This is a genomic window from Halomonas sp. YLGW01, from assembly GCF_014840935.1.
In the GTDB taxonomy this organism is placed as follows: domain Bacteria; phylum Pseudomonadota; class Gammaproteobacteria; order Pseudomonadales; family Halomonadaceae; genus Onishia.
Window position 1 is genome coordinate 1,692,728 of record NZ_CP062005.1, and the last position, 112,356, is coordinate 1,805,083.

Sequence of the window (112,356 nt, forward strand, 5' to 3'; positions counted from 1 at the left end):
AACGCGACAGTTAGAGGGTGAGGAAGGCGTCACGATTCCGCCAGTCGGCGCCTTCCACCTCGACATGGGTGACCCGTGCATTCGGTGGACCTTTCCACAGCCACAGGGTCACCGCATTGACATCGGCGGCCTCTCCGCACAGCAACACTTCCACACGCCCATCCGGCAGGTTGCGGGCATGTCCCGTCACACCCGCCCTTAACGCCTGTTCCTGCGTCGCTCTTCGATACCAGACGCCCTGCACCTTGCCGGTGACCAGCGCCTTCACGCAGCACTTGCCCATTACATCCTTCCTGAGCAGTTGAAACAGCTCGATAATCTAGCCTCGGCGTTGTACACAAAGAAATGTTGTACAAGTTTTATGTACAAACTCCACGTGCCTGGCTATGGTACTAAGAGATTGTCCAGCAAATCGCCGTTATAACGAACGAGAGAGGGTCGTCATGATAGTACTGTCGCTACTTGTCCTGGTGAGTACCTTCCTTGCTCTACTGGCACTTGGCTATTCGATTCAAGCGCATGCACTGGAGAAGCAATTTCTCCTGGTGCCCGCGCGCGAGCCCAAGCCTCGCCGCCCACCCCTCCACGCTAAGGCCGAAAGAGCGACTTTTCGCCGCTGAGTCGGCCCGCCGAGGATAGCCCCCCGATCACGGAGTCAGCTGCGAGCCCCAAGCAATGCGGTATGGCGCTGTCGTCCGACCATCAGTCCGTGACAATTTCCTGCGTCACCAGCACAGCGGAATTGCGGGGCACAATGGGTTTACCCTGAGCCAGCAGGTGGCATTTGGTAAAAGCGGCACCGAATAGCAGGATCAACGACGAGTAATAGACCCAGAGCAGGATCAATACCACCGACCCCGCCGCGCCATAGGTCGACGCCGTGGCCGTGTAGGTCAGGTATACAGCGATACCGTAGCGCCCGAGGGAAAACAGCACCGCCGTCACACAGGCTCCCACCACCACCTCTTTCCAGGCCAGCACCACATCGGGCAATACCTTGAAGATGGTGGCGAATAGCAATGCGATTATGGCCAGCGAAATCAATATTTCGAGCCCTCCGACCATGAAGCCGATACCGGGCCATAGGCCATTGGCGGCATTCAGCACCGCACGAACCACAACACCAAGGATCAACGACACCAACAGCAGAAAACCGATCGACAGCACCACGGCAAGCGACAAGACGCGGCTCTTGATGAATTTGAGGATACTGTTACCGCTCGGGTGAGGTGTCACGCCCCAGATGGTGTTCAAGGAAAACTGCATCTGCGCGAACACCGTAGTGGCACCCGCCAACAGCGCCCCGAAGCCCAGCACGCTGGGTAGCAGGCCGGACTCCTGGATCCGCGACTGGGCCACTGCATGCTCGATGGCTTGAGCGGCCCCTAATCCCATGGTGTCCTGCAGCTGTGCCACGATCTGGCCCTGTGCGGCCTCCTCGCCCAGCACCAGACCAATCACCATGACCGCGATGATCACGGTCGGTGCCAGCGAGAACAAGGTGTAGAACGCCAGTGAGCCGGCATAGCTGAACGCGTTGCGTTCAAGCCAAAGCTTTATGGCACGCCGGCTAATGCTCCACCAGAAGCGAATCCCGTTTCGTAACATTTAGGGTCCCTGCAACAGTGTCTTCGAATACACTTAGCATACCCGAGTCAGCCACGTCCTGCGTTGTCGCCCACCAGCAGCCGATTGCAGCCAGCATGGCGAGCATCGATAATGCCCTCCCTAGCGCATCCCGGTCATCAGCCACGGAGCCCGCATGGCGCAGCTACAGCCACCCGAAAAATCTCACAAGGATTTCGATTGCCTGGTCTTCATCGGCCGTTTCCAGCCTCCGCATCTTGGGCATCGGGCAGTCATTCACGAGGCCTTGAAGCGTGCTCATCAGGTGATCGTGCTGGTCGGTTCGGCCTGGCAGGCGCGGTCGTTACGTAACCCCTGGCGTTTCGAAGAGCGCCGCGACATGCTGAGACGCTGCTTCGATGACACCGACAATGCTCGCCTGGAGATCGAACCCTTGCTCGATGCCCTCTATAACGATGATGTCTGGGTGCGGGATGTGCAGCGCAAGGTTCGCGATATCGCCTCACCCAGTCAGGGGCGCCTGCCCCGCATCGGACTGATCGGTGCGAGCCGCGGGCAATCAAGCTACTACCTGACCCTGTTCCCACAATGGGAGTCCGTGAGTGTGCCCCTGGTCGAGGGCATTTCCGCCAGTGGCATCCGGGAGCGTTTGTTTCGCTCGCCGGCGGCCGCCAGTGACTATGTCTCCACCGGTGCGGCTCATGACCTTCCCCCGGCCGTACTCGACAAGCTTCAGCCTTTTACCAAGAGCCGTCATTATCAGCACCTGCTCGAGGAACAGCAGCTGCTGCAACAGTACCGACAGGCGTGGGCCGATGCGCCCTACCCGCCCATCTTCGTCACGGTCAACGCGGTAGTGGTCCAGTCGGGTCATGTGCTGATGGTCAAGCGCAGCGCGGCCCCAGGCAAGGGATTGCTGGCGCTCCCCGGGGGCTTCATCAATCCTCACGAGCGACTATTGGATGCCTGCCTGAGAGAGTTACGCGAACGCGTGCGTCTGAAGGTGCCGGCACCGGTCCTCAAGGGCTCGTTGCGTGGACAGCGCCTCTTCGATGAGCCTCACCGCAGTTGGCGCGGTCGTACCCTGGCAGAAGCCTTCTACTTCGCGTTGCGGCCAGAGCAACAGTTGCCCGAACTGAAGCCTGCCAAGGGAGGAGAACGCGCGCGTTGGGTGGCACTGGCGGACCTCGAGCCCGAGGAGCTGTTCGAGGATCACTTCTTTATTATCCAGACATTCCTGGGGTTGCCGGCCAGCCTTGGCACACCCTGATGTGCCCGTGTGCCTGGCTCTCGGGGCCAGGGGCCAGGGGCCAGGGATCAGGCTTCCAGGAAGTCCCGCGGCAGCTTGATCATCTGGCGCCACAGCTTCTCGACGCCCGGCTTGTGCACCAGGGAGCAGCGATACAGCCGAATCTCCAGCGGAACATCCCACTCATCCGGTGCGGCGCGTACCAGGCGCCCACTGGAGAGCTCTTCGCGAATGCAGAAGTCGGGAATCCAGGCCATGCCGACCCCCTGCATCACCATGCCCTTGAGGCCTTCCGCCATCGCCGTCTCATAGACGGTACGTAACCTCAGGCGCACGGGGTCATTCTTGAGCAGCATGCGTACGCTGCGGCCAAGAAACGCCCCCTGGGTGTAGGACAGGAAGGGAATCTGCCCTTCACCGGCTAACGGGTAGCGTGGCGCGCCGTCAGCATCGGGCAGGCAAACGGGAATCATCTTGACCTGACCGACCGAGAAGGAGGGGAAGACCTCGGCGTCAAGCTGCATGGTGGCATAGGGGTCGTAGTAACCCAGCATCAGGTCACAATTGCCCTCGCGAAGCACGTGAATGGCCTCACCGACATTCATCGCGACCAGTCGGGTCGGAAGCTCGCCCAGCCCCTGCTGCAGTCGCGAGATCCATTGCGGGTAGAAGGCCAGGGCCAGCGAATGGGCCGCGACGATATCCAGCGCCTCGGTATCCATGGCCACGCCGCGCAGGTGCCCCAGGCATTCGTTCAACTGCTCGACAAGATTGCGCGCAGTGACCAGGAACAGCTGCCCCTCAGGCGTCAGCCCCACGGGGGTGGTGGAGCGATCCACCAGGGTCACACCCACCGCCTGCTCAAGCGAGCGGATGCGGCGGCTGAAGGCCGGCTGCGTGACGTGGCGCTGTCGAGCAGAAGCCGAAAAACTGCGGGTATTGGACAGGGCGACGAAGTCTTCCAGCCACTTGGTCTCGAGGTTCACCGCGACTCCGTTGGAATGTCATGTTTGTGCAATGGCCCGGCTGGCCGGGCCCGCGAAGCCTGCTACTCTAGCCGCTCCCCCGCCGACTTCCAATCGCGATGTCGGCCTTACGAAAATGGCCACGCCTTTCGGCGAGTCAGTGAAGCGATCACTGGATGGGAGACAACAGGTAGGCCGCCCGGGAGACCAGCTTGCGCCACAGGGCACGCTGCTGGAGTTCTTCGTACTCCACCTCACGACAGCCTCTGAAGTCTTCCTCCAGCATGGCCTCCACCTCACCGGCGAAACGGGCATCCGGCACGAAGGCGGTAATCTCGAAATTGAGGCGAAACGAGCGATTGTCGAGATTGACGGTGCCCACACTGGCGGCGCGATCGTCGATCAGCATGACCTTCTGGTGCATGAACCCCGGCTGATAGCGATACACCTTGATGCCGGCCCTCAGCATATCGGGCAGGAAGGCGAATGCCGACAGGAACACCAGCAGGTGGTCCGGACGTTCGGGCATCATGATCCGTACGTCCACCCCCCGCATGGCGGCCAGCCGCAGCGCATCCAGGACACTGTGATCCGGCACGAAATAGGGGCTGGTCACCCACAGGCGGTGCTCGGCACTGTGGATGGCATGCTGGACCAGCAGGCTAGCCGTTTCCTGCTGATCCGCCGGCCCGGAAGGCACCACCACCACATTCTGTCCTTCTACACAGGCTCCCTGCGGCTCCCAGCAGAGGTTCAGCACCTGGCCGGTGGCCCAATGCCAATCCTCCCAGAAGGCCTCCTGCAAGCCCAACACACTAGGGCCGGTCAGCTTGAGGTGCGTATCGCGCCAGTGCCCATGCTTGGGATGCTGGCCGAGATATTCGACTCCCACGTTGAAGCCCCCCAGCCACCCTTCTCGACCATCCACCACCAGGATCTTGCGATGGTTGCGGAAGTTAAGCTGGAAGCGATGCCTAAGCCCCCTAGACGAGTGGAAAGCCGTGACCTCGACGCCGGCCTCGCAGAGGTCACTGATATAGCCTTCCTTGAGCTTGCGGCTGCCGATCTCGTCATACAGGAAGTAGACCCGCACCCCCCTTTCGGCGGCCTTCAGCAGGTGCTGCTTGAGCCGCACGCCCAGGGGGTCATGGCGCACGATGAAGAACTGGATCAGCACATAGTCCTCGGCGGCATCGATGCCGGCGAAGAGGCTCTCGAAGGTGGCCTCCCCGTCGATCAGCAATTCTGCCGTGTTCCCTCCCGTCATGGGCATCATGGCCAGCTGTTCGACGGCGCGCAGATCCCCATGGCTGTTACCGGCCAGATAGGGATCGACCAGGGAGCGGTAGCGTGCGAGGACACGACGCAAGACGGTGTCTCGTTCCCCACGGGCCGATACATAGCCGTAGAACCGTGGACGACCGAAGATCCAGTAGGCAGGCAACGCCAGATAGGGAAAGGTGGTCAGGGAAATGATCCAGGCGATAGCCCCCTGAGAGGTCCGACTGGACATGAGGGCCAACACGGCCGACAGCAGGCCCGAGACATGGATAAGGAAGATGGCTGTCGCCAGCAACCAGGAGGTCATGGTCGCATCCTTTCGCCTAGAAGCATCAAGAACCGGTCCCCTCGACGAGGTCGAGGGGACCGGTCAGCGGCTATGCCGGTATGGTCGGAAGTCACGCCCGTTTGGCGATAATCTCCTTCCACTTGGCAGGACCGGTCTGGTGAACCGACTCCCCCTGGCTGTCCACCGCCACCGTTACCGGCATGTCCTCGACCTCGAACTCATAGATGGCCTCCATGCCCAGGTCCTCGAAGCCGACCACGCGAGACTTCTTGATTGCCTGGGCCACCAGGTATGCGGCCCCCCCTACTGCCATCAGGTAGGTAGCCTGGTTGTCGCGGATCGCCTCGATGGCCACAGGGCCACGTTCGGCCTTGCCGACCATGCCCAGCAGACCGGTTTCCTCGAGCATGGTGCGGGTGAACTTGTCCATTCGGGTGGCGGTGGTCGGCCCGGCCGGCCCGACGACCTCATCCCGGACCGGATCGACCGGACCCACGTAGTAGATGAAGCGCCCCTTCATGTCGACCGGCAGCGGTTCGCCCTTGGCCAGCATCTCGGTCATGCGCTTATGGGCGGCATCGCGACCGGTCAGCAGCTTGCCGTTGAGCAGGAGGGTATCGCCCGGCTGCCAGCTCTGCACTTCCTCCGGTGTCACGGTGTCGAGATTGACACGCTTGACGTTCTCGCCCACCTCACGGGTGATTTCCGGCCAGTCCTCCAGCTTCGGCGCCGGCAGCTCGGCGGCTCCGCTGCCGTCGAGGCTGAAGTGTACGTGACGAGTGGCCGCGCAGTTGGGGATGATCGCCACCGGCTTGTTGGCGGCGTGAGTCGGGTAATCCTTGACCTTGATGTCGAGCACCGTGGTCAGGCCACCGAGCCCCTGGGCACCGATTCCGCTCTGGTTGACTTTGTCGTAGAGCTCCAGACGCAGCTCCTCGGCGCGATTGCTCGCCCCTCGTGCCTGGAGGTCCTGGATGTCGATGGGATCGAGCAGGGCTTCCTTGGCGATTTCCATGGCCTTTTCGGCGGTACCGCCGATACCGATGCCGAGCATGCCCGGCGGGCACCAGCCGGCGCCCATCTTGGGCAGCTGCTCGAGCACCCAGTCCACCACGGAATCGGACGGGTTCAGCATGGCGAACTTGGACTTGGCCTCGCTGCCCCCACCCTTCGCGGCTACATGAACCTCGACCGTATCGCCAGGCACCAGTTTGTGGTGGATGATCGCCGGGGTGTTGTCCTTGGTGTTTTGACGCTTGCCGTCCGGGTCGGCTAGCACCGAGGCCCGCAGGACGTTGTCCGGCAGCTTGTACGCGCGGCGGACGCCTTCATTGATCATGTCATCGAGGCTCATCTCGGCATCCCACTGCACGTTCATGCCGACGTGCACGAACACAGTGACGATGCCGGTGTCCTGACAGATCGGACGATGGCCCAGCGCGCACATACGCGAATTGATCAGGATCTGGGCGATGGCGTCCTTGGCGGCGGGGTTTTCCTCCCGCTCGTAGGCGCCATGCATAGCGTCGATGAAATCCTTGGGATGATAGTAGGAGATGTACTGCAGCGCGTCGGCTACGCTCTGGATCAGATCATCCTGGCGGATCACGGTCATATGAAAGCAACTCCCTGGCGTTGTCGTCAGGCTCACCGTGGTCAGGTCACGGCGAACGAAGTGCGCGCATTATACCGTATCGCCAGCCGGTGCTGAATTATCGCTCTCTTCGTTTGGCAATTTGATCATGAAGCAACGAAAGATAACGGTATAAGATAGAGTGTCATCACATGGCGCTCTATTAGACCCCCAGTAACAACAGGTCAGACGGCATCTCGGCCGCAGTCGGCCTCGCGACAACGCCCAAGAGCTTCAGCTTCATTACCCTAGCGCCAATTGCCGTTCCTTGAGGGTATGCAGTCGGTCCCGGAGGCGAGCCGCTTCTTCGAACTCGAGGTTCTGGGCCGCTTCGTGCATGGCATCCTCCAGTTTCGAGACTTCCCGGCGCACCTCATCGGGGCCAAGGGTTGCCAACTGCTCGACGCTGTACTCGCCCCCCGGCTCGGCAACCTTGCGCTCCCCTCGCTTGCGGCTGCGCTTGCTGCCCGGTGCTTGGGCGCCCTCCATGATGTCCTCGACCGACTTGGTGATGGTCACCGGCGAGATACCATGCGCCTCGTTGAAGGCCAGCTGCTTCTCGCGGCGCCGCTCGGTCTCCTCCATGGCCTTGCGCATCGAATCGGTCACCCGGTCGCCATAGAGGATCGCCTTGCCGTGAGCATTACGCGCGGCCCTGCCGATGGTCTGGATCAGGGAGCGTTCATTACGCAGGAACCCTTCCTTGTCGGCGTCGAGGATCGACACCAGGGAGACCTCGGGAATATCCAGGCCCTCACGCAGCAGGTTGATCCCCACCAGCACATCGAACTTGCCTAGCCGCAGGTCGCGGATGATCTCGACGCGCTCCACGGTATCGATATCCGAATGCAGGTAGCGGACCCGAACATCGTGCTCGTCGAGGTATTCCGTCAGATCCTCGGCCATCCGCTTGGTCAGGGTGGTCACCAGCACACGCTCGCCCACAGCGGTGCGCAGCTTGATTTCGGAAAGCAGGTCATCGACCTGGGTCGACGCCGGACGCACCTCGATCTCCGGGTCCACCAGACCGGTGGGACGTACCACCTGCTCGACCACCTGGCCGGCATGCTCGGCCTCATAGGGCCCTGGGGTCGCCGAGACGAATATTGCCTGGGGGGCAATACGCTCCCACTCCTCGAACTTCATGGGACGGTTGTCCAGTGCGGACGGCAGGCGGAAGCCGTACTCGACCAGGGTCTCCTTGCGCGAACGGTCCCCTTTGTACATGCCTCCGACCTGGGGCACGCTGACATGGGACTCATCGATCACCAGCAGCGCATCGGCCGGGAGATAATCGAAGAAGGTGGGCGGCGGCTCGCCCGGGGCGCGTCCCGAGAGATAGCGGGAGTAGTTCTCGATCCCGTTGCAGTAGCCAAGCTCGTGCATCATCTCGATGTCATAAAGCGTCCGCTGCTCGAGACGCTGCGCCTCGACCAGCTTATCGTGCTTGCGCAGAAAATCGAGACGTTCGGTCATCTCGCCCTTGATCCGGTCGGCGGCCTCGAGAATGGTGTCGCGTGGCGTGACATAGTGACTCTTCGGATAGATCGTCATGCGCGGCACCTTGCCGCGAATCTCGCCGGTCAGCGGATCGAACAGGCTGATGCCATCGATCTCGTCATCGAACAGCTCGACCCGCACCGCTTCGTCCTCGGCATCGGCGGGAAAGATGTCGATGACATCGCCGCGCACCCGATAGGTACCACGGCGGAAGTCCATATCATTCCGCGTGTACTGCAGCTCCGCCAGGCGGCGCAGGAACTTGCGCTGATCGATCAATTCGCCACGGGTGAAGTGCAGGCGCATCTTCAGGTACTGATCCGGATCGCCGAGGCCGTAGATGGCGGAGACCGACACCACGATCAGGGCATCACGCCGCTCGAGCAGCGCCTTGGTGGCCGACAGGCGCATCTGCTCGATGTGATCGTTTACCGAGGCATCCTTCTCGATGAAGGTGTCGGAGGACGGCACGTAGGCCTCGGGCTGATAGTAGTCGTAGTAGGAGACGAAATACTCGACGGCATTGTCGGGAAAGAAGGCCTTGAACTCCCCGTAGAGCTGCGCGGCCAGGGTCTTGTTGGGCGCCATGACGATGGTCGGTCGCTGCACTCGCTCGACCACGTTGGCCACGGTGAAGGTCTTGCCCGAGCCGGTCACCCCCAACAGGGTCTGATGGGCCAAGCCAGCGTCCAGGCCCTTGATCAAGCCATCGATGGCCGCCGGCTGATCCCCCGCGGGCTTGAATTTGGACTGAAGACGGAAGGCTTTGCTCATGTCATTTCCCGGCGATGGATGTATGCTGACTTGCCCGAAGAGTTAACGGTATAAACATCATTCCTCGTCGTCTGACGCCTGCCGAGTCGTGATTTCTACCGTCGAGGACGTCATCAGGCGATGGATCGGACACCGATCGGAGATTTCCGTGAGCCTGGCCAGCTGAGTGGCATCCTCGATGCCCTCGAAGCGCAGGCTGACGTCCAGGCGATAGACACCATGGCGTTCATCCCGTTCATCACGCACCACCCACACCGTGACGCCCTCGAGCGGCCAGCCCTTGCGATAGGCATACATCTGTGCCGTGATCGCCTTACAAGCAGCCAGGGAAAGATCGAAATAGTCATGGGGATCCGGTGCGCTCTCGTCGCCGCCGGCCACGCGGGGGGCATCGACATAGAGATCCTCGAACCCTTCCAGCTCGACTTTTTGCCGCAGTCGCCCGTCACGTTGACTGATCACGGTGATCGTCATATCAATGCACCTTGACGTTGAGTTTCTGGACGGCTTTTATCAGGGCGTCGCGACGCACACGACCTTCGACCTCGGCGCCATGGCGCCCCACTTCGACGCTCTCGACGCCATCTAGCATCATCAAAGTAGTGGTGATGCGATTGACCAGTTCGGTGCTTTCGACCCCTTTGAAGGTCAGCGAGATGGTCGCCATGGATATTCCCCTGAACAGTGCGTGATTTAGCGAGGAGTTTAGCACGGCCGCTTGCCCCCCCGGCCAGCCTTGAAACCGTGACAACTGCCCCCATTCCCCACACACAGATCATGGCGACGCATCCTCCGGATGCCGCGTCCAACAGGGAGATTCGAATGACCGACTGGAGTGCGCAGCTTGGCGCCGTTGCCGAGGGCGAGGCGCGTGTCAGCTTTGACACCCCCACCCCCGCTCGCCAGGCACTGGATACTACCGTGGTCACCCCACTGGTACATCTGGGTATTCTCGAGGTGGCAGGCGAAGATGCCGAACGCTTCCTGCAGGGACAGACCAGTGCCCAGATGTCCCTCGCCGATGGCGATTTCGCCCCCCTGACCTGCTTCTGCGGCACCAAGGGACGCATGCTGGCCAACGCCCAGTTGCTGCGGGCAGGGCCTGACCGCTACTGGCTGCTGATGGCGCGCTCGTTGCTCGAGCCGCTCAAGGCACACCTGGACAAGTTCGCCGTCTTCTACAAGGCAGAGATGCGTGTTCGTGAGGACCTGGCGCCTATTGGGCTGATCGGCCAGAATGCCCCGGCCCTGCTGGAAGCCCGGTTCGACATCACGCCGCCGGCGACTTGGCACCAGTGCCAGCAGGACGAGCGGGTGGTGGTGCGCCATCCAGGTCCCCGCCCCCGGCTCATCGCCCTGCTGCCCGTCACTGCCCTCGAAGACGCCTGGCGAGTGCTCAAGGCGCAGGCCACCCCGGTCGGCAACGCCGTCTGGTGCCTGCAGGATATCCAGGCCGGCCTCGGCTGGCTGGGCGCCAGCCAGCAAGACAGCTACCTGCCACAGATGATCAACTGGGAGGCCCTGGGAGGCATCAGCTTCAAGAAGGGCTGCTATACCGGCCAGGAAGTGGTAGCACGGGCGCATTTCCGTGGGCAGGTGAAGAAACGGCTGGTGCGCCTGACTCTGGAGGGCAACGGCCTCCCCGAGGTCGGCAGCGAGCTGCTGGACGCCGATGGCAAGCGCCAGGGCGAGGTCTTCGCCGCCGAACGCGACGCCTATGACCAGATTGAACTGCTGGCGGTGATGACCACCAAGGAGGTGGCGGAGCCCCTCACGGTTAACGACGTACGCTGTCAGCGCCAGCGACTGCCCTACCCCCTCGAGCGCCTGGATCCGGAGGTCCTGGCCACCCACAAGGGTTAACCGCTGAACCGAGTCCAGCTCTCCTGAAGGGAAATTCAGCAAGGGAGCGGAGAGCCTCCAAGCGGCCAACCGAGGCTAGACATCTAGCCGAAACAGGCGGGCCGCATTGGCGGTGCTGGTGTTTGCCACCGTGGCGCGAGATTCATGACGCAGGCTGGCGACCTGATCGGCGATCAGCGCCAGCCGTGACGGCTCATTGCGCTGGCCCTTGAAGCCTGCGGGCGGCATGTCGGGGCTATCGGTTTCCAGCACGAAGCCATCGCCTGGCAGGGCAGCCACGCAGCGTCGCAGGCGCTGCGCCCGCGGATGGGTCAGCACGCCGCCGAGCCCGACCAGGAAGCCGAGAGCCAGGAAGCGCTGCGCCTGCTGCAGGCTTCCGGCAAAGGCATGAATCAATCCCCCCGCGGGCAGCCCGATCTCCTTGAGGCGCTTCGCCACCTGATCATTGGCCCGTACGCAGTGAATCACCACCGGAAGTTCACGCGCCTTGGCCAGGCGCAGCTGCGCCTCGAACAGCGCCCACTGGGCATCCAGCGAATCCTCGAAGCGGGCATCGATGCCGCACTCGCCCACCGCCACCACTTCGGAGTGCGCCTCCAGCGCCGCCTCCAGCGCGGCCACGTCGTTATCCGCCCCCTTGAGACGGTGCGCATCGAGAAAGTAGGGATGCAGTCCCAGACACACGCTGGTATCCGTTCGACTGCCGAGCGCCAGCACCCCTGGCCAGCGGGCGCGAGTCGTACCCGGGACAACGAAGTGACCGACGCCCGCTGCCCGAGCCCGCTCGAACATCGCCTCGCGATCTGCGTCGAATGCGGGAAAGTCCAAGTGGCAGTGGGCATCGATGAGCATACTGACGCTCGGCTCAGTGCTCGCGCGTCGCGCTGAAACGTACGTCTGGCCAGCGCTCCTGGGTCATCTGCAGATTGACGCGGGTCGGTGCGATATAGGTCAGGCACCCGCCGCCATCATAGGCCAGGTTGGTGCTTGCCTTGCGCTTGAACTCGTCGAGCATCTTGGGATCGTCGCAGTAGATCCAGCGGGCCGTCTGCACATTGACGCCCTCGTAGAGACAATCGACCTTGTACTCCTCCTTGAGACGATGGGCGACCACGTCGAACTGCAGCGAGCCGACGGCGCCGAGAATCAGGTCGTTGTTATCGAAGGGCATGAAGACCTGGGTCGCGCCCTCCTCAGACAGCTGCTGAAGTCCCTTCTGCAACGCCTTCATCTTCAGCGGATCCTTGAGCCGCACGCGCTTGAACAGCTCCGGGGCGAAGTGCGGAATGCCGGTGAAGCGCATGTCCTCGCCGACCGTGAAGGTGTCACCGATCTGGATCGTGCCGTGGTTGTGCAGGCCGATGATATCGCCGGGCCAGGCCTCTTCCACATGGGCACGATCCGACGCCATGAAGGTCAGGGCGTCGGGCACCTTGACGTCCTTGCCGATACGCACGTGGCGCATCTTCATGTTGCGGTCGTACTTGCCGGAGCAGACCCGTAGGAAGGCGACCCGGTCGCGGTGCTTGGGATCCATGTTGGCCTGGATCTTGAACACGAAGCCGGTGAAGCGCTCGTCCTTGGCGTCCACCTCACGGGTATTGGTCTCGCGGGGCTCCGGCGTCGGTGCGTATTCGACGAAGCCATCCAGCATCTCGCGCACGCCGAAGTTGCCCATGGCGGTCCCGAAGTACACCGGTGTCAGCTCACCACGACGGTAGGCCTCGAGATCGAACTCATGAGAGGCGCCGCGCACCAGTTCGACTTCCATGCGCAGTTCCTCGGCCTGGGACTCGCCCAGCACCTCGTCGACCTCGGGACTGTCGAGCCCCTCGATGCGCACGTCCTCGGGAATCCGATTGCCCTGTCCCTGCTTATAGAGGTGGATGACGTCGTTGTAGAGGTGATAGACCCCACGGAAATGCCGCCCCATGCCGATCGGCCAGGTCATCGGCGCACACTGGATATTGAGCACCGTCTCGACCTCATCCATCACCTCGATGGGATCACGGATGTCCCGATCCATCTTGTTGATGAAGGTCAGGATCGGTGTGGTCCGCAGACGACAGACGTCCATCAGCTTGATGGTGCGATCCTCGACGCCCTTGGCGCCGTCGATCACCATCAGCGCCGAGTCCACCGCGGTCAGGGTGCGGTAGGTATCCTCGGAGAAGTCCTCGTGGCCCGGGGTATCGAGCAGGTTGACGATGCGTCCGTTGTAGGGGAACTGCATCACCGAGGTGGTCACCGAGATGCCGCGCTCCTGCTCCATCTTCATCCAGTCGGAGGTGGCATGCCGGTCGTTGCGCTTGCTCTTCACGGAGCCCGCCATCTGGATGGCGTTTCCGAACAGCAGCATCTTCTCGGTGATGGTGGTCTTGCCCGCATCGGGGTGGGAGATGATCGCGAAGGTGCGTCGCAGATCGACTTGAGTCTCAAGCTCGCTCATGTAATCCGTCACTGCTACAGGTGGCTGGCCACAAGGCCAGAAGATGGCGCCCATCTTACCACTCCCGACGAGTTGGCCCAATTGGGCCCGCCCCGCCAGCCCGCTAACGCGCGCCAGCCGTCCTGCACCGCGGATATCGACCACGAGGTCAGTCACCCCCAGGTCAACTCGCCCCGATCTGATGCAGCCGTTCGGGTTTGCGGTATCATGCGGACATTCCCGAAACGGAGCCATCATGCAAGCCGCCCTGCCGCTACCCTTGTCGACCCCCAACCGTAACCTGGTACGCCTGACCATCGTGCGCGGCATCACCTGGACCGGGTTCCTCGGCGCCATCATCTTCGGCATCGAAATCCTGGATTTCCAGCTGCGGGTTCTACCGATCATCAGCGTGATCGTGGCCATGGGGTTGATGAATGTGGCGACCTGGTGGCGCCTGGGGCGTCCCCGCGCCGTCACCGATACCGAATACCTGCTGCACCTGATGGTCGACGTCAGCGGGCTCACCCTACTGTTCTACTTTACCGGCGGCTCCACCAACCCCTTCATCAGCTATTATCTGGTGCCCGTGACCATCGCCGCCGCCACCCTGCCCTGGCTGTATGCATGGATCATCGCCAGTGGCGCCATGGCCGGCTACACCTTCCTGATGCTGTTCTTCGATCCGGTGCCGCAGCTAAGCGACGGGGTCATCGGCAGCGCCATCAGCCTTCATGTCCTGGGCATGTGGATCAACTTCGGCCTCTCGGCGGGACTGGTAACCTTCTTCATCTTCAAGATGGCCCATGCGCTCAGGCGCCGTGAGAAGACCCTGTCGCGGACCCGAGAGGCCGCGCTGCGCAACGAACAGGTGCTGGCCGTGGCCACCCAGGCCGCCGGCACCGCTCACGAACTGGGCTCCCCGCTGTCCACCATGGCGGTACTGCTCAAGGAAATGCGCCAGGACTCAAGCGACAATCCTCAGCTCGTCGAGGACATCGACCTGCTGCGTGCACAGGTCGACACCTGCAAGACCCATCTCCAGCAACTGGTGGCGAATGCCGATCGGCGACGGCTGGGCGAGCCGGAAAACCGCAGAGCCGAGGAGTGGCTCTCCAGCGTGATCCAGCGCTGGCTGGTGGTTCGCCCGGACGTCAGCCATCGCCTGGAGATCGCCGAGCGCCGCGGCACCCCGGAACTCGCGGTAGACGCGACGCTCGAACAGGCATTGATGAACCTGCTCAACAACGCCGCCGATGCCAACCCGGACAACATCCTGATCAACCTGCACTGGGATCCTCATGAGGTCGTGATCGACATTCGCGATCACGGCCCCGGGGTCAGCCTGTCGATCGCCGACCAGCTGGGGGAGACCTTCGTGTCGACCAAGTCCAAGGGCATGGGGATCGGCCTAGTCCTGACTCACGCCACCATCAATCGCTTCGGCGGCAATGTCAGCCTGTACAATCACGAGGAAGGCGGCACCCTGACGGAGGTCAAGCTGCCTCGCCGGGATACCGGTCAGGGGTGATACGTCCCCATACGCCCTGCCTCTCCAATACCCCTATCATTCCGATCACGCCGCAAGGCACGACACGAGGACACCATGTCTGAGACGCCACAACGCCTGCTGATCATCGATGATGACGAGATGTTCTGCCATGTCATGCAGCGCGCGATGACTCGCCGCGGCTTCGAGGTCATGGTCGCTCACGATGCCGATCAGGCACTTTCGCATGCGCGACAGGCGCCCCCGCAGATTGCCACCCTGGATCTCAAGCTCGAGCACAGTTCCGGCCTGAAGCTGTTGCCCGACTTGCTTGCCATCGCCCCCGCCTGTCGCGTGGTGGTACTGACCGGATATTCGAGCATTGCCACGGCCGTCGAGGCGATCAAGCTCGGCGCGGCCAACTACCTCTGTAAACCCGCCGACGCCGACGAGATCCTGGCGGCCCTGGAGCAGCAGGACGGTAACCCGGACACCGAAGTCGCCGACAACCCGCCGTCGATCAATCGCGTCACCTGGGAGCACATCCAGAAGGTCTTGCAGGAGCACGACGGCAATATCTCGGCGACCGCACGTGCCCTGGGCATGCACCGTCGCACCCTGCAGCGCAAGCTGCAGAAGCGCCCGGTACGTCGCTGAGCCGGGGACGATGGGCAATAAAAAAGGGAAGCAGGAGCACCAGTGGCGTGCTCCTCTTCCCTTCTTACTGACTCATGACGTCGCACAGACGCCGCTCGTCTCTCGTTGAGCGGCTTAGTCGTTCCTACTGCGCCGTCCAGCCCAGGTCGATGTTCCAGCTCGCCCCGGTGACGGCACCCGCCACATCGGAGGCGAGATAGGCCACCAGCGAGGCGACCTCTCCCGGCTCTATCAGCCGCTTGACCGCCGCGTTCTTGAGCATGATCTGCTCGATGACCTGCTGCTCGTCCATGCCGTGCAGCTTGGCCTGATCGGCAATCTGATTGTCGACCAGCGGCGTCTTCACGTAGGCGGGACAGATTGCATTGGCGGTGATGCCCTGGCTACCGCCCTCGAGCGCAGCCGTCTTGGTCAGGCCGATCATGCCGTGCTTGGCGCTGATATAGGCAGACTTGCCCGGCGAGGCCACCTGGGCATGTACCGAGGCGATATTGATGATGCGGCCCCAGCCACCCTCGCGCATCGACGGCCATGCCGCCTGGGTCAGCAGGAAGGGCGCGGTCAGCATCAGGTCGATGATCTGGCGCCACTTGGCCTCCGGAAACTCCTCGATGCTGGCCACATGCTGGATACCGGCATTATTGACCAGGATATCCAGGCGCCCGAAGCGCCGCCGAGCCTCGTCGACCGCCGCACGACACGCCTGTGCATCGGTCAGGTCAGCCTGGAAGAAGACCGCGCCCGCCGCCTCGGCTACCGCCTGGCCCTCTGGATTGAAGTCGACCGCCAGCACCTGGTGGCCCTGCCGACAGAACTCCTCGACCACAGCGGCACCGATACCGCTGGTGGTGCCGGTGACCAATGCAACCCGTGGCGATGTCGCCTGTGACGTCGTACTCATCGCTAGCTCCCAGTGAAAGAAAGTTGCCACTCCGCCGAGCGGAGACTACCCGCAGGATACGATGGGGCCGGCGCCGAGCACCAGTGCGGCGCTGCAACATGCGCAAAAGTTCAGACCAAAGGTGGAGAGATAGGAGAAAGCCAGGCACCTCATGCCCAGGCAGGAGACCCGCCAAGCCTGACGCTATGCCTCTCACTCATCCGCCTGGGCGGCCATGACCTGCTCCATCAGACGCTGCGCCAGCCGGTTGGCCTCCTCGAGAGACGACAGGTCGCTCAAGTCGTCGAGCAATTCGCAACGCCAGAGCCAGCTGTCGTCATCGATCCACTCGGCGATGAAGGGATATCGGCCGCCTGGCAGGGCGACCGTGCACTGCGCCCCTGCCGCCTGTGCCGTTGCATCGCCAGGCGGCACCAGCGCCAGCGACAGGGTAAGAGGCGTGATCAAGGCGCCACACAGAGCCGCCCCCAGCGGCTGGAAGCACAGCATGTCGACACTCAGGCGTGGGTTGCCGCCTGCCGATACCTTGAAGGCGTGGGCATGAGCCGCGTGATAACGCTCACGCAGTCGTTGAAGGCGGGCATAGTCATCGGGGGTTAGGGCTTGCATGACGGGTCCAGTCGGGAGGTTCGAAGCACTTGAGCAGTATACGAAGGCGAGCGGCAGCGGCCGAGCCATCGGCCTGCTAGAATGCGGGCTTGTCCACACAGGATTCCTCTCACCGCCGCGGAGCCGCTATGCAGACAGCCCAACGCCTAGAGATCGCCGTCGACATCGCCAAACGGGCCGGCCAGGCCATCCTCGACGCCCGACAGTCACAGGATTTCTCCCGCCGCTACAAGGCCGGGAACGAACTGGTCACCGATACCGATGTCGCGGTCGACACCCTGATCGCGCACGCCCTGGAGGAGCACTTCCCCGGTGAGGCCCGCCTCACCGAGGAACTGTCACCGGATCGTGATGCCATCGAACAGAGCGGAGTCCTGTGGGTGGTCGACCCCATCGACGGCACAGTCAACTTCGCCCATGGCCTGCCCCACGTGGCGGTCTCGATCGCCTGGCTCAGGGATGGCCAGGCAGAACTCGGTGTCGTCCATGCGCCCTTCCTCGACGAGACCTATACCGCGGTGCGCGGTGAAGGCGCCTGGTGCAACGGCGAGCGTATTCGGGTCAGTCGTGCCTCGCGGCTCGCCGACAGCCTGGTGGCGACAGGGTTTCCCTACCGCCGGGACAGCCGCCCACCGCTGATCCGCCGGCTGGCGACCGTACTCGAACACTGTCAGGATGTGCGCCGTAACGGCGCTGCCGCCCTGGACCTGTGCAACGTGGCCTGCGGCCGGCTGGACGCCTACTACGAGAGTGTCTCGCCATGGGATTTTGCCGCCGGCGTGCTGATCGCCCGCGAGGCAGGCGCTCGTACCGGCCACCTCTACGACTGCCCGTCGGGCATTCCTGAGGATCTCTACGGCGAAAACCTGCTGGTGAGCACCCCGGATATACATGCCGACCTCGCGAAGCTGCTGATACGGGCCGATGAAGATCGCCACGAGACCGGCTGAGCCTGGATGCTGATGCCCCCGGTCATCATCTCTCTCGCCATAGCACCCTGTAATGGCTGGCGTAGCCAGTCTCTATTGGCATCCGCTCGGGCATTAGGGAACAATGGCGCCATCTTTTCATCGCACTTGCCATTCACCGCATTAATTCAAGGAGTGTCATATGTTTGTTGTTATCTTCGGTCGTCCCGGTTGCCCGTTCTGCGTTCGAGCCAAGGAGCTCGCCGACAAGCTCAGCGACACTGGTGCGATCAGCGGCTACCGCTATGTCGATATCCATGAAGAAGGCATCAGCAAGGCCGACATGGAAAAGACCATCGGCAAGCCGGTCGAAACCGTACCGCAGATCTTCGTTGACCAGACCCACGTCGGCGGCTTCACCGAGTTCAACCAGTACGTGAGCGACAACGCCCTGATCCCGGAAGGCGCGGCACAGTAAGCGAAACGCCCTGAGTCGAATGGCAGAAGGCCGTCCCCCTGGGGCGGCCTTCTGCATGTATGGCATGCCTTATTACTGGCGCGTCGCCGATACTCGGGATGCGCATCGTTTGCGTCCCCCTCGCGTTGAAAGCCTACCGATGCACTGGACCTATACTCAGCAAGACATTCTCAGGCTCGAGGTCAGGGAGATAGCGTCTGATGCAACGCCAGGAGTTTCTCCAGCAGCTGTGGCTGGACTACATTCATCTCCACCCGGAAATCGGGGGGCTACGCCTGTGGCCGGTCGGCAGCGAACCCGAGTTTCTGGCGTTGCTGACCCTGAACCACGGGCCCTTCGCCGCAGACAAGCTTACGCCCACCCTGAACCAGTTCGGCTATCGGGCCATCGAGCATCATGCCATGGCCGACCGCGGCCTGCTGGTGTCGCTCTTCGCCCCCCCCGATGATGGCCCCTGGCTGGTACTCGGCGAGCTTCAACTCGGCACCCTGACGCGTGAACCCCGGGAGATACTCCAGGCGCTCGTCGCGCAGGCACATCATGAGGATACCCGAGGCCAGAATCTGCTGGCCCGGGGGCGCCCCTGGCCGATGCCGGACTGGAACACCTTCTGTCTGCTGCAGCGGGCACATCCGCTAGCCGCCTGGCTGGCCGTCATGGGGCCCCGGCTGCATCACGCCGGCTTCGACTGCGAGCGCCTGGGCAGTGATCTCACCCGCCTGGATGCGCAACTCGAACAGACCGGCCTGGACGGCAGTGGTGACCGCCACCACGGCGTCTTCCCGATCTCGGCGCTGCTCAACTACCGGTTCTACCCGGCCTGCTCGAAGCGCCTCGCTTTCGCCGGCGGGGACGAGCACCGCGTTACCCTGGGCGGCCTGGCCTTGATCCAGGCCTGCCTGCCCGGCCAGCACGACCGCTCGGCCCAGCTGCTCCTTCCGCAACACACGCGCTGCGAAATAGCCTGAGGATCAGCGCTTGCCGAGTGCGCTTTTCAGCCTCCGACCCGTCTCAGAGGCGGATTCTGGGGGCAATGAAGTCCAGAAAGGCGCCGATCCGTGACGACAGCGCCGTGTTGCGGTAATACACCGCCTGCACCTCCTCGCGTCGGTTGGGGCTGATCACCCGATCCGCTAGCAGACTGACCAGGCGCCCCCGGGTCAGGTCGTCCTGGATCATGAAGCGTGACATGCAGGCGATGCCCTGCCCCGCCAGGCACAGCTGGCGCATCACCTCACCGCTCGAGGTGCTGAGCTGTGGCGCAATGTTCGGCCCATGGCTATCCAGGCCTTCCACCGGCCAGACGTTCAGGCTGTCCGCGTTGAGAAATCCCAGCAACTGGTGATCGCTCAGGGCCGCCGGGCTGGCCGGCATGCCGTGACGCTCCAGGTATTGGGGACTCGCCACCAGGTGCAAGGGTGAACGCCCCAGTCGCCGGGCGTGCAGAGTGGAATCCTCGAGGCTGCCGATGCGAATCGCCACATCGGTGCGTTGCTCGAGCAGGTTGATGATATCGTCCGAGGCCGACAGCTCGAGCTCGATGCCCGGATATTTCTCTCGGAAGTCCCCGATCAGGGGCACCAGCTGGTGCAGCACGAAGGGCGTGGCCGCATCCACGCGCAGTCGGCCGCTGGGCCGCTCACGGCTCAAGCGGGTCTGCTCCTCCGCATGTGCCAGCACCGCCAGCCCCTCCCGCACCCGCTCGACGAAGGCACGCCCTTCGCTGGTCAGTGTCACGCTACGCGTGGTGCGATTGAGCAAGGGTGTGTCGAGCTGTTGCTCCAGACGCTGCACGGCGCGCGATACCTTGGCGACCGGTACCTCCGCCAGCCGTGCCGCCGCACTGAAGCCCCCACTGTCGACCACCGCCACCAGCAGGCGAAGATCCTCGGTACGACTCTGCATGCTCTCTCCATTCGCTCGTGACCACCAGACTATTACGATTTTCGCAAAGGTGTTTTGGTTTTACCCCTATTTATTGCACAAGCTGGCGGGCGCAGACTCTGCGGCGTTCACATGCCTCGAACGCTCATCAAAGGAGCCCTGCCATGCCCATTGCATTGTACGCACTGATGCTCAGTGCCTTTGCCATCGGCACCACCGAATTCGTGATTGTCGGTCTGGTGCCCACCATCGCCCAGGATCTGGGCGTCTCGCTGCCCTCGGCCGGCCTGTTGGTCAGCCTCTACGCCGCCGGGGTCGCCATCGGCGCGCCGGTCCTTACCGCCCTCACGGGACGACTGAATCGCAAGCTGGTGCTGCTCGGCCTGATGGCCCTGTTCATTGCCGGCAACCTGCTGGCCTGGCAGGCGCCCGGTTACGGCTCCCTGATCACCGCCCGCATTCTCACCGGCCTGGCCCATGGGGTGTTCTTCTCCATCGGCTCAACCATCGCCACGAGCCTGGTCAGCAAGAACAAGGAAGCCAGCGCCATCGCGCTCATGTTCACCGGCTTGACCGTGGCCCTGGTAACGGGCGTGCCACTGGGCACCTGGATCGGACAGAACTTCGGCTGGCGCGCCACCTTCCTGGTGGTCTCTGCACTGGGTGCCGTGGCCCTGATCGGCAGCGCCCTGCTGGTCCCGAGCAACCTCAAGCAAGCCGTACCGGCGACCCTTGGCCAGCAACTCAAGGTACTGACCCATCCGCGTCTGCTGCTGGTCTATCTGATTACCATCCTAGGCTACGGTGGCACCTTCACCGCTTTCACCTACCTGGCACCGATCCTTCAGGACGTCAGTGGGTTCGGCAATAACGCCGTCAGCCTGATCATGCTGGTCTACGGTGCCTCGGTCGCTGTGGGCAATATCTATGGCGGCAAGCTGGCCGACCGGATGGGCCCCATCCACGCCCTGACCCTGATCTTTACTGGCCTTACCGCCATCCTGCTGGTACTGACTCTCTCGGCCAGCCACCCGGTCGCCGCCGTGCTGACGGTGCTGGTCTGGGGCGCCTTTGCCTTCGGTAACGTGCCGGGCCTGCAGGTCTACGTGGTGCAACAGGCCGAGCGCTTCGTCCCCGAAGCCGTCGATGTCGCCTCCGGCCTCAACATCGCGGCTTTCAATATCGGCATCGCCCTGGGCTCGGTGGTCGGCGGCTACGTCGTCGATGGCATGGCGCTCACCGATACCGCCTGGATCGGGGCCGGTATCGTCATCCTGGCCCTGGTCCTGACCCGGCTCTCCGGCAGCCTGGACCGTCGCGGCAACGCTGCCGTCGCCAGCGCGTAACCCCTCTCGTCGCGCCCGTCCTCCCTAACGATGCCGGGCGCGCCTTCCGTTTCCAGGAGATTCTTGCCATGTCATTGACACGACTCACTCAAGGCCCGCTGACCCTCGGGGTGGAGCTGCCGCTGGACCATGACTGGAGTGCCAGTGGTGATAACCTCCGCCGGCGGGACGGACGTCCCTTCGGCGTTCCCGATATGGACGCTCATGCCGAGCGCATTGCCCAGGTCGACCGCCTGGGTTTCCGCGCCGCTTGGCTGCGTGACGTACCGCTCTATGATCCCGCCTTCGGTGATGCCGGCCAGGTCTTCGAGCTGTTCACCTATCTCGGCTACCTGGCGCGTCACACCGATCAGCTGCTGCTGGGCACCGCCGCCGCAGTATTACCGTTGCGCCAGCCCTGGCTGGTCCGCAAGGCCGCGGCCACCGTACAGGCCCTTAGCGGCAACCGGCTGCTGCTGGGAGTCGCCAGTGGCGACCGTCCCGTGGAGTACCCCTTGTTCGGTGAGGACTTTGCCCAGCGCGGCGCCCAGTTCCGTGATGCGGTCGAGATCCTCAAGGGCCAGACCGACGCGCAGCTGTCATCAGGCCAGGCGCTATTGCCCCACGCGCCTCAACCGCCTCTTCTTGTGGCCGGTCTCGCCCAGCAGACGCCCCATTGGGTCGGTGAGCAGATGGACGGCTGGCTCGCTTACCCCGGCACGCCACAGGACCACGTCAAGCGCGTCGAGCTGTGGCGCCAAGTCGCCGGTGGCAAGCCCTATGTGAGCTTCATCCATCTGGATCTACTCGAGCGCCCCGATGCCCCCACGACCCGGCACCGCTTCGGCATCAGTGCCGGCCGTGAGGGCCTGATCCGCGAGCTCGAGGCGATGCAGGCGGCCGGCGTGAACCACATCGGCCTACATTTCCGCCGCAACCAGCGCCCCCTTGACGAGACCCTCGAGGAGATCGGCCATGAAGTGCTGCCGCATTTCCAGAGCCAGGCGTCCACTATCGACACTCACTATGAGGAAACCGCCGATGTCGACTGAACACCCTGCCCTTCCCGAGAGCTTCGAGGCCTGGACCTGGTCAGGACCCGGCGAACCCGAGGACCTTAAGCGAGCGCGTCTCGCCCTGGAGACGCCCGGCGATCAGGAGGTGATCGTCGCGACCCGCGCAATCGGGCTTAACCCGGTAGACTGGAAGTTCATCGCCATGGACAGCGCCCTGTGGCAGGCCGGCAGCGATGCCGACTGGGCCGAGCATACCACCTGACCGTTTGCCCCCTGATGTCAGCCCGGAAGACCAACATCGGGATCGATTGACCTCACGGCAGGAGTAGGTAGACTGGTCTACCTACTCCTGCCGTGAGGTCCTCATGCCACGCCCAACTTCTAACGCACCAACAAGCGCCCAGCAGCGCCTCATCGACGCGGCCGCCGAGCTGTTCTACAACGACGGCATCACCGCGACCGGCATCGATGCCATCGTCAAGCAAGCCGGTGTCGCCAAGAAGAGCCTGTACAACAACTTCGCCTCTAAGGCCGCCCTGGTGGCGACCTACCTGGAAGTGCGTCATGCGGAATGGCTCGATCTCTACGCGGCGCGGCTGCTCAAGGCCAACACCTCCAAAGACAGGGTCCTTGCTGTCTTCCTGGCCTATGAGGATCATGCCGAGCACGCCTACACACGTGGCTTTCGCGGCTGCGGGCTCCTGAATGCCGCGGCCGAACTCCCCGCGGATGACGCCGGCCGAGCGGTGGTGAGGCAACACAAGCAGCAGATCGAGGGCTTGCTGGCCGACCATCTCAATGAGCTGTTCCACGATCCGGAGCGGGCCAAGCAACTGGCACAGCACCTCGCCTTCCTGCTTGAGGGCGCCATGGCCAGGGCGGGCCTGGAAGGCCGTAGCGACTGCCTGCACCACGCCCGCGCCATGGCATCGGCCATGCTGGAGGCGTCATGACACGGGACGCAAAGGAACGACAACTGGGTATCTTCACCGTCCTGCTGGCCGCGGTGCTGTGGGGCACGACCGGTACCGCAGCGACCTTCGCTCCGGACGTCAGTGCCGTGGCCATCGGCGCGGTCGCCATGGGCGGCGGCGGATTGATGCAGGCCATGCTCTCGGCGGGCGGAATCCGACGTCACCTGACTCAGATCAAGGCACACTGGCACTGGCTCTTGGTAGGGGCGATCGCCGTGGCCATCTACCCGCTAGCCTTCTATGCCTCCATGCGCCTGGCCGGCGTGACCATCGGCACGGTGGTCTCCATCGGCTCGGCGCCGCTGCTCTCGGCGCTGATCGAGTACCGTCTGGACGGGTTACGCCTCGGTGCTCGCTGGATGATCGGTGCCGGGTTTGGGCTATCGGGCATGCTGCTGCTGTGTCTGGCCGAAGGCTCGGGCCACATGCCCAGTGGAACGGCAACGGCCGTGATCCCGGGCACCCTGCTGGGCTTGCTGGCCGGACTCAGCTATGCCCTGTATTCCTGGACCGCGCGCCGCCTGATGCAGCAGGGCATCGCCTCCCGTGCCGCCATGGGCGCCACCTTCGGCATCGGCGGCCTGATGCTGTTGCCGGTGTTATTGCTGACCGGGGCACCGCTATTGGCTTCCTGGGGCAACGCGGCTGTCGGTCTCTACATGGCGTTCGTCCCTATGCTGCTGGGATATCTCTGCTTCGGCCACGGCTTGGCGCGTATTCCGGCCAGCACCGCCACTACTATCACCCTGTTCGAACCCGTCGTGGCAGCCTGCCTGGCAGTGGCCATCGTTGGCGAGCGACTGCCGGCCATGGGCTGGGGCGGCATAGCGCTGATCCTAGCCTGCTTAGTGTGTATAAGCGCGCCTGTCGGCAGCACTCGCTCACCGGCGCAACAGCCAGGCCACCAGCCGTCTCACTGATGACGTCTGCAGACCTAAACCACAGGGAAGACGACAGCCAGGTGATAAAATGAGCTTGCTAACGAACACCCTGGCACGCTAGGGTGTGGCCATCGTCGTCATCCGACGCCTCCAACACACTCAGCAGCTACAGCCTGCTCAAGGAGAATGACATGGCCAACCTGAAAGCCGTGACCGATAGCAATTACACCCAAGACGTCATCGAGAGCAGTGCTCCCGTGCTGGTCAAGTTCTGGGCACCGTGGTGCGGTCCCTGCAAGATGCTGGATCCCGTCGTCGAGTCGATCGCCGAAGAACGAGGCGACGCCCTGAAGGTCGTCACCATCAACGTCGACGATGCACCGGATCTGGCCGCCAAGAATGGCGTGCGTGGTCTGCCGACCATTGCCTTGTTCAAGGGCGGTGAAAAGGTCGACGCCCTGACCGGCGTCCAGCCGAAGGAACAGTTCGATGCCATGCTGGCTCGTCACGCCTGACCCTTTCGGATCAAGCGGCTCCCGTTCCCCGGGTAGCCAATGACAAGCGCCCAGGCCCTGCTCTCGCAGGCCTGGGCGTTTTCGTGTCTGCCCCCTCTCCGGTGTTTTGACAGGCCAGTCGTGCCCCGTCCGCCTATCATGAAGGAATAAGCCACGCGGCCAGGATGCCGCGTTTCCTGAGGCCAGGCGCCTCATGATGGCCCAGCGCGTACCGGAGATCACAAGGGGCGGTGCTGGCCCGGGCGGCGGGCATCCTGCCATGAAGCACTGGTTCGGCCATCTCTCGAAACGCGCCCGCGAGGCGCGCCAGACGCCCGACGAGCGATTCCATGCCGCCGTCCGGCGTTATACGACGCAGGTCGCCGCCATCACCCGCGACGTCTTGCCAGCCCTGCGCCGCACCGTCGAGCTATCGGCAAGAGAGGAGTCGCCAGGCGTATTGATCGAGCGACTGGAACAGGTAGATCATCGTTTGATGGCCAAGCATTACCAGGTGTTGCACCTGGAACGCCGCGCCAAGCATTACCGGCATGCCGCCATGCGCGCCCTCAAGCGCCAACCCGAGGCCCACGAGAATGCCCTGCACCTCTCCGACATCGCCTTCGCCGACGCTCGTCGGCTCGCCGGCCAAGTACTGGACGAGATAGATCGCCTGCAGCGGGTCACGCGTGCCCTGACACGCGGCGGTCATCCAGATAAGGCCCTGTCCATGCTCGCCGATCATGACACTCGCCCTGCAATGACCCCATCGCCCGAACCGCCCGACGACAGACGGAGATCGCGAGCCCTAGCATCCGCCACTGCGGCATCCGTGCTGCACCCGGCAACCCCGAGCATGATCGTGAAGCCTCTCTCGGAGGAAGAGTGGCACGCGGCCCATCAGCCGCCGGACGAGGATCGTTCTTGAAGGACACTTCCTTCGCTTTTCTCTCGCCGCCCTTTCGTCAACCTCTCGCCGAGCCAGGAAGGCGAGCCAGAAAGACGAGCCCTGCCCCGTCCTCACGCCCCGCAAGACTGTCTCCAAAGGCTCAACGCTTACACGGCAGTGTGTCCAGTGCCTCAAAGGTCTCAACCAGGTGATCGGCGAGCGCCTTGACCCGATGGGGCTGCGTCCGCGCAGGCGGGAACAGCAGCTGTACCGGGGCCGGGGACGCCGCGTAATCGGCCAGCAGCTCGATCAGGCGGCCGCTGCGGATGTCGTCCACCACATCCAGTTCCGACTTGAGAACGATCCCCAGGCCTTCAAGCCCCCATTGACGGACCATCGCACCATCATTGGCGACGCGATTGCCACTGACCGTCACCACCTGAGGACCCGCCGACGTCTCGAATCGCCATTCATTATCGAGGTTCTGCCCGAAACGCATCATCAAACAATTATGCGACTTGAGGTCGGTGGGCTGACGGGGCTCGGCGTGAGCATCGAGATAAGCGGGTGACGCACATACCAGCCGCCTGGCACCCCCCAGCGAGCGTACCCTCAAGGTGCTGTCCATGATGGTCCCGAAGCGCAATGCCAGATCGATGCCCTCCCCCACGATATCGACATAGCCGTCCGACAGCAGCAGTTCGATCCTGATGCCCGGGTACCTGCCCTGGAACTCGGTCAGGGCACGCGAGATCAGATGGCGCCCGGTATCGCTCGGCGCGCTAACGCGGATAGGCCCGGTCAGAGACTCGGCACCGAAACGGATGCGGCTATCCAGATCGGCCACGCCGTTCAGCAGCTCCCGGGCGCCTTCGACCAGGGTGCGCCCCTCTTCGGTGAGGCTGATGGCGCGGGTGGTGCGGTTCAGCAACACCACCCCGTAGTGGGCTTCCAGCGCGGCCAGGCGTTCCGAGACGGACGTCGGCGACAGACCGACCTCGCGCCCCGCCGCCGTCAGGCTGCCTTTCTCCACGATGGTCAGGAACAGCGCAATGTTATCGAGCAGCATTCTACGGTTTCACCGAAATATATTTGCGTTCTCAGGCCGTTTATCCGCCTGCAGCACATGCCTAGCATACCTCACATAGCACGACGCCGCGGCCCGATACGGTTCACCTCTGCTTTTCCGTCGCGTTGCCATGTCCACAAAGAATACTGCGATCTCGCCTTGTCAGGCTCTGGAGTCCAACATGAACGTACCTCGAAGAAAGACCACTGCACTGCTCGCCGCCATGGCCGCCAGCGTTTTCAGCCTTCCCGGCATGGCCCAAGAACTGAAGACATATGCTTCCCTGAGCGATACGCGCCCGGGCAACATCACCGTGCTGGAGAACAATCGGGTCATCATCACCCAGCAGCCGCTGGATAACCCAACACTTCGCGTGGTGGAGGTTGCCCCGGATGGCACCAAGCGTCCCTTCCCGACCCAGGACTGGGCCGACGGGCCCGACATCGGAGAGGTAGGCATTGCCGCGACCATCGGTATCGACACCGATAGCAACGGTGTGGTCTGGATCCTGGACATGGGTGACCAGAACAATCCGGCCCAGTTGGTGGGATGGGACACCCGTGCCAACGAGTTGCACAAGGTGATTACGATTCCCGCAGATGCCACCCTACCGATCTCCTTCCTGCAGGATTTCGCCATCGACGAAAAGCGCGGCAAGATCTACATCGCCGACATGACCTTTACCGCACCGGCGACGGACATGCGCCCAGCCTTCGTGGTAGTGGATATCGAAACCGGGGAGGCGCGCCGGGTGTTACAGGCCGCCCCGCCCCTGATGCCGGTCTATCATGACGTCGTGATCGTTGGCCAGCCAATGGCGGCCCAGGGTACAGACGGCGGTGAGCCGACGCCCTGGCACCTGGCCATGAATGCCATCTCCATCGACCCTGCCTTCGAGCATGTCTATTTCGGCACCGTTAATGGCAGCACTATCTTCCGTCTTCCCGCCGCCGCCCTGGCCGACCCGACCCTTGAAGACGAGCAACGCATCGAGCACATCGAGCCGTATGCCGACAAGCGTCCCAACGACGGCTTCATCTACTCTGCTGGGCTGGATGGCGTGGTATCGGGGGACATCGAGCAGCACGCCGTGACCCTTTCCACACCGGATGCCATGACTACCCTGGCGCAGGACGAGGAGCACCTGCGTTGGCCGGACGGCTTCGCCTACGGCCCAGATGGCACGCTCTACATCACATCGAATCAACTCAACACCCATCCGGCGTTGAATGCCGGCGAAGATGGCAGCGACCGTCAGTACTACATCATGACGTTGTCGCCCTGACCCCGAGCACATCAGAGAAGCGGAAAGGTTCACCCCGTGATTATGCGGAAACTCCAAATTATCTCTTCGCTTTTCGCCTGTTTTTCCGGCATTTCGACATGATTATGATACCCGTCACCGATGACGACGGGCGCTGCTCCCTACTGCCGGGCACGGCATCCGCCCACGTCGCATAGCCCCATCCCCACTTCACAGAGAGTGACACCATGAAAGCCATTGGCTACTACCAAACCGGTTCTATCGACCGCGATGACGCCCTGGTCGATATCGAACTCGACGCCCCGACCGCCTCCGGCCATGACCTGCTGATCAGGGTCGAGGCCATTTCCGTCAACCCGGTGGACTACAAGATTCGTCAGAATCGAGCCCCGGCCGAAGGTCAGGTCGCCGTGCTCGGTTGGGACGCGGTCGGCGAAGTCGTTGCGGTGGGTAATCAAGCCACTCGCTTCTCGCCGGGCGACAAGGTCTGGTATGCCGGCGACATCAGCCGGGCCGGGACCAATAGCGAGTTTCACCTGGTCGATGAGCGCATCGTTGGACACGCCCCCAAGTCCGTGCCGGCCGCACAGGCGGCCGCCCTGCCGCTGACTACCCTGACCGCCTTCGAGATGCTGTTCGATCGCCTGCGTGTCACCGAGCCGGTAACGGGTGCGGCGCCGGCGGTGCTCATCATCGGCGGTGCGGGCGGTGTGGGCTCCATCACCATCCAGCTGCTGCGCGCCCTGACCGACCTGACCGTGATTGCCACGACGTCTCGTCCGGAAACTCGGGAGTGGGTCAAGACCCTGGGCGCCCACCACGTCATCGATCACCGACAGCCGCTGCCGGCGCAGATCGAGGCACTGGGCATCGGCCAGCCCGGCTTCGTGTTCTCCACCAATCATTCCGAGCAATACGCAGAGCAGGTGGCGGACCTGATCGCCCCACAGGGCCGCTTCGGCTTGATCGATGATCCTGAAACGCTGAACGTGCTGCCCTTCAAGACCAAGGCGGCGTCCATCCACTGGGAACTGATGTTCACGCGCGCGCTCTTCTCCACCGCCGACATCGACCGCCAGGGCAGGATTCTCGACAAGGTTGCGGCCCTGCTGGACAGCGCCTTGATCCAGTCCACCGCAACCGAAGCCTTCGGTCGCATCAATGCGGCGAACCTAAAGCGGGCGCATGCGCTGCTCGAGAGCGGCAAGGCGAAGGGCAAGATCGTGCTCGAGGGCTTCGACTGAGCGATTGAGCACTGTAACCAGATAGGTATCAAGGCGGCCGGCTCCCCGGCCGCCTTGCGTTATCTCCCGCGCCCCTTCGCGCTCGCCCCTACGTTTGGTGAGATCAGTCGTTTGGTGAGATCAGTCTGGAAGGATCAATCGGGTGCGCTCAGGCCGTCGAGGTCGCGTGTTCCGACCCGTCGGCGGGAGGTTCTTCTTCCCCTACCGCTTCTGCCTCCCGGGCATAATGATCCTCATGGTCCAGCGAATCGACCTGCAGGTCGAGCTCGAACTGAACGGGGTCATGGCGAGGATCGAGCTCGTTGAGATAATGCTGGGTCTCCATGACCGGCATGGCCACGAAAGGCTCCTGATCCACCTCTTCCTTGACCTGGCCACGACCCGCCAGCAGGCGAACGGCGATGAAACCAGCCAGCGTGAGTGCCACGGCACCCAGGAAGAACCATAGCCCATCGGGACCGACCACCTGCATGACCAGCGACGCCCCGAAGGGGCCAACGATCGAGCCGACGCCATAGGTCATCATCAGCTTGCCGTTGGCGGCCACGATCTCCTCCGGCTTCAGCCAATCATTGGTGTGCGCGAGGCTAAGGGAGTAGAGCGTATGCAGCATGGCCGTATGAAAGCTCGCCACCAGCAGCAACATGAGATAGTCGACCCGGGCGGCCACCGAGATAAAGGCGCCGGAAACGGCCATGATCGCCGCCATGGCCAGGATGACCTTACGCCGATCGATGCGATCCGAGAGCCGTCCCAGGCCCCACTGGGCGAACAGCGCCACCAGCGTGGTGATGGCCATGAACTGGGCGGTCTGTGCGGTGGAAAGGCCAATCTCCTGACCATAGTAAGGCGTCATGGCAAAGAAGGCCTGCACCATCAAACCGGCGGTGAAGGCGCCGACCAGGCCCACCGGCGCCAGCTTGAAGAGCGCCTTCAGCTTGATCTTCTGGGGCTGGAGTTCCTGTGCCGCTCGCGGACCATGGATACGATGAATCGACAGCGGCACCAGCGACAGCGCGAACAGCATGCCTGCCAGGGAGAACAGCACCATGGTAGCCGGGTCGGCACTGTTCAGCAGCCACTGGCCCCCGGCCAGGGAGAGGGTCGAGATGACCAGGTACCAGCCCAGCACCTTGCCGCGATTGTCATTGGAGGACTCCCCGGAGACCCAGGATTCCATCACCATCAGAAGGCCCGCGGTGGCGCCACCGCCGAAGACACGCCAGACCAGCCAGGCCCAGGGGTTGACCCAGAGCCCGTGCAGCATCGCGGTGACCGCCAGCGTCGCCGCACAGGCGGCAAAGACCCGGATATGCCCCACGGCCCGGATGCGCTTCTCCAGCCAGTAGCTGCCGATCACGAAGCCGAAGGAGAAACTCGACATCAGCAGACCCGCCATCTGCGAGGGGAAGCCCTCGAGTGACATGCGCACCCCGAGCAGGGTCATGATCAGACCATGCCCCAGCAGGAAGCTGATCTCGCAGACAAACAGAATCGGCAGAGTGGCCGGCAAGCTACGCACGAAACGCCCTCCATCAAGACGATGAGCGGCCGATGCAGTGGATCGGCAAAGAAAAAGACAATAGCCCGGCGCCAGACCGAGGCGGCCTGATTGCAGGGGGCAGGAAGGACCGGGCGCATTCTACCGGCTTCGAAAGAAGTTTCCAGCCCATCATCGACTTATGCACAGTTTCTGTGGATAACGTTGTGCAAAGCCAAGGGAGAGTCGGTCAGGCTGCCGACCACTGAGCCGGCACCGACAGGATGGTCAGATTTTCACCAAGATAGTGTTTCGGGGGCAAAAAAAGGCTCGACCACCCTGATCGGGATGGTCGGGCCTTGTTGCGGTGACCGCCCACAGCGGGAGGGACACCAGGATGGGGATAATCAAGCCTCGAAGGTCATCTCCGGCACGTGATCGGGCACCACCAGCTTGCCGGCGGTCTTCTCGACGATCTCTTCGACGGAAACGCCCGGCGCCCGCTCCACGAGGTGGAAGGCGCCATCCTTGATTTCCAGGTAGGCAAGATCGGTCAGCACCCGATTGATGCAGCCCGCGCCGGTCAGGGGCAGGTTGCAGGACTCGAGGAGCTTGGACTCGCCATGCTTGGAGGCATGGGTCATGGTGCAGATGATGTTCTCGGCGCCAGCTACCAGGTCCATGGCGCCGCCCATGCCCTTGATCAGCTTGCCCGGTATCATCCAGGACGCGATGTTGCCGTTCTGGTCCACCTCGAAGGCGCCCAGCACCGTGAGGTCTACATGGCCGCCACGGATCATGGCGAAGGATTCCGCCGAGGAGAAGATCGCCGCCCCCGGGCGGGCCGTCACGGTCTGCTTGCCCGCGTTGATCATGTCCGGATCGACTTCTTCTTCGGTGGGGAAGCGCCCCATGCCCAGCAGGCCGTTCTCGGACTGCAGCATCACGTCGATGCCGTCGGGCACGTAGTTCGCCACCAGGGTCGGGATGCCGATGCCCAGGTTGACGTAGAAACCGTCCTCGAGTTCGCGGGCCACGCGCTGTGCCATCTGTTCGCGGGTCAGTGCCATCTTGATTGCCTCTCTGCCGAATTCTTGTGTGGTGAGCCGTGGTCGCCTTCAGGCCTCGCGTACGGTGCGCTTTTCGATGCGCTTCTCGAAGCTGCCCTGAATGATGCGATCGACATAGATCCCCGGGGTATGGATCTGGTCGGGATGCAGCTCGCCGGGCTCGACGATCTCCTCGACTTCGACCACGGTGATCCGGCCGGCGGTGGCGGCCAGCGGGTTGAAGTTCTGAGCCGTGTCGCGATAGACGACGTTGCCATAGCGATCGGCCTTCCAGCCCTTGACGATGGCGAAGTCGCCGACCACGGATTCCTCGAGGATATAGGGGCGCCCGTTGAACTCACGCACCTCCTTGCCTTCGCCGATCGGCGTGCCGTAGCCCGTGGCGGTGTAAAACGCCGGGATACCCGCCCCACCGGCACGCATCTTCTCGGCCAGAGTGCCCTGCGGAGTCAGCACCACCTCGATCTGATTCTCGAGCATCTGTTGCTCGAAGAGGGCGTTCTCACCGACATAGGAGGCGTAGATGGTGCTGATCTGACGATCCTCCAGCAGCAGCCCCAGGCCGAAGCCATCGACGCCACAGTTGTTGGAATACACCGTCAGATCCTTGACGCCGCGACGCTTGATCTCACCGATCAGGTTCTCGGGAATACCGCAAAGCCCGAACCCGCCGGCGATCACGGTCATACCGCTCTCGATTCCGGCCATCGCTTCCTCGTAGGAACCCACTCGCTTGTCGAATCCGGCCATGTCACTGCCTCGTGGTTGTTGGAGGGTTGTTCTTGAGTCGTTTCCAGTGTCGTACCCAACACATCTATTTGTTAAGTTTGTTTTATTTATTGATTAATATCATTCCCCAATAAGTCCAACCTCCTGGGTCACGGGGGATCTCATGACCGTAAAACAGCTTCGCGCCTTTCTCGCCGTCGCCCAGACCCTGAGCTTCACCCGGGCGTGCGATCGCCTGCACCTGTCCCAGCCGGCCCTGAGCCTGGCCATCAAGGGCCTGGAAGACAGCCTCGGTGGCCCGCTGCTGATCCGCAGCACCCGACGCGTCAGCCTGACGCCCGAAGGCGAGGCGCTGGTGCCCCTGGCAAAGAGACTGCTGGCCGACTGGGACAACACCGAGGAGCGACTGCGCCAGCACTTCACCCTGGAGCTGGGTCGTGTGGCCATCGCCGCCATGCCGTCTTTTGCCTGCAACCTGTTGCCCGATGCCCTGATGGCCTTCCGGTCGCGCTTTCCGCGCATCCAGGTGACCGTCCATGACGTCATCAACGAACAGGTGATCGAGATGGTCCGCCACGAGCGGGTGGAGCTAGGGATCGCCTTCGCCCCCGAGGCCATGGAGGACCTGGCCTTCACGCCTCTGTTCAGCGACCGCTTCGTCGCAGTGCTGCCCCCCGACTCACCGCTCGCGGAGGCGACGTCGATATCCTGGCAGGCCCTCCTCGCGGAGGATCTGATCACCCTGCAGCGTCCTTCCATGGTCAGGCGGCTGCTGGATCAGGCCCTCGCGGATCAGGGCATCGAGCTACGGGTTGCCTTCGAGAGTCACCAACTGGCGACAGTGGGACGCATGGTGGCCTGTGGCCTCGGCGTCAGCGCCGTCCCCTCGCTGTGCCAACCTCACATGCAAGCACTGGGCGCGCGTTGCCTGCCCTTGCACGGCCCGATCATTTCCCACCGGATCGGGCTGCTGTCACCACGAGACCGAAAGCTGTCGGTGGCCGCCAAGGCCCTCGCCGAGGTCCTCGAGGAAAGCGTCCAGGCACCAATGCTACGCTCAAAGTAGCACTACTGCCGATATGGGAGGGGGCGATGTCGACACCCCTGTGGCAACCCGATCCCGCGGCCATGGCCGCCACCCGGATGAGTGCGCTGATGCGGCGCATCGAGGCCGAGTTTGACGTCGCCCTGGAGGATTATGCGGCGCTGCATGCCTTCAGCGTTCAGCACCTGGACGACTTCTGGGGCCTGTTATGGGAGGAGTTCGGCATCATCGCCGAGACGCGCGGCACCCGCGTGCTGGAAGCTCCCGAGGCGATGCCGGGGGCGCGCTGGTTTCCCGACGCCCGTCTCAACATGGCCGAGAACCTGCTGTGGCGCCGCGATGACCACCCCGCCCTGATCTGTTGCGATGAGCGGGGCCGGCGACGTGTGCTCAGCTATGCCGACCTCTACCTGTGTGTGGCTCGCCTGGCCAAGGCACTGAAGGCCCACGGCGTGACGGCAGGCGACCGGGTCGCGGGCATCGTGCCCAACAGCGAACAGGCCGTGATCGCCATGCTCGCCAGCGCCAGCCTCGGCGCGGTCTGGTCTTCCTGCTCGCCAGACTTCGGCCATCACGGGCTCCTCGACCGATTCGGCCAGATCGAGCCCAAGGTGCTGATCGCCGCCGACGGCTACGTCTGGAACGGACAGTCCATCGATATCCGCGAGCGGGTGGCCAGTGTCGCCGCGGTGCTCCCCTCGCTCGAGGTACTGCTGATCTTTCCCTTCCTCGACGACGCCCCCGACCTCTCCGCGATCGACGGCGCCATCCCCTGGGCGCAATTCGTCGACACCGATGCCCACGAGATCGCGTTCACGCCGCTGCCCTTCGCGCATCCGCTCTATATTCTCTATTCCTCGGGGACCACCGGCACGCCCAAATGCATCGTGCATGGCGCGGGCGGCACTCTGCTCCAGCACCTGAAGGAACATCGCCTGCACACGGACCTGACGGACGAGGACGTGCTGTTCTATTACACCACCTGCGGGTGGATGATGTGGAACTGGCTGGTCTCCGGTCTCGCCACCGGCGCCAGCCTGGTCCTCTACGACGGCTCGCCCTTCGCGCCAGCGCCCGACACCCTATGGGCGCTGGCCGAGCGTGAGCGCATCAGCGTCTTCGGGACCAGCGCCAAGTACCTCGCCGCCTGCGAGAAGCAGGGCCTGACACCGGGCCGTCGCTACGATCTGCAGGCGCTGCGTACGCTCCTTTCCACCGGCTCGCCCCTACTCCACGAGTCCTACGATTACGCCTACCGCGAGATCAAGGCAGACCTGCTTCTGGTGTCGATGTCCGGGGGCACCGACATCGTGTCCTGCTTTGCGCTGGGCTGCCCGATTCGCCCGGTCTACCGTGGCCAGCTTCAGTGCCGGGGGCTCGGCATGGCCGTCGATGTCGTCGATGATCAGGGCCGATCGCTAATCGGCGAGAAGGGTGAGCTGGTCTGTTCCCGCCCCTTCCCCTCCATGCCCATCGGCTTCTGGAACGATCCCGACGATACCCGCTATCGGGAGGCCTACTTCTCGACCTTCCCCGGCATCTGGGCCCATGGCGACTACGCCGAGATCACCCCCGAGGATGGCCTGATCATCCACGGGCGCTCGGACGCCGTGCTCAACCCGGGCGGGGTACGGATCGGCACCGCCGAGATCTACCGCCAGGTGGAGAAAATCGATGAGGTACTGGAATCCCTGTGCATCGGTCAGGAGTGGCAGGACGACGTGCGAGTGGTGCTGTTCGTGCGCCTGCGAGACGGCATCACGCTGGATGACTCGCTGCGCGAGCGCATTCGCCGGACGATCCGCGCCAACACGACGTCTCGCCATGTGCCGGCGAGAATCCTTGAGGTCTCCGATATTCCTCGCACCCTGTCGGGCAAGATCGTCGAGTTGGCGGTGCGCAACGTGGTGCATGGCCGCCCGGTCAACAATCAGGATGCACTGGCCAACCCCGAGGCCCTCAAACTCTTCGAGAACCGGCCCGAACTCAAGACCTGAGCTTCCCGGCCGTCGCCTGGCCGGGTGCGACCGACAGGCCAGCCGTGATCGACGGTCAGTCGGGGCCACGGCGTTGATCCCGCTGCTGGGCAGTTCCCGGGACATGCAGTAGCATTGGTCGCCTGCGCCAAGTCGTTGAAGGAGAACGCATGTCGACCCTCAAAGGGCTCGTCAGTCTGCTGCTGCTGGTGATCAACACCCTGTTCTGGGCGATTCCGCTGCTCATCCTGATCCTGCTCAAGCTGATCACCCCCGGCCGCCCCCTGCAGCGCCAGCTGCTCAAGGTGCTCAATGCGATCGCCGTGCAGTGGATCGGCTTCAACCTGTGGTGGATGCGCCACTGGCTCGAGCCCGACCTCGAGATCCGGGTGCCGGAAGAGCTCAGTCCCGACCGCTGGTGGCTAGTCATCGCCAACCACCAGAGCTGGACCGATATCTTCATGCTGCAGATGGCTCTGCATCGGCGCATCCCGATTCCGCGCTTCTTCATCAAGCGGGAACTGATCTGGATTCCGGTCATCGGGCTAGCCTGGTGGGCGCTGGAGTTTCCGTTCATGCGGCGCTACTCCCGCGAGGTCCTCGAGAAGAATCCCGACCTGGCCCGGCGTGACCGCGAGGCCACCCACCGCATGTGCGAACGGGCGCAGGACATGCCCACCGCGATCTACAACTTCGTCGAGGGCACCCGGCTCACGCCGGCCAAGCATGACGCCCAGCAAAGCCCCTATCGCCACCTGCTGCGACCCAAGGCCGGCGGCACTGCCCAGGTCATCGGCTTGATGGGCCACCGGCTCAGCGGCATTCTCGACGTGACCATCGACTATGCCGAACCAGAGCCCACCTTCTGGCGCTTTCTCTGCGGCCGCGAGGGCGCGATCCGGGTCTGCGTGAGACGGCTCGAGGTCCCGACCTGGATGCCGGGCGGCGACTATCATCAGGACCCGGATTACAAGGAACGCTTCCAGACATGGATCAACGCGCTGTGGCACGACAAGGATCGTATCCTCGACGCCAAGACCTGAGCCTCGCCGCCTTACTGGTACTAGTGCTTCTCGCCGGCTGTGCCAGTTCCGGGGGGTGGGGCCAGCCGGTCACACCCGGCAACTGGATCAGCGTGCAGCGCGGCGACACTCTCGGCGAACTGGCCCGGCAGGCCGATGTGCCCCTCAAGCGACTGCAACGCTTCAATCCGGGCGTCGAGGCCCGCTCGCTGGCCATCGGCCAGCGCCTGCTGATCCCGACCCAGCAGGAGCGCGCGCCCCATGGTGGCCCCTATCGCTATCAGGTGCGTCCCGGCGACACCTATTCGGCCATCGCCCGGCACTTTCGGACCCGGTCCAGTCGCCTGAGCGCGGCCAATCCCGGCGTCGATGCCTCGTCGCTGCGGGTCGGCCAGCTGATCCAGGTGCCCTTGAGGGATGTCAGCCCCACGCGTCGTGTCGCCTCCCGGCCATCCTCCTCGCCTGCCCAGACCTCGCCGCCCAGCACCCCGGCCCCCTTGCCGTCATCCTCCGGCAGCTGGCCCTGGCCCCTTGCGGATCACCGGGTCGCTCGGCCATTCGGCAAGGATGCACGCGGCACCCTGCAACCCATGTTGCTGGCCAGCGACACGTCGGACGAGGCCCTGGCCGTGGCCGATGGCGAGGTCCGTTTTGCCGGCAGCATGCGCCAGCTGGGACGGGTTGTGATCGTGCACCATGCCGATAATCTGCAGAGCGTCTATGCCCTGTGCCGATCGATTGCGGTTAGTGTCGGCGAACAAGTGAGTCGAGGCACGACGCTATGCCGGGCAAGCGACGGCGATGGGGGTCACCAGCTACTCTTCGATATGCGCCGCGCCGGCAAGCCCATCGACCCCCGCCGGATACTCCGCTAGGTGGGACACTTTGCCAAGGAGGGCAATATGCCCAGATCGATCCGCCTATTGGCCGTTGCCGGCTCCATCATGATGCTCGGTGGCTGCTTCGATGAAGAGTCAGGTCGCTCGTCTCACCAACTCGTGGCCGAACGCACAGCCCCGCCTCAGTTGAGTTCCATGCAGGCCAGCGCCCCCGCCGGCGCCAAGATGCAGGAAAGCGTGGCGGCAGATACCACCGGCGACGCACAGCGGCGCATCGAGGAACGTCGCAGCTACGACCTGCGCTACGGCGAGGCCACGCCTCTTCGGGAGGAATATCGCGCCATCCTGTCCATCTGCTCGGCTGATGACGCCTGTCAGGTCGAAAATTCGGCCGTACAGAATCCCCGCCAAGGCTTGGCCTCCGCCTCGCTCAACCTGCGGCTGGCGCGCGAGGCCATGGCCGGGAGTGGCGTGATCGCCTTGATCGAGGCTTCCCCTGCCCTGGAGTCCGCCCAGGTCCATCGTGATGATCGATCACGCCAGATGATCGATCTCCAGGCCCGCCTGGAGCAGCAGGAAGCACTGCGCGATCGCCTCATGGAGCTGGCACGCCAGGGCCGAGAGTTCGATCAGCGCTCCATCAATGATCTGCTGCAGGTCGAGCGTGAGCTGGCCCGGGTCCAGGGCCAGATCGAGTCGATGCGAGGGCAGATGAATCATCTTGCCCATGTGACCGACACCGTTCTCGTGCAGGTCCGTCAGCGTGAACAGCGGTGGGCCGAACGTCGCGACGACGGCCCGCTGGCGCCGCTGTGGCGGGCACTGGAGCGTAGCGTCTCGCTGTTCTTCGAGTCGCTGGGGCAGGTCGTGCTGGTGGTGGTCTTCCTGACGCCCTGGCTCGTGCTCGGCATCCCGCTGCTGTGGACGATGACCAAGGTCTGGAAGCGCGTCAGGCTCAGCTGGCGCCGCTTTAAGGCGAATCGGGTGAGTTCCCGAAAGACCTGAGCCCCTATTCACCCGACCGGTGAGGCCGTCATGCAGCCTTCACCATTTCGTCCCTGTCCTGTCATTGGCCTGCGTGATGCTGTCATCACGACTCATGGACAGGACACACGAGCCCTATGCGCATCTGCCTCGTCAGCGAAACCTGGTCGCCGGATATCAACGGCGTGGCGCATACGCTGAGCCACATCAGCCGCGAGCTGGCTGCACGCAACATCACGCTGCAGCTGGTACGGCCGCGGCCCGACGACGGCAGCCAGGCCGAAGAGATCACGGATGAGCTCCAGGTCAAGGGGGTTCACCTGCCCGGCTATCAGGTGGTCAAGCTCGGACTGCCTGCAGGCAGCACCCTGCGGCGCCTGTGGCAGACGCGGCGTCCTGATGTGGTCTACATCGCCACCGAAGGGCCGCTCGGGTGGTCGGCGCTCCGCCAGGCGCGACGACTGGGACTGCCGGTCGCGAGCGGCTTTCATACCAATTTCGATCATTATGTCGGGGATTACGGCCTCGGCTGGCTGAAAGGCACCGTCTCGGCGGTGTTGCGCCACTTCCATAATCGCACCGACGCCACCCTGGTGCCGACGGCGTCTCAGGCACGGATGCTCACGGCTCAGGGCTTCGCCAACGTCAAGGTCATGAGCCGAGGCATCGATGCACGCCATTTCTCGCCCGGCAAGCGCGACCCGGCGCTTCGCCGGTCCTGGGGCGCCGGTGAGCACCAGCCGGTGGCGCTGCATGTGGGACGCCTGGCCAGTGAAAAGAACCTCGACCTGCTGGTGGACAGCGTGCAGGCGATGCAGCGGGCGCAGCCGGACCTGATCACCGTACTGGTCGGTGACGGCCCCTTGCGGGAAAGCCTGCAGCGACGCCTGCCGGATGCCATCTTTACCGGTTTCGTCAACCGGGAGACACTGGCCCGCCACTACGCCAGCGCCGACCTGTTCGTCTTCCCTTCCTGCTCCGAGACCTACGGCAACGTGGTCGCCGAGGCGATGGCCAGCGGCCTGGGGGTGGTGGCCTTCGATCATGCCGCCGCCAGCGAGCTGATCGTATCGGGCCGGCAGGGGCTCACCGCCCCTGTCGGGGACAACGATACCTTCATCGAACACGCCACCACCCTCTGCCAGCACCCCGCCCGTTATGGCCAGCTGGGCCGGCAGGCCAGAGCGCGGGTGGCGGACCAGAGCTGGGACCGAATCGCCGATGACTTTCTGCACATCCTCCGCTCGCTTCAGGAGATTTCCGATGACGCCACGCACGCCTGCCGTCTTTGAACGACTCGACCTGCTCGAGTGGAAACTCTGCCACCGGCTGGCCAGTGCCAGTAATACCCGACTGCTGCCGCTAGCAACATTACGGCTCGCCAGCCGGCTCGGCGACTGGCCGGCCTGGGTGGCACTGATCCTGGCGCAGCCCCTGCTGGATGACACCCTGGGCTGGCAGCGTCTGGTGCAGTTCAGCCTGACGGCAGTCGTGGCTCTGCTGTTCTATCGCCTGGTCAAGACACGGCTGTGCCGCGAACGCCCCTCCATCACCTTCGCGTGTATTCCCTGTACCGAGCCGCCCCGCGATCGCTACAGTTTTCCCAGCGGGCATACCATGCATGCGGTGATGTTTACCCTGCTGACCGCCGCCTCCACGCCCTGGCTGCTGGTGATCGTGGCGCCGCTGGCCGCCCTGATCGCGGCATCGCGGGTGGGGCTTGGGTTGCATTACATCAGCGATGTGATCGGCGGCGGACTGATCGGCGTCATGTTTGCCCTGGCCAGCCTCACCTTGCTGACGCCGGCGGTCTGACCCGCCCCCGGGACAGCCGCGACCATGAATGGCATGCTAGCGGCATGAATGACCTGCTCTCTTCCCCACTGCGCTGGCACTGCCTGCTCGAGCATCCCCCTCTGATGCTCGGGCTTGGCCTGCTCGGCGCCGCACGCGCCGATGCGCTCTTTCAGCAAGTGGATCGCGAGCTCGCCTGGCAGCGGCCCAGCCTGACCCTGTATGGACGCGAGCATCCCATCCCACGCAGACAGGTTTGGATGGGTGATGAGGATGCCGCCTACCGCTACTCGGGTCGGGACTTCGTTCCCAGCGCGTGGCATCCAGGCGTCTGGGAGATCAAGGTCGCCATCGAGGAGGCGCTGGCAGCCGCCGGCTCGCCCCAGCGCTTCAATAGCGTCCTGCTCAATCGCTACCGCGATGGTGACGACCGCATGGGCTGGCACAGCGACGACGAACCCGAACTGGGACACGATCCCCTGATCGCCGCCGTAAGCCTCGGCACCGAGCGGCCACTGCGATTTCGCTGGCGAGATCGACGCGTGGACGCCTTCAATGTCTGGCTGCCTCATGACAGCCTGCTGGTCATGGGGCCCGGTACCCAGCGACAACTGCAGCACGCCCTGCTGCCCCGTAAGTTACCCGGCACGCGCATCAGCCTGACCTTTCGTCGGATTTACGGTCGGTGAACCACCTATCCAGGCTCGCTTCTCCTGGCCGTGTACGGATCAGGCCCTCCCCGCCTCGAGACGCCGCCGAATGCACTGGCGCAACCGCTTCTCGATCTCGAGGGCCGCAAACAGCACGATGCCGACCCCGACGATCACCATGCCGTCGCGTAACGGTATGGCCACGGTGGAAAACAGCGCCTGACATGGCGGAAGATAGGTAATCGCGAATTGGGCGACGGTCACGCCGGAGATGGTGGCCCAGACCACTCTCGTGCCCCGCAGGGATCGCCAGCCAAGAGCGCCGCCGTGTAGATTGCGAATGAAGAACAGATGGAAGATTTCCATCACCACCAGGGTATTGAGAGCGATGGTGCGTGCCAGGTCGACGGAGTAGCCCTTCTCGATGGCGAAGGAATACATGCCAAAGACGCCGCCCAGGAACAGGCCCGACACCAGCACGATATGCCAGGCCAGCTCCCGGGTCAGAAGCGGCTGATGCCTCGCCCGCGGTGGCCGATGCATCGCCGCCTCTTCGGTCGGCTCGAAGGCCAGGGCGAGGCCCAGCGTGATCGCCGTGATGAGGTTGACCCACAGAATCTGAATGGCCGTGATCGGCAGCGTCATGCCGAAGAGCAGGGCCACGGCAATGGTCATGGCCTCGCCTGCGTTGGTCGGCAGCGTCCAGCTGATGACCTTCTTGATGTTGTCGTAGACGGTGCGCCCTTCTCTCACCGCGGCCACGATCGAGGCAAAGTTGTCATCCGCCAGCACGAACTCGGCCGCTTCCTTAGCGACTTCGCTCCCCTTGCGGCCCATGGCGATGCCGACGTCGGCGCGCTTGAGCGCTGGCGCATCATTGACGCCGTCGCCGGTCATGGCCGTCGTCATGCCATGAGATTGCAGGGCCATGACGAGCCGGAGCTTGTGCTCCGGGCTCGTACGGGCAAAGACATCGGTTTCCAGCACAGCCGTTGCCAGGGCAGCCTCGTCCATGGCGTCGAGATCGGCCCCTGTCAGCACCTTGTCCGGGTGGCGCAGTCCAACCTGCCTGCCGATGGCGACGGCCGTGCCCTGGTGATCCCCCGTGATCATCTTCACGTCGATGCCCGCACCATGACACTCCGCGATGGCCGCGATCGTTTCGGGGCGCGGCGGATCGATCAGCCCCACCAGACCGGTCATGATCAAGCCATCCATGACGTCCACTCGTTCCAGCACGGTGTGTTCGGGAGCCACCGGCTTATGGGCAAAGGCCAACACACGCTGTCCCTGAGCTGCCGTTTCCTGTGCTTTGTGATACCAGTAGGTCGGCTCGATGGCGCCGATGCGATCGTCCCCCATGCACTGCCTGTCGCACATCGCGATGATCGTCTCCGGCGCACCCTTGATCAGGATGAAGGCATGCCCCTCGTGGTCGTGGTTGAGCGTCGCCATGAAACGATGCTGGGCATCGAAGGGGATGACGTCGGTGCGCCTCCAGCTAGCCATGATGTCTGCTCTATCGAGGCCGAGCTTACCGGATAGCGCCAGCAAGGCGCCTTCCATGGGATCGCCGGCCACGACCCAGCCTTCGTCGCGCTCATGGAGGGCCGCATCGTTGCATAGCAAGGCCGCCCGGCCGAGTTCTTCCAGGATCCGGTGCTCGGTTGGACTCACCTCGGCGTCGTGAAGCCTCAGCTTGCCGCTCGGCTCGTAGCCCATGCCCTCCAGGGAGAAGACATGGGCCTGGGTGATGACGGTTGCCGCCATCATCTCGTTGCGGGTGAGGGTACCGGTCTTGTCGGTGCAAATGACCGATATCGATCCCAGTGTCTCGATAGCGGGGAGCCGCCGGACGATGGCGTTGCGTTTTGCCATCGCCTGTACGCCCACCGCCAGCGTGATGGTAAGGACGGCGGGCAAGCCTTCGGGAATCGCGGCCACTGAGAGCGCCACCACGGCCATGAACATCTCGTCAAAGCCAAAGGGCCCGGTGAGATACCCGGCCCCCAGCAGCACCAGGGCGATGAGCAGGATCACGAGGGTCAACCAGCGGGCGAATACGTTCATCTGCGTGATCAGCGGTGTCGAGAGGGTCTCTAGCCTGGACAACATGCCGCTGATACGTCCGATCTCCGTCTCGCTCCCGGTGGCAACGACGAGCCCGCGCCCCATGCCGCTGGTCACGAGCGTGCCGCTATAGGCCATGCATGCCCTGTCGCCAAGGGGAGCGGTGACCGCCACCGGCACCTTCCCTTTATCGACAGGCAGTGATTCCCCCGTGAGGATGGCTTCCTGCACCTGAAGGCCATTGACCTCCATCAGTCGCACATCGGCCGGCACCCGGTCTCCCGCCTCCAGCATGACCAGGTCGCCTGGCACCAGCGTCTCGCCCTCGATGATCACCCGAGCGCCATCCCGCACGACAGAGGCCTTCAGTGCCAGCATGCCGCTGATGGCCTCCATGGCCCTTTCGGCCTTGCCTTCCTGGAAGAACCCGATCGCGGCATTGGCAATCACTACGACCAGGATCACCAGCGCATCGACCCAATGGCCCAGTGCCGCGGTGATGACGGCGGAGCCGATCAGGACATAGATGAGAATGTTGTGAAAATGGCGCAGAAATCGCACGAAGGCGCTGCGTTTCTGCGCAGCCGGCAGGCGATTCGTCCCGAAGCGACCAAGACGTGTCTCGGCCTCTTGAGAAGACAGACCATGCGGGGTGGCATCCAGGGCCTGCATGACGCTGTCGGAGGGCATGTCATGCCAGCTGGTGCCTGACCTTGCGCGTTCCTTGCTCATCGACCGTCCTCGAGCCGCCGACGCATGGCGCCAGTGTCATCACTTTTCTCGCCGCGATGACCACAGCATAGTGAGTTCCCCGGCGCCTGCGGCATGACCTTGTCGGCTATTTGACCATTTGTGGGCGTCGACCTGGCCGCGGTTCAGAGAAGAGATAGGGCAATAAACGAAAAAGCCGCCTCCCAAGGGAAGCGGCTGATTCGTATTGCTACACGCAAGATAACGGTATATCCAATAAAGGCCGTGCTCTAGTCGACCTCTACGGTACCGATCTCTCAGCCCCGGTAGTAACCCGGGGTCACAAACGGCGTCTTGGTAACGGTCATGGGCAGGCGCTTGCCGCGTACATCGGCAAAGACCTGCGTATCGATGGCCGCCTGATCGATGCTGACATAGCCCATGGCGACGGGCTTGCCGACCGTGGGACCAAAGCCGCCGGAGGTCACCACGCCGATCTTGCGATCCTCGGCATCATAGAGCTCAGCACCTTCACGGACCGGGGCCCGCCCTTCGGCGACCAGCCCTACCCGCTTGCGCTGGTGGTCCTTGGCCTCGACCTGATGCAGCACCATATCGGCGCCCGGGAAGCCCCCGGCGCGCTCGCCGCCACGACGACGCGGCTTGCTCACGGCCCAGATCAGCCCCCCTTCCACCGGCGTGGTGGTGGTGTCGATATCGTGGCCATAGAGACATAGCCCGGCCTCCAGGCGCAGCGAGTCGCGAGCGCCCAGGCCGATCGCCTCGACCTCGTCCTCGGCCAGCAGCCGGCGCGCCAATGCCTCGCTCTGCTCGGCCGGCACCGAGATCTCGAAGCCGTCCTCGCCGGTATAGCCCGCACGGCTGATCCACACCGGGATCCCGTCGATCTCGAAACGACCATGCTGCATGAAGACCATCTCGCAGGCTTCAGGGCACAGGCGCTGCATGACGCTGGCGGCCTTCGGCCCCTGCAGGGCCAGCAGCCCACGATCCAGCACCTCGACCTGGTGATCGCCACCGAGCCCGGTACGCAGATGCGCGATGTCCTGCTCCTTGCAGGCGGCATTGACCACTAGGTAGAGGTGATCCCCCGCATTCACCACCATGAGGTCATCGAGGATGCCGCCGCCGTTGTTGGTGAAAAGCGCATAGCGCTGCATGCCTGCCGGCAGGCCCAGGATGTCGGCCGGGACCAGCGTCTCCAGTGCCGTGGCGGGATCGCTGCCGGTCACCAGCACCTGCCCCATATGGGAGACATCGAAGAGGCCGCAGGCGGCACGCGTGTGTTCATGCTCCTTCTTCACGCCCAGCGGAAACTGCACCGGCATCGAGTAGCCCGCAAAGGGCACCATCTTGCCGCCGAGCTCGACATGCAGGTCATGAAGCGGAGTCTTGTGTAGTTCGTTCATCGGCTTGGTTCATCCCGTACATTGCTGATGGCAGGCGCCGCGACCGCCAGGGCGGTCGCGGCCTTGCTTTACTTGTTGAGCTCTTCGCCGGGCAGGACCGGCTTGCCGTCGAAGTAGTCCTTGGTCAGCTTGAAGACCACCGGCGACAGCAGCGCGAGAGCGATGAGGTTGGGGAACGCCATCATGGCGTTGAAGACGCTGGCCATCAGCCACACGAAGTCCAGGGGCGCCACGGCACCGGCCATGATCGCCACGATGTAGACGATGCGATACGGCTTGATGGCGCGCACACCGAACAGGAATTCGATGCACTTCTCGCCGTAGAAGGCCCAGCCCAGGATGGTGGTAAAGGCGAACACCGCAAGCGCAAAGGACACGATGTACTGTCCGACACCCGGCAGGGATTCATCGAAGGCCAGGGAGGTCAGTGCAGCACCGGTCTCGCCGCTGGTCCACTGGGTGGAGGTCAGGATGGCCAGCGCCGTGATCGAGCACACCACGATGGTGTCCAGGAAGGTCCCCAGCATGGCGATCAGGCCCTGACGCACCGGGTTCTTGGTCTGCGCCGCAGCGTGGGCGATAGGTGCGCTACCCAGGCCAGCCTCGTTGGAGAAGACCCCGCGAGCCACCCCGAACTGGATGGCCTTGGCCACGGCGGCCCCGGCGAAACCACCTGCCGCCGAGATCGGCGAGAAGGCGTGACCGAAGATCAGGCCCAGTGCGCTGCCGATGGCATCGGCGTTGATGATCAGCACCAGAATGCCCGCAAGGACGTAGGCAATGGCCATGATCGGCACCAGCTTACCGGCCACCTTGGCGATGCGACGGATACCACCGAGGATGACGGCGCCGGCCAGCACCATGATCACCACGCCGGTGACCCAGGCCGGAAGACCGATCGACTCTTTGAGGCCGGCGGCCACCGAGTTGGACTGCACGGTGTTGCCGATACCGAAGGCGGCCACGGCACCGAAGAAGGCGAAGGCGCCGCCCAGCCAGGCCCACTTCTTGCCCAGGCCATTGCGGATGTAATACATCGGGCCGCCAACGTGATCACCCGCCTCATCTACCTCGCGGTAGCGCACCGCCAGCACCGCTTCGGAGAACTTGGTGGCCATGCCGACCAGGGCCGTGATCCACATCCAGAAGACCGCGCCCGGTCCGCCGAGGAAGATCGCCGTGGCCACACCGGCGATATTACCGGTACCGATGGTGGCAGACAGCGAGGTCATCAGGGCGTTGAACGGCGAGACTTCACCCTCACCCTCGTCTCCCTTACTGGTTTCCCGTCCTTTCCAGAGCAGTGAGAAGCCGGTCCCCAGGCGACGAATCGGCACCAGCTTGAGGCCCGCCTGCAGATACAGGCCTACCCCCAGCAGCAGGACCAGCATCAGCGGCCCCCACACCACGCCTTCGATTGCTGAAAAGAAACTTGTGATTGCTTCCACGGTTATTCTCCCGTCGTTCATTGTTGTTATGCACCGAGGTGCATTGCCTCAGGCCTCATGATGGGCCGTCCGCGTGATGACGTAACAGCCGATGTACGAACCAGCATCACCATAGCGGAACCCCCCATCTTTGCTCCAGCCTCCCATGTGATTTTTTTGATAAACGCGCAAAAACCAGCACGAAGGTTTATCAATTTGTCTTATTTGCCATGGAAAAAGCCAGTAATTTGCCTCCACACGCGACTAAGGCACCCTTTCTAGCACCAGGGGAAATTGTTTCCTATCAGAAACAACTTTACCTTATAGCGACCCGCCACACCGAGCAAGCCCACTTTCGTTGGACCGGCTTGCCAGGGCGGCTACGCTGGAGGCCTCGTCCGTCTTAGCGTAGCGTTATATACCGCATCATGCCGATCCGTGCCATGCACAGCACGCTGTCGCTCCGGCGGAGATGAACCTCGCCGGAAATCGGCCTAAGATAAGACGAAAGCAGCAACCGCTGTGGTGGGAATCGACGTCACCGGGACTCGCCAAACGTCGCGAAGGACGTTACGATTCTCTTCCAGGTAAACCTTTTTCTTATAGGAAATCGCGATGAGCACTATCCCTGCCAACCTGCGCTACACCGAAAGCCACGAATGGATCCTGGACAACGGAGACGGCACCGTCACCATCGGCATTACCGACCATGCACAGGAAGCACTGGGCGATGTCGTCTTTGTCGATCTGCCGGAAACCGGCCGTGAGCTCGAATCCGGCGAAGAGTTCGGTGTCATCGAATCGGTCAAGGCCGCCTCCGATCTGTACGCACCGCTGGCGGGCGAAGTGCTGGAAGTCAACGAGTCGCTGGAAGATGCGCCGGAAACCGTCAACGAGGCGCCCTACGAGGGTGGCTGGATCGCCAAGCTCAAGCTCGCCGACGCAAGCGCACTGGACAAGCTGCTCGACGCCGACGCTTACACCAAGGTCGCCGAAGCCGACCAGGACTGAGTCCATCCCCGGCGCGGGTGCCCTCTCGCCCGCGCCATCAATCGCAACGGCCCGCTCGCTCTCCGGCCCGCTTGGCCACTTCGCTCGATCAACCGCACAGGTGTTTCATGGCACTCGATACTCGCCGCCTGGCCGACCTGGCCAGCCACGATGCATTCATCCAACGCCACAATGGCCCCAGCCAGGACGATATTGCCGGCATGCTCGCAGAACTGGGCACCGACAGTATCGCCGCACTGATCGAACAGACCGTGCCGAGTGCCATTCGCCTGGGCCGGGAGCTTGACCTCGACCCGCCGCGCAGCGAGGCCGAGGCCCTCGATTACCTCAAGCGCCTGGCGCGCCAGAATCGGGTCTTCAAGACCTACATCGGCCAGGGCTATCACAACACTCACCTGCCGGCGGTGATCCAGCGTAACGTGCTGGAAAACCCGGGCTGGTACACGGCTTATACCCCGTATCAGCCGGAAATCGCCCAGGGCCGCCTGGAAGGCCTGCTCAACTTCCAGCAGGTGGTCATGGACCTGACCGGCATGGAGCTGGCCAACGCCTCGCTGCTGGACGAGGCCACCGCCGCCGCCGAGGCCATGGCGCTGTGCAAGCGTGCCAACAAGAAGGCCAAGACTCTGGCCTTCTTCGTCGCCGACGACGTGCTGCCGCAGACCCTCGACGTGGTGCGCACCCGCGCCCACTATTTCGGTTTCGAGTTGATCACCGGCCCGGCCGAGGAGCTTGCCTCTCACGACGTCTTCGGCGCCCTGTTGCAGTACCCGGGACAGAGCGGTGAGGTTCGCGACCTGGCCCCGCTGCTGGAAAGCGCCAAGGACCGCGGCATCATGACCTGTGTGGCGGCCGACATCATGAGCCTGGTGCTGCTCAAGGAGCCGGGCAGCCTCGGCGCCGACATCGTCATCGGCTCGAGCCAGCGCTTCGGCGTGCCGATGGGCTTCGGCGGCCCGCATGCGGCCTTCTTCGCCACCACCGACAAGCTCAAGCGCTCGATCCCGGGCCGCATCATCGGCGTCTCCAAGGACAGCCGTGGCCATCAGGCCCTGCGCATGGCCATGCAGACCCGTGAGCAGCACATCCGCCGCGAGAAGGCCACCTCCAACATCTGTACCGCCCAGGCGCTGTTGGCCAATATCGCCGGCTTCTACGCCGTCTACCATGGCGCCGAAGGCCTGCGTACCATCGCCGGGCGCATTCACCGCCTGACCACCATCCTCGCTGAGGGCCTTACCCGCAAAGGCGTCCAGCTCGCACATGACAGCTGGTTCGACACCCTGCGCCTGACCGGCGTTGATGCCGGCAAGATCCACGGCCGGGCGATGACTCACGAGATCAACCTGCGCTACTTCGAGGGCGGCGACATCGGCGTCAGCCTCGACGAGACCACCACCGCCGCCGATCTTGGCGTGCTCTTCGACGTGCTGCTCGGCGAGGAACATGACCTCTCGGTGCCGGCGCTGGACGACGAGGTGGTGACCCAGGGCAAGAGCGGCATCCCCGCCGCCTGCCAGCGCGACAGCGATTTCCTGACGCACCCGACCTTCAGCCGTTACCGCAGCGAAACCGAGATGCTGCGCTACCTGAAGCGCCTGGAGAACAAGGACCTGTCGCTGACCCATGCGATGATTCCGCTGGGCTCCTGCACCATGAAGCTGAATGCCACCAGCGAGATGATCCCCGTCACCTGGCCGGAATTTGCCGACATTCATCCCTTTGCTCCGCATGATCAGGTGGTGGGCTACCACCAGATGATCGACGAGCTGGCCGCCTTCCTGGTCGAGATCACCGGCTACGATCATATCTCGATGCAGCCCAACTCCGGCGCCCAGGGCGAGTATGCCGGCCTGGTGGCGATTCGCCGCTACCAGGAGGCTCAAGGACAAGGCGCGCGTAATATCTGCCTGATCCCGAGCTCGGCCCACGGTACCAACCCGGCATCCGCCGCCATGGCTCAGATGAAGGTCGTGGTGGTGGAATGCGATGAGGACGGCAACATCGACCTTGCCGACCTGCGCGACAAGGCCGAGAAGCACAGCGACGCCCTGTCGGCGATCATGCTCACCTACCCCTCTACCCATGGCGTGTTCGAGGAAGGCGTACGCGAGGCCTGCCAGATCGTGCACGACCACGGTGGCCAGGTGTACATCGATGGCGCCAACATGAACGCCCAGGTAGGCATCGCCCGTCCCGGCGACTTCGGCGGCGACGTCAGTCACCTGAACCTGCACAAGACCTTCTGCATTCCGCACGGCGGCGGTGGCCCGGGCATGGGCCCGATCGGCGTCAAGTCACACCTGGCGCCCTACGTTTCCAACCACGTCGTCACGCCGATTCCTGGCGTGGAGAAGGACTGCGGTGCGGTCTCGGCGGCGGCCTTCGGCAGCGCGGCGATCCTGCCGATCTCCTGGGCCTATATCAAGATGATGGGCGCCCGAGGCCTGCGCGAGGCAACAGAGCTTGCCATCCTCAACGCCAACTACATCGCCTCTCGCCTCGGCGAACACTACCCGATCCTCTACAAGGGCCGTCACGACACCGTGGCCCATGAGTGCATCCTGGACCTGCGCCCGCTCAAGGCAGCGTCCGGCATTAGCGAGGAAGATATTGCCAAGCGCCTGATGGACTATGGTTTCCACGCGCCGACCATGTCCTTCCCGGTACCGGGCACGCTGATGGTCGAGCCCACCGAGTCGGAGTCACGGTATGAGATCGATCGCTTCTGTGACGCCATGATCAGCATCCGAAAGGAAGTGGCGCGGGTCGAAAGCGGCGAATGGCCGGCGACGGACAACCCGCTGGTGCATGCGCCGCACACCATGGCGGACCTGATGGATGCTTCCTGGGAGCGGCCGTACAGCCGTGAAGTCGGTGCCTTCCCCTCCCCGGCCGTCAAGGCCGCTAAGGTCTGGCCCTCGGTCAACCGCGTCGACAACGTGCAGGGCGATCGCCAGCTGATCTGCACCTGCCCGAGCATCGACGAATATCGCGACTGATTCAGGTCTCAGAAGGACAAAGGCCCCGGCAATCCAGATTGCCGGGGCCTATTCATAAATGGGGAAAAAACGCGTCAGACCGTCGACCCCGCCGACTGGCCCAGGTGGGCCACGCCCATGGCCTCAGCTGTGACTGTCGAAATGCGGCTCCTCGGGGAAGCCGTAGAGCGTATGTCGCCGCTGTTCCAGGAACTCATCCAGCAGGCGGGTATAGCGACGCGGCGTCTCGACGCCCGACGGTGTCACCAGGTGGAAGGATTCGTACACCGGCTGAGGCAACGACAGCTCCTTGACCTGACGCTGCCAGGGCGACGTCTCGAGCACCGGACGCGACACCACGCTGAATCCCAGACCACGCGCCACGGCATCCATGACCATCGAGACCTCGTTGGTGTACCCCTGACGCGGAAAGCGACTCATGGAACGGAACTCGCCGGGAAAGTTGGCTCGCAGGAGCTGGGTAGCGTGATGCACCCCATCGGCGTAGTTCATGAACCCCAATGCTGCGAGATCGGTCAGGGTCGTGCCCGTGAAGTCGGCGGGCACCACCAGGCATAACGGCTCCTGATGCCATGGCGCGTAATGCAGCTCGGTATGACGGCCGGCTTCCGTGACGATCCCCACATCATGGCGCCCAGCGATCATTTCCTGGGTGATGGCCGTATTGACGTTGAAGCTGTAACTCACCGTCAGGCCCGGATGCATCTGCTGGTAACCGAGAATAAAGGGGTAGAGCATCATGCCGATGCTGGCCGGAGAGGCAATACGACAATCACCGGAGTCCAGCGATTCATTATCCAGGGAGTGGCGGAAGTGCTCGTGTTCGGCGAACAGCTTGAGCGCATAATCATAGGCCCGACGCCCGCTTTCCGTCAGCGTAAACCGACGCCCCTGACGGATCAGGAGTGACTTCTGCAGATACTGTTCCAGCTTGCGAATATGCTGGCTCACCCCGGGCTGAGTCATCTCCAGCCGACGAGCGGTCTGCGTGAAGCTGCCGGTTTCGACGAGGGTAATGAAGGTGCGGAAATACTGGGCATTGAACATGAAGCAGCGACGCACTCGATACGGGTAAGAGGGCAAATCTTGGCATCCCATGATACCAGATCGACGGCCACCCCGCAGCGCTGCGGGTGGCCGGGTGACGTGTTAGCATCGTCAGGCAAAGCCAACGGAGATTTCAGCCCCATGTCAGACCCTCTCGCCCGGCGTGCCGACGCCATTCACGACGCCTTGCTGGCCATGGAGCGCCAGGCCAGTGACGAACAGCTGTTTCCGCTGGGCTACCTGATTCCACAGATTCCCTTGGTCATGGAAATGGTGGAATATGATCCTGAGGAGGTGCTGGCCGAGGACTTCGATGCCATTTTCCACGAGTGGCTGGAAGGCACCTTTGGCCAGGATGCCATGAGCGCACAAGACCAGGATGAGATTCGCCGCCTGCTGGCACAGGCCTGTGCCCAGGCCGACGCGGCATAACAAGGAACCCGCCCATGCCCCAGACCATTTCCACGACGCTGTCTCCCGAAGGCAGCCTCGAGGTGCTATCCCAGCACGAGGTCAATCGACTGCGCGACACCTCGGCGTCAGGCTTGCACGACCTGCTGCGTCGCTGCGCGCTGGCCGTACTCAACAGTGACAAGATGACCGATGATGGACTCGCGGTGATGGAGACCTACCGTGATTTCGACATCCAGGTGCTACAGGAAGATCGCGGCCTACGCCTCAAGATCAGCAATGCCCCCATCGAAGCCTTCGTCGACGGCAAGATGATCCGCGGCATCCGCGAACTCCTGTCGTCGGTGGTGCGCGACGTCGTCTACGTCTACAACGAGATCCAGACGCATCCGCGCTTCGACCTGAGCACCGGTGAAGGCACGACCAATGCGGTCTTCCATATCCTGCGCAAGGCAGGCGCCCTGAAACCCTCTCAGGACCCAAGCCTGGTGGTGTGCTGGGGCGGCCACTCGATCTCCCGCGAGGAATACGATTACACCAAGCGGGTCGGCTATCACCTGGGACTGCGCGAACTGGACATCTGCACGGGTTGCGGTCCCGGTGCCATGAAAGGCCCCATGAAGGGGGCGAACGTAGCGCATGTGAAGCAGCGCCGTTCTCACGGGCGTTACCTGGGCATCTCGGAACCGGGCATCATTGCCGCCGAATCACCGAACCCCATCGTCAATGAACTGGTCATCATGCCGGACATCGAGAAGCGCCTCGAGGCCTTCATCCGGGTCGGTCATGGCATCGTGGTCTTCCCGGGCGGCGTCGGCACCGCGGAAGAGATCCTGTACCTGCTGGGCATCCTGTTGCACCCGGAGAATCGGGATATCCCCTTCCCAGTCATCTTCACCGGACCGGCCAGCAGTGCCGACTACTTCAAGCGGATCGACGAATTCTTGACCTATACCCTCGGTGAGGCGGCTCGCGAGCGCTACCGCATCATCATCGATGATCCGACCAGTGTGGCCAAGGCCATGCGCCTGGGCATCGACGAGGTCGCCGAGTTCCGACGCACGCATCAGGATGCCTTCTACTACAACTGGCGGCTCAACATCGATCGTAACTTCCAGGAGCCGTTCGAGCCTGATCATGAAGCGATGGCCGGCCTGGCGCTGCACCGCGACCAGCCCACTCATGAGCTCGCCGCCAACCTGCGCCGCGCCTTCTCGGGCATCGTCGCCGGTAACGTCAAGGAACCCGGCATTCGTGCCATCGAAGCCCACGGTCCCTTCCGCCTGCATGCCGAACCCGATCTCATGGCACGCCTTGACGAGCTGCTGACCTCCTTCGTCGAGCAGGGACGCATGAAGCTGCCCGGCAGCAATTACGAACCCTGCTACACCCTCGGCTGAAGATGAGATCGTTCAGATAAGCGACCGCACACCCATGAAAAAGGGGCTCGATATCCGAGCCCCTTTTCGTTTGATCTGTTAACCGCTTTCAATCCCTTGCTTGACGGCGCCATGGCAGGCCAACCACGTGCAGCAGCAGCCCCAACGCCGCGCCATGTGCAAGCAACAGGACGCCATCGAGACCACCCAGGCTGAGCCCCTGCCAGATGGCCATCAGACACCCTCCTCCCAGCAGGCAGACCACCAGCCGCTTCAGCAGCACTGGCAGCTGTCGGCGTGCTCCGCGCTCCATCAGCCGCCAGTGCAGGCCACCGACCACGATGACCACCACTGCGGCCATCATCAGCAAGGTCAGGCGAGTCTCATGGCCCTCGAGCAGGTAGCGAGGCACACTAGCCAGCATCACCAGCACCAGCCCCGTCAGCACACTGAGTCTCTCGGGCGTTGCCGAGGCCGTCATCAGGACACCGCCAGCTGCTGGGATTCGATCCACTCCTCGGCCCAGGGCAGTGCCGCATCATCGGCCATGAAGGTTTCCATGGCATCCACCTCGAGACGCTCGCCCAGGCGTTGTGCCCCATATTCGGCAAGCAGCGCATCCAACGCTCGCCCGGCGCCACAGAAACTATCGACGTAAGAGCTATCGCCCAAAGCGATCAGGCCATAGTTCAAGGACGACAGGTCGGCGCCCTGATCCTGCAGTGCTCGGGCAAAGGCAACGAAGTTGCCGGGGTAGTCCCCGGAGCCCGTGGTCGAGACACAGAACAGCGCCAGATCGGTAGGTGAGCCGGTCAGATCCTCGAGGCTCGGTTGGTCAAAGATCGCGACCTCGTAACCGGCCTGTTCGAACAGCGGCTTGACTTGCTCGGCGACGTCGAGGGCGCCGCCATACATGGTGCCAACGAAAATCTTCAGCATGGACATGAATCTGCTTTGCTTGAGAAATTTACTCGGATATTACCATAATCCTTGCGTCAGCCGAATCCCAGCCACTCGCCATGGTCCGGCCAAGTGTCGATTCCCTGTCAAGGCGTTATACTCGCGCGTTTACGCACTCTAGGAGACAAGATGCAGCAGACCTTCGAGGCGTGGATCACTCCCCTCATGATCGGCAGCCTGATCCTCTTCATGTGCTTCATCATCTGGGATCTGGCCCGCAAGTCCAAGGCCGGCAAGTTCGGCACCATCATGCTGTTCATCGTGCTCGGGGCCGGCATGCTCGGCTATGTGATCAAGGTCGTGATCACCTATGCGATGGAAAACGGAGCCGTCTAGAGCATTTGGGGGCATCACTGCTGTCGCGGGCCACAACAGGACACGACTTGCCTGGTGGCAAGACCAAGAAAAGGCGCCACCCCAAGGGATGGCGCCTTTTTCATTGTTACATCGTCGGCTTGCCGCTCAATAGGTCAAGGGACCCTTGAAGTCCTCGACCTGTGCCTTGAGCTTCTGGCCGGGCCGGAAGGTCACCACACGACGAGCGGAGATCGGAATCTCTTCGCCGGTCTTGGGATTCCTGCCCGGTCGCTCGCGTTTGTCCCGGAGATCAAAGTTGCCAAACCCGGACAGCTTGACCTGCTCGTTCTCCCGCAAGCAACTGCGGATTTCCTCGAAGAAGGCCTCCACCATTGACTTGGCCTCGCGCTTGGATAAACCGAGCTCGGTGTGCAAGTGTTCGGCCAGCTCCGCCTTGGTCAACGCACCCATGGTCATTCCCTCGTGCAGGATGGCAGCGTCGCTTCTTCCGGCTCAAGGCTTGGCGGCAAGTGGATCAGCTTCTCAGCCGCGCGCCGAAGCGCTGTCCGGATTCGGTGACGATTGCATCGACTAACTGATTGATTTCCTCATCATTCAGCGTGCGCGATGGATGCTGCCAGGTCAAGCCCAGGGCCACACTCTTGCACCCTTCCTCGACACCCTTGCCCTGATAAACATCGAAGAGGTTGAGCTCGGTCAGCCACTCCCCGGCCTGCTCACGCAGGCAATCAAGCAAGGACTGGACCGGCAGCGTCTCCTCGACCAGCATCGCCAGATCACGGCGGACTTCCGGATAGCGTGACAGCGGCGTGAAGGCCGGTAGCTGCCCCTGACTCAAGGCATCGAGGCGCACCTCGAAGAGCACGGCTTCCACCTTGAGCCCGAGCTCCGCCCGAACCGCCGGATGCAGGGTGCCGATCCAGCCGGCTTCCTCGCCACGGTACAGCACACGCGCCGTCTGCCCGGGATGCAGTGCCGAATGCTCACCGGGCTCGAAACGCCAGGCCTCGGGCTCGCCGCCCATGGCCAGCAGGCTCTCCAGGTCGCCCTTGAGATCGTAGAAGTCGACCTTGTCCTTGCGGGCAGACCATCCTTCCGGGTCACGACTGCCGCAGACCAGAGCCCCCATCATCGGGATCTGGGACAGATCGTCGAGCTCACCACGGAAGACCAGACCGGTTTCGAACAACCGCACCCGGTTCTGCTGGCGATTGAGATTGTGCTCAAGCGCCTTGATCAGCCCCGGGAACAGGCTCGCCCGCATCACCGACATGTCGCTGGAGATCGGGTTGGCCAGCGCCGGAGACACGGCTTGCGGCATCAGCGTCTTCTGGAGCTCAGGCGCCACGAAGCTGTAGCTGATGGCTTCCTGGTAGCCACGAGCCACCATTTGACGACGCAGGCGGGCCAGCGGCTGATGCACCTCGCCATCCGGACGCAGGCCCAGACGCGCCTGGGGACGACGCACCGGCAAGCGGTTATAGCCGTGAATACGCGCGACTTCCTCGATCAGGTCTTCCTCGATGGCGACATCGAAACGCCAGCTCGGGACCGCCGCATGCCAAGCGGCATCGTCGGCTTCGACCTGCATGCCCAGACGCTCGAGCATTTCAGCCACATCCTCGGCCGGCAGCGACAGCCCCAGGGCCTGCTCCAGCCGTCCGCGACGCAGGGTGATCTGGCGCGGTGCGGGGAGATGCTCAGCCTGGCCCGCTTCGATCAGCGGGCCGGGTTCGCCGCCGGTGATCTCGAGCAGCAAGGCGGTCGCCCGTTCCACGGCATCCCGTGTCAGCTCCGGATCCACGCCGCGCTCGAAGCGATGTGAGGCATCGGTATGCAGGCCGTAGCTGCGGGCCTGTCCAGCCACGGCAAGCTGGGTGAAGAAGGCCGACTCGAGGAAGATATCTCTGGTCTCGGCATTCACTCCGGAATGCTCGCCGCCCATCACACCGGCGATCGCCAGGGCACCGCGAGCATCGGCGATGACCAGGGTATCGTCACGCAGGGCGATCTCCTGGCCATCGAGCAGGGTCAGCTGCTCGCCCGCGCGCGCGAGACGCACCTCGACACGCGCATCAAGATTGGCACAGTCGAAGGCATGCATCGGCTGGCCCAGCTCGAGCATCACGTAGTTGGTGATATCGACGACCGGGTCGATGGCACGAACACCGCTGCGACGCAGGCGCTCGACCATCCACAGCGGGGTCTCGGCGCTGACATCGACGCCCTTGATCAAGCGACCGATATAGCGCGGACAGCGCTCACCATCACGCACCTCCACCGGGAAGGTCTCGTCATGGGTCGGTGCTACCGGGGCGATGCCCGGGCCTTCGACCGCCAGGCGATTGAGCACCCCCACCTCGCGTGCCATGCCCTTCAGGCTCAGGCAATCGCCACGATTGGGGGTCAGGTCGACCTCGATGGTGCTGTCGTCGAGCCCCATCCAGGCCCGAAAGTCCTCACCGGCCGGCGCATCAAGCGGCAGCTCCATGATGCCGGGCGAGGTCTCCTCCTCGAGCCCGAGCTCGGAGGCCGAGCAGATCATGCCGCGAGACTCGACGCCACGCAGCTTGGCCTTCTTGATCTTGAAATCACCGGGAAGCACGGCGCCGACACGGGCGAAGGCAACCTTCTGGCCCACCGCCACGTTAGGCGCGCCACAGACGACCTGGACGGGCTCGTCGCCGCCATCGGTCACCTGGCAAACATTCAGCTTGTCGGCATCGGGATGCTGCGCCTTGTCGATGACCTCGGCCACGACCACGCCCTGGAAGGCAGCCGCGACGGGCTCGACGGCATCGACTTCCAGGCCCGCCATGGTGATCTGATCGGCCAATGCCTGGGTCGCCAGCTGCGGCGACACCCATTCACGCAGCCACTGTTCGGAAAATTTCATGACATGTCCTGTGTTCTGCAGTCAGGGGTTCAGGCGAACTGGCGCAGGAAGCGCAGGTCGTTTTCGAAGAACAGGCGCAGATCGTTGACGCCGTAGCGCAGCATGGCCAACCGCTCGGCACCCATGCCGAAGGCAAAGCCCTTGTAGCGCTCGGTATCGATACCGGCATGTCGAAACACCTCTGGGTGCACCATGCCGCAGCCCATCACCTCGAGCCAGCCACTGTGGGAGCAGACGCGACAACCGTCGCCGCCGCACATCACGCACTGGATGTCGACTTCGGCGGACGGCTCGGTGAAGGGGAAGTAGGAAGGACGGAAGCGCACCGATAGATCTTCGCGCTCGAAGAAGGCCTGCAGGAAGTCCTCGATAGTACCCTTCAGATCGGCAAAGCTGACGTCCTCGTCGACCAGCAGCCCCTCGACCTGATGGAACATCGGAGTATGGGTCAGATCCGAGTCGCTGCGATATACCCGTCCCGGGCAGACAATGCGGATCGGCGGCTCTTCATCCTTCATGGTCCGCACCTGCACCGGCGAGGTATGGGTGCGGAGCAGGCGAGTGGCGTCGAAATAGAAGGTATCGGCCATGCCCCGCGCAGGGTGATGCGCCGGAATATTGAGGGCTTCGAAGTTGTGGTAGTCGTCCTCGATCTCGGGTCCGACCGCCACATCGAAGCCGATCCGCGTGAAGAGGCCTTCGATACGCTCGAGGGTGCGCGTCACCGGGTGCAGGCCGCCTCCGGGCTGCCCGCGTCCGGGCAGGGTCACGTCCAGGCGCTCTGCCGCCAGGCGAGCATCGAGCTCGGCCTTCTCGAGCAGCGCACGCCGCCGATCCAGCTCGTCACCCAGCTCACGCTTGGCCTGGTTGATGCGTTCGCCAGCGGCCGGCCGCTCCTCGGCGGGAAGCTTGCCGAGCCCCTTCAGCAAGGCCGTGATGTCACCCTTCTTGCCGAGGTAACGCACCCGCACTTCATCGAGCGCCGGGATGTCCTGGGCGGCGTCGATGGCGCCGCGCGCCTCGGCGACCAGGTTGGGAAGGTGGTCCATCCGTTGAGCTCCGAATGCGCTGCTGCGATGTCGATGAACCACACCGCAACAGGGTCATATAAAAAAACAGGGGAAGAGCGGCTGCTCTTCCCCTGCGACCTTCACGCGTGCCCTGCCAGCCGATATGTCATCGTCATGGCAATCGCACGTCGAAATGATCAGTTCACTCAGTGAGCAGCCTTGGCCTTCTCGACGATAGCGGCAAAGGCGGCCTTCTCGTGAACGGCGAGATCGGCCAGCACCTTGCGGTCGATCTCGATACCAGCCTTCTTAAGACCGGCAATGAAGCGGCTGTAGGACAGACCGTTGTTGCGGGCAGCAGCGTTGATACGCGCGATCCACAGGGCACGGAACTGACGCTTGCGGACGCGACGGTCACGGTACGCGTACTGGCCGGCCTTGATGACGGCCTGCTTGGCTACGCGGAAGACGCGTGAACGCGCACCGTAGTAACCCTTGGCCTGCTTCATGATTTTCTTGTGACGGCGACGTGCAACGACGCCACGCTTGACACGTGTCATAGCTTTCTCCTGACGTTAAAAAAGATTCTACCGGCGTCGCTTACAGATTCGGCAGCATGCGCTGAATCAGCGGCACATCGGATGCGTGGATCTGCTTCATCCCACGCAGCTGACGCTTACGCTTGGTGGATTTCTTGGTCAGGATGTGGCTACGGAACGACTGCTTGTGCTTGAAGCCGTTAGCCGTCTTCTTGAAGCGCTTGCCAGCGCCACTGTTGCTCTTGATCTTCGGCATGAGGGAGATCTCCGCTCGAGGTTCTTCAGAAAACCCAAGGCCGGTGCCGACCGGGACGTGTCCCGACCGGCACCCGTTAAACTGCCTTTGGATCACTTCTTCTTGGGGGCAAGGATCATGATCATCTGGCGACCTTCCATTTTCGGGAAGGACTCCACATTGGCCATATCCTCGAGGTCCTTGGCCACCCGTTCCATCAGCTTGCGGCCGATGTCCTGGTGAGCCATCTCGCGGCCACGGAAACGTAGCGTGACCTTGCCCTTGTCGCCACCTTCGAGGAAACGAATCAGGTTTTTAAGCTTCACCTGATAGTCACCCTCGTCGGTGCCAGGCCGGAACTTTACTTCCTTGACCTGGATTTGCTTGGTCTTCTTCTTCTGAGCAGCTTTCTGCTTCTTCTGCTCGAAGACGAATTTGCCGTAATCCATGATCTTACAAACGATCGGATCGGCATTGGAGATCTGCACGAGGTCCATACCAGCCGCTTCCGCCTGTTCCAGGGCATCACGGGTGGACACAATTCCCAGCTGCTCACCGTCACTGCCGATGAGGCGGACTTGGTCTTCGCTGATACGCTCGTTCATTGGAGGGCGCTTGTCCTGAGGACGGCCGCGCTGTGTATTTCTCTTGATCGTTACATCTCCATATTGGTGGACGTCGTCTTGATCACCGCTCGGCGTCGAGCTTGGCGATCAGGTCATCGATCTTCAATGAGCCGAGGTCTTCGCCCGTGCGAGTCCGCACGGCCACTGCATCCGCCTCGACTTCCTTATCCCCTACCACGAGGAGATACGGAACCTTCTGCAACGTATGCTCCCGGATTTTAAAGCCGATCTTCTCGTTCCTCAAGTCCGCCTTGGCGCGAAGACCGACTTTCTGCAGTCGATTGACCACATCTTGAGCAAAATCGCGCTGCGAATCGGTGATCGTCATGACGACCACCTGCTCTGGAGCCAGCCATAGCGGCATGGCGCCGGCGTAATGCTCAATGAGAATGCCCAGGAAACGCTCGAAGGAGCCCAGGATCGCTCGATGCAGCATCACCGGTGTCTTGCGCTCGCCATCTTCATCCACGAACTGGGCGCCCAGGCGTCCCGGCAGGTTGAAGTCGAGCTGCAGGGTGCCGCATTGCCAGACGCGGTTCAGACAGTCGCGCAGGGCGAATTCGATCTTGGGCCCGTAGAAGGCGCCCTCTCCCGGCTGCAGCTCCCAATCGAGGCCCGTGGCGTTCAGAGCCGCCTCCAGACCCGCCTCGGCGCGATCCCAGAGACCCGGCTCACCCATGAAGCCTTCGGGACGAGTCGACAGCTTGAGCTCCACGTCCTCGAAGCCCAGCTCCTTGTAGACCTTGAGGGTCAGAGCAATGAAGTCTTCGGCTTCGGACTGGATCTGCTTCTCGGTGCAGAAAATATGCGCGTCATCCTGGGTGAAGCCGCGCACGCGCATCAGACCATGCAAGGAACCGGACGGCTCGTTGCGGTGACAGCTGCCGAATTCCGCCAGGCGCAACGGCAGGTCACGGTAGCTCTTGAGCCCCTGGTTGAAGACCTGAACGTGACACGGACAGTTCATCGGCTTGACCGCGTACTCACGCTTTTCCGACTCTGTCGTGAACATCAGATCGGAATAGTGCCCCCAGTGGCCGGAGGCCTTCCACAGGGACAGGTCGACGACCTGAGGTGTCTTGATCTCCTGATAGCCATGCTCGATCTGCACACGGCGCATGTATTGCTCCAGCGCCTGGTAGATCGTCCAGCCATTGGGGTGCCAGAATACCATGCCCGGCGCCTCTTCCTGGATATGGAAGAGGTCCATCTTTCGCGCCAGCTTGCGATGGTCACGCTTCTCGGCTTCCTCCAGGCGCTTGAGATAGGCCTTGAGCTGTTTCTTGTCACCCCAGGCAGTGCCGTAGATGCGCGTCAGCATCGGATTCTCGGCACTGCCGCGCCAATAGGCCCCGGCAAGCTTGGTCAGCTTGAATGCCTTGAGGTGCGAGGTGTTCGGCACATGCGGTCCGCGGCACATGTCGATGTATTCCTGGTGATGATAGAGACGGATGGTCTCGCCTTCGGGAATACCGCGCACCAACTCCTGCTTGTAGGGCTCTTCACGGTGCAGGAAGGTCAACATCGCCTTGTCCCGATCGACATACTCGCGCTCGACATCGTAGCCCTGCTCGATCAGCGCCTTCATTCGGGCCTCGATGGCTTCCAGGTCTTCCGGTGTGGCCGAGCGACCGAAATCGATGTCGTAGTAGAAGCCATCATCGATCACGGGACCGATCGCCATCTTGGCCTCGGGGAAAAGCTGCTTGACGGCATGGCCGATCAGGTGGGCGCAGGAGTGACGAATCACCTCGAGCCCCTCTTCGTCACGCGCCGTCAGGATCGCCACGGTGGCGTCATGATCGATGATATCGGCGGCATCCACCTGGACTCCGTCGATCTTGCCGGCCACACAGGCCTTGGCGAGGCCGGGGCCGATGGATTCGGCCAGCTGCATCACGGACAGCGGTGCATCGAAGGTTCTCTGACTGCCGTCGGGCAGGGTAACGATTGGCATTGCGGGCATCCTCGAGCGCAGTGGTCATCCATACCAGGGATGACATGCGACAGGCTGAAATGAATGAATTCGGGGTGGTGGTACCGGGCCACCTCATCTAGAGAGGCGAGACCCCTCAATCTAGACAGGACGCGCACATTAGCAGGGGCAGGCAAGCGGCGTCCAGCCGCCTCAGACGCACGTGATGGCGCCAGCGGCGAATCACATGGGATAACGTCATCAGGTCACAACGAAACGAGGGGTGCCGAATGGCACCCCTCGTCAGGCAGGCCTCGATCAATACATCAGGCCATCATTTCCACTCGCCGAGCTCGACGCGACGGTTCATGGCACGACCGGCATCGGTATCGTTGGAGGCAATCGGCTGTTCCTCACCATAACCGATGGCCGTCATGCGATTAGGATCGATGCCTTCGCTGGCCAGGAACGCCTTGACCGAGTCGGCACGACGCTGCGACAGCTGCTTGTTGTAGCTAGCCGAGCCCACGGAATCGGTATGCCCCTCGAGGCGCACGCGGGCATCCGGGTTAGCCGCAAGTTTCTCACCGACGTCCGCCAGGATATCCTGAGCGCCCATGGTCAGCTTGGCCGAGTCGAACTCGAAGTTGACGTCCTCAAGCACCAGGTCGTCGACACAGCCCAAGGCATTGACCTTGGCGCCAGCCGGGGTATCCGGGCACTGATCCATGTAATCGGGCACGCCATCGGCATCGGAATCCAGCGGACAGCCCTTGGCATCGACTTTCACACCGGCCGGGGTACCCGGGCACTGGTCACGGAAGTCATAGACACCGTCGCCATCGGAATCCAGCGGACAGCCCTCGGAATCGGTCGCCACCCCGGCAGGGACCTTGCCCGGGAAGGTCGGACACTGCGGCTCAGCCGGCTTCGGCGTGGCGCACAGCATGCCACCGATCGTGGCGCCGACGGTGCCACCGATGGCCGCACCCTGATCCTCATCGGACTCACTGCTCGATGCATAGCCGATTCCACCGCCGATCAGCCCGCCTGCCAGCGCACAGACGGTGGGATGCTGATACCAGGCATCGCTCGCCGAACTGCTCGAAGACTGCGAGGCCGAACTGGCACAGCCGGAAAGACCAATCATCAGCGCAGAACCCACCAGAACGCCTGTAGTTGACTTCTTCATGCAAGACTCCTTCTTATTAGCATCACAGCGAACCCGCCCATGGGGTTACGAAACACCGATGCTTAATGACAATGCTTCGATAAGCCCATCATTTCGCGTCCTTATCAAGAAAGCACATAGACGGATATTCAGCTAGGCGGGGAACTTAATCAAGTGTCTCCTAATAGAGACGATGCCTTCATGATGCACGGCTAGCATCAATCGCCCTGACCTCCTGTGATACCTGAAAGAGCCGCTGCTGCCCTCCTCGATTAACCCAGACTTCCCGGCCAACGCTCCTTGAAGTCCAGGACGCCTCGCGCCGCCTCGACGAGGGGCGTCTCGAATTCCGCTTCGACGGCCATGCGCTGGCGGTCTTCGTCGAGACGCTCCTTGAGGCTCAGCTCCTTTCGGGCAGAGTGGGTACGCAGGTGTGAGGTGCGCTCGTGAACGTCTGCGAACACACTGAAATCGGTACGCTGCAGCAGCGACGGGTCGATGATTTCCAGCAGCACCTTACAACGCAGGGAGCCCTCGACGAGATCGACCTGACGACTGATCATCGACCGGGCGATCGCATCCAAACTGTATAGGCACTGCTGATTCGCACGCTCCACCTCGTCTCGCTTGAAGGCTTCACGCCGACGGACTTCCTTCCAGAGGGTAAAGGCATAGGCACCCAGTCCCGCCAGGATCACCACCGCGAGACCCGCCAATACCCAAGCCATCGTTTCACTCATGTCGCCGCCTCTCGCTGCTTGTCGAAATAGAGGGGTGGCATTGTACGTGGCCATACTCATCAGCCCAATGCCGCCACGACAACGCGAGTCGACGGCCGGTCAGTCCCGCGCCCTCGCGCTCGCCGCTGTCTGACGCCTCTGCGACTCATCAACCGAAAGCGAAGTTCACGGCATTACAACAAGTTAGTCTTCTAATGTATTTTATACATACCGAACTCACTGCCTTCGAGCAACGGAACCGTCGCCATGCGCTCCCCTACTACCTCCGACACGGATAACGCCCAGCCACCATCGCTGCCAACCACCATCGGGCTCTGGCTGGGACCGGCCTGGCTACTGATGACCCTGCTACTGCCGGCCCCCGCCGACATGCCAGAGAGCGCCTGGCTATGTCTCGGCGTTGCCCTGCTTATGGCCACCTGGTGGTCCACGGAGCCGCTACCGATACCGGCCACGTCCTTGTTGCCCCTGGTCCTGATGCCCAGCATCGGCATCAATGATCTATCGAGCGTCGCGACCAGCTACGCCAACCCGATCATCTACCTGTTCCTGGGCGGCTTCCTTCTGGGTATCGCCATGCAACGCTGGGAGCTGCACCGCCGAATTGCTCTCAGGGTATTGCAGGTCGTGGGCTATCAACCCCGGCAGCAGATCGCCGGCTTCATGATCGCCACGGGGTTCCTCAGCATGTGGGTCTCCAACACGGCCACCGCGATCATGATGCTGCCCATTGGCCTGTCGGTCGTCAGTCTGCTCGAGGACAACGCACCCGAGGAAGTGGCCCGCTATGCTACCGCCCTTCTCCTGGCCATCGCCTACTCGGCGAGTATCGGCGGCATCGCCACATTGATCGGCACACCTCCCAACGCACTACTCGCCGCCTATCTCGCCGAGGATCGCGGCATCGACGTCGGCTTCGGGCAATGGATGCTAATCGGTCTTCCGATCACCATCGTGATGATGACCGTCGCCTGGTGGTGGCTGACACGCAAGGGATTCAATCTCGCCATGGGTAACAAGAGCGGCGACATGGTCCAGCAGGAACTGGACAGACTAGGCCCCATGAGCAAGGCGGAAAAGAGGGTCGGCGTACTGTTTCTGCTCGCCGCTGTCGCCTGGGTATCACGCCCATTACTCAACGACCTGGGACTGCCCTGGCTCAACGATACCGGTATCGCCATCGGGGCCGGCATCCTGCTGTTTCTGCTGCCCAGCGGTGGCCAGCGTGGCGAGCGCCTGCTGGTCTGGGACGACGCTCAGAAATTGCCCTGGGGCATCCTCTTGCTGTTCGGGGGCGGTCTGGCCCTTGCCGGCGCCATCAAGGCGTCCGGCTTCGCCACCTGGATCGCCGACCAGCTGTCGCTATTCGGCGCCCTTCCACTGCTGATGCTGATTGGTATCGTAGTGCTGGTGATCATCTTCCTGACCGAGGTGACCTCCAACACCGCCACGGCGGCCGCCTTCCTGCCACTGCTGGGCGCATTGGCACTGTCGCTTGATCTTTCGCCACTGATGATCACCGTACCCGCGGCGATCGCCGCCAGCTGTGCCTTCATGATGCCGGTGGCTACACCGCCCAATGCCATCGTCTTCGCCACCGGGCACATGAAGATCCAGTCCATGATTCGAGCCGGGTTTGCCCTGAACCTGATCGGCACCGTGGTCGTCACCCTGCTGGCTTACCTGCTGATCATCACCTTCTGGTGATGCATGGCATCGCAGAGATGCACCGGTCATACCGACCGGTGCCGCTTCGCTCCTGCGCGGGGTGTCATTGGTCGAGCCTGACAAGTGATGCAAAGCCGACATCATCAAAAGCGCCATCCTGCTGGCCCTGGCGGCTCAACTGGTCAGCATCACCCCGCAGTAGTGGTCCAGCAGCAGCAGGCCAAAGACTCCCAGCAGGTAACGAATGGAAAACCAGAAGGCCGCCAAGGGCGCAGACGAATCCCGGCTGCGCCAGACACGATGGTTCCAGATCATGAAACGAACGTTCAGGGCCAGGATACCCACCAGATAGAGCCCGCCACTCATCCCGATCACGAACGGCAGCAGTGTCACCGCCACCGTCAGCCAGCCATAGAGCCAGACCTGCAGGCGAGTGAAGGCATCGCCGTGGGTCACGGGCAGCATGGGCACACCGGCTCTGGCGTACTCATCTCGTTTGTGCAGGGCTAAGGCCCAGAAATGCGGCGGCGTCCAGGCAAAGATGATCAACATCAGTAGTAACGGCTCAGGTCCCAGCTGTCCCGTTATCGCCGTCCAGCCCAGCAACGGGGGGGCGGCCCCGGCGACACCGCCGATCACGATATTCTGAGGTGTCGCATGCTTCAGGAAGGCGGTGTAGACCAACGCATAGCCTAGTAGCGAGGCCAAGGTCAGCCAGGCGGTCAGTCCGTTAACTTGCCAGGCCAGGAGCCCGATGCCCCCAGCGGACAGCAACGATGCCCAAGCGAGCGCATAAGGAACCGGCAGCCGCCGCGCCGCCAAGGGACGCTTGGCTGTTCGACACATCAAGGTATCCAACCGACGGTCGAGCAGGTGATTGAACGCCGCCGCTCCCGAGGCGGCGAGGCCGATCCCCACCAATCCCAGCACTGCCAGATCCATGGGTGGCAACGACGGGACCGCCAGCGCCATGCCCACCGCCGCACACACCAGCATCACCATGACCACCCGGGGCTTGCCGAGCGTCACCAAGTCGCGCCATTGCCAGCTCGGTTGCTCCGGCGAGGTTGTGGCTACCATCATGGCATCGCGCATCTGCCCTCTCCTTGCGGTCGGTGGACGATTGCCGGCAACGGCAGGCTCATCTTGGCCTGCCAGGCCGCCAGCGCCATCGTGAGGGCCAGGAGCACGGCGCCGGCCGTGTGGGCCAGTGCCAGCCCCAACGGCAGCCACCAGACCACATTGGCGATGCCAAGGCCTGCTTGGATGCCATAGGCCGCCAGCATGGAGCCGAGCCAAGGTCGAAGGCGGGGGGCGCGCCAGTGTCGAGCCGCCAGTAGTATCAGGCTCACTCCCAGCGCCAGGGCTCCCAGACGATGCGCCAGATGGATGGTGGTGCGAGCATCCGCGTGCAGCTGGCCATGGAGATAATTGGGACCCACCTGCTGTGTCAGATGAAAGCCTTCACTCCAGTCCATGGCGGGCAACCACTGGCCATTGCAGGTCGGAAAGCCCTGGCAGGCAATGCCGGCATAATTGCTCGAGGTCCACCCCCCCAACGCCAGCTGCAATACCAGCAACAGCGCCGCAATGGACCACCAGCGCGACAGGGGTGGCAGGGGACGGCCTAGGGGTCGCGGGCTGGCCGTAGACTGTCGCAGCCTGAGGTGTAGCCATAAGAACATGAGCATCACCGCAAGGCCGCCCAACAGATGCAAGGTGACCACCTGGGGCCATAGCTTGAGCGTGACGGTAAAGGCACCAAAGCTCCCCTGTAGCGCGATGACCGCCAACAGCCCGAGGGTCAGGCGCCAGGGATAGGCTGGACGCCTGCGCCTAGGCCACCCCAGAGCCAGCATGACCAGCACCAGCCCTCCCAGCATCGTGGCCAGATAGCGATGGATCATCTCCAGCCAGGCCTTGAGGGGATCCAGCGGCATGGCCGATGCATGCGAGTCCACTACCGAGGCCCCGGGCACCACCCATTGGCCGTAGCAGCCCGGCCAATCGGGGCAGCCCAGTCCTGCGTCCATGAGTCGCGTGAAGGCCCCCATCAGGATGACCGCCACGGTGAAGACAATGCCCAGCTGACTCAACCGTATCAGCAGGCCCAGCCTGGGATCATGCTGCGACATGGCCACCTCCTGTCCTGACACCTTTTGCTCAGGCGGCCATCACTACAGGCCGCCGGCCTCGTTCCCTGTCTTCAGGGTAGGCAGGCGCGTGACGATCGACGCGTTGAAGACAGCGAGCCTAACCGGCATGCCGTCCACGCTTTCCACGCCTCCGCCAAGGCTTTAGAAGCGCGCCCGCGCCTAACGGGCTCACGGGCTCTGGATCAGGCGGTTCGTGTCAGTCGAATCCCGCTAGCCGCTCACGCGCGTGATGGGCTCCGGATTCATGCGCAGCAGTTGCTTGAGATCATCGAGCACATCGTAGGGGTCGACTCCGGCGCGGTAGCCCAGCACCGCCAGGCCCTCTGGGCTCAGGATCCAGACCTCGCCCGGCGTCTGCCATTCGGGCGTTCGAGCCCAACGGCGGCGCGCTTCACCGGGCAGGGGATCGGCCGAGACTTGCCTCGAATCGTCGATGCGAAGACGGCGCACCCGCGTGGCCTCCTTGCCAAGGGCACGATGCAGCCGCCACCACTGGTCGGCCAGCTGATCGCAGTCGAGAGAGCAGTCGAAGGCCAGCAACCAGCCATCGACCTCTGTTGGCGAAAGCGCGCTTTCCAGGGGCCAATCACGCAATGCAGGCACCTCTGGCTTGAGCTCACCGTGAGCGGTACGCGCCTCGGGAATTCCCAGGCGCCACTCCACCATCACCCAAGCCGCCAACAACGGCACCGCGAAGACGGCGATCAGTGACAGCAGTTTCAGGCGTTGGCGGTTGAGGTGTGTCATGGCAGCGACTCCTTCGATCGGGACATTCCATTGTTTGTGGCCTGCGGCCCGTGGCGCAGACGACGTCCACCCCACCACATCACCAGCAAGGCGGCAGCGGCCAGCCCCCACCATTGAACGGCATAGCCAAGATGGCGACTGGGCGGCATCACGCTGGGCTCCCACCAGGGCGCCAGTCCGCCAGGTCCCTCCTCCAGGTGCAGCCACCCCGCGTGGGCAAAGTCTCCAAGATGTTCCCAGGCATCGAGCTGAATACGCTGCAGGCGAACGCCTTCCTGATTGTCACCGAAGAGCGGGGCTCGCTGACCGTCAGGCTGCCACTGGCCCTTGATCGTTACCGGCCCCATGGGCGTGGCCACGGTCGGTGCGTCCCGGCTGGTGCCCGTGGCCAGAAAACCGCGCTCGATCAGCCAAAGGCGGCCATCGCTCGTTCGCAATGGGGTCAGCACCGCGACACCCAGCTGACGCCCATGGGTCCGGTTGTCCAGGAAACGCGTTTCACCGGCCAGATATGTCCCTTCGAGTGTCAATCTCGCGCCTGCCGGCGGCGCCTCGCGCGGGGCGATCAGGGCCGGCGCTGCCGCCAGCGCCGACAGGTAAGCTTCCTTCTCGGCGGCACGATTCCACTGCCAACAGCCCAAGACAAGCCCGAGTGCCACCAGCAGGCTCCAGAACCCCCACCAGAGCACAGCGAGCTTGACAGGCGACGAACGCTTGCATGAACTGGATGAGGTCTGATGCGTGGAGCCTGTCATGTTGAAAGCCCTGATCACCTTGGTATTCGTTTGCATGGTGGCGAGCCTGGTCGCCGGGGCAGGGTTCCTGTTACGCGACCAGGGGCGCTCCCGCCGCCTGCTGATCTCTCTCAAGGTTCGCGTCAGCCTTGCCACCTTGCTGCTGGCCCTTCTTGCCTACGGCTTCTATTTCGGTGGCCTGTCCGGCACATGAGTCGGAGCCAGCGCTTGTCACGCCTGTTCTAGAAGACGTAGACGAAGATGAACAGGCCGACCCAGACCACATCGACGAAGTGCCAGTACCAGGCCGCGGCCTCGAAACCGAAATGGTCGTCCCGGCTGAAATGCCCTTTCATGACCCGGAACAGCATCACGCCCAGGGTGACTGTCCCTATGGTCACATGTGCCCCATGGAAGCCCGTCAGCAGGAAAAAGGTCGACCCGTAGATGCCGGCCTGCAGCGTGATCCCGTAGTGGTGGTATGCCTCGTAATACTCGATGCCCTGCACGATCAGGAAGCACACGCCTAGCAACAGGGTGCCGATCAACCAGTTGCGCGTCGTCTTGCGATAACCTTCCTTCAAGGCCTCATGGGCGATCGTCAGCGTGATGCTGGAGCTCACCAGGAAGATGGTATTCACCAGCGGCAGCTGCCAGGGGCTCACGACCTCGCGGGGTCCGCTAATGGCATCGCTCGGCGGATTCATGAGCGGCCAGGTCGCCGTAAAGTCGGGCCACAGTAGCGCCGCCACCCCCTTGGCCCCCTCGCCATCCAGCCAGGGCACGGCGAATACCCGCACATAGAACAGCGCGCCAAAAAAGGCGGCGAAGAACATGACTTCGGAGAAGATGAACCAGCCCATCCCCCAGCGAAACGAGCGATCCATCTGAGAGTCGTACAGCCCTTGACGGGACTCGCGGACCACATCGCGGAACCAGAGCCACATCACGGCCAGGACCGCGATCACCCCCAGCGTCATGACCAGGCCACCGCTGCCATGAACCAGCTGGACGCCGAGGCTGATCATCATCACGCCGACGGCAAGCGACCCGAGAGCCGGCCATTTACTCTGCGGGGGAACGTAATAGCTGCCACTCATGCCTCACCTCCTTGTTCGGCAGCGACCGGTACCTGCTCGGCCAGTGCCTTGTCATCTACCGGGTACAGGGTATACACCAGCGTCACCGTCTTGATGTCGTCGGGCAGGTCGCGGGTTAACTGAAACACCAGAGGGGCTTCGAGACGTTCCCCGGCGTCGAGCCGTTGCTCCTTGAAGCAGAAACAGGTCACCTTGCGCATGTGCAAGGACGCCTCAGAAGGCGACACACTGGGCACCGCCCTGCCCCAGCCCGCTTCATCACCATGGTTAGTGAAGGCAAAATGCACCTCGGTCGCCGCACCAGGATGCACGCGCACCTGACGATCGAGCACCTCGAGTTTCCAGGGCAATCCCGCCCCAGCTCGGGTAATGAACTGCACGGTGACGACCCGCGACTCATCGATGCTGTCACTTACCAGCGCCTGAGCCGTGTTCTCGACCTTGCCGTTGATGCCGGTGATGCGGCAGAAGACGTCGTACAGGGGCACCAGGGCAAAGGCGAACACGAACATGCCTACCAGAACGATCAGCGTTCGGGTGACGGTACGTTGCACGGCGGTCATCTGCTTTCCTCCCCTCCGCCCCGTTCAGGGGCGAAACGACTTGGCTCAAACAGGATGCTTAGTGCTCACGGGGATGGAACGACGGCGGCGTGTCGAAGGTATGCAACGGTGCGGGACTCGGCACCGTCCACTCCAGATCTTCCGCTCCTTCCCAGGCCTGAGCCGGTGCTTTCTCGCCTCCACGCGCACACTTGATGATCACCAGCACGAAGATCAGCTGCGAGGTACCGAACAGTAATGCTCCAAGACTCGATGCCATATTGAAGTCCGCAAACTGCAGGGCGTAATCGGGTATGCGTCGCGGCATGCCGGCAAGCCCGGAAAAGTGCATCGGGAAGAAGGTCAGGTTGACCCCCACCACCGATGTCCAGAAGTGCCAGCGGCCAAGGCGTTCACTGGGATAGTGACCTGTCCACTTGGGCAGCCAGTAGTAGACGGCCGCCATGATGGAGAAGACGGCACCCGGCACCAGCACATAGTGGAAGTGGGCCACCACGAAATAGGTATCGTGATACTGGAAGTCGGCCGGTGCGATGGCGAGCATCAGACCGGAGAAACCACCGATGGTGAACAGCACCACGAATGCCAAGGCGAACAGCATGGGAGTCTCGAAGGAGATCGAGCCCTGGAACAGGGTGGCGATCCAGTTGAACACCTTTACGCCGGTCGGCACCGCGATCAGCATGGTGGTGTACATGAAGAACAATTCAGCCACCAGTGGCAGGCCGACCGCGAACATGTGATGCGCCCAGACCAGAAACGACAGAATGGCAATGGAGGACGTGGCATAGACCATCGAGGCGTAGCCGAACAGCCGCTTGCGAGCGAAGGTCGGGATGATGGCCGAGACGATGCCGAACGCCGGCAGGATCATGATATAGACCTCGGGATGGCCGAAGAACCAGAAGATATGCTGGAACATCACCGGGTCCCCACCGCCAGCAGCATTGAAGAAGCTGGTGCCGAAATTGATGTCGAGCAGCATCATGGTGATCACACCGGCTAGCACCGGCATCACCGCGATCAGCAGGAAGGCCGTGATCAGCCAGGTCCAGACAAAGAGCGGCATGTCCATCATGCGCATGGTCGGGGCGCGCAGATTAAGAATGGTGGCAATAATGTTGATGGCACCGAGAATCGAACTGATCCCCGCCATGTGCAGTGCAAGAATGAAGAAGGTGGTGGATGGCGGCGCATAGGTGGTCGATAGAGGTGCGTAGAAGGTCCACCCGAAGTTGGGCCCACCACCAGGCATCAGCAGGGTCGAGAGCAGCAGCGTGAAGGCGACCGGCAGCAGCCAGAAGCTGAAGTTGTTCAGCCTTGGCAACGCCATGTCCGGCGCCCCGATCTGTAGAGGAATCATCCAGTTGGCAAGGCCGACGAAGGCCGGCATCACGGCACCGAAGACCATGATCAAGCCATGCATGGTGGTCATCTGGTTGAAGAACTCGGGCTCCACGAGTTGCAGGCCTGGCTGGAAGAGTTCGGCACGCACCACTAGCGCAAAGATGCCACCGATGAAGAACATGCTCAGCGAAAAGAGCAGATAGAGCGTGCCGATCTCCTTGTGGTTGGTCGTCAAGAGCCATCGCAACAGGCCACTGGGCCCATGATGATACCCTTCGTCGGCGGCATGACCGGCCGCGCCAGCCGCATCACCCGTCTGCTCGAGCGTGTGCTTGGGAGGTAGTTTGGGCGCCATAGGACTTCTCCTGTGATTCGGGGATCGCGAGACCGGGGTTGCGAGACTTGTACCGTCTGGATCGGCTATTCGAGCCGCGCCTGGATCTCCGACGGCTGGACGACATCCCCGGTATCACTGCCCCAGGCATTGCGCTCATAGGTCACCACGGCGGCAATCTCGACTGGGCTGAGACTGCTACTGAAAGCCGGCATCGGCGCACCCGACACCCCATTGATGACGACATCGATATGGCGATCCCGCTCAGCCATCAGTGCCGGATTGTTGGCCAGCGACGGGAAGACAGGAGGGTTGCCCGAGCCATCGACCTGATGACAGGAGGCGCAGATCGACTCATAGACCTTCTGCCCCCGCGCCATCAACTCCTCCATGCCCCACTCCCGATCGACACCGCTGGCTTCGCGCGCAGCCGCTTCCTTGCGTTCGGCAAGCCAGTCATCGAAGGCCTCCGGCTCCACCGCCTCGACCACCACCGGCATGAAGCCATGGTTGCGACCGCAAAGCTCGGTGCATTGCCCACGGTAGGTGCCGGTTTCCTCGATACGTACCCAGTTCTCGTTGACGAAGCCCGGAATGGCATCCTGCTTGACGGCGAGCTCAGGCACCCACCAGGAATGGACCACATCGTCCGATGTCAGCAGGAACCTCACCTTGCGGTCCACCGGCAACACCAGCGGCTCATCAACTTCGAGCAGATAGTTTTCCCCCTTCTCGGCGGCACCGGCTATCTGATCGCGAGGTGTATCCAGGTTGGAGGTAAAGGCGACATCTTCACCCAGGTACTCATAGTGCCAGCGCCACTGCTGGCCGGTGACCATCACATCCAGAGCGGCATCGTCCGTGTCGTACATTTGCTTGAGGGTAGCGGTAGCCGGCAGCGCCATACCGACGAGAATCAGTAGGGGAATCGCGGTCCAGATCACCTCCACAGTGGTGTTTTCGTGGAAATTCGCTGCCTTGGCCCCCTGGGAGCGACGAAAACGAAAGAGGGAGTAGAACATCACGCCAAACACGACGATGCCGATCACCACACAGATCCAGAAGATCGTCATATGCAGGGAGTGGATGTCATGACTGAGGTCTGTCACACCGAGAGGCATGTTCCAGCCATTGGCCAAGGCCGCATCGGTTAGCCAGAGACTACCGCTCGTGACTACCAGTTGAGCTAGCGACGTGCGCATCGGCCCCTCCTTGTCGTGATGGTCGTGCTGGCCACGCCTGTGGCATGGCACCAGTGCCCAGATCCCTAGGAATGCCTGGAGTATAGGAAGGTTGAAGAGATGTCATGGATCAAGGTAGGCAGGATTACTTAACGTAGCCATCAACGCTTGCAGCGCGGCGAAGCGCGCGGACGAGGTAAAGCCACGGACGTCAAGCCCTACTCGGCGGCGCTCAAGGCCAGAATGAGCACCCCCGCCACCAGCACCAGGGCCATCAGCACGCCCACGATGACAAAGGCCATAGGCTTACCTGCCTGAAAATCCTCTCGGCGCTGGGCATCCTTTTGCACGCCAAAGAACGCCGCCAACACGGATTTGACCACCTGCCACATCGCGACCTCCCGCTTCGATCGGACAGCCAATACCGGCTGTCGCAAAAAAAGACGACCTAGATCAGAGAATGGGTGAAGAACAAGGCTCATGCACGGTTTGGCGTAACACCGCTTCTATACTGAAAGGTGCTCCTCGACATCGAGGCATTACTTGGTGAACTTATAGTTAGTCAGCAAGCAAAGGAGTTGAGATGACAACCCCCTCAGAGAATGTCACCCAGCTACCGTTGGCGGCGCGGGAAGTCAGCGACCCCGTCATCAATTGGTGGCTGAATCATTGGATGGGACCGGCTAGCCCATTTGCCCGCATGCAAGTCGCATGGATGGAAACACTATATGAGGCCATGCAGATGGAGGCGGAGCTACTCGTTGCCTGTGCCACCAGCCAGCAACAGGTCATCCAGTGCATGTCAGATCAGCAAAGCCTCAAGGATCCCGAGACCATGAGCAGTTGCTATCAGGATGTCATGCAAGACTTCATCAACGCTCACCTGCATCGCATCGATAAGGTCAATGAGTTGGCCGAGGACTTTCGCCAGCGGGTTTGGGAAGAGATTTGACCAATCATAGGTCGAGGAGCCCAGCGAGGATGGGCTTCACCCGCCACATACTCGAACAACTCGCTCAGAATCCGAACAGCGCCACGATCATCGGCAACAGGAAGGCCGTCAACAGCCCCGTCAGTCCCATCGCGAGTCCGGCGAAGGCCCCAGCAAGCGCTCCGATCGAACTGAAGCTCTGAGCCGTACCGAAGCCATGCGCCGCCAACCCGAGGGTGAATCCCTTCACGGTCGGATCCTGGATGTTAAGAAGTCTGAACACCAAGGGCCCGAGGGCGCAGCCGATTGATCCCGTCAGCAATACCAGTCCCGCGGCCAGCGAGGGTATTCCCCCTAGCTGCTCGGCGATGCCCATGGCAATGGGCGAAGTGACCGACTTGGGGGCGAGGGTCAGCAAGGTTTCGCGGGTCGCCCCCATCAGCATGGCGATGCCAAGGGTCGAGCCAACGGCCGCGACGATGCCAGTGACGCAGGCGATCATGATGGGCCAGATCAACCGCTGTACGCGCTCCCGATGGTCATACAGAGGAATCGCCAACGCCACGGTCGCCGGGCCCAGCAGGAAGTGGATGAACTGCGCCCCCTCGAAGTAAGTGCGATACTCGATCCCACTGAGCAGCAGAAAGCTAATCAACAGCGCAATCGAGATCACTACCGGGTGCAGTAACGTGGTTCTGCCGAAGAAGATATTGATGCGGGTGGCCAGCAGGAAGGCGGCCAGCGTCACCAGCAGCGAGAGCAGCGGATTGCCCGAAAGATAAACCCATACCTGGTCCAATGCCACGAAGTTCATTTGGCCTTCTCCGACCCGGTGATGCGCTGATTCATCCACGTCATGACCTTGGCCGTGACCGCCAGGGTGATCGCCGTGGATACGATCAGGGTCACGGCGATAGTCCAGAAATCGGCCTGGATCAGCTTGATGTGCACCATCATGCCGACCCCAGCCGGCACGAACAGTAGGGTCAGGTAATTCAACAGACCTTCGCCGGTCTTGCGCAGTCCTTTCGGCACGCCGCAGTTGACCAGTAGGGCCACGAGCAAGATCACCATCCCCACCACGGGCCCTGGCACGGGAATGCTAAACGCCCGAACGATCAGCTCGCCCAGGAACTGGCATCCCAGCAAGATGATAAACCCCACGATCAATGACATGCTCGCTCTCCTCCATGCTCAGCATGGCATCAGTTTATCCCTTTCCTCGTGCTATCACCCAATCCTCCACCAAGCATTTGAAAAAAAAGCGCTTAAGGGGCTTCCCATTGCCAAGATGACGCGATAATATACGCCTCGTTCTCGGGGCACAGGAGCCGACAGGTCCTGCCGAGCACCAGAGTCGGAGCGTGGCGCAGCTTGGTAGCGCGCTGCAATGGGGTTGCAGAGGTCGCTGGTTCGAATCCAGTCGCTCCGACCAGAAACATGGAAAAGCCACTCGGCCTTGTCGAGTGGCTTTTTTCGTTACCTCCATGTTCCAGCCCTCTTCTTTGCGCTATGCCCAGCGCTGAGTCAGCGATAACATAGCCTGCGGGACATTATAGACAGTAAAGAAACCACTCTAGACACAGAGGACTCATGCGCACCCTTGTCATCGTCAGAAGCCTCAAGATGGGCGGCATGGAGCGAATGGCCATTACCCTTGCTGACGCACTTGCCGAAGCGGGCCATGACTCTCACCTCGTGACCTGGCGCGACAGGGACCAGGTGCTCTTTCCCAGCCACCCCGAAGTCACCTGCCACGTTGTACCAATGCAACGATTGGTTCGTCTCACAGGCTTGGGGCTGCTCATTGAACTGGTTTCACGGCTAATACTTAACCCATTGATCCGTCGTTCGCACTTTGTATGGACGGGCTGGCTTGGCGGTTTTGTATTTCGTGCGTGGTTGAATCGTTTCGAGCGACGACACGGGCCTGTCGATCGAATCATATTCCGAGGTTTAGGTACCTTCGAAGGCATTTGGCGGTTTCGTGATGATCGTGCACGGTTCGTGCTTGAGAATGGTTTCAATCTCAAAGGACCAAGCTGGAAACAACGCCTTTTATCCCGCTGCCTGCTCGACAAACGCCATCTGGTAGGTGTGTCAGAGGGCGTCGTGGCATCAGCTCATGCCTACTGCAAGCGCTATGGACTCAAGCCATTATCACTGCAGAAGATCATCAACGCCTGCCCGGTCCAACGAATCCAGTCGCTGATGCTCAAGGAAGATCCCGAGATTCCATCTGAGCCTTTCCTACTCAATGTCGCTCGACTCGTACCGCAGAAGGATCATGACCTGCTACTGGAGGCATATGCACAGATAAAGCCAAAAGAGCGGCTAGTCATCATAGGAGAGGGACGCCTGAAAGAAGAGCTTCAAACCAAGGCAGAAATGCTGGGGATTGCCGACCGCGTCACTTTTGCTGGCTCACGCAAGAACCCTTACCCATGGATGCGCAAAGCGCGCATGTTTGTGCTGAGCTCGAGAGTAGAAGGTATGGGCATCGTTCTCAGCGAAGCCCTAGCATGCGGCACGCCTGTCATATCAGTAGACTGCCCTGGCGGTATTCGCGAAATTCTCAAAGGCGAGTTGGAAATTGGCATCGCCGAACATAGTGCCGATGGTCTTGCGAGGAAGATGAGGGAATTGCTTGCACAGGACGGCTACAGCATCAAGCTTGAGTGGCTGCAGGACTTCTCTGAGGAGGCAATGGTAGCTCGATACTTGAGTCCGCCTCCGGGCTAAGAAAGATGCTATTATTCATCAGGTTAATAATAGCATTCTAGGCATTCTCAACTCTGGGCTTCATCACTTCCTCGCAACTGGAACTTGTGTCATGTTCATGAATATTTGGCGACTGGATCAACAAGAGTCATTCTGGAAGTCACCTAAGCCCGTATGGATGTTGGGCGTCATCTGCCTTTACCTCTATGGTTTTTTTCGTCTTTTATTTCCTGATATAGGTCAGGATGCAGGCACCTTGATGGGAGTCTTGGGGCTGATTTTGGTCCTGGCATGTGGCAAGACACTTCGTAGCACGGGGCCGCTTTGGCTCTTGCTCGCCGCAGTATTCGTGCAACTGCTTACCTGGTGTTTAGGCTATGTACACCATCCCAGCTGGATACCAGACAATCCGCAACTCGACCGCATGGGAAAATGGTTCCTGTTCATCGGTGTTGCCTGGTGGCTAGGAGGAAGCACTCGACGCACCTTATGGCTCTGGGGATTAGCCATGCTGGGGCTGATTCTTACAACACTGACCAGTGATGTGGGTATCCTTCATTGGCAGAAAGGCCTGGAAGGTCGCCGGGTAGATTTCGGTATCCACAATGCTCAGCATGGTGCAATGTACTTCGGAACGGCCCTGCTCGGCTTGCTGGCTTTCAGTCGACGAATGCTCCAAGCAGGTGCATGGTCCACATTGCGTCGTATCGCCTGGGCCCTGGCACTCACGATTTGTGTCACCGGCGTCATTATCACCCAGACTCGGGCTATCTGGCTCGCACTGTTAATAGCGCTACCTGCCATGGCCATCATCCCATTGATTGCTAGCAACTCCATGTTCCGACAGCCAGCTAGCAGAAAAAGAAAGATGCCGCTTGTTTTAAGTGGCATTTCTTCAATAATTCTAGTGATCTTTTTGGGGAATATCTTCCATGGAACCATTGAGCGGCGATTGGGCGCTGAAAACCAAGTAATCACCAACCTGATCGCCGGAAAGATAGATGCAGTCGACCCCAACTCCAGCATCGGGAATCGAGTCTACACCTGGATTGCCGCCAGCGAATGGATAGCCGAGCGTCCGATAGTAGGCTGGGGTGGTAATGGTCGCAACTTGGCGGTCCAAGAAACAGACTGGCTGCCAGAAAACACTAAAGAACGCTATGGCCATCTGCATAACACTTTCCTGGAAATACTTGTGGCCTATGGCGCCCTGGGGGTGCTAGTAGTCGCGACGCTCGCCTGCTGGATTGGTCGTGGCACTTGGCTGGCGTGGAAAGCAGGTGAACTCCCTGGCGACATGGCCTTGTTTGGGGCCAGCTTTTTCGCCTTCTGGATCACCGTCAACCAGTTCGAGGCCTATCTCTCATTCTCATCCGGTGTATATGTACACAATCTGATAGTAGGTGGACTGGTGACTCATATCTGGCGCTGGAGAGTAATAAAAGATCAACCCTCATCATGCGACACCATCACCCGGGCCTAGTCTAATTGAGACCGCCGTCATTTGAGCCTCATTTTCTGCTCTCCATCAGTCGACACATGCCACTTGGTGCCCCAGTATTCAGAAGGGATAGCACGTACAATCTGACTGGCCAGCACTTGCTTCATACTCATAGAATCGGCGGCCGATCACCGTATGATCATCCCAGAGAATGAAGCCCGAACGCTTCCCCCCGCCGGGCGTTCGCTTCTGGAGATATTGAGCCGCTTCGGCACTATTCGTTATTGCCCCAGTGCTCCAACAGCAGATCAATAAACAATTGTGCGGTGCTGGAGATGCTGTGAGTACTGCTGCGCACCAGCCCAATGGTGCGCTGAATGCGGGGCTCAGGGAGCTCCCGGGAGCAAAGCGAGTCGTGGTCCGGTCCCGGCATCGTCATGCGCGGCAAGATCGCAACACCAAGCCCCGATTCCACCAGGCCTAGTGAGGTGGAAAGGTGTTGGACCTCGTAGAAGCTGTTCAGGCGGATGCCTTCTGCTGACAGGGTGTTATCCAGCAGGGCGCGGTTGCCGCTGTCTCGGCTGACCGTGATCAGGCGCACTTGCTCGAGGTCGGTCCACTCGATCTGTTCCTTCACCGCAAGCGGATGGTCGGAGCGCAGCGCCAGCACGAAAGGGTCTCGCAACAATGGCGTGAAGGAAATCTCGGGACTCTGGGCGCTGAACATGTTGATGCCGAAGTCCGCTTCGCCACTGATCACACGCTCCAATCCCTCCTTGGCGCTGACATCCAGGATGCGGATGCGGATACCCGGCCAGGCCTCGCTGAACACCCGGATCACACTGGGCAAAAAGTAGAAAGCCGCCGTCGGCAAACAGGCGATGGTCACCGTGCCTTTCTGATGCGTGGCCAGTTCTCGAATGCCCAGGATCGACGACTCGTATTCCTCGATCATGCGCCGCGCCCTGGGCAGGAAGTCCTGCCCGATGGGGGTCAGGCGGGTACGCCGCGTGGTCCGCTCGAGAAGCTCCACCTCCAGCAGTTCCTCCAGCTTCTGGATGCGGCGGGACAACGCCGGCTGTGAGATATGCAACCGCTGGGCGGCGGCGTTGAAGGAGCCGAGCTCGGCGACCTGAATGAAGGCCTGGAGATCCATGAATTCCAGTCGATGCAGCATGGAAGCACTCTTGCATGAAGTGACATTGAACAATAACTAGAACACATTAATCCTTTTTACACATATATACTCACATTTATTTGCATTTGAAGCATCAAAAGGCCGGTGACATCCTCAAATCACGACTTCTCACCCCGACGTGGTTTGACGACGATGATAAACAGCATTCCCTGCATGATCATGCGTGGCGGCACCTCTCGAGGCCCCTTCCTGCGCATGAGTGACCTTCCAGACGATCAGCAGGCGCAGGCCGACATCCTCCTGAGCCTGATGGGCTCGGGCCATGCCTTGCAGATCGATGGCATCGGCGGCGGCGACCCCCTGACCAGCAAGGTCGCGATTGTCGAACGCTCGGCCGACACCAATGCCGACGTCGACTACCTGTTCGCTCAGGTCGATGTGCTCAACCGGCGTGTCGATTTCAACCCCAATTGCGGCAACATGTTATCGGCGGTCGGTCCCTATGCCATCGAGACAGGGCTAGTGGAGCCACAGGACGGCACGACCGTGGTACGGGTGCGAAACCTCAATACCCAGCGCTTCATCGAGTGTCACGTCCCGACGCCCAACCGCCAAGTGGCTTACGAAGGAGACACGCATATCAGCGGCGTCCCGGGGCATGCCGCCGGCATTCAGCTCAGTTTTCTGGATATCATCGGCACCAAGACCGGCGCCCTGCTACCGACCGGCTCCGCTTGCGACAGCATCCAGGGCATCGATGTCACCTGTCTCGACGCCGCCACGCCGATCATCATGATCGACGCCGCCGATCTGGGGATCAAGGGGGATGAATCGCCCGCCGACCTGGATGCCAGTGACGGCCTGCTAACGCGTCTCGAGAGCATCCGCCGTGAGGCCGGTGAGCGCATGGGGCTTGGCGATGTGAGCCAGAGCGTGTTGCCCAAACCCGTGCTGGTCTCCCCCGCACAAGACAGCGGAAGCACCCTGTGCACGCGCTATTTCGTTCCGCATCGCTGCCACAAGGCCATCGCCGTGACCGGCGCCATCGCCGTGGCCTCTGCCATCAGCGTTCCCGGGACCATCGCTCATCGCCTCACCGTCGCGAACGCTCGCCTGAAGGAAGGCGAGCGACTGCCCCGCGTCAGGCTTGAGCACCCCTCCGGCTTCATCGATCTCGATGTCGAGCACCGCCACCAGGATCAGCAGGATATCGCGCGCGTCTCGCTGATCCGAACCGCGCGCAAGATCATGAGTGGAAACCTGTTCTACTCCCTACCTCCGTCCCCTGACGACCAACAACTGACGGCCAAGGCCGGATAAACTGGCCGGCATGCTGGGCTCTTGACCCAACCACCATAAAAAAACCAGGAGAAACGCCATGAAGACACGCCAATACACTCAGGTATCTCGGCCTCTGGCAAGGCTCAAGAAGACCGCCCTGCTCGGCCTGGCCATCGCCGGCCTCGGCCTGACCACCCTCTCCGCCAGCCAAGCACAGGAGGTGGAAGTACCAGGCAACATCAAGTGGACCATTCCCTTCGGCGTGGGCGGCGGTACCGACGTCTGGGCGCGGTTCTTTTCTCCCTGGCTCAGCGATAACCTGCCGGGCGAACCGACCATCATGATCGACAACGTACCCGGCGGTGGATCGATCAATGGCGCCAACCTGTTCGCGGTTCGTGCACGCAAGGACGGCAGCCACTGGCTCGGCACCTCGGCGTCCACCCAATACCCCGCCATGCTGGATGATCCCCGGGTCCGCTACGACTACAGCGACTGGTCACCGATTCTCGCCACCCCCACCGGCGGCGTGGTCTATGCCCAGCCGAGTCTAGGCGAGACGGCTGATGAAGCCCTCGATAGCCTGACCTCTCAACCGGTCAAGCTCGCCGCCCAGAACCCGACCGGGCTCGAGCTTCCGGTTCTGATCGCCCTGGACATGCTGGGCGCCGATGTTCAGGCCGTGTTTGGCATGCGCAGTCGTGGTGAGGGCCGCCTGGCCTTCGAGCGGGGCGAGGCCGATATCGACTTCCAAACCACCTCAGCCTACCTCAGCAACGTGACCCCGCTGGTGGAAGCCGGTAAAGCCGTCCCGCTCTTCTCTCTCGGCGTCCTCAACGAGGCCGGTGAGATCGTGCGTGACCCCACCTTCCCGGAGCTGCCGACCTTCATCGAGGTTCACGAGGCGCGCATGGGCGAAGCACCGTCAGGCGAGGCCTATGCTGCCTTCCGCAAGTTCTTCGCCTCCGGCTACTCCCTGCAGAAGCTGATCATGGTGCCCAAGGAAACGCCGGCCGACCTGCTCGAGACCTATCGTCAGGCGGCCCGTGACTTCGTCGCCACCGACGCCTTCAAGGAAGCAGCCGCCGCCCAGCTTGGCCCCTATACGCCCGTCATCGGGGAAACCGTGCAGCGCCACCTAGACGATGCCATGGCCATCGACGAGGCCACTCGCGAATGGCTGGCCGAGTGGCTGGAAACGGAGCACGGCGCCAAGATCTGACGCGACACGCCGTCGCCTGTTCACGCCAAGGCGACGGCGGGCTCCTCCCCTACACAACATAAGAGCCATACGCCATGCTCGATATCCTTCTCTCAAGCCTCGGGCAGCTCTTCACGCTGTCTCACCTGATGTTCATGGTTCTCGGGGTGCTGGTCGGCCTCGTCGTCGGCATCATCCCAGGGCTCGGGGGCATCGCCGGCATGTCCCTGCTGCTGCCCTTCCTCTACGGCATGGACCCCACCGTTGCCCTGGGCATGCTCATGGGGCTGGTCGCGGTGATACCCACCGGTGACACCTTTGCATCGGTCCTGCTGGGCATCCCCGGCTCCAGTGCCTCTCAGGCAACGGTGATCGATGGCTTCTCGCTGGCCAAGCGCGGCCAGGCGGCTCGTGCACTCTCAAGCGCCTTCCTGTCCTCGATGATCGGCGGCCTGATCGGCGCCGTGGTGTTGACCGGCTTCATCCTGATCGCACGCCCCCTGGTGCTGTCCTTTTCCTCATCTGAGCTGTTCATGCTGACGCTGCTCGGCCTGTCCATGGTCGCCGTGCTGTCGGGACGCGATCTGTTCAAGGGGCTAGCGGCCTGCGGCCTCGGCCTGCTGGTGGGAGCCATCGGCATGGCGCCGGCCACCGGCGAATTCCGCATGAATTTCGGCCTCGACTATCTCTACGACGGCCTTCCGCTGGTGGTCGTCGGCCTGGGCATCTTCGCCCTGCCCGAAATCATCGACCTGCTGGTCAAGCGCGGCGCCATCGCCGAGGAACCCTGCCAATTGGGTGAAGGTTGGCGTAGCGGCATCCAGGACGTCGGCAAGCAACGCGGCCTGGTCGCGCGGTGTGCCGGCATCGGCAGCCTGGTCGGCACGATTCCGGGGCTCGCCGGGTCGGTGGTCGACTGGCTGACCTATGGACACGCCGTGCACAGTGCCAAGGACAAGAGCCAGTTCGGCAAGGGGGATATCAGAGGCGTCATTGCACCGGAATCCGCCAACAACGCCTGTGCGTGTGGCGCCATGGTCCCGACCCTGCTGTTCGGTGTACCGGGATCCGGCACCGCCGCCGTCTTCCTCGGCGGGCTGTTGTTGCTTGGCCTCCAGCCGGGTGTCGGCATGATCGAGACCCATCTGGATCTGACCTACACGATCATCTGGTCGCTGGCCCTGGCCAACATCCTGGGTGCCGCCCTGTGCCTGATGCTCGCGCGTCCGGTGGCCAGTCTGACGCGAGTGCCCTTCGCCATCCTGGCGCCCCTGATCACCGTGCTGATCATGTTTGCCGCCTTTCAGGCCACCCGTGCCACCGGCGACCTGATCGCCCTTGGGGCGGTCGGCGTGCTGGGCGTGCTGTTCAAGCAGGCCAACTGGTCGCGCCCGGCCTTCCTGATCGGCTTCGTGCTGGCTCCGGGTGCGGAGGGTTATTTCTATCAGGCGGTTCAGTTCCAGGGCACCGATGCCTTCATGCGCCCGGGCGTCATCATCATCGGCGCGATGATCTTCGCCGCCATGTTCATTCCGATGCTCAAAGCCTTCCTGCTCAAGCGTCGCGCGCTGGCGGCGAGCGATACGGAGACTGCGGAGCCGGTCACTCCCCCCACCCTCGGCGTCATTGATATGGTGCTGTTTGCCCTGCTGATCGGCATCGCCGTGGTCGGCTGGATGGACATCTCGGACCTGACGACGCTTGGCGGCATCATGCCTCGGCTGGCGATCGCCATTCTCGGCATCTCCTGCCTGCTCGAGATCCTGCGCTGCACGCTGAAACGGCCGCAATGGCAGCATCAGGCGATGCGTCGGGAAAGCCTGTGGCTCGTGGGTTTCTTCGGCCTGGTGGGCACCATGGTATATGTCGGCTTCATCACCGCGGCGACGATTTTCTGTCTGGTCTTTCTGCTGCTGGTTGCCCGCACCAAGCCTTGGGTAGCCGCCGGCATGTCATTGGGTGTCACCGTCTTCTTGGTAGCGATGGCCGAGTTCCTGACGCTGACCTACCCCGGTGGCTTGATGGATCCCCTGCTCTTCGGCTGATGGCGCGATTCATCAATAGCAAAGCCCCGGACCGGTGTCATGACAGGACACCGGCTCGGGGCTTTTTGGTTCAGGGGCTTACTGGCCTACGGATCGATCCGAGCGGCCGTTGCTTACATATGAAATTACATATATTTTGATTGTCATATCATTCATCACTCCCGGGTTTCCCCATGCCCCCACTCCAGGATCTCCCCAACCTCGACACCGACCAGTTCCACGCGCCTTCGCCAAATGACCTGAACGAGCCCGGCGGTGGCTCCGCTCATCCCCCACGCATCTTGCTGCTCTACGGATCCCTGCGGTCACGCAGCTTCAGTCGCCTGCTGGTAGAGGAAGCCGCTCGGCTGCTTGAAGCCATGGGCGCCGAGACGCGCATCTTCGATCCCCGTGGCCTGCCGCTACCCGATGCCGAAGAGGCCAGTCATCCCAAGGTCGCCGAGCTGCGCACGCTGGCCGAATGGGCCGAGGGCATGGTGTGGTGCTCACCGGAGCGGCACGGGGCCATGACCGGCATCATGAAGGCGCAGATCGACTGGATTCCCCTCTCGCTGGGAGCCGTGCGCCCCACCCAGGGAAAGACCCTGGCGGTGATGCAGGTCTGTGGCGGATCCCAATCGTTCAATACCGCGAACCAGCTGCGAGTGCTGGGCCGCTGGATGCGCATGCTGACCACCCCCAACCAGTCCTCGGTCCCCAAGGCCTTCATGGAGTTCGATGACCAGGACCGGATGAAGCCCTCTTCCTTCTACGATCGTGTCGTCGATGTCATGGAGGAGCTGGTGAAATTCACCTGGCTGACCCGTGGTCGTGCCGACTACCTCACCGATCGCTATTCCGAGCGCAAGGAGAGTGCCGAGCAGCTCTCGGCGCGCGTCAATCAGCGGGCCATTTGAGAGGAGCCAAAGGATGAGCACGGACCTGAACACCGAGACACCCAGCGTCGCCGAAGGCATGGGGCGCTTCGAGCGCTACCTTTCCCTCTGGGTCGCCCTGGCCATCGTCACCGGCGTGCTGCTCGGCCAGTTTGCGCCCGCCATTCCTCAGACGCTGTCACGCTTCGAGGTGGCACAGGTCTCGATCCCGGTCGCCATCCTGATCTGGGCCATGATCTTTCCGATGATGGCCCAGATCGACTTCACCTCGGTGCTGGGCGTACGTCGCCAGCCCAAGGGGCTCATCATCACCACCTCCGTGAACTGGCTGATCAAGCCGTTCACCATGTTCGCCATCGCCTGGTTCTTCCTGATGGTGGTGTTCCGCCCATGGATTCCCGAGCCGCTCGCCAGCCAATATCTGGCGGGCGCCATCCTGCTGGGGGCCGCCCCCTGCACCGCCATGGTCTTCGTGTGGAGCACCCTGACCCGCGGCGACGCCGCCTATACGCTGGTGCAGGTCTCCCTCAACGACCTGATCATGCTGGTCGCCTTCGCCCCGATCGTGGTGCTGCTGCTCGGGGTCTCCGATATCCAGGTACCCTGGGATACCGTGGCACTGTCGGTGGTGCTCTATATCGTCATCCCGCTGGCCGCCGGTTACCTGACACGGCGCACCCTGATCGCCCGCCACGGCCTCGACTGGTACGAGCAGGTCTTCCTGAAGCGATTGGGCCCGATCACGCCGATCGGGCTGATCATCACCCTGGTGCTGCTGTTCGCCTTTCAGGGCGAGGTAATCCTCGAGGCGCCACTGCATATCGTGCTGATCGCCGTTCCCCTGATTCTCCAGACCTTTCTGATCTTCTTCATCGCCTACGGCTGGGCCAAGGCCTGGAAGGTGCCCCACTGCGTGGCGGCCCCCGGCGCGTTGATCGGCGCCAGCAACTTCTTCGAGCTCGCCGTAGCGGCAGCCATTGCCCTGTTCGGCCTTCAGTCCGGTGCGGCCCTGGCAACCGTGGTGGGGGTGCTGGTGGAAGTGCCGGTCATGCTTTCCCTGGTGCGCATCGCCAATGCCACACGACAACAGTTTCCGTGAGCCCCGCACTGGCTCATCTGATGAAACCACTTCGGCAGCTCCCTCCATGCCTTCAAGCCCAGCGCCATCGCCACCTACTCGGCCGCACTGTCTTGCTGCTTGGCCCGCTTGTGGCCATCCTCGGTTTGCCCGATCTTCCGGTAGCTCGACACATAGAGGTGCGACTTGGGCACCTCATGCGACTGCTTGAGGAAACGACGCAGGGCCCGCATGCTGCCGAATTCACATGCCGCCCACACCGCGGGCTGGCCGGCCAGCCACGGCAAGTCTTGCACCTTGTCAAGCAACGGCTTGCCTGTCGGGTCCGGATTCGGGTTGATCACCCAATGCAGCTGGATGTTCTCGGGATGTGCCAGGCATTGTCTATCCGATTCGTGGGGAACCTCGATCACCGCGTGCCCTTGAGCGTCGTCGGGTAGCGCAGCGAGATTGACACTGATGGCGGGCAAGGCCGTCATGTCGCCAGCCAACAGAAACCAATCGGCCTGATGATGGATCAGCTTCCTGGCGCCAGGACCTCCCACCAGAATTCGATCGCCGGGCCTCGCATTGACTGCCCAGGTAGACGCCGGCCCCATGTGCTCGTGCAGGGCGAAGTCGACATCGATTTCCTTTGCTCGCTGATGCCGGATGGTATAGGTCCGCATCAACGGCTTTCCCCTCGCCGCGCGGAAAGATCAGCTTGATATAGGCGCTCTGCTGGTCCGGCGGAAAGTCCGCCAGGCCATCACCTCCCAAGGTGACGCGCCGCATATGTGGCGTGACCTGGGTGGCACGAATGACCTCGAGCTCCCTTGTCCCGGCCTTACCCATGATCCTGACTCCTGTGCTGCTCGGTTTCGTGATCGGTGGCGTTTTCAGTCATGGTGGCGGCGATGCGCAGAAAGGTCTCCAGCTCATCGGTGCTGAGCTGCCCGGTCAAGCAGGTAGCTGCCTCGTCCTCCAGAGCGGCTATCTTCTCGAGCATCTCCAGGCCTGTATCTGTCGGCGTCAAAAGCTGACTACGGCGGTCGCTTGGATTGTCCGAGCGCTCAATCAATCCTTCATGCATCAGATCGTTGAGCACCCTCGTGACACGTGACTTGTCCTGCCCCATGCGCTGCACAATGGCCATGGCGGTGCAGTCGGGTATGCGACCGACGCCTTTCAGCACGCGGATGTGGGTGATAGGCAGCGATATCTGGTGTTGCCGGATATTGGCACGCAACTGCTTCTTGTAGGCATGCAGCAGCCGATGCAGTGCCTCGTTCAGGGAAGGAAGGGCCATAGGACACTCGCTATTTAGTTGGCACATGTCCACTATATATACTTAGTGGACATGTGCCAACTAAATTCGCGTTACGCCCTATCGATAGCGTCTTCTGCAGGAGACCATCGACAATGCAGAATAGCGCCCCTGAGGGCATAAGACCGCTATCCCACCGCTTTCCTTACAGGGAAGACGGCGAGCGAGTACTGGTCGAACCCTGCATCAGAGAAGCCGGCCGCCAACTGCTGGATCAGCCCTAGTACGCGGTTTCGAGTGCGATGGCGGCTTTCGCGAAGTACACGGCCGTCGCCGCATGATATCCGACAGTGAGTTGGCAGGGGTGCGCCCCTGGTGGCGGCGTCCCTGCCCCTTGAGCAGATCGGCGAGGCCCAGGCGCTGCTCCAGCGAAAACGCCATGTCGGCAAGATCGTGCTCGACGTGGACGAATCCTCTTAGCCGCCGGCTTACTCACTCACGGCGATTTACGATAACAAGCAATGGCCACAGGCCTCGCACCGGACCGGTGCGAGGCCATGATCTACTCAGCAGAGCGCGGCCCGACGCTCGGGCCGGTTGCCCATCTTCGCCAGTCGCGCCCCCACGCGCTCGAGTTCTGTGGCCCGCCCCTCGGCCGCCGCCTCCAGCACCGCTAGTGCCCAAGCCGGCAGGCCCGGCTCCAGACGATAATAGACCCACTGGGCATCGCGCCGATCGGCGAGCAGGCCACAGCGACGCAGCTCCGCCAAATGGCGGGATACCTTGGGCTGGGACTGCTCCAGGGCATGCGTCATCTCGCACACGCACAGCTCCTGCTCGCGCGAGATCAGCAGCGTCATCATCAGGCGCGTTTCTTCGGCCAGGCACTTGAAGAGGCGTAACGGGTCGATCGACATCGGCATGTTCCTTACAGGCTAGACCGGGATTTTAAGGCAGACGCCTTGTGGCGCGAAACGCTTCGCTCATCCGGCAGACGCCTCACGCGGCAGCGCCAGGGCCATCAGGGCACTGGCCAGCACCAGGGCGGCGGAGACCCACAGACAGGCGGCCAGGCCCGCGACCTGATATAACCAGCCCGAGAGCAGCGTGCCCGCAAGTCGTCCCATGGCATTGGCCATGTAATAGAAGCCCACATCCATGGACACCCCATCGGCTCGCGCATAGTGCACGATGAGATAGCTGTGCCAGCTGGAATTGACAGCGAACAGCACGCCAAACGCCATCAGCCCCACCACCAGCCATGCCACCTCGGCCAACGGCAACAAAGCGAGCAGCGCCGGCAGCCCGGCCAGCAGCAAAGCCCAGAAGGCGGTAATCCCGCGGGCGCCCCCCTTGACCAGACCGGTCAGCCGCGGCGCCTGGGTCTGTACCCCGCCGTAGCCGATCACCCACAAGGCCAGCAGGCCGCCCACCGTCCAGTGACTCCAGCCATGTTGGTCATACAGAAAGACCGGCAAGGCCACCACGAACCAGACATCCCGCGAGGCAAACAGGCACAGGCGTGCCGCCGACAGCACATTGATGGCCCGCGATGTGGAGAACATCTCGCTGAACTTCGGCTTGCGCTTCTGTCGCCCCAGATCGGCCTTGAGCCGTACCAGGGACAGCGCCAGCACGGCGATCAGCATGACCGCCATGACGATGACCGCCCCGCGGAAGCCGACGACCGTCAGCAGCACGCCGCCAAGGAAGAAGCCGGCGCCTTTAAGCGCATTCTTAGAGCCGGTGAGGATCGCCACCCAGCGATAGAGCGCGCTGCCGGCACTAGGGCTGTCCTTGGGGACCAGCACCTTAACCGCGCTCTTGGCGCTCATCTTGTTAAGATCCTTGGCGATCCCCGACAGCGCCTGGGCGGCCATGACCCAGGGCACGGTCAAGGCGCTGGCCGGAACCATCAACATGGAGAGGGCCAGGAGCTGCAAGCCAAGCCCCACATTCATGGTGCGATTCAGCCCGAGTCTCGCGCCGAGCCAGCCGCCCACCAGGTTGGTGATCACGCCGAAGGCCTCGTAGAAGAGGAACAGCAAGGCCACGTCCAGCGGGGAATACCCCAGCTGGTGGAAATGCAGCACCACCAACATCCGCAACGCCCCGTCGGTGAGCGTGAAGGCCCAGTAGTTGCCGGTGATCAGCAGATACTGTCGCACCTCGAAGGGCAGCGCCCGCAAGCGGTGAAGCAGTGCAGTACCTTCAGCCACGGGCCACCTTCAGCGCCAGCTCGGCGGTCCGGTTGGCATAGCCCCACTCGTTGTCATACCAGGCGTACAGCTTCACCTGGGTCTGGTTGATCACCATGGTCGAGGGGGCATCGATGATCGAGCTGCGGGGATCAGTGCGATAGTCGATGGACACCAGCGGGCGCTCTTCATACCCCAGGATGCCATGAAGCTCGCCCTCGGCCGCTGTCTTCAGTGCCGCATTGACCTCTTCGCTCGTCACCCCACGCTCCAGCTCGAAGACCATGTCGGTCAACGAGGCATTGGCCAACGGTACCCGCACGGCATGGCCGTTGAGCTTGCCCTTGAGCTCAGGGAAGATGGCGGTGATGGCCTTGGCAGAGCCAGTGGTAGTGGGGATCAGGCTCATGCCGCAGGCCCGTGAACGGCGCAGGTCGGGTTTGCTTGGAGAGCTGGGCGCATCAAGGATGGTCTGCGTATTGGTGATGTCGTGCACCGTGGTCATCGAGCCATGACGAATCCCGAAGGTCTCCTGAATCACCTTGACCACCGGCGCCAGACAATTGGTGGTACAGCTGGCCGCGGTCACGATGCGATGCTGATCGGGCTGGTACTGATCATCATTGACGCCCATGACGACGTTGAGCACCCCCGGCTCCTTCACCGGCGCGCTGACCACCACCCGGTCCACTCCCTGATCGAGATAGGCCTGCAGCTTGTCGCGGGTCTTGTGCTTGCCCGAGCACTCGATGACCACCGCACAGCCGGCCCAGTCGCCGTCACCCGGCGCCTGGTGGCCACTGAAGGCGACGCGTTGCCCGTCGATGATCAGTGCGTCCTCCTCTGCGCTGATCCCCTGCCCCGGCGCCCATTGACCATGCACCGAGTCGAATTCCAGCAGGTGGGCAAAGGTCGCCGCGTCACCGCCCGGATCATTGATCCGCACGATCTCGATCTCGCCGGCCGTGACGCGAGCCCACAGGCTCCGCAGCGTCAGCCGACCGATACGACCAAACCCGTTGATACCAATACGTACCGTCATGAAGCGTCCTCTTGGAGTGTGTCAGGAAACACAAGACCGCTCGTGCGAGCAGAGTCTGGGACCGGCTCCGGCCTTGCCGAGCACACAATATATGGGTTTCCATATATATTCTAACTCGAAGGTAGCCTCATGGCAGCCATATCTCGCCACGGGCGATCTACGCTTCCCAAGAGGAGCTCGGGCCCCTCATCCGCCGTCATCAAGCATGCCGGAGAGCATCAAGACCGTCCGGCATGATCAAATGATTCACTCTCGGAGGACGTAGGAAGCGCGGATAGCCATGACTCGGTAACCCAGAAAGGTCCGCGAACTCCCGGCGACTTGTCCGAATCATGACCTTGAAGCGCAGAGGATACGATCTGGCGGGAATAGGCATCGCTCAACTGCAGGGGCGCGACCGGAAGCCGGCTTTCGGTACGAGACAATTGAACTAGAGGCCGACCGACTACCGGGCGGCGGCAAAGCCTCGGCGCTGCCGCCCCACTTGACGCTACTGCGCCACACGCCAGAAGCGAATCAGGAGACGCTGTCCAAGGCCGTGGCCACCTGCTCGACGGCTGCCGGGCCGATGCCCTTGATGTCGGACAGGGTGCCGGCTGCGTGACGGGCCTGGATGTCGCTCGCCATGACGAGACCGTTTTCACTTAGAGTGGTGACGACCTTTGTCGGGAGCTCCAGATCCTCGACTCGCAGGCACTGCTGCTGCTGACGCCAGCGGGTCGCCATGGCCTGTGTGGACTGATCGATAAAATCGCCATACTCACCATCACGCAGGCTGGCGATCAGGCTGCAGAATTCCAGCTGATGCTGCTCGCTCTCGCTGAGCGGAGTGCTGCTGATGACGAAATGCGGCGGCTGGGCGACACACACCTGGTCCTTGACCAGCGATACCGTGACCGTGCCGTCGTCGCTGGCGACAGACGCCGTTGCCTCGCTGGTGCCGGCATTGGCCGCCTTACCACGCTTGGCTTCTTGCTTGGCCTGGGCTTTCTGCAGTTCTTCGCGCGCCAGGTGCTTGGCCTGCTTGGCATCCTTCTTCGCGGCATCCAGCTTGTCGCTGAGCTTGGCATTGCGCGTGCGCAGCTGTTCCGCCTCGTGCTTGGCCTTGTCTCTTGCCTTCTGGGCCTGCTGGGAATCTTTCTTAAGCTGTTGCAGGTTGGCCTTCAGCTCATCGACTTCCATCTGCAGCGTGATGGCACGAACCAGTGCGTCGTCCTGGGTCTCCTGAGTAGCGTTGTCGGTCATGGAATCTCCTTTGTGGTCACAAGAAAATACCCCGCGCCAGCTGAGGCCGGGCGGGGTGCGAGGCGAGCATTGGGTGCCGACCGGCCCTCATACCGCCGGTGGCGAGCGAACATGATAACGGCGAGCACCAACGTTTCAAGCACAGAGGGCTAAAACGGCCGCGGTATGCCCATAAGCGCCGCCCAGCATCGCATCACGCCATGGACGTCGCTGATCTCGGGCTGGCACATCACCCGTCCCTGTTATAGCCTTTTATGGCTATATTTAAATTTAATAGCCTTTTATGGCTATCTATCCTCACGCTTGCTACCTGGCATGATCAATGGGGTCACCCCTCCCCATGGAGAATACGTCCATGAACCAGCCCATCGCGGTGCTAACCGGTGACGTCATCGCATCACAACGAATCGACGACCTTTCCACCCTGTATCGAGTGCTAGATGCTACGCTGGCACACCTTTCCAAGCATCATGGTGGCCGCTTCGAACGCTATCGTGGCGATGGCTTCCAGCTGGCCTTGCCTTCCGCCGAGATCGCTCTGGACACCGCCTTGACCCTGCGTGCAGCGCTGATCATGCACTCCGGTAAAAAACGCTGGGATGCGAGGATCGCCGTGGCAGTTGGGCAAGACTACTGGCAGGCCAATGAAGACCTCGCCACCGCCCAGGGCCCCGTGTTCGTGGCCTCCGGCAAGGCGCTGGATGCCATAAGCGAGGGGGCATCACATCTTGCCCTGGTCCGCCTCGGCGCCCAACAGGATGCTGCGCTTGATCTGCTGATCCGCTATGCGGACGAGCTGGTCGACGGCTGGTCTCCCGCGTCGGCCGAAGTCGCCTACTTACGCCTTTGGCAGGATGAATCCCAGCAGGCCATGGCCGAAAAGCTCGGCATCCGACAGCCCAGCGTGCACAAGCGACTGCGCACCGCCCGCTGGTCGTTGCTGGCCGATACGCTTGACTTCTTTCGACACCGCCTGGCCGAGGAGGGCCGTACCTCATGACTCCTCAGGAACTGGCAACGCTGCTGGGCCTGTTGCTGGCGCATCTGAGCGGCGACTTCCTGCTCCAGCCGCGTCGCTGGGTAGACGAGCGGCGGCGCCACAAGCGACGCTCGCGAGCCCTCTACCTGCATGCCGGAATACATGGCCTGCTGGTGCTACTGGTATTGGGTATCGCCGGCAGCACCTTCACTGTCACCATCACCGGTGCCCTGCTGGTCGCTATCACCCATGGCGTCATTGATCTGGGCAAGGCCTACCTGGCGCCGCACCGCCTGCGCTGGTTCCTGCTGGATCAACTACTGCATCTGGTAGTGCTCGTAGGAGTATGGCTCACCTGGTTGGGCAGCCTGCAGCCGCTTACTGACGCCATCACCTGGCTGGTCTCGCCGAGTGCCTTGACGTTGACCGCCGCCTACCTGTTGATCACACGACCGATGGCCATTGCCATCGCCTTAGCCATGCGCCCCTGGAGCGAGGACGTGGCTGATCCCGGCACGCTAATCGCCGCCGGCGCCCGTATCGGCATGCTGGAACGCTTCCTGGTCCTGACGCTGGTGCTGCTGGATGAACTCACCGCCGTGGGCTTCCTGCTGACAGCCAAGTCGGTGCTGCGCTTCGGCGACCTGCGCGAACGCAGCGACCGCAAGCTCACAGAGTATGTGTTACTGGGCACACTGCTGAGCGTTTCGGCCACCGTTGCCCTGGGTTTGGTTGTTCGTTTTCACCTATCCGGCATCTAACCTATCGAGGGCGGTAATTCGCACTATTTCTTTAATGGCCAGCAGTTTTTTCTTTCACGCAACTCGATCATTCGGAATCCTAGAGCAATTCCCAGACCCCGCGTGGAAAATCAGGCGAGACCCGAAACGAAATCAGCTCGTTATCTATAACTGCCGTCGCCAGCGGTTCTCGACCGTCTCCAGCTCGGCAGGCCCGTAACAGGCGGCCGCTTGCCCTCGGTGATATGCCCAAAGTTGGTCACCCAGATCGTAATGCCACCACTCGCTAGGGAGATTCGTGAAGCCTTGCGCGATCATGGCGTTATATAGCAGGCGTCGATTGTCCCGAGCAGCCAGTTGTCGCTCTGTGGGGGCCTCGAGGCATTCCAGCGCATCGGTGTGAGACTCCCTCACCGCCTCATCGAACAATGTACCCATGTCGAGCAATATCCCGTCGGCATCACATAGCGTGACATCCACCGCCCCACCGGTCAGGTGGGGACTGGGTGCCTGCTGACTTCGGCTGGGCACTGACACAAACTCTCGGGTACGGGTCGTCAGCTCAGCCTCGCTCAGTTCGCTGCGATGTGCTCTCAATGATTCGTAGAGGGTATCAAACAAGTATTGCTGTACACGCCAGGGCCGCCAGCCATCCAGCACCACCAGCCCCATTCCGTCGGGAAGAGCGCGCGCCACCTCGAGAAGGCGGCGATAGGTGGTCTCCTTGACGTAGCACTCATCGATCGCGCCAGGCACCCCTTGCTTGGCATATACCGGGAACACCTTAATGGGCAGGGGTGCCAGACCCAGAGGCATCAACGATTCGTCACACTCCCTGATAGGAATACGGCTCACGGTCGACCAATCAGGCTCCGCCACGTGAGGAATCGGCGTCGCAAAGGATGCCTTGGCCTCTTCTTTTTCTGTCGTCATTGGCATTTTTCTTTACCCCAGGACCGTCGGCAACCACAGCGTCAAAGACGGGAACACGATTAGTATCAAAAGGACCCCAATGGCTGTCAGCACAAAGGGCCAGATCGTGCGAAACAGCGATACGATTTCAAGCCGGCTCACTGCGGCTGCGACGTAGACACACGCCCCCATCGGCGGCGTGATCAGCGCAATGGTGATATTGAGCGTGATGATGATCCCCAAGTGCACCGGATCGATACCCGCCATCATGGCTACCGGCGAGAAGATCGGCGTCAATAACATCAGGGCCGAGACTTCTTCCATAAACATACCGGTCACGAACGTGATGCCACTAAGCATCAGCAGAATGACAATGGGCTGCGAAATATAAGGCGTGAGCAACTCGACAAACTGGGACGGCACCTGGGCATAGGACAGCAACCAGCTGATCGTTGCCGACGCGGCCATGATCAGGAAGATAGCCGACGTGAGGCGTGTGGTTTCGACAATCGCCTTCCAGAAATCTTTCAGGTTCAGATTTCCAAGCACCATGCCGCACAGGGCAACATAGAGTGCTGTCAGCGCCCCAGACTCCGTTGGCGTGACAAACCCCATCACGATACCCGCCACGATGATGAAAGGTGCCACCAACGCCGGGAAGGCGCCCAATGCCGCGATGCCCAGCTCTCGTGCCGAGGGGAAGCTTCCTTGCTTGGTCATCCCGTGCCGCCAGGCATACCAGGCATTCATGCCCATGAAGGCCACCCCCAGGATCAGCCCGGGTATCACGCCCGCCAGGAACAGGTCACCCACGGAAGTGTTGGTAAGAGAGGCATAGAGGATCATGAAGATACTGGGCGGAATGATCGGCCCAATCAGCGAGCTACCCGCCGTCAGACCCGCCGCGAATGCGGTGGAATAGCCATCCTTGCGCATTGCGGGCACCAGCAGCGAGCCGAGCGCTGACGTATCGGCCACAGCAGAGCCATTCACCCCGGCGAAGAACACACTCGAGACGACATTGACGTGCCCCATGCCACCGCGAAAATGGCCGACCAACAGCCGCGCCAACCCCATCAGCCGATCGGTCAGGCGACTGGCGTTCATGAGGTTACCCGCAAAGATGAACAACGGTATCGCCATCAGCGAGAACACATTGATGCCGCTGAAGAATTGCTGCGGCACCATGCTGAAGTCCACGAACAGGAACCCCACCAAGGCCGTCGTCAGCAGGCTGATGAACAGGGGCACTCCCAGCAACACATGGGCCAGGAAGACCCCCAGCATGGTGAGTGTCATTCGACCTCCTCCGTGAGCGTCTTGAGCGGGGCCGGCCCATAGAGCAGCGCCTGCCATGCCAGCAGGGCAAAACCAATGGGGACCGAGAGCATGGGGATGGTGCGGCTGATGCCCAGCCCCGAGCTCGTGAACATCGAGACCGACAGCGCGTACTGGTAACTGACCACCGCACCGCCGACGGCCAGGCAGAGGGTAAGCAGCCACTGATACACGTTGAGCAAACGGCATAGGGACCGCGGCAGGAGCCGCTCGATCAGTGCTACGCGCATGTGGCCGCCCTCGACCCAGACAGCCCCCGCCGCAAGCAAGACACTGGCAATGATCAGGAATCGTGCCAGTTCATCGGTCCATATCGGGGCTCTTCGCCGATGAGTGTGGAATTCAGCCCCTGAGCTGAGCCAGGTTATGACCTCCACATGGACAGGAGGTAGAGCATGGACGGCACCCAGATTCTGACCCTCGGCCTAGGCCTGGAAGCGCCCTGGGTTCTCAAGGACCAGCACCTGGATACCTCCGTGTCGCCCCACCGCCTGGACCTCCATGTCGAGGCCGAGCGAGGCAGCCTCTACCCGTGCCCAGAGTGCGGCAAGGCCTGCCCGGCCCATGACTTCGCCGACAAGACCTGGCGGCACCTGAACTTCTTCCAGCACCACTGTTACTTGCATGCGCGCGTCCCGCGCACCAAGTGTCCCGAGCATGGCGTCAAGCGCATCGAGGTGCCTTGGGCACGGCCCGGCAGCGACTTCACCTTGTTGTTCGAGCAAGCCGCCATGTCGCTGATCAAGGAGATGCCGGTGCTGGCCGTCTCCCGGCAGATGGAGATCTCCGACAAGCGCTTGTGGCGCATCGTGCATCACTACGTGGGGGGATGCTGGGCCAGCTGGACCTGTCCGAGGTCGAGGCCATCGGCCTAGATGAGACGGCCTCACGCCCCGGCCAGGGCTATGTCACCGTGCTCCTCGATATGCAGCGTCAGCACGAGCCCGTGATCTTAGCTGTGCCCGGTCATGGCAAGGCCGCCATCGAGGCCCTCGGCGCCTTTTTGGCCGAGCACGGCGGCGACCCGGGCAGCGTGGTCGAAGTGGTCTGCGACATGTCCCAAGTCTTCCTGAACGGCGTGGCCGAGTACCTGCCTAACGCCGAGGTGACGGTCGACTGGTTCCATATCGTGCAGATTTTCTCCAAGGCCCTGGACGAGGTCCGCAAGCGCGAGCGACGTCAGCAAGCCCACCCCAAGGCGCTGCGCTGGGCGGTACTGAAGAACACTGAGGCCGGCACCCTGACGGCCAACCAGATCACCGCCCTCCAGGAACTGGTGAGCGACCGTAGCGCCACGGCGGATGCCTGGATCATCAAGGAGAAACTGAGGTGGATCCAGCAGGCGTCGACGCCACGGGGCGCTCGCTGGCGGATCACCCACTACCTGAACGTGATGCGCGATGCGGTGGCCGACAACGCGCTCCTGAAACCGATGGCGAAAGCCCTGAACACGCTGGCACGACATGCCGAGCAGGTGGTGAGGCGCTGGCTCTCCGGCCTGACCAACGCGCGTCTGGAAGGCATGAGCGGTCTGTTCCAGGCAGCCAGGTCACGTGCACGCGGCTACCGGAACGAGGCCAACTTCATCGCCATGATCTACCTGATCGGTAGCCCCGTGGGGCGCATGCTGGATCACACCAAATCCATATGAAGTGACGAAGAACCCTTAATAGCCCATTGTTTGAGGAGTCGTGACCGATAAGGGCAATTATCGCAACCCGCTGATCCGCCACGCCCTGCCCATCGACATCGAACGCTCTGGGCCACTGACCGCTCCCGGTTCTGTTTCCATATCAACGCTGGGCCTTCGTGGTCGACCACCCGGTTCCCGTATCGACGCCTAACGGTATGGTGTGGGTCTTGAGCACCCGGTACATCGTGGCTGCCAGGCCAGATCGCGGCCCTAGCCTACTGGGGCAGCTTCAATGACAACGTGGTCAACGGCGATAGTCTGGAGCGTTGCAGCGGACCAAAATGGCTTGTACTCCTTGGACCGACAGCGGGTTGTGTGGTGCTGAGCAATCAGTGTCGTCGTCAGGTAACGCTCACGCCTGGCCTCCACCTGCTCTGGGGCGTGCCCATGTGCTAGGTCGTCGACACGCTACGCTGACTCGTTCATCGGGGCGATCGCCAGCACGATATCAAGACCGCTTCCAGAAGCTGAGCCGGAAGCGGGTACCAGGGTCAGCGGTACTGTGCTGGCCCTGGCATGGTATCGACCAGGGTGAGTCCGAGGCAGGACATCGGCGATGGGTCCTGGTTCACATCCGATGCTCCTTGACAGCATCGGTAGGCACGCCGATGAGGTCAGTTCAGAGACTGCTTGCCGGACAGGATGGGAAAGTGCTCTCAGCACTTAATTCTGGCCACCCAGGGCTTGAACATCCGCCAACGCGAGGCCAGTTGCCTCCGCGATCTGTTCATCAGTCAGCACGCCCAACTGAATAAGGTTTCGGGCTGTCTGTTCGGCTCGCCGTTGCTCACCTTCCTGTCGCCCTTCCTGTCGCCCTTCCATCCGCTCTTTCTTTGCCCAGTTCTCTAGGTTCTCTGCCAGCATGTCTCTGTCCTCCACCAAGCTGTTGAGCTGCTCCAGGTTAATACCAGCCCCAAGCCATCGAAGATGGCGCTTCAACCAGCAGGTGATGATGGCATCCGTGCGTTCCTTATGGGGATCATTCTGGATGATACCCACAATCCGATCGACGGCCTGTTGTAGGGCTTCTCGGCTGCCCACTGCATTCTCGATGCTGAACACACCGCTCAGCGGGGTCTGCCGCTGGCCCAGCTCCTCGGCAGTATAGCGCCCCTCATCAATCAGATAGTATCGCAGGTGCGGCTGATAGACCCGTAGGAAGGCAGGTGGTTCAGGCTGCACCATGTCGTAGATGTCTTGCTGTGCCGTCCAGCGCTCCGAGCCGTTGTAGAGCACGATGGGCAGCACAGGCGGCAGCCCTTGACTCGGCGTCGTGACGTGGGTCTTGAGCAGGTGGTCGTAGAAGCAGGCCACGTAGTGCATCAGACGGATCGGCATGGTGCGATCCACCGAAGATTGAAACTCGAGCAGGATGTACAAGAATACCCGCTGCGTCACGCCTTTCCAGGTGACTTCGACAGACCACACCACATCCTCGAACTTTTCCTCGAACAGCGGCGTAATATAGTTGCCACTGTGGTTCTTGAGGGTGCTGAAGTCCATCAGCTCAGCGATCTCGCTAGGCGCGAAGCCTTCAATCAGCTGATGAACGAACTCCGGGTAGCTGAACAGTTCCTTGTAGCCGGTATCGTAGTGATTGGTGGCCATGCGCCCTCCTGTCAAGGTCTCCGCAGCCTATCATAAACGCCGCTCTCCCCTTACCTTGCCGCTTTACGCTATTTACCTGATGCGTAAAGAAAAAAAGCTCGTCCAGCGGACCCGCCCAACGCTATCGATCAGCCCAGAGGCCTTCAAGAACCGAATAATCGCTTAGATCGGTGTCCACGATGACTAGGTAAGATCAGTCATGCAGCGCCGTCTGCGGGGGATGGTAAAGGTACCGCCAACAGATGCCGCGGACATTACGCGGCAGGCCTTGGCATGGCCTTCCGTCAGCATATACGCCCGTGCAGTCCGCCAGGCACGGATACCGTTTATGCCACGCTCCCTTCAGAAGGCACACGAGCGACTCACACTCACTACTCCACCGGCGCGAAAAGCAACGCCAGATCTTCCTCATCGAATAGGGGGCCATCGTTCGACCGCTCACTACCACCCGCCAGGATCGAGGCGGCCAGATCCGCCTTACGCGCCTGCAGGTTGAGAATGCGCTCCTCCACGGTGCCGGCACATACCAGCTTGTAGACGAACACCGGATTCTGCTGCCCCATGCGATGAGCACGCCCGGTGGCCTGCGCCTCCACCGCGGGATTCCACCAGGGATCGTAGTGAATGACGGTATCCGCCGTGGTGAAATTGAGTCCGGTACCGCCGGCCTTGAGGCTGATCAGGAAGACCGGAATCTCGCCTTGCTGGAACAGCGCTACCCGCTGGGTGCGGGTCTTGCCCGGGGTGTCGCCGGTAAGGGTCGTGTAGGGAATATGGTCGTCTTCCAACGCCTGACCAATCAGCCCGAGCATCTCGGTGAACTGCGAGAAAACCAGGATGCGCCGTCCGTCCTCGATCAGTGGCGGAAGCAACTCGCGCAGTTGCTCCAGCTTGGCTGAACGGCCCACCTTCTTCGCACTGTCTAGCTTGACGAGACGGGGGTCACAGCAAACTTGCCGCAGCTTAAGTAGTGCATCCAGCATCACGATACCGGAGCCGGCCAGGCCACGCTCGGCGATGGCCTGCTGTACCCGTTGGTGCTGGGCCAGGCGCAAGCTCTCGTACAGCTCCCGTTGGCTGCCGGTCAGTGTGATCTCGCGCTGACTTTCGGTCTTGTCGGGAAGTTCGCTCAACACCTGCTGCTTGGTTCGTCGCAGCATCAGTGGCGCGATGCGCCGCGAGAGCCGCTGGCTCTGCGCGACGTCGCCATCCTTTTCGATCGGGGTGCGAAAATGCTGCCCAAACCATTGCTGGCTGCCCAACGCCCCCGGCGCAACGACATCGAGCTGGGCCCACAGCTCGCCCAGATGGTTCTCCAACGGCGTCCCCGTCATCGCCAGCGCCCGCTCAACGGTGAGCTCGCGCACGGCGTGCGCTGTCTGGCTCGCCGCATTCTTGATCGCCTGAGCCTCATCGAGCACCAATAGACCAAACGTCTGTTTCTGCAACAGGGCCACATCGCGAATCAGCAACGGGTAGGTGGTCACTACCAGGTCGGCCTGGGGGAGTGTCTTCTCGATCTGCTGATGACGCCGAGCTTTGCTGCCCTGCAAGGCGATCACCTTCAAACTCGGTGCGAAACGTGCGGCTTCGGCACACCAGTTACCCACCAGACTGGTAGGCGCCACTACCAACACTGGCCCTTCCAGCGCACCGCGGGCACGCTCATCGAGTACATGTGCCAGCACCTGAACCGTCTTGCCAAGCCCCATGTCATCGGCGAGGATGCCTCCCGTGCCGAGCTCGGAGAGAAAGCGCAGCCAGGCCACGCCACGGGCCTGATAGTCGCGAAGTTGTCCGGCAAAGCCTGGTGGCTGAGGCAAGCTGACGGGTAGCTCACGTAGGCGTTGAGCCAAAGCGGTCACATTCTCGCGCCCCGCCCAGCGTTCGTGTTCAGCCAAGGGCGCAAGCTGCTCCGCCGCTGTCAGTGGCAGCTCGAGCGCCGCCTCGGGATCGCTTTCATCCTCCAGCCAGTCGAGGATTGGCGCCATCAGCGTCCGCAGCTTGGCTAGCGGCAGCACCAGCTGCCGGTTATCCGGCAGGCTCAGCGTCCACGTCGCATCTTCAGTTTCCCCTTCGCCGGCTTCCAGCGGAAAATCCTCACGTGTCAGCAGCTGGCGTAGGATCGGCAGTAGGTTCAGACGCTCACCTGCCACCTCGATATCCAGCGCCAGATCGAACCACCCGTTGCCGGCTGGCTCCAGCTCGCCGTGCCAGCTCTCCGGCTCGAGGCGGATTGGCTCCTCGGGAAAGTCATCGCTGAACACGACCAGGCACCCCGCCTGACGCAGCTGGGCGATCATGTCCCACCAACCATCGGGGTCCGCCAAGTGGGTCGGCCACTCCTCTGCGCTGGTCGGAGGCATGTCATCGATGGGAAGCAGCAACGTCCAGGGTGGCAATTCAAGATGGTCCGGCACCCTCTGCAGCTCGGCCAGCCGCTCCAGCGTCACCATCCCAGGCGGCAGGGCGCGCACCAAGGCCAGCTCCGCCTGAGGATCGCGCTTTATCGTCAGCCGCTGACCGTCTCGGTAGCCCTTAGCGACCTCGCCTTCTTCGGGCGGCACCTCGATCCCGTCATAGTCAAAGCTGACGACCGCCGCCCCTGTCTGTATCCAACGCGGTAACGGCGCACCATGACGGAAGCCAATTTGGCCTTCAGCCACCACCATGGTCACCTTGAGTCGCGGTGCCACGTCGTCCAGCGTCTGCTCCGTCACCCGACTGGGCGCTGGCAGCTGGGCGGTCAGCACCGAAGACTGGCGCAACCGATCTTCTCACCAATCGCTGATCTCAGGCGGCAGTGAAGGTGCCCGGCGCAGCAGAGTCATCAGCCGGGGATCGCCGTGCATTCGACCAAACTGGCCATGCGCGGGATCGAGGTAACAGAGTTCGCGCCCGGCCCTGATGATGATGGCGTCGGCCGAGAGCATGTCAGAGGGCGTCGTCGACGGCTGCAGGTGCTGAACCCCCTCCTCATCGACCTGCCAGCTGGGCGTCAAACGACACTCGACGCCATATTCCAGCTGAGGCCCTGTTTGCTTACCGTAAAACAACAGCGGTGGCGTAGCACTGTCCAGAAGTGCCCATAGCGCCCGCGCCTGAAACGGTTGTGAGATCAACGTCCATGAATGCTGCGTACTCGGCCAGGGCCTATCCACCTCGCCATGCAGAAGTTGATCAAGCGCTTCTTCCTGTTCAGGCTCCCAACCGGACTTGGGGACCGGCAATAACTGGCCCATGGCACTCACGTCGATGCTACGAGGCGAGACCCACCCTTTACCGCGGCTCCGCTGCTTTGAGGGCCGCAACCACACGGGTGACACGGCCAAGACTGGCTCATGAGCAAGCCGGCCGCTTTCCAGAAACAGGCCTAGCCGATATTCAGCGCTGACGTATTGACTCTCCGGCAATACCGCCGGGGGCTGCTCCCATTGATCAATCCAGCGATTCCATTGCTGCTTGAGTGTTTCTACCTCGTCCTTTCCTGACGGCGCAACTTGCGATTGAGACTGACGTGTCTGGGATGTTTCCGTCCCCTGCCCAAACTGATCAAGAAAGGTCTGGATCAGTGCGACGGCATGTTTGCAATCTACGCCGACGGGGCAGCTGCAATCCGACATCAAAGCCCCACGCTGGCCTAGGTTCTGTCTGAAAAGTCTGCTCTCAGGCAACGATCTATGCACGCCAGGCATACCATCGCCCTGAAGCTGCTGGCCAATTTATCGTAGCGGGTGCAGACCCGACGTAGCTCTTTGATCCACCCGAAGCAGCGCTCGATGATGTTTCGCTCTCGATAACGGGGCTTGTCGAAGCCCCGTTGGGCGCCAGGGCGCGGTTTTCGCTTCATCTTGCGCCGGGCAATGATCGGCTTCATCCGGTGCCGGTCGCAGTAGCGGCGAAGCGGATCGCTGTCATAACCCTTGTCCGCCACGATGTAGCGACAGCGCTTACGTGGTCTGCCCCTGCTTCCAGGCAGATGAACGTGTTCCATGGCAGGGATGAAGTGGCGTGTATCCGAGTCTTGCCCAGGCGAAAGCGTGAAGGTCAGTGGCCATCCATGCCGGTCACAGACCATGTGGATCTTGGTCGTCAAGCCGCCTCGGCTGCGGCCCAGAGCATGGTCTATGGGTTCTTGGTGCCCCCCTTTTTGCCGCCCCCAGAGGCGGCGCGGGTGGCGCGAATCGACGTCGAGTCGATCATCCAAGTGTCCAGGTCCATCAGGCCATCTTCTCGCAAGCGGAGCTGGAGACGCGCCAGGATGGTCTCGAAGGTGCCGTCATCGCGCCACTGTCGGAAGCGGTCATAGACCGTCTTCCAAGGACCGTAGCGCTCTGGAAGATCGCGCCACTTGGCGCCCGAACAAAGGATCCAGAAGATACCGTTCAGCACCTGGCGGTCATCGCGGCGGGGGCGCCCCGTTCTCTGGGGTGGCGACACGATATCCTCGATGAGAGCCCAGCCGTTATCGGAGATCTCGTAGCGTCCTGTCATGGCTCACCTATGCTGCTGAGGCATAGAGGACATTAGCAAATTCGAGTTTTCGGACAAAGCCTAGGTGTATGGTCCCGGGAAGTAGTGGTCAGGACTGTTATGAAATCTTTCGGGCTCATCCTGCCAGCGTTCAATAATGAAACCAACGGGCGTTTTACCTTTCAGCGCCCGTAATGGCCGAGCAGTGTTATAGGCCCATAGGTAGTCCTTCAGATGGGAGCTGAGCGCCTCCAAGGTGGCATAATGGAAGTTTCGTATCGTCGCTTCCTTGATCGTGCGGTTCATCCGCTCAACCTGCCCGTTGGTCCAAGGATGGAACGGCCGCGTCAGACGGTGCTCAATGCCGTGTCGATGACATACCACGTCGAACCGGTGCGGCTTATAGGCTTCAGTTCCTGGGCGTTTGGCGAATTGCGCGCCGTTATCTGTCAGTACGGTATGAACCCGATACGGCAGCTGCTGAAGGGTATCTTCGAGGAACTCAGCCGCCTGTTCTCGCTGAGCCTTGCGATAGAGCCGGGCATGTACGAACTTGGAGGTTCGATCAACGGCCACGAATAGATAGGCCTTGCCTTCTCCGGTGCGGACCTCACAGATGTCCATGTGTAGGTAACCGATCGGGTAACGCTTGAAGGACGACGTACTCGGCTTTTCGTCAAGTTGACGCGGTAGCTGGCTGATGTCGTGGCGTTTATACAGCCGATGCAAGCTGGAACGCGTCAGGTGAGGGATGAAGCGCTGCAACGCAAAGAGGCAGTCATCTAACGGAAGCCAGGTGGTGCGCCGAAAGGTCACCGCTGCGGCTTCCTCGAGGCCTGACAGCGACGTGGAGCTCGGCTGTTTAGGCCCCATACGCTCATCCTGGACAGACGTACGACGACGCCATTTGCGGACTGTTTTGGGGTTGAGGTTGTAACGCCGGCTCAACTCCGCGACCGAAGCTGACGATCGCTGTATGTCTTCTCGGATGGGGTGCGTGGTCTTGGCGCGTTGGTGAAGTACTTGAGCCATGGATCCTCCTCGGACAATGGTTCGTACCATGGACCATTACACTCCGGGACTAAACACTTAGGTTTTGTCCGAAAAGTCGAATTTGCTAATGTGACCAATGCCGCAACTGCATAGGTGACGCATGGCAGGACGCTACGAGCTCTCCGATCAAAGCTGGGAGATGATTAAGGACATCGTCTCGCCCCCCCAACCAATGGGTCGCCCTCGCCGAGATGACCGCCAAGTGCTGAACGGGATCTTCTGGATCCTGTGCTCAGGCGCCAAATGGCGCGACCTCCCGGAACGGTATGGGCCTTGGAAGACGGTCTATGACCGGTTTCGGCAGTGGCGAGACGATGGCACCTTCGAGGCTATCCTGAATCGGCTACATCTCAAGCTACGGGAAGATGGGCTGATGGATTTGGATACCTGGATGGTCGATTCCGCCTCGATCCGGGCCACGCGGGCTGCCTCTGGAGGCGGCAAAAAGGGGGATCGAAAGAACCTGTAGACCATGCGCTGGGGCGCAGCCGAGGCGGCCTGACCACCAAGATCCACATGCTTTGCGATCGGCATGGCTGGCCACTAACGTTCACCGTGTCGCCGGGGCAGAATTCGGATACCCGCCACTTTATTCCCACCATGGAGCACGTCCATTTGCCTGGGCGAGTGGGACGACCACGTAAACGTTGCCGATACATCGTGGCGGACAAAGGCTACGACAGTGATTCCCTCCGCCGGTACTGCGACCGCCACCGGATGAAGTCGATCATTGCCAGACGCAAAATGCACCGAAAGCCGCGGCCGGGGGCGTCCAGGGGATTTGACAAGCCTCGCTACCGGGAAAGGAACGTCATCGAGCGCTGCATCGGCTGGATCAAGGAATTACGCCGAGTCTGCACGCGCTATGACAAGCTCGCCAGCAGTTTCAAGGCGATGGTATGCCTGGCCTGCATAGACCGTTGTTTGCGTGCAGACTTTTCAGACAGAACCTAGTGTGGCGTCTCACAAGTAGGCAATATAAATATAGTCTATCCTGATACCTGAATTCCGCGCTATTGCTGGAGGTATCATGGCCAAGCGAGGTCGGCCTGCCACCCAGATAACCGTCACAGACGATCAGCTGGCTGAGCTGAATCGGCGAGTAGCCGCTCGGAAAGGGGCTGCCGATGAGCGGCTTCGCGCCTTGATCATATTGGGTTGCAAAGACGGTGAGCCTGGCACGTCTATTGGCAAGCGATTGGGCATCACTGCACAAACGGTCTCGAAGTGGCGTCGTCGCTTTGCTGACTATGGCCTGGACGGCCTGAATGATGAAGTTCGTAGTGGCCGTCCGCGATCAATTTCCGACGACATGGTTCAGGAAGTCATTGATCGGGTCCGCCATGAAAAGCCTGAAGATGCCAGCCACTGGAGCACGCGCTCCATGAGCAAAGTGACAGGGGTTTCCCCGGCCAGTGTGCATCGTATATGGCGGGCTTTCGGCCTCAAACCCCACATGGAAAAGACGTTCAAGCTGTCTACTGATCCGGCTTTCGTCGACAAAGTGCATGACGTCGTCGGTCTCTATATGGATCCTCCTGACCGGGCGATCGTCCTGTCGGTTGACGAAAAGAGCCAGATTCAGGCACTTAACCGTACCCAACCAGGCTTACCGTTGACCTTTGGGCAGCCCGAGACCCGTACCCACGACTATAAGCGTCATGGTACGACCTCGTTATTTGCTGCACTGGATATTGCGACAGGTGAAGTCATTGGTCGCCTCAAGCGGCGGCACCGCAGTGCGGAGTTTCTTGAGTTCCTCAACGCCATCGACCGGTCAGTGCCAGCGGATCTCGATGTCCACCTCATCCTGGACAACTATGGAACACACAAGACCGATAAGGTGAAGGCTTGGTTGACGGAGAGGCCCCGCTATCATGTTCATTTCACGCCAACGTCAGCATCATGGTTGAATCTGGTAGAGCGATTCTTTTCCACGATCAGCGAGAGGTGGATCAAGCGTCAGGCGCACACCAGCGTAAAGGACTTGGAGGATTCCATCCGTCACTACCTGACGGTCTATAACGAGAACCCCAAGCCTTTCCAATGGCGGAAAACCGCTGACGAGATAGTGGCGTCGGTGGGTCGAGCAGCATCAGCTCTTGATCGTCGCACCGACAAGCCAGATTAATTATGCGAACTTGAGAATCGCCACACTAGTTGTTTAGTCCCGGAGTGTAATGGTCCATGGTACGAACCATTGTCCGAGGAGGATCCATGGCTCAAGTACTTCACCAACGCGCCAAGACCACGCACCCCATCCGAGAAGACATACAGCGATCGTCAGCTTCGGTCGCGGAGTTGAGCCGGCGTTACAACCTCAACCCCAAAACAGTCCGCAAATGGCGTCGTCGTACGTCTGTCCAGGATGAGCGTATGGGGCCTAAACAGCCGAGCTCCACGTCGCTGTCAGGCCTCGAGGAAGCCGCAGCGGTGACCTTTCGGCGCACCACCTGGCTTCCGTTAGATGACTGCCTCTTTGCGTTGCAGCGCTTCATCCCTCACCTGACGCGTTCCAGCTTGCATCGGCTGTATAAACGCCACGACATCAGCCAGCTACCGCGTCAACTTGACGAAAAGCCGAGTACGTCGTCCTTCAAGCGTTACCCGATCGGTTACCTACACATGGACATCTGTGAGGTCCGCACCGGAGAAGGCAAGGCCTATCTATTCGTGGCCGTTGATCGAACCTCCAAGTTCGTACATGCCCGGCTCTATCGCAAGGCTCAGCGAGAACAGGCGGCTGAGTTCCTCGAAGATACCCTTCAGCAGCTGCCGTATCGGGTTCATACCGTACTGACAGATAACGGCGCGCAATTCGCCAAACGCCCAGGAACTGAAGCCTATAAGCCGCACCGGTTCGACGTGGTATGTCATCGACACGGCATTGAGCACCGTCTGACGCGGCCGTTCCATCCTTGGACCAACGGGCAGGTTGAGCGGATGAACCGCACGATCAAGGAAGCGACGATACGAAACTTCCATTATGCCACCTTGGAGGCGCTCAGCTCCCATCTGAAGGACTACCTATGGGCCTATAACACTGCTCGGCCATTACGGGCGCTGAAAGGTAAAACGCCCGTTGGTTTCATTATTGAACGCTGGCAGGATGAGCCCGAAAGATTTCATAACAGTCCTGACCACTACTTCCCGGGACCATACACCTAAGCTCTGATCATTCCGACAGGAGAGCCCGATCATGAGCAGAAAACGCAGGCAATACAGCGCCGACTTCAAGGCCAAGGTAGCCCTCGCCGCCCTCAAGGGTGACGAGACCACGTCGGAGATCGCTGCCCGCTTCGAGATCCATCCGACCATGGTGAGCCAGTGGAAACGCGAGTTACTAGACAACGCCACCGGCGTCTTCGAGGGCAAGGGCGATGGCAAGGCGGCCCAGAAGACCCAGGAAGAGATCGACACGCTTTACCGTGAAATCGGCAAGCTGACGGTGGAACGCGACTTTTTGTCACGCAGGCTCGATCGTTGAGCCGGGCCCAGCGCCTGGCACTGGTCGAGCCGCAGGCGCCCGACATCAGTCTCCGACGCCAGTGCCGATTGCTCGGTATCAGTCGTTCCTCGGTGTACTACCGGCGCAAGGAACTGCGAGCCTATGACCTGGAGCTGATGCGCCTGATCGACGAGGAACACCTGCGCACGCCGGTCTATGGATCACGGCGGATGAGGACTCATCTCAACCGTCTGGGCCACCCGGTGAACCGCAAGCGCGTCCAGCGGCTGATGCGCCAGATGGGGCTTCAGGCGGTGTACCCACGGCCACGCACCAGCCGGCCTGGGGAAGGCCATCGGATCTACCCGTACCTGCTGCGGGGGCGGGTCATCGATCGCCCCAATCAGGTGTGGGCGACCGATGTGACCTATATCCCCATGGCTCGCGGGTTCATGTACCTGGTGGCCATCATGGACTGGTGTAGCCGCCGTGTGCTGGCCTGGCGAGTATCGAACACCCTGGATACGGACTTTTGCATCGACGCCCTGGAGGATGCCCTAGCGCGCCATGGGCCGCCCGAGATTTTCAACTCGGATCAAGGCTGCCAGTTCACCAGCCAGGCCTTCACCGAGGTGCTGGAGGCCCATGATGTCCGGATCAGCATGGACGGCAAGGGCTGTTACCAAGACAACATCTTCGTCGAACGGCTGTGGCGCAGCGTGAAGTACGAGTGTGTCTACCTGAAGGCTTTCGTGGATGGCGCTCACCTGCGTGAGGACCTGAAGCGTTACTTCACCTGGTTCAACAAGGAGCGGCCCCACCAGGGGCTGGACGATGCAACACCCGATGAGGTGTACTTCGATCAACCACTGACCCAGGCGGCCTGACGCCTGATGACAACCCGGTCAGAGCTTAGCTCGCCTGTCAGGTGGTCCAGTGAATGGGGTCCACTTCACTTACCACCCCGCCCGCATTGGGCGAGGGTTCACGCGGTGGTTATGCTGAAAGCTCAAACACAAGCTGCTGCAGGTCATGCACGAGCGTAACCAGGAGAGAAGCTCTCTGGACGCATCGAGCTGGATGACACCTACCTGTGCGTTGAACGGCCGGGAAAGCGCGGTCGCGCCGCTGAGCACCAGTTCCCGTTTGTGGCGGCCGTGCAAACCGATGAGGAGGGCCTCGTTCGGATTCGATGAGCGACATGGGCGTATCGTCCTGAGGTACCAGGCTCGGCGTACTAGGGACTCATCGCTCTTTCCACTAGACTGAGGGCCAACCATACAAGGCAGGTGAAGATATGTCCGTCCCATCGCCCCTCCTGAAAGACCTGACAGACTTGGCGACGCATAACGACGACATCGCCGTCCTATGGCTCTATGGCTCACGCGCCAAGGGCACCGCCACAGCAGGTAGCGACTATGACCTAGCAGTGGCCTTTCAGACCTTCGAGAAAGACCCTCTGGAACGTCGTCTGCGTCCCGAGTTACTCGCCCAATCCTGGCAGGACGCATTGGGCATTGACGAAGGCCAAATCTCCATCATCGATATTAACCTAGCGCCACTACCCTTGGCCCATGCGGTCATTCGAACTGGCCAGGTCATTCATACCAAAGATCAGCTTCGGCTTATTCGTGAGGAGCAGCGGATCACATCAATGTGGGAGATTGATTATCAATATCACCAACACCACTATGCTTGAAAGGTAGAGCCTCATATATATGGAAACCGAATACGTTCAAGCCATGCGCGAGCACCTGGCAACCATCGCCGAAGAACTGGAATTGCTATACCAAGCAGAACACCAGCCTGGCGGCCTCAATGCACTGCTATACCGAGCCGCAGAACGCAATCTCCAGCTTTTAACAGAGGCCTGTATCGGCATCGCCAAGCAACGCCTGAAGTCCCTTGCCATGGTGGTTCCCAGTGATGCACGCCAGACCTTCCAAAAACTTCAGAGTCAGGGCTATGACAACAGCCACACACCATGGAACAAAGTCATAGGATTACGCAACGCACTCGTTCACGACTACCTAAACCTCGATGCCGAGATCGTTAAAGGAATCATCCGAAACCGCGATTACCGCTCGCTGCTCGCCTTTGCCGAAGAACAGCTTCAGTGATTAGGACCCTACACCTAACTCGACAGTTGAAGGTCCACATGAACATCTTTGACGAACTCCAGACATCACTGCAGGAAGCCGTCGTCATTAAACAGGGCCAGGCCCACGCTAGTCGCGTCACACGCACGGCGTGGGCCAGATGAAGTGGCGTAGGCCATCGCAGAGCACGCGGCCAGGTCGGAGCGCCCCGGCAAAGCGCCAGCGACTCCATCAAAATTGCATCAGCCTCATGACTCCATTCGATGATTCCAAGACTATGCCAATCCTCACTAAGAGCTGCATGGCTCGCGGTCGAGCGACTCATCTTTAGGGCACTCTGATTTCTTTCCTGCACTGCCGAACCGCTCACTGAAAAGTCGCTCCCCGACCTGCCGAGTCTTCTATCGTCATCGGCCGAAAAGCACCCAATGTCGCAGGTATGGTCTTCTCCTGCCACCTCCCCTGCCCTGCCACTCTCGGTAATTCCTCGGATGCCAGCTTCACACGCACCACGGCAGTCTTCCCTTACGCCATCCAATGATCGGGATGCCCATCGCCGAGATCAGCCAAGCACTGGAACAGGCGGCGGTTGCCAACGGCATCAAAGAACAGCACCATCCTCGCCCCCCGGATGGAGCACCCTGAGCTGCTCCATGGCGCATCGGATACTATCTGCCGCCGTGGGCTTGACCGGCCACGGCTCACTCAGCATATATCCTGCGGTCGCCTTTTCGAAGAGCTCCCATCTCGCCTTCGGCAAGCAGCCATAGGCCTCCGTCGTACCCGCCACGCAGGCCACTAGACTCGTGCGAAAGCCAACGTCTTACGCTCAACCGGTCATGGCAACCGGGCCGTTGATTCACTGACGGTTTTTGTCGATCTCGCCCTGCAGGACCTGCATCAGATCCTCGATGCTGTGAATGCCCTGGGCATTTAGCGACTGCTCCATGTCGAGGGGCTGTGCCTGTGTCGGGCGTGGCTTGCGGGGCATGTCACCCAGACGCCGAAAGCTCGCCTGAAAGGGCTCGAGCATGTCGGCGATCTCCTCCTCGTCCAGCGCCTCCGAAGCGAACTCACCACCTAGAGCCTCCAGAAGCTCTTGGCCATATGCATCCTTCTCGCCGGCCGTTGCCGCCTTCAGGGCCGCATAGCCTCCAGTCCCACCGATATCCTCTGGCGGGCAGGCCATGGCGCCGTCGACCAGCCGCGGGCAAGGATTACTCTCCTCCAATCCCGTCGCTTCGACGACGATACGGTGTTCCCAACCGTCGCCGAAGTCGTATAGGTAGTGAAAGTTGCCACCCTTGGCGCGATCCGCCAGCGACTTCAACTTGGCGTTACGTGCCAGCGCAATGGGTCGATCGCTCCACTCGTCCGACTCGCCGTAGTGGCGACCATTGCACTCGAACTCATAGAGATGGCAATCAGCCCAGCCCATCACATCCTGGATGAGCTGGTGCAGACGATGCAGGTTGATCTGCTCCGGCACCACCACACGGCGCCAGACCAGCGGGTCGGTATCCAGCAGTTCGATACGCAGGCGAATATCTGGCACAGCGACTCTCCAACGATCAATGTGTGGCCATGGTAGCGCAGGCTATCCACGAGTGGGCAGTGGCCCATC

Annotated in this window: 106 protein-coding genes, 1 tRNA gene and 3 pseudogenes; 50 read left to right on the forward strand and 60 right to left on the reverse strand. The window is 61.9% G+C overall.

What is annotated here, in order from left to right; translation table 11 throughout:
* Positions 1-10 precede the first annotated feature (10 nt).
* Together IEJ03_RS07845 and IEJ03_RS07850 are read right to left on the reverse strand one after the other, a co-directional pair.
* On the reverse strand, positions 11-283 hold the full coding sequence (locus IEJ03_RS07845) for an acylphosphatase (RefSeq protein WP_192037081.1): 273 nt from the start codon (positions 281-283) through the stop codon (positions 11-13).
* A 419-nt stretch (positions 284-702) separates the two neighbouring features.
* Entirely contained in the window at positions 703-1,608 is a 906-nt protein-coding gene (locus IEJ03_RS07850; protein ID WP_192037082.1) for a YihY/virulence factor BrkB family protein, read from the reverse strand.
* 154 nt (positions 1,609-1,762) lie between these two features.
* Here IEJ03_RS07850 and IEJ03_RS07855 point away from each other — a divergent pair, with 154 nt between their 5' ends.
* Positions 1,763-2,857, forward strand: a complete 1,095-nt coding sequence (locus IEJ03_RS07855; protein WP_192037083.1) for a bifunctional nicotinamide-nucleotide adenylyltransferase/Nudix hydroxylase — start codon at positions 1,763-1,765, stop codon at positions 2,855-2,857.
* Positions 2,858-2,904: 47 nt separating this feature from the next.
* Here IEJ03_RS07855 and IEJ03_RS07860 read toward each other — a convergent pair whose 3' ends face one another.
* The 6 genes from IEJ03_RS07860 to IEJ03_RS07885 form a co-directional block, all read right to left on the reverse strand.
* The gene (locus IEJ03_RS07860) at positions 2,905-3,822 is read right to left on the reverse strand and encodes a LysR substrate-binding domain-containing protein (RefSeq protein WP_192037084.1); all 918 of its coding nucleotides are present in this window, start codon (positions 3,820-3,822) and stop codon (positions 2,905-2,907) included.
* A gap of 148 nt (positions 3,823-3,970) precedes the next feature.
* Positions 3,971-5,389 carry a cardiolipin synthase gene (gene cls, locus IEJ03_RS07865; protein ID WP_192037085.1) on the reverse strand — a complete coding sequence of 473 codons (1,419 nt, stop codon included), beginning with the start codon at positions 5,387-5,389 and terminating at the stop codon, positions 3,971-3,973.
* Between the two features lie 91 nt (positions 5,390-5,480).
* Entirely contained in the window at positions 5,481-6,986 is a 1,506-nt protein-coding gene (locus tag IEJ03_RS07870) for a fumarate hydratase (RefSeq protein WP_192037086.1), read from the reverse strand.
* A gap of 261 nt (positions 6,987-7,247) precedes the next feature.
* Complete coding sequence (gene uvrB / locus IEJ03_RS07875; RefSeq protein ID WP_192037087.1) at positions 7,248-9,278, reverse strand: excinuclease ABC subunit UvrB; 2,031 nt, start codon at positions 9,276-9,278, stop codon at positions 7,248-7,250.
* 57 nt (positions 9,279-9,335) lie between these two features.
* Complete coding sequence (locus IEJ03_RS07880; RefSeq protein WP_192037242.1) at positions 9,336-9,758, reverse strand: OsmC family protein; 423 nt, start codon at positions 9,756-9,758, stop codon at positions 9,336-9,338.
* On the reverse strand, positions 9,754-9,945 hold the full coding sequence (locus IEJ03_RS07885; protein ID WP_192037088.1) for a hypothetical protein: 192 nt from the start codon (positions 9,943-9,945) through the stop codon (positions 9,754-9,756). The genes IEJ03_RS07880 and IEJ03_RS07885 overlap by 5 nt, the downstream gene beginning before the upstream one ends.
* 155 nt (positions 9,946-10,100) lie before the next feature.
* Here IEJ03_RS07885 and IEJ03_RS07890 point away from each other — a divergent pair, with 155 nt between their 5' ends.
* The gene (locus IEJ03_RS07890; RefSeq protein ID WP_192037089.1) at positions 10,101-11,141 is read left to right on the forward strand and encodes a folate-binding protein YgfZ; all 1,041 of its coding nucleotides are present in this window, start codon (positions 10,101-10,103) and stop codon (positions 11,139-11,141) included.
* A gap of 75 nt (positions 11,142-11,216) precedes the next feature.
* Here the strand turns inward: IEJ03_RS07890 and IEJ03_RS07895 are convergent, their stop codons facing one another.
* A complete protein-coding gene (locus tag IEJ03_RS07895; RefSeq protein ID WP_192037090.1) occupies positions 11,217-11,993 on the reverse strand; it encodes a TatD family hydrolase in 777 nt (258 codons plus the stop codon).
* A gap of 13 nt (positions 11,994-12,006) precedes the next feature.
* Positions 12,007-13,590, reverse strand: coding sequence for a peptide chain release factor 3 (locus IEJ03_RS07900; protein WP_192037091.1), 1,584 nt, complete (start codon positions 13,588-13,590; stop codon positions 12,007-12,009).
* Between the two features lie 235 nt (positions 13,591-13,825).
* Here IEJ03_RS07900 and IEJ03_RS07905 point away from each other — a divergent pair, with 235 nt between their 5' ends.
* A complete protein-coding gene (locus tag IEJ03_RS07905; RefSeq protein ID WP_192037092.1) occupies positions 13,826-15,100 on the forward strand; it encodes an ATP-binding protein in 1,275 nt (424 codons plus the stop codon).
* Positions 15,101-15,175: 75 nt separating this feature from the next.
* Complete coding sequence (locus IEJ03_RS07910; RefSeq protein WP_192037093.1) at positions 15,176-15,715, forward strand: response regulator transcription factor; 540 nt, start codon at positions 15,176-15,178, stop codon at positions 15,713-15,715.
* 124 nt (positions 15,716-15,839) lie between these two features.
* Here IEJ03_RS07910 and IEJ03_RS07915 read toward each other — a convergent pair whose 3' ends face one another.
* On the reverse strand, positions 15,840-16,616 hold the full coding sequence (locus IEJ03_RS07915; RefSeq protein ID WP_192037094.1) for a 3-hydroxybutyrate dehydrogenase: 777 nt from the start codon (positions 16,614-16,616) through the stop codon (positions 15,840-15,842).
* Positions 16,617-16,808: 192 nt separating this feature from the next.
* Positions 16,809-17,225 (reverse strand): [NiFe]-hydrogenase assembly chaperone HybE, encoded by a 417-nt coding sequence (gene hybE, locus IEJ03_RS07920; RefSeq protein WP_192037095.1) that lies wholly within the window; start codon positions 17,223-17,225, stop codon positions 16,809-16,811.
* 128 nt (positions 17,226-17,353) lie between these two features.
* Between hybE and IEJ03_RS07925 the strand changes: the two genes are divergently transcribed.
* The 3 genes from IEJ03_RS07925 to IEJ03_RS07935 all read left to right on the forward strand — a co-directional run bounded on the left by IEJ03_RS07925 (position 17,354) and on the right by IEJ03_RS07935 (position 19,579).
* Entirely contained in the window at positions 17,354-18,175 is an 822-nt protein-coding gene (locus IEJ03_RS07925) for an inositol monophosphatase family protein (RefSeq protein WP_192037096.1), read from the forward strand.
* A gap of 160 nt (positions 18,176-18,335) precedes the next feature.
* The gene (locus IEJ03_RS07930; RefSeq protein ID WP_192037097.1) at positions 18,336-18,611 is read left to right on the forward strand and encodes a GrxA family glutaredoxin; all 276 of its coding nucleotides are present in this window, start codon (positions 18,336-18,338) and stop codon (positions 18,609-18,611) included.
* A gap of 200 nt (positions 18,612-18,811) precedes the next feature.
* Positions 18,812-19,579 (forward strand): DUF1338 domain-containing protein, encoded by a 768-nt coding sequence (locus IEJ03_RS07935; RefSeq protein WP_192037098.1) that lies wholly within the window; start codon positions 18,812-18,814, stop codon positions 19,577-19,579.
* 43 nt (positions 19,580-19,622) lie between these two features.
* Here the strand turns inward: IEJ03_RS07935 and IEJ03_RS07940 are convergent, their stop codons facing one another.
* On the reverse strand, positions 19,623-20,516 hold the full coding sequence (locus IEJ03_RS07940) for a LysR family transcriptional regulator (protein ID WP_192037099.1): 894 nt from the start codon (positions 20,514-20,516) through the stop codon (positions 19,623-19,625).
* A gap of 143 nt (positions 20,517-20,659) precedes the next feature.
* Between IEJ03_RS07940 and IEJ03_RS07945 the strand changes: the two genes are divergently transcribed.
* The 7 genes from IEJ03_RS07945 (at position 20,660) to IEJ03_RS07975 (ending at position 26,113) form a co-directional block, all read left to right on the forward strand.
* A complete protein-coding gene (locus IEJ03_RS07945) occupies positions 20,660-21,841 on the forward strand; it encodes an MFS transporter (RefSeq protein WP_192037100.1) in 1,182 nt (393 codons plus the stop codon).
* 68 nt (positions 21,842-21,909) lie between these two features.
* On the forward strand, positions 21,910-22,872 hold the full coding sequence (locus tag IEJ03_RS07950) for a TIGR03571 family LLM class oxidoreductase (RefSeq protein ID WP_192037101.1): 963 nt from the start codon (positions 21,910-21,912) through the stop codon (positions 22,870-22,872).
* Positions 22,862-23,098, forward strand: coding sequence for a hypothetical protein (locus IEJ03_RS07955; RefSeq protein WP_192037102.1), 237 nt, complete (start codon positions 22,862-22,864; stop codon positions 23,096-23,098). The genes IEJ03_RS07950 and IEJ03_RS07955 overlap by 11 nt, the downstream gene beginning before the upstream one ends.
* 103 nt (positions 23,099-23,201) lie before the next feature.
* A complete protein-coding gene (locus IEJ03_RS07960; RefSeq protein ID WP_192037103.1) occupies positions 23,202-23,789 on the forward strand; it encodes a TetR/AcrR family transcriptional regulator in 588 nt (195 codons plus the stop codon).
* A complete protein-coding gene (locus tag IEJ03_RS07965; RefSeq protein WP_192037104.1) occupies positions 23,786-24,730 on the forward strand; it encodes an EamA family transporter in 945 nt (314 codons plus the stop codon). The genes IEJ03_RS07960 and IEJ03_RS07965 overlap by 4 nt, the downstream gene beginning before the upstream one ends.
* 152 nt (positions 24,731-24,882) lie before the next feature.
* Positions 24,883-25,206 (forward strand): thioredoxin, encoded by a 324-nt coding sequence (gene trxA, locus IEJ03_RS07970; protein ID WP_192037105.1) that lies wholly within the window; start codon positions 24,883-24,885, stop codon positions 25,204-25,206.
* Positions 25,207-25,465: 259 nt separating this feature from the next.
* Entirely contained in the window at positions 25,466-26,113 is a 648-nt protein-coding gene (locus IEJ03_RS07975; protein ID WP_192037106.1) for a hypothetical protein, read from the forward strand.
* A gap of 121 nt (positions 26,114-26,234) precedes the next feature.
* Here IEJ03_RS07975 and IEJ03_RS07980 read toward each other — a convergent pair whose 3' ends face one another.
* A complete protein-coding gene (locus tag IEJ03_RS07980; protein WP_192037107.1) occupies positions 26,235-27,143 on the reverse strand; it encodes a LysR family transcriptional regulator in 909 nt (302 codons plus the stop codon).
* Between the two features lie 181 nt (positions 27,144-27,324).
* Between IEJ03_RS07980 and IEJ03_RS07985 the strand changes: the two genes are divergently transcribed.
* A complete protein-coding gene (locus IEJ03_RS07985; protein WP_192037108.1) occupies positions 27,325-28,428 on the forward strand; it encodes an L-dopachrome tautomerase-related protein in 1,104 nt (367 codons plus the stop codon).
* A gap of 206 nt (positions 28,429-28,634) precedes the next feature.
* On the forward strand, positions 28,635-29,651 hold the full coding sequence (locus IEJ03_RS07990) for a zinc-binding alcohol dehydrogenase family protein (RefSeq protein WP_192037109.1): 1,017 nt from the start codon (positions 28,635-28,637) through the stop codon (positions 29,649-29,651).
* A 148-nt stretch (positions 29,652-29,799) separates the two neighbouring features.
* Here IEJ03_RS07990 and IEJ03_RS07995 read toward each other — a convergent pair whose 3' ends face one another.
* From IEJ03_RS07995 to IEJ03_RS08005, 3 genes are all read right to left on the reverse strand, one after another.
* Entirely contained in the window at positions 29,800-31,173 is a 1,374-nt protein-coding gene (locus IEJ03_RS07995; RefSeq protein ID WP_192037110.1) for an MFS transporter, read from the reverse strand.
* A gap of 365 nt (positions 31,174-31,538) precedes the next feature.
* On the reverse strand, positions 31,539-32,201 hold the full coding sequence (locus IEJ03_RS08000; RefSeq protein ID WP_192037111.1) for a CoA transferase subunit B: 663 nt from the start codon (positions 32,199-32,201) through the stop codon (positions 31,539-31,541).
* 48 nt (positions 32,202-32,249) lie between these two features.
* Complete coding sequence (locus IEJ03_RS08005) at positions 32,250-32,951, reverse strand: CoA transferase subunit A (RefSeq protein ID WP_192037112.1); 702 nt, start codon at positions 32,949-32,951, stop codon at positions 32,250-32,252.
* Between the two features lie 142 nt (positions 32,952-33,093).
* On the opposite strand from IEJ03_RS08005, the gene IEJ03_RS08010 reads away from it, so the two are divergent.
* From IEJ03_RS08010 to IEJ03_RS08045, 8 genes are all read left to right on the forward strand, one after another.
* Entirely contained in the window at positions 33,094-33,996 is a 903-nt protein-coding gene (locus tag IEJ03_RS08010) for a LysR family transcriptional regulator (RefSeq protein WP_192037113.1), read from the forward strand.
* A 26-nt stretch (positions 33,997-34,022) separates the two neighbouring features.
* Entirely contained in the window at positions 34,023-35,972 is a 1,950-nt protein-coding gene (locus IEJ03_RS08015) for an acetoacetate--CoA ligase (protein ID WP_192034298.1), read from the forward strand.
* 149 nt (positions 35,973-36,121) lie between these two features.
* Positions 36,122-36,994 carry an acyltransferase gene (locus IEJ03_RS08020; RefSeq protein WP_192034300.1) on the forward strand — a complete coding sequence of 291 codons (873 nt, stop codon included), beginning with the start codon at positions 36,122-36,124 and terminating at the stop codon, positions 36,992-36,994.
* Complete coding sequence (locus tag IEJ03_RS08025) at positions 36,940-37,848, forward strand: M23 family metallopeptidase (RefSeq protein ID WP_192034302.1); 909 nt, start codon at positions 36,940-36,942, stop codon at positions 37,846-37,848. The genes IEJ03_RS08020 and IEJ03_RS08025 overlap by 55 nt, the downstream gene beginning before the upstream one ends.
* Before the next feature lie 27 nt (positions 37,849-37,875).
* Positions 37,876-38,817, forward strand: coding sequence for a DUF4349 domain-containing protein (locus IEJ03_RS08030; RefSeq protein WP_192034303.1), 942 nt, complete (start codon positions 37,876-37,878; stop codon positions 38,815-38,817).
* A gap of 116 nt (positions 38,818-38,933) precedes the next feature.
* Positions 38,934-40,088 carry a glycosyltransferase family 1 protein gene (locus IEJ03_RS08035; protein ID WP_192034306.1) on the forward strand — a complete coding sequence of 385 codons (1,155 nt, stop codon included), beginning with the start codon at positions 38,934-38,936 and terminating at the stop codon, positions 40,086-40,088.
* A complete protein-coding gene (locus IEJ03_RS08040; RefSeq protein WP_192034308.1) occupies positions 40,060-40,611 on the forward strand; it encodes a phosphatase PAP2 family protein in 552 nt (183 codons plus the stop codon). Before IEJ03_RS08035 ends, IEJ03_RS08040 begins: the two co-directional genes overlap by 29 nt.
* A 44-nt stretch (positions 40,612-40,655) precedes the next feature.
* Positions 40,656-41,279, forward strand: a complete 624-nt coding sequence (locus IEJ03_RS08045) for an alpha-ketoglutarate-dependent dioxygenase AlkB (RefSeq protein WP_192034310.1) — start codon at positions 40,656-40,658, stop codon at positions 41,277-41,279.
* Positions 41,280-41,318: 39 nt separating this feature from the next.
* Here the strand turns inward: IEJ03_RS08045 and IEJ03_RS08050 are convergent, their stop codons facing one another.
* The 3 genes from IEJ03_RS08050 to IEJ03_RS08060 all read right to left on the reverse strand — a co-directional run bounded on the left by IEJ03_RS08050 (position 41,319) and on the right by IEJ03_RS08060 (position 46,878).
* Positions 41,319-44,042, reverse strand: coding sequence for a cation-transporting P-type ATPase (locus IEJ03_RS08050; protein WP_192034311.1), 2,724 nt, complete (start codon positions 44,040-44,042; stop codon positions 41,319-41,321).
* Positions 44,043-44,317: 275 nt separating this feature from the next.
* Positions 44,318-45,430, reverse strand: a complete 1,113-nt coding sequence (gcvT, locus tag IEJ03_RS08055; RefSeq protein ID WP_192034312.1) for a glycine cleavage system aminomethyltransferase GcvT — start codon at positions 45,428-45,430, stop codon at positions 44,318-44,320.
* 68 nt (positions 45,431-45,498) lie between these two features.
* The gene (locus IEJ03_RS08060) at positions 45,499-46,878 is read right to left on the reverse strand and encodes a sodium:alanine symporter family protein (RefSeq protein ID WP_192034313.1); all 1,380 of its coding nucleotides are present in this window, start codon (positions 46,876-46,878) and stop codon (positions 45,499-45,501) included.
* 594 nt (positions 46,879-47,472) lie between these two features.
* On the opposite strand from IEJ03_RS08060, the gene gcvH reads away from it, so the two are divergent.
* Entirely contained in the window at positions 47,473-47,868 is a 396-nt protein-coding gene (gene gcvH / locus IEJ03_RS08065) for a glycine cleavage system protein GcvH (RefSeq protein ID WP_192034314.1), read from the forward strand.
* Between the two features lie 107 nt (positions 47,869-47,975).
* Entirely contained in the window at positions 47,976-50,870 is a 2,895-nt protein-coding gene (gene gcvP / locus IEJ03_RS08070) for an aminomethyl-transferring glycine dehydrogenase (RefSeq protein WP_192034315.1), read from the forward strand.
* 123 nt (positions 50,871-50,993) lie between these two features.
* Here gcvP and IEJ03_RS08075 read toward each other — a convergent pair whose 3' ends face one another.
* Positions 50,994-51,917 carry a LysR family transcriptional regulator gene (locus IEJ03_RS08075; RefSeq protein WP_192037243.1) on the reverse strand — a complete coding sequence of 308 codons (924 nt, stop codon included), beginning with the start codon at positions 51,915-51,917 and terminating at the stop codon, positions 50,994-50,996.
* Positions 51,918-52,058: 141 nt separating this feature from the next.
* Between IEJ03_RS08075 and IEJ03_RS08080 the strand changes: the two genes are divergently transcribed.
* Positions 52,059-52,349 (forward strand): hypothetical protein, encoded by a 291-nt coding sequence (locus IEJ03_RS08080; RefSeq protein WP_192034316.1) that lies wholly within the window; start codon positions 52,059-52,061, stop codon positions 52,347-52,349.
* 14 nt (positions 52,350-52,363) lie between these two features.
* On the forward strand, positions 52,364-53,728 hold the full coding sequence (gene ppnN / locus IEJ03_RS08085; protein ID WP_277950321.1) for a nucleotide 5'-monophosphate nucleosidase PpnN: 1,365 nt from the start codon (positions 52,364-52,366) through the stop codon (positions 53,726-53,728).
* Positions 53,729-53,816: 88 nt separating this feature from the next.
* Here the strand turns inward: ppnN and IEJ03_RS08090 are convergent, their stop codons facing one another.
* Together IEJ03_RS08090 and IEJ03_RS08095 are read right to left on the reverse strand one after the other, a co-directional pair.
* Positions 53,817-54,188, reverse strand: a complete 372-nt coding sequence (locus IEJ03_RS08090) for a hypothetical protein (protein WP_192034317.1) — start codon at positions 54,186-54,188, stop codon at positions 53,817-53,819.
* A complete protein-coding gene (locus tag IEJ03_RS08095) occupies positions 54,188-54,652 on the reverse strand; it encodes a flavodoxin domain-containing protein (RefSeq protein ID WP_192034319.1) in 465 nt (154 codons plus the stop codon). The genes IEJ03_RS08090 and IEJ03_RS08095 overlap by 1 nt, the downstream gene beginning before the upstream one ends.
* A gap of 144 nt (positions 54,653-54,796) precedes the next feature.
* On the opposite strand from IEJ03_RS08095, the gene IEJ03_RS08100 reads away from it, so the two are divergent.
* The gene (locus tag IEJ03_RS08100) at positions 54,797-55,003 is read left to right on the forward strand and encodes a DUF2788 domain-containing protein (protein WP_192034321.1); all 207 of its coding nucleotides are present in this window, start codon (positions 54,797-54,799) and stop codon (positions 55,001-55,003) included.
* Positions 55,004-55,129: 126 nt separating this feature from the next.
* Here the strand turns inward: IEJ03_RS08100 and ihfA are convergent, their stop codons facing one another.
* The 9 genes from ihfA to IEJ03_RS08145 all read right to left on the reverse strand — a co-directional run bounded on the left by ihfA (position 55,130) and on the right by IEJ03_RS08145 (position 64,117).
* Complete coding sequence (ihfA, locus tag IEJ03_RS08105) at positions 55,130-55,435, reverse strand: integration host factor subunit alpha (protein ID WP_192034323.1); 306 nt, start codon at positions 55,433-55,435, stop codon at positions 55,130-55,132.
* A 64-nt stretch (positions 55,436-55,499) separates the two neighbouring features.
* Positions 55,500-57,881: a phenylalanine--tRNA ligase subunit beta gene (pheT, locus tag IEJ03_RS08110; protein ID WP_192034325.1), complete on the reverse strand. Its 2,382-nt coding sequence runs from the start codon at positions 57,879-57,881 to the stop codon at positions 55,500-55,502.
* A gap of 29 nt (positions 57,882-57,910) precedes the next feature.
* Positions 57,911-58,930, reverse strand: a complete 1,020-nt coding sequence (pheS, locus tag IEJ03_RS08115; protein ID WP_192034327.1) for a phenylalanine--tRNA ligase subunit alpha — start codon at positions 58,928-58,930, stop codon at positions 57,911-57,913.
* A 167-nt stretch (positions 58,931-59,097) separates the two neighbouring features.
* Positions 59,098-59,451 (reverse strand): 50S ribosomal protein L20, encoded by a 354-nt coding sequence (gene rplT, locus IEJ03_RS08120; protein ID WP_092524137.1) that lies wholly within the window; start codon positions 59,449-59,451, stop codon positions 59,098-59,100.
* 40 nt (positions 59,452-59,491) lie between these two features.
* Positions 59,492-59,686 carry a 50S ribosomal protein L35 gene (gene rpmI / locus IEJ03_RS08125; protein ID WP_192034329.1) on the reverse strand — a complete coding sequence of 65 codons (195 nt, stop codon included), beginning with the start codon at positions 59,684-59,686 and terminating at the stop codon, positions 59,492-59,494.
* A 92-nt stretch (positions 59,687-59,778) separates the two neighbouring features.
* Positions 59,779-60,318 (reverse strand): translation initiation factor IF-3, encoded by a 540-nt coding sequence (gene infC, locus IEJ03_RS08130; RefSeq protein ID WP_277950350.1) that lies wholly within the window; start codon positions 60,316-60,318, stop codon positions 59,779-59,781.
* A 34-nt stretch (positions 60,319-60,352) separates the two neighbouring features.
* On the reverse strand, positions 60,353-62,248 hold the full coding sequence (thrS, locus tag IEJ03_RS08135) for a threonine--tRNA ligase (RefSeq protein WP_192034333.1): 1,896 nt from the start codon (positions 62,246-62,248) through the stop codon (positions 60,353-60,355).
* A 292-nt stretch (positions 62,249-62,540) separates the two neighbouring features.
* On the reverse strand, positions 62,541-63,398 hold the full coding sequence (locus IEJ03_RS08140; RefSeq protein ID WP_192034335.1) for an OmpA family protein: 858 nt from the start codon (positions 63,396-63,398) through the stop codon (positions 62,541-62,543).
* 251 nt (positions 63,399-63,649) lie between these two features.
* A complete protein-coding gene (locus IEJ03_RS08145; RefSeq protein ID WP_192034337.1) occupies positions 63,650-64,117 on the reverse strand; it encodes a DUF2489 domain-containing protein in 468 nt (155 codons plus the stop codon).
* 246 nt (positions 64,118-64,363) lie between these two features.
* Between IEJ03_RS08145 and IEJ03_RS08150 the strand changes: the two genes are divergently transcribed.
* Positions 64,364-65,824, forward strand: a complete 1,461-nt coding sequence (locus IEJ03_RS08150; RefSeq protein ID WP_192034345.1) for a DASS family sodium-coupled anion symporter — start codon at positions 64,364-64,366, stop codon at positions 65,822-65,824.
* Between the two features lie 135 nt (positions 65,825-65,959).
* On the opposite strand, the gene IEJ03_RS08155 is transcribed toward IEJ03_RS08150, so the two are convergent.
* From IEJ03_RS08155 to IEJ03_RS08170, 4 genes are all read right to left on the reverse strand, one after another.
* Positions 65,960-66,880 (reverse strand): heme o synthase, encoded by a 921-nt coding sequence (locus IEJ03_RS08155; protein ID WP_192034347.1) that lies wholly within the window; start codon positions 66,878-66,880, stop codon positions 65,960-65,962.
* Positions 66,865-67,920: a COX15/CtaA family protein gene (locus IEJ03_RS08160; RefSeq protein ID WP_192034349.1), complete on the reverse strand. Its 1,056-nt coding sequence runs from the start codon at positions 67,918-67,920 to the stop codon at positions 66,865-66,867. The genes IEJ03_RS08155 and IEJ03_RS08160 overlap by 16 nt, the downstream gene beginning before the upstream one ends.
* A gap of 231 nt (positions 67,921-68,151) precedes the next feature.
* Positions 68,152-68,688: a hypothetical protein gene (locus IEJ03_RS08165; protein WP_192034351.1), complete on the reverse strand. Its 537-nt coding sequence runs from the start codon at positions 68,686-68,688 to the stop codon at positions 68,152-68,154.
* On the reverse strand, positions 68,685-69,347 hold the full coding sequence (locus IEJ03_RS08170) for an SURF1 family protein (protein ID WP_347400974.1): 663 nt from the start codon (positions 69,345-69,347) through the stop codon (positions 68,685-68,687). The genes IEJ03_RS08165 and IEJ03_RS08170 overlap by 4 nt, the downstream gene beginning before the upstream one ends.
* A gap of 94 nt (positions 69,348-69,441) precedes the next feature.
* On the opposite strand from IEJ03_RS08170, the gene IEJ03_RS08175 reads away from it, so the two are divergent.
* The gene (locus IEJ03_RS08175; protein WP_192034355.1) at positions 69,442-69,636 is read left to right on the forward strand and encodes a DUF2909 family protein; all 195 of its coding nucleotides are present in this window, start codon (positions 69,442-69,444) and stop codon (positions 69,634-69,636) included.
* A gap of 28 nt (positions 69,637-69,664) precedes the next feature.
* Here the strand turns inward: IEJ03_RS08175 and IEJ03_RS08180 are convergent, their stop codons facing one another.
* The 5 genes from IEJ03_RS08180 to IEJ03_RS08200 form a co-directional block, all read right to left on the reverse strand.
* Positions 69,665-70,522, reverse strand: coding sequence for a cytochrome c oxidase subunit 3 (locus IEJ03_RS08180; RefSeq protein ID WP_192034357.1), 858 nt, complete (start codon positions 70,520-70,522; stop codon positions 69,665-69,667).
* Positions 70,519-71,085, reverse strand: coding sequence for a cytochrome c oxidase assembly protein (locus tag IEJ03_RS08185; protein ID WP_192034358.1), 567 nt, complete (start codon positions 71,083-71,085; stop codon positions 70,519-70,521). The genes IEJ03_RS08180 and IEJ03_RS08185 overlap by 4 nt, the downstream gene beginning before the upstream one ends.
* 58 nt (positions 71,086-71,143) lie before the next feature.
* Entirely contained in the window at positions 71,144-72,787 is a 1,644-nt protein-coding gene (gene ctaD, locus IEJ03_RS08190; protein ID WP_192034360.1) for a cytochrome c oxidase subunit I, read from the reverse strand.
* 65 nt (positions 72,788-72,852) lie between these two features.
* Positions 72,853-73,968 carry a cytochrome c oxidase subunit II gene (coxB, locus tag IEJ03_RS08195; RefSeq protein ID WP_192034362.1) on the reverse strand — a complete coding sequence of 372 codons (1,116 nt, stop codon included), beginning with the start codon at positions 73,966-73,968 and terminating at the stop codon, positions 72,853-72,855.
* Positions 73,969-74,165: 197 nt separating this feature from the next.
* Positions 74,166-74,339 carry a DUF2970 domain-containing protein gene (locus IEJ03_RS08200; RefSeq protein WP_192034364.1) on the reverse strand — a complete coding sequence of 58 codons (174 nt, stop codon included), beginning with the start codon at positions 74,337-74,339 and terminating at the stop codon, positions 74,166-74,168.
* Between the two features lie 191 nt (positions 74,340-74,530).
* Between IEJ03_RS08200 and IEJ03_RS08205 the strand changes: the two genes are divergently transcribed.
* A complete protein-coding gene (locus IEJ03_RS08205) occupies positions 74,531-74,899 on the forward strand; it encodes a hypothetical protein (protein WP_192034366.1) in 369 nt (122 codons plus the stop codon).
* A gap of 64 nt (positions 74,900-74,963) precedes the next feature.
* Here IEJ03_RS08205 and IEJ03_RS08210 read toward each other — a convergent pair whose 3' ends face one another.
* A complete protein-coding gene (locus IEJ03_RS08210) occupies positions 74,964-75,692 on the reverse strand; it encodes an LrgB family protein (RefSeq protein WP_192034368.1) in 729 nt (242 codons plus the stop codon).
* The gene (locus IEJ03_RS08215; protein WP_192034370.1) at positions 75,689-76,054 is read right to left on the reverse strand and encodes a CidA/LrgA family protein; all 366 of its coding nucleotides are present in this window, start codon (positions 76,052-76,054) and stop codon (positions 75,689-75,691) included. The genes IEJ03_RS08210 and IEJ03_RS08215 overlap by 4 nt, the downstream gene beginning before the upstream one ends.
* A gap of 182 nt (positions 76,055-76,236) precedes the next feature.
* On the opposite strand from IEJ03_RS08215, the gene IEJ03_RS08220 reads away from it, so the two are divergent.
* The 3 genes from IEJ03_RS08220 (at position 76,237) to IEJ03_RS08230 (ending at position 79,082) form a co-directional block, all read left to right on the forward strand.
* A tRNA-Pro gene (locus IEJ03_RS08220) sits at positions 76,237-76,313 on the forward strand.
* A gap of 158 nt (positions 76,314-76,471) precedes the next feature.
* Positions 76,472-77,620 (forward strand): glycosyltransferase, encoded by a 1,149-nt coding sequence (locus IEJ03_RS08225; RefSeq protein ID WP_242457902.1) that lies wholly within the window; start codon positions 76,472-76,474, stop codon positions 77,618-77,620.
* A 91-nt stretch (positions 77,621-77,711) separates the two neighbouring features.
* Positions 77,712-79,082, forward strand: coding sequence for an O-antigen ligase family protein (locus IEJ03_RS08230; RefSeq protein ID WP_242457903.1), 1,371 nt, complete (start codon positions 77,712-77,714; stop codon positions 79,080-79,082).
* 232 nt (positions 79,083-79,314) lie between these two features.
* Here IEJ03_RS08230 and IEJ03_RS08235 read toward each other — a convergent pair whose 3' ends face one another.
* Positions 79,315-80,217 carry a LysR family transcriptional regulator gene (locus tag IEJ03_RS08235; RefSeq protein ID WP_192034372.1) on the reverse strand — a complete coding sequence of 301 codons (903 nt, stop codon included), beginning with the start codon at positions 80,215-80,217 and terminating at the stop codon, positions 79,315-79,317.
* 174 nt (positions 80,218-80,391) lie between these two features.
* Between IEJ03_RS08235 and IEJ03_RS08240 the strand changes: the two genes are divergently transcribed.
* The 5 genes from IEJ03_RS08240 to arsB all read left to right on the forward strand — a co-directional run bounded on the left by IEJ03_RS08240 (position 80,392) and on the right by arsB (position 86,679).
* Positions 80,392-81,498 carry a 4-oxalomesaconate tautomerase gene (locus tag IEJ03_RS08240; protein WP_277950351.1) on the forward strand — a complete coding sequence of 369 codons (1,107 nt, stop codon included), beginning with the start codon at positions 80,392-80,394 and terminating at the stop codon, positions 81,496-81,498.
* A gap of 58 nt (positions 81,499-81,556) precedes the next feature.
* Complete coding sequence (locus tag IEJ03_RS08245) at positions 81,557-82,681, forward strand: tricarboxylate transporter (RefSeq protein ID WP_192034374.1); 1,125 nt, start codon at positions 81,557-81,559, stop codon at positions 82,679-82,681.
* 74 nt (positions 82,682-82,755) lie between these two features.
* Positions 82,756-84,705 (forward strand): tripartite tricarboxylate transporter permease, encoded by a 1,950-nt coding sequence (locus IEJ03_RS08250; RefSeq protein ID WP_192034376.1) that lies wholly within the window; start codon positions 82,756-82,758, stop codon positions 84,703-84,705.
* A gap of 173 nt (positions 84,706-84,878) precedes the next feature.
* A complete protein-coding gene (arsH, locus tag IEJ03_RS08255; RefSeq protein ID WP_192034378.1) occupies positions 84,879-85,601 on the forward strand; it encodes an arsenical resistance protein ArsH in 723 nt (240 codons plus the stop codon).
* A gap of 13 nt (positions 85,602-85,614) precedes the next feature.
* Positions 85,615-86,679, forward strand: coding sequence for an ACR3 family arsenite efflux transporter (arsB, locus tag IEJ03_RS08260; RefSeq protein ID WP_192034380.1), 1,065 nt, complete (start codon positions 85,615-85,617; stop codon positions 86,677-86,679).
* Positions 86,680-86,753: 74 nt separating this feature from the next.
* Here the strand turns inward: arsB and IEJ03_RS08265 are convergent, their stop codons facing one another.
* The 7 genes and pseudogenes from IEJ03_RS08265 to IEJ03_RS08290 all read right to left on the reverse strand — a co-directional run bounded on the left by IEJ03_RS08265 (position 86,754) and on the right by IEJ03_RS08290 (position 92,389).
* A complete protein-coding gene (locus tag IEJ03_RS08265) occupies positions 86,754-87,257 on the reverse strand; it encodes a siderophore-interacting protein (protein WP_347401009.1) in 504 nt (167 codons plus the stop codon).
* Positions 87,243-87,492: pseudogene (locus IEJ03_RS15990) on the reverse strand (siderophore-interacting protein); the annotation flags it as partial. The gene IEJ03_RS08265 and the pseudogene IEJ03_RS15990, both read right to left, overlap by 15 nt.
* Positions 87,485-87,946 carry a MarR family winged helix-turn-helix transcriptional regulator gene (locus tag IEJ03_RS08270; protein WP_192034382.1) on the reverse strand — a complete coding sequence of 154 codons (462 nt, stop codon included), beginning with the start codon at positions 87,944-87,946 and terminating at the stop codon, positions 87,485-87,487. The gene IEJ03_RS08270 and the pseudogene IEJ03_RS15990, both read right to left, overlap by 8 nt.
* A 524-nt stretch (positions 87,947-88,470) precedes the next feature.
* Positions 88,471-88,821 (reverse strand): metalloregulator ArsR/SmtB family transcription factor, encoded by a 351-nt coding sequence (locus IEJ03_RS08275; protein WP_277950323.1) that lies wholly within the window; start codon positions 88,819-88,821, stop codon positions 88,471-88,473.
* A gap of 66 nt (positions 88,822-88,887) precedes the next feature.
* The gene (gene arsJ / locus IEJ03_RS08280) at positions 88,888-90,123 is read right to left on the reverse strand and encodes an organoarsenical effux MFS transporter ArsJ (RefSeq protein ID WP_192034385.1); all 1,236 of its coding nucleotides are present in this window, start codon (positions 90,121-90,123) and stop codon (positions 88,888-88,890) included.
* The gene (locus tag IEJ03_RS08285) at positions 90,116-91,144 is read right to left on the reverse strand and encodes an ArsJ-associated glyceraldehyde-3-phosphate dehydrogenase (RefSeq protein ID WP_192034388.1); all 1,029 of its coding nucleotides are present in this window, start codon (positions 91,142-91,144) and stop codon (positions 90,116-90,118) included. The genes arsJ and IEJ03_RS08285 overlap by 8 nt, the downstream gene beginning before the upstream one ends.
* Positions 91,145-91,660: 516 nt before the next feature.
* Complete coding sequence (locus IEJ03_RS08290; RefSeq protein WP_192034390.1) at positions 91,661-92,389, reverse strand: hypothetical protein; 729 nt, start codon at positions 92,387-92,389, stop codon at positions 91,661-91,663.
* 355 nt (positions 92,390-92,744) lie between these two features.
* Between IEJ03_RS08290 and IEJ03_RS08295 the strand changes: the two genes are divergently transcribed.
* Positions 92,745-93,389 (forward strand): hypothetical protein, encoded by a 645-nt coding sequence (locus IEJ03_RS08295; RefSeq protein WP_192034392.1) that lies wholly within the window; start codon positions 92,745-92,747, stop codon positions 93,387-93,389.
* Positions 93,386-94,129 (forward strand): DUF3307 domain-containing protein, encoded by a 744-nt coding sequence (locus IEJ03_RS08300; RefSeq protein WP_192034394.1) that lies wholly within the window; start codon positions 93,386-93,388, stop codon positions 94,127-94,129. Before IEJ03_RS08295 ends, IEJ03_RS08300 begins: the two co-directional genes overlap by 4 nt.
* 144 nt (positions 94,130-94,273) lie before the next feature.
* Here IEJ03_RS08300 and IEJ03_RS08305 read toward each other — a convergent pair whose 3' ends face one another.
* The 3 genes from IEJ03_RS08305 to IEJ03_RS08315 are packed head-to-tail and all read right to left on the reverse strand — an operon-like array spanning position 94,274 to position 96,735.
* Entirely contained in the window at positions 94,274-95,047 is a 774-nt protein-coding gene (locus IEJ03_RS08305) for a M15 family metallopeptidase (RefSeq protein ID WP_347400975.1), read from the reverse strand.
* Between the two features lie 6 nt (positions 95,048-95,053).
* Positions 95,054-96,319 carry a TRAP transporter large permease gene (locus IEJ03_RS08310; RefSeq protein ID WP_192034397.1) on the reverse strand — a complete coding sequence of 422 codons (1,266 nt, stop codon included), beginning with the start codon at positions 96,317-96,319 and terminating at the stop codon, positions 95,054-95,056.
* A complete protein-coding gene (locus IEJ03_RS08315) occupies positions 96,316-96,735 on the reverse strand; it encodes a TRAP transporter small permease subunit (RefSeq protein ID WP_242457905.1) in 420 nt (139 codons plus the stop codon). Before IEJ03_RS08315 ends, IEJ03_RS08310 begins: the two co-directional genes overlap by 4 nt.
* Before the next feature lie 18 nt (positions 96,736-96,753).
* Between IEJ03_RS08315 and IEJ03_RS08320 the strand changes: the two are divergent.
* A pseudogene (locus IEJ03_RS08320) lies at positions 96,754-98,009 on the forward strand (ISL3 family transposase).
* Positions 98,010-98,714: 705 nt separating this feature from the next.
* Here the strand turns inward: IEJ03_RS08320 and IEJ03_RS08325 are convergent.
* From IEJ03_RS08325 to IEJ03_RS08345, 5 genes are all read right to left on the reverse strand, one after another.
* Complete coding sequence (locus IEJ03_RS08325; protein ID WP_192034398.1) at positions 98,715-99,659, reverse strand: Rpn family recombination-promoting nuclease/putative transposase; 945 nt, start codon at positions 99,657-99,659, stop codon at positions 98,715-98,717.
* 371 nt (positions 99,660-100,030) lie between these two features.
* The gene (locus IEJ03_RS08330) at positions 100,031-102,427 is read right to left on the reverse strand and encodes a DEAD/DEAH box helicase (RefSeq protein WP_192034399.1); all 2,397 of its coding nucleotides are present in this window, start codon (positions 102,425-102,427) and stop codon (positions 100,031-100,033) included.
* A gap of 9 nt (positions 102,428-102,436) precedes the next feature.
* Positions 102,437-103,282 carry an SWIM zinc finger family protein gene (locus tag IEJ03_RS08335; RefSeq protein ID WP_192034400.1) on the reverse strand — a complete coding sequence of 282 codons (846 nt, stop codon included), beginning with the start codon at positions 103,280-103,282 and terminating at the stop codon, positions 102,437-102,439.
* A 17-nt stretch (positions 103,283-103,299) separates the two neighbouring features.
* Positions 103,300-104,153, reverse strand: a protein-coding gene (locus IEJ03_RS08340; protein ID WP_192034401.1) for an IS5 family transposase whose coding sequence is annotated in 2 segments (ribosomal slippage) — positions 103,300-103,799 and positions 103,799-104,153 — 855 coding nt in all. Because the reading frame shifts where the segments join, the coding sequence is not laid out codon by codon here.
* Between the two features lie 60 nt (positions 104,154-104,213).
* The gene (locus IEJ03_RS08345) at positions 104,214-105,164 is read right to left on the reverse strand and encodes an IS481 family transposase (RefSeq protein ID WP_192034402.1); all 951 of its coding nucleotides are present in this window, start codon (positions 105,162-105,164) and stop codon (positions 104,214-104,216) included.
* A gap of 121 nt (positions 105,165-105,285) precedes the next feature.
* On the opposite strand from IEJ03_RS08345, the gene IEJ03_RS08350 reads away from it, so the two are divergent.
* The 7 genes and pseudogenes from IEJ03_RS08350 to IEJ03_RS08380 all read left to right on the forward strand — a co-directional run bounded on the left by IEJ03_RS08350 (position 105,286) and on the right by IEJ03_RS08380 (position 110,753).
* Positions 105,286-106,139, forward strand: a protein-coding gene (locus IEJ03_RS08350; protein ID WP_192034403.1) for an IS5 family transposase whose coding sequence is annotated in 2 segments (ribosomal slippage) — positions 105,286-105,628 and positions 105,628-106,139 — 855 coding nt in all. Because the reading frame shifts where the segments join, the coding sequence is not laid out codon by codon here.
* Between the two features lie 76 nt (positions 106,140-106,215).
* Positions 106,216-107,316 (forward strand): IS630 family transposase, encoded by a 1,101-nt coding sequence (locus tag IEJ03_RS08355; RefSeq protein WP_192034405.1) that lies wholly within the window; start codon positions 106,216-106,218, stop codon positions 107,314-107,316.
* Between the two features lie 86 nt (positions 107,317-107,402).
* A complete protein-coding gene (locus tag IEJ03_RS08360; protein WP_192034402.1) occupies positions 107,403-108,353 on the forward strand; it encodes an IS481 family transposase in 951 nt (316 codons plus the stop codon).
* A 31-nt stretch (positions 108,354-108,384) separates the two neighbouring features.
* Positions 108,385-109,520 (forward strand): IS3 family transposase gene (locus IEJ03_RS08365; protein ID WP_192034407.1). Its coding sequence is split into 2 segments (ribosomal slippage): positions 108,385-108,658 and positions 108,658-109,520, totalling 1,137 coding nucleotides; the frame shifts between segments, so codons are not numbered across the junction.
* A 118-nt stretch (positions 109,521-109,638) separates the two neighbouring features.
* Positions 109,639-109,811: pseudogene (locus IEJ03_RS08370) on the forward strand (IS1595 family transposase); the annotation flags it as partial.
* Between the two features lie 119 nt (positions 109,812-109,930).
* Entirely contained in the window at positions 109,931-110,332 is a 402-nt protein-coding gene (locus IEJ03_RS08375; protein WP_192034409.1) for a nucleotidyltransferase domain-containing protein, read from the forward strand.
* A 19-nt stretch (positions 110,333-110,351) separates the two neighbouring features.
* Positions 110,352-110,753, forward strand: coding sequence for a DUF86 domain-containing protein (locus IEJ03_RS08380; protein ID WP_202884356.1), 402 nt, complete (start codon positions 110,352-110,354; stop codon positions 110,751-110,753).
* An 838-nt stretch (positions 110,754-111,591) separates the two neighbouring features.
* Here IEJ03_RS08380 and IEJ03_RS08385 read toward each other — a convergent pair.
* Complete coding sequence (locus IEJ03_RS08385) at positions 111,592-112,287, reverse strand: plasmid pRiA4b ORF-3 family protein (RefSeq protein ID WP_192034411.1); 696 nt, start codon at positions 112,285-112,287, stop codon at positions 111,592-111,594.
* Between the last annotated feature and the right edge of the window lie 69 nt (positions 112,288-112,356).

Excerpts from the sequence above, each read along its gene's own strand:
- IEJ03_RS07845 (WP_192037081.1), bottom strand. The coding sequence starts at position 283 with ATGGGCAAGTGCTGCGTGAAGGCGCTGGTCACCGGCAAGGTGCAGGGC.
- IEJ03_RS07850 (WP_192037082.1), bottom strand. The coding sequence starts at position 1,608 with ATGTTACGAAACGGGATTCGCTTCTGGTGGAGCATTAGCCGGCGTGCC.
- IEJ03_RS07855 (WP_192037083.1), top strand. The coding sequence starts at position 1,763 with ATGGCGCAGCTACAGCCACCCGAAAAATCTCACAAGGATTTCGATTGC.
- cls (WP_192037085.1), bottom strand. The coding sequence starts at position 5,389 with ATGACCTCCTGGTTGCTGGCGACAGCCATCTTCCTTATCCATGTCTCG.
- IEJ03_RS07870 (WP_192037086.1), bottom strand. The coding sequence starts at position 6,986 with ATGACCGTGATCCGCCAGGATGATCTGATCCAGAGCGTAGCCGACGCG.
- uvrB (WP_192037087.1), bottom strand. The coding sequence starts at position 9,278 with ATGAGCAAAGCCTTCCGTCTTCAGTCCAAATTCAAGCCCGCGGGGGAT.
- IEJ03_RS07885 (WP_192037088.1), bottom strand. The coding sequence starts at position 9,945 with ATGGCGACCATCTCGCTGACCTTCAAAGGGGTCGAAAGCACCGAACTG.
- IEJ03_RS07890 (WP_192037089.1), top strand. The coding sequence starts at position 10,101 with ATGACCGACTGGAGTGCGCAGCTTGGCGCCGTTGCCGAGGGCGAGGCG.
- IEJ03_RS07895 (WP_192037090.1), bottom strand. The coding sequence starts at position 11,993 with ATGCTCATCGATGCCCACTGCCACTTGGACTTTCCCGCATTCGACGCA.
- IEJ03_RS07900 (WP_192037091.1), bottom strand. The coding sequence starts at position 13,590 with ATGAGCGAGCTTGAGACTCAAGTCGATCTGCGACGCACCTTCGCGATC.
- IEJ03_RS07905 (WP_192037092.1), top strand. The coding sequence starts at position 13,826 with ATGCAAGCCGCCCTGCCGCTACCCTTGTCGACCCCCAACCGTAACCTG.
- IEJ03_RS07910 (WP_192037093.1), top strand. The coding sequence starts at position 15,176 with ATGTCTGAGACGCCACAACGCCTGCTGATCATCGATGATGACGAGATG.
- IEJ03_RS07915 (WP_192037094.1), bottom strand. The coding sequence starts at position 16,616 with ATGAGTACGACGTCACAGGCGACATCGCCACGGGTTGCATTGGTCACC.
- hybE (WP_192037095.1), bottom strand. The coding sequence starts at position 17,225 with ATGCAAGCCCTAACCCCCGATGACTATGCCCGCCTTCAACGACTGCGT.
- IEJ03_RS07925 (WP_192037096.1), top strand. The coding sequence starts at position 17,354 with ATGCAGACAGCCCAACGCCTAGAGATCGCCGTCGACATCGCCAAACGG.
- IEJ03_RS07930 (WP_192037097.1), top strand. The coding sequence starts at position 18,336 with ATGTTTGTTGTTATCTTCGGTCGTCCCGGTTGCCCGTTCTGCGTTCGA.
- IEJ03_RS07935 (WP_192037098.1), top strand. The coding sequence starts at position 18,812 with ATGCAACGCCAGGAGTTTCTCCAGCAGCTGTGGCTGGACTACATTCAT.
- IEJ03_RS07940 (WP_192037099.1), bottom strand. The coding sequence starts at position 20,516 with ATGCAGAGTCGTACCGAGGATCTTCGCCTGCTGGTGGCGGTGGTCGAC.
- IEJ03_RS07945 (WP_192037100.1), top strand. The coding sequence starts at position 20,660 with ATGCCCATTGCATTGTACGCACTGATGCTCAGTGCCTTTGCCATCGGC.
- IEJ03_RS07950 (WP_192037101.1), top strand. The coding sequence starts at position 21,910 with ATGTCATTGACACGACTCACTCAAGGCCCGCTGACCCTCGGGGTGGAG.
- IEJ03_RS07955 (WP_192037102.1), top strand. The coding sequence starts at position 22,862 with ATGTCGACTGAACACCCTGCCCTTCCCGAGAGCTTCGAGGCCTGGACC.
- IEJ03_RS07960 (WP_192037103.1), top strand. The coding sequence starts at position 23,202 with ATGCCACGCCCAACTTCTAACGCACCAACAAGCGCCCAGCAGCGCCTC.
- IEJ03_RS07965 (WP_192037104.1), top strand. The coding sequence starts at position 23,786 with ATGACACGGGACGCAAAGGAACGACAACTGGGTATCTTCACCGTCCTG.
- trxA (WP_192037105.1), top strand. The coding sequence starts at position 24,883 with ATGGCCAACCTGAAAGCCGTGACCGATAGCAATTACACCCAAGACGTC.
- IEJ03_RS07975 (WP_192037106.1), top strand. The coding sequence starts at position 25,466 with ATGAAGCACTGGTTCGGCCATCTCTCGAAACGCGCCCGCGAGGCGCGC.
- IEJ03_RS07980 (WP_192037107.1), bottom strand. The coding sequence starts at position 27,143 with ATGCTGCTCGATAACATTGCGCTGTTCCTGACCATCGTGGAGAAAGGC.
- IEJ03_RS07985 (WP_192037108.1), top strand. The coding sequence starts at position 27,325 with ATGAACGTACCTCGAAGAAAGACCACTGCACTGCTCGCCGCCATGGCC.
- IEJ03_RS07990 (WP_192037109.1), top strand. The coding sequence starts at position 28,635 with ATGAAAGCCATTGGCTACTACCAAACCGGTTCTATCGACCGCGATGAC.
- IEJ03_RS08000 (WP_192037111.1), bottom strand. The coding sequence starts at position 32,201 with ATGGCACTGACCCGCGAACAGATGGCACAGCGCGTGGCCCGCGAACTC.
- IEJ03_RS08005 (WP_192037112.1), bottom strand. The coding sequence starts at position 32,951 with ATGGCCGGATTCGACAAGCGAGTGGGTTCCTACGAGGAAGCGATGGCC.
- IEJ03_RS08010 (WP_192037113.1), top strand. The coding sequence starts at position 33,094 with ATGACCGTAAAACAGCTTCGCGCCTTTCTCGCCGTCGCCCAGACCCTG.
- IEJ03_RS08015 (WP_192034298.1), top strand. The coding sequence starts at position 34,023 with ATGTCGACACCCCTGTGGCAACCCGATCCCGCGGCCATGGCCGCCACC.
- IEJ03_RS08020 (WP_192034300.1), top strand. The coding sequence starts at position 36,122 with ATGTCGACCCTCAAAGGGCTCGTCAGTCTGCTGCTGCTGGTGATCAAC.
- IEJ03_RS08025 (WP_192034302.1), top strand. The coding sequence starts at position 36,940 with ATGGATCAACGCGCTGTGGCACGACAAGGATCGTATCCTCGACGCCAA.
- IEJ03_RS08030 (WP_192034303.1), top strand. The coding sequence starts at position 37,876 with ATGCCCAGATCGATCCGCCTATTGGCCGTTGCCGGCTCCATCATGATG.
- IEJ03_RS08035 (WP_192034306.1), top strand. The coding sequence starts at position 38,934 with ATGCGCATCTGCCTCGTCAGCGAAACCTGGTCGCCGGATATCAACGGC.
- IEJ03_RS08040 (WP_192034308.1), top strand. The coding sequence starts at position 40,060 with ATGACGCCACGCACGCCTGCCGTCTTTGAACGACTCGACCTGCTCGAG.
- IEJ03_RS08045 (WP_192034310.1), top strand. The coding sequence starts at position 40,656 with ATGAATGACCTGCTCTCTTCCCCACTGCGCTGGCACTGCCTGCTCGAG.
- IEJ03_RS08050 (WP_192034311.1), bottom strand. The coding sequence starts at position 44,042 with ATGAGCAAGGAACGCGCAAGGTCAGGCACCAGCTGGCATGACATGCCC.
- gcvT (WP_192034312.1), bottom strand. The coding sequence starts at position 45,430 with ATGAACGAACTACACAAGACTCCGCTTCATGACCTGCATGTCGAGCTC.
- gcvH (WP_192034314.1), top strand. The coding sequence starts at position 47,473 with ATGAGCACTATCCCTGCCAACCTGCGCTACACCGAAAGCCACGAATGG.
- gcvP (WP_192034315.1), top strand. The coding sequence starts at position 47,976 with ATGGCACTCGATACTCGCCGCCTGGCCGACCTGGCCAGCCACGATGCA.
- IEJ03_RS08075 (WP_192037243.1), bottom strand. The coding sequence starts at position 51,917 with ATGTTCAATGCCCAGTATTTCCGCACCTTCATTACCCTCGTCGAAACC.
- IEJ03_RS08080 (WP_192034316.1), top strand. The coding sequence starts at position 52,059 with ATGTCAGACCCTCTCGCCCGGCGTGCCGACGCCATTCACGACGCCTTG.
- ppnN (WP_277950321.1), top strand. The coding sequence starts at position 52,364 with ATGCCCCAGACCATTTCCACGACGCTGTCTCCCGAAGGCAGCCTCGAG.
- IEJ03_RS08090 (WP_192034317.1), bottom strand. The coding sequence starts at position 54,188 with ATGACGGCCTCGGCAACGCCCGAGAGACTCAGTGTGCTGACGGGGCTG.
- IEJ03_RS08095 (WP_192034319.1), bottom strand. The coding sequence starts at position 54,652 with ATGTCCATGCTGAAGATTTTCGTTGGCACCATGTATGGCGGCGCCCTC.
- IEJ03_RS08100 (WP_192034321.1), top strand. The coding sequence starts at position 54,797 with ATGCAGCAGACCTTCGAGGCGTGGATCACTCCCCTCATGATCGGCAGC.
- ihfA (WP_192034323.1), bottom strand. The coding sequence starts at position 55,435 with ATGGGTGCGTTGACCAAGGCGGAGCTGGCCGAACACTTGCACACCGAG.
- pheT (WP_192034325.1), bottom strand. The coding sequence starts at position 57,881 with ATGAAATTTTCCGAACAGTGGCTGCGTGAATGGGTGTCGCCGCAGCTG.
- pheS (WP_192034327.1), bottom strand. The coding sequence starts at position 58,930 with ATGGACCACCTTCCCAACCTGGTCGCCGAGGCGCGCGGCGCCATCGAC.
- rplT (WP_092524137.1), bottom strand. The coding sequence starts at position 59,451 with ATGACACGTGTCAAGCGTGGCGTCGTTGCACGTCGCCGTCACAAGAAA.
- rpmI (WP_192034329.1), bottom strand. The coding sequence starts at position 59,686 with ATGCCGAAGATCAAGAGCAACAGTGGCGCTGGCAAGCGCTTCAAGAAG.
- thrS (WP_192034333.1), bottom strand. The coding sequence starts at position 62,248 with ATGCCAATCGTTACCCTGCCCGACGGCAGTCAGAGAACCTTCGATGCA.
- IEJ03_RS08140 (WP_192034335.1), bottom strand. The coding sequence starts at position 63,398 with ATGAAGAAGTCAACTACAGGCGTTCTGGTGGGTTCTGCGCTGATGATT.
- IEJ03_RS08145 (WP_192034337.1), bottom strand. The coding sequence starts at position 64,117 with ATGAGTGAAACGATGGCTTGGGTATTGGCGGGTCTCGCGGTGGTGATC.
- IEJ03_RS08150 (WP_192034345.1), top strand. The coding sequence starts at position 64,364 with ATGCGCTCCCCTACTACCTCCGACACGGATAACGCCCAGCCACCATCG.
- IEJ03_RS08155 (WP_192034347.1), bottom strand. The coding sequence starts at position 66,880 with ATGCGCGATGCCATGATGGTAGCCACAACCTCGCCGGAGCAACCGAGC.
- IEJ03_RS08160 (WP_192034349.1), bottom strand. The coding sequence starts at position 67,920 with ATGTCGCAGCATGATCCCAGGCTGGGCCTGCTGATACGGTTGAGTCAG.
- IEJ03_RS08165 (WP_192034351.1), bottom strand. The coding sequence starts at position 68,688 with ATGACACACCTCAACCGCCAACGCCTGAAACTGCTGTCACTGATCGCC.
- IEJ03_RS08175 (WP_192034355.1), top strand. The coding sequence starts at position 69,442 with ATGTTGAAAGCCCTGATCACCTTGGTATTCGTTTGCATGGTGGCGAGC.
- IEJ03_RS08180 (WP_192034357.1), bottom strand. The coding sequence starts at position 70,522 with ATGAGTGGCAGCTATTACGTTCCCCCGCAGAGTAAATGGCCGGCTCTC.
- IEJ03_RS08185 (WP_192034358.1), bottom strand. The coding sequence starts at position 71,085 with ATGACCGCCGTGCAACGTACCGTCACCCGAACGCTGATCGTTCTGGTA.
- ctaD (WP_192034360.1), bottom strand. The coding sequence starts at position 72,787 with ATGGCGCCCAAACTACCTCCCAAGCACACGCTCGAGCAGACGGGTGAT.
- coxB (WP_192034362.1), bottom strand. The coding sequence starts at position 73,968 with ATGCGCACGTCGCTAGCTCAACTGGTAGTCACGAGCGGTAGTCTCTGG.
- IEJ03_RS08200 (WP_192034364.1), bottom strand. The coding sequence starts at position 74,339 with ATGTGGCAGGTGGTCAAATCCGTGTTGGCGGCGTTCTTTGGCGTGCAA.
- IEJ03_RS08205 (WP_192034366.1), top strand. The coding sequence starts at position 74,531 with ATGACAACCCCCTCAGAGAATGTCACCCAGCTACCGTTGGCGGCGCGG.
- IEJ03_RS08210 (WP_192034368.1), bottom strand. The coding sequence starts at position 75,692 with ATGAACTTCGTGGCATTGGACCAGGTATGGGTTTATCTTTCGGGCAAT.
- IEJ03_RS08215 (WP_192034370.1), bottom strand. The coding sequence starts at position 76,054 with ATGTCATTGATCGTGGGGTTTATCATCTTGCTGGGATGCCAGTTCCTG.
- IEJ03_RS08225 (WP_242457902.1), top strand. The coding sequence starts at position 76,472 with ATGCGCACCCTTGTCATCGTCAGAAGCCTCAAGATGGGCGGCATGGAG.
- IEJ03_RS08230 (WP_242457903.1), top strand. The coding sequence starts at position 77,712 with ATGTTCATGAATATTTGGCGACTGGATCAACAAGAGTCATTCTGGAAG.
- IEJ03_RS08235 (WP_192034372.1), bottom strand. The coding sequence starts at position 80,217 with ATGCTGCATCGACTGGAATTCATGGATCTCCAGGCCTTCATTCAGGTC.
- IEJ03_RS08240 (WP_277950351.1), top strand. The coding sequence starts at position 80,392 with ATGATCATGCGTGGCGGCACCTCTCGAGGCCCCTTCCTGCGCATGAGT.
- IEJ03_RS08245 (WP_192034374.1), top strand. The coding sequence starts at position 81,557 with ATGAAGACACGCCAATACACTCAGGTATCTCGGCCTCTGGCAAGGCTC.
- IEJ03_RS08250 (WP_192034376.1), top strand. The coding sequence starts at position 82,756 with ATGCTCGATATCCTTCTCTCAAGCCTCGGGCAGCTCTTCACGCTGTCT.
- arsH (WP_192034378.1), top strand. The coding sequence starts at position 84,879 with ATGCCCCCACTCCAGGATCTCCCCAACCTCGACACCGACCAGTTCCAC.
- arsB (WP_192034380.1), top strand. The coding sequence starts at position 85,615 with ATGAGCACGGACCTGAACACCGAGACACCCAGCGTCGCCGAAGGCATG.
- IEJ03_RS08265 (WP_347401009.1), bottom strand. The coding sequence starts at position 87,257 with ATGGGGCCGGCGTCTACCTGGGCAGTCAATGCGAGGCCCGGCGATCGA.
- IEJ03_RS08270 (WP_192034382.1), bottom strand. The coding sequence starts at position 87,946 with ATGGCCCTTCCTTCCCTGAACGAGGCACTGCATCGGCTGCTGCATGCC.
- IEJ03_RS08275 (WP_277950323.1), bottom strand. The coding sequence starts at position 88,821 with ATGTCGATCGACCCGTTACGCCTCTTCAAGTGCCTGGCCGAAGAAACG.
- IEJ03_RS08285 (WP_192034388.1), bottom strand. The coding sequence starts at position 91,144 with ATGACGGTACGTATTGGTATCAACGGGTTTGGTCGTATCGGTCGGCTG.
- IEJ03_RS08290 (WP_192034390.1), bottom strand. The coding sequence starts at position 92,389 with ATGACCGACAACGCTACTCAGGAGACCCAGGACGACGCACTGGTTCGT.
- IEJ03_RS08295 (WP_192034392.1), top strand. The coding sequence starts at position 92,745 with ATGAACCAGCCCATCGCGGTGCTAACCGGTGACGTCATCGCATCACAA.
- IEJ03_RS08300 (WP_192034394.1), top strand. The coding sequence starts at position 93,386 with ATGACTCCTCAGGAACTGGCAACGCTGCTGGGCCTGTTGCTGGCGCAT.
- IEJ03_RS08305 (WP_347400975.1), bottom strand. The coding sequence starts at position 95,047 with ATGCCAATGACGACAGAAAAAGAAGAGGCCAAGGCATCCTTTGCGACG.
- IEJ03_RS08310 (WP_192034397.1), bottom strand. The coding sequence starts at position 96,319 with ATGACACTCACCATGCTGGGGGTCTTCCTGGCCCATGTGTTGCTGGGA.
- IEJ03_RS08325 (WP_192034398.1), bottom strand. The coding sequence starts at position 99,659 with ATGGCCACCAATCACTACGATACCGGCTACAAGGAACTGTTCAGCTAC.
- IEJ03_RS08335 (WP_192034400.1), bottom strand. The coding sequence starts at position 103,282 with ATGTCGGATTGCAGCTGCCCCGTCGGCGTAGATTGCAAACATGCCGTC.
- IEJ03_RS08345 (WP_192034402.1), bottom strand. The coding sequence starts at position 105,164 with ATGGCTCAAGTACTTCACCAACGCGCCAAGACCACGCACCCCATCCGA.
- IEJ03_RS08355 (WP_192034405.1), top strand. The coding sequence starts at position 106,216 with ATGGCCAAGCGAGGTCGGCCTGCCACCCAGATAACCGTCACAGACGAT.
- IEJ03_RS08360 (WP_192034402.1), top strand. The coding sequence starts at position 107,403 with ATGGCTCAAGTACTTCACCAACGCGCCAAGACCACGCACCCCATCCGA.
- IEJ03_RS08375 (WP_192034409.1), top strand. The coding sequence starts at position 109,931 with ATGTCCGTCCCATCGCCCCTCCTGAAAGACCTGACAGACTTGGCGACG.
- IEJ03_RS08380 (WP_202884356.1), top strand. The coding sequence starts at position 110,352 with ATGGAAACCGAATACGTTCAAGCCATGCGCGAGCACCTGGCAACCATC.